Origin of the sequence: Nesterenkonia sp. AY15, from assembly GCF_022565855.1 — a bacterium.
GTDB lineage: Bacteria > Actinomycetota > Actinomycetes > Actinomycetales > Micrococcaceae > Nesterenkonia.
The window spans coordinates 681586-796928 of record NZ_JAJOYV010000001.1 but is presented as its reverse complement, the minus strand read 5'-3'; the positions used below and the strand labels follow the sequence as shown (position 1 = coordinate 796928).

The window sequence follows — 115343 nt, the reverse complement described above, 5'->3', positions numbered from 1 at the left end:
TCAGACCCAGGTGATCGAGCATCAGCGCCGCGGAGAGCACCGCCGCGGTGGGGTCGGCGATCGCCTTGCCGGCGATGTCCGGGGCGGAGCCGTGCACCGGTTCGAACATCGACGGCGCGGTGCCGGCGGTGTTGATCGAGGCCGAGGCGGCCAGGCCGATGCCGCCGGTGACGGCCGGGGCCAGGTCGGTGAGGATGTCGCCGAAGAGGTTGTCGGTGACGATCACGTCGAAGCGCTGCGGGTTGTTGACCATGTGGATGGTGGCGGCGTCGACGTGCATGTAGTCCCAGCGCACGTCCGGGAAGGACTCGGCGACGGCCGCCGTCGTCCGGGTCCAGAGGTCGCCGGAGTAGGTCAGCACGTTGTTCTTGTGCACCAGGGTCAGGTGCTTGTCCCGGGCCTGGGCGCGGACGAAGGCGTCCTGGACCACGCGGCGCACGCCGTAGGCGGTGTTGACCGAGACCTCGGTGGCGATCTCCGCGTCGGTGCCGCGGCGCAGCAGCCCGCCGTTGCCGGCGTAGGGACCCTCGGTGCCCTCGCGGACGACGACGAAGTCGATCGGGTTCTCCTCGTCCACGCCGCGCAGCGGGGACACGACCCCGGGGTAGGAGCGGGTGGGGCGCAGGTTCACGCAGTGGTCGAGGTTGAAGCGCAGTCCCAGCAGCAGCTCACGCTCGATGATCCCGGAGGGCACCCGGGTGTCCAGCGGGTCGGCGCCCACCGCACCGAAGAGGATCGCGTCGTGCCCGCGCAGGGCCTGCAGCGTCTCTTGGGTGAGGGTCTCTCCGGTGGTGAGCCAGTGCTCGGCGCCCAGGGAGTACTCGGTGTAGGTGAACTCGGCGCCCTCCGGGGCCAGCGCGGCGTCGAGCACCTTCCGGGCCTCCGCGACCACCTCGGGTCCGATGCCGTCGCCGCCGATTACTGCGATGTCAAATGTGTTCTGAGCCATAGCGTCACTCTATGTGCTGGGTCCCGGCAGGACGACAGGGTCGGCGCAGCCTCTCAGCATCTGAGATCAGGCCCGCACCGTGGAGCTGCTGCCCGCAGGGCGGTGATCTCCCCTGCTCAGTCGGTCTTCTCCTCGTGGCGAGGGAAGATCGGCGTGGGCTTGGCCAGCACGGTGCCGGGGAGAAGCTCGGTGTGGAAGGCTTCGAAGCTGCGCGGGCCCGCACCGGAGGCGTTGGTCCGTCCGGCGTCGCCGGCGGCCTCGACGTTCAGCGCGTCCAGGAGCCTGCTGGCGGACTCCGGCATGACCGGCTGCGCGAGCAGCGCGACCTTGCGCACCACCTCGGCGGTCACGAAGAGCACCGTGTTCATCCGGGAGAGGTCGGTCTTCTTGAGCTTCCAGGGCTCCTGCTCGGCGAAGTAGGCGTTGGCCTCCCCGAGGACGAACCAGGTCCGCTCCAGGGCGCGGTGGAAGTCCTGCATGTCATAGGCCTCGCGGCTGATCTCCAGCAGCTCATCGGCCTGGGCCAGGATCCGGCGGTCAGCGGCGGTGCGCTCACCCGGCTGAGGGATCATCTCGTCACAGTTCTTGGCGATCATCGACAGCGAGCGCTGGGCGAGGTTGCCCAGATTGTTCGCCAGATCGGAGTGCTTCCGGCCCAGCACGGCCTCATGGGTGTACGAGCCGTCCTGGCCGAAGGGGAACTCGCGCAGCAGGAAGAACCGCACGGCGTCGAGCCCGTATTCGGCGACCCAGTCGGCGGGGGCCACCACATTGCCCACGGACTTGGACATCTTCTCCCCGGCGTTGTGCAGGAAGCCGTGGATCATCACCCGCTTCGGCAGCTCGAGCTGCGCGCTCATCAGGAACGCCGGCCAGAAGATGCAGTGGAAGCGGGAGATGTCCTTGCCGATGACGTGGACGTCGGCGGGCCAGAACTTGGCGAAGCTCTCGGACTCGGTGTCGGGGAAGCCGACGCCGGTGAGGTAGTTGGTCAGCGCGTCCACCCAGACATACATCACGTGGTCCAGGCCGGTCTCGGGCGCGGTGAGGTCCTTCGGCACCGGGACGCCCCAGTCGAAGGTGGTCCGGGAGATCGAGAGGTCGTCCAGACCCGATTCCACGAACCGGATGACCTCGTTGAAGCGGGTGCGCGGTCCGCCGAAGTCGGGGTTGTCCCGGTAGAAGTCGAGCAGCGGCTGCTGGTACTTCGAGAGCCTGAAGAAGTACGACTCCTCCTCGGTCCAGGTCACCGGGGTGCCGGTCTCGGTGGCGTAGCGCTCGCCGTCGGCGCGGAGCTCGGTCTCGTCGGCGGTGAAGAACCGCTCGTCGCGCACCGAGTACCAGCCGGCGTACTTGTCCAGGTAGATGTCCCCGGCCTCGACCATGCGTCGCCAGATGGCGGTCGACGCGGCGTAGTGATCCTCGTCAGTGGTGCGGATGAAGCGGTCGTAGGAGACGCCCAGGACGTCGTCGTCGACGCGCTTGAACTCCGCCGAGTTCCTGGTGGCCAGCTCGCGCGGAGAGATGCCCTCCTTCTCCGCGGACTGCTGCATCTTCTGCCCGTGCTCATCGGTGCCGGTGAGGAAGTAGGTCTCGTGTCCGTCGAGGCGCTTGAAGCGCGCCATCGCGTCGGAGGCGATGTACTCATAGGCGTGGCCGATATGCGGCGTCCCATTGGGATAGGAGATCGCAGTGGTGATGTAGAACGGGGGCTTGGAAGAAGTCACCCTAGGAATTTACCCCACGCGGTTGCCCGGTGAAGATCCCGGTGCAGGACTCGGTCCTCGAGACCTGCACCGAGACCTGCACCGGATCAGCGCTGGGCTCAGTCCTCGAGGTCGACCTCGGCGGCCAGATTGGCCTGGACCTCGGCGTTGATCGCGTCCAGCACCCCGGCGGGCAGCGCGGCGTCGATGGCCAGCACTGCCAGCGCGCGGCCCTCCTTGGTGTTCTGCGAGACCTGCATCCCGGCGATGTTGACCTGGTGCTCCCCCAGGATCCGGCCCAGGGCGCCGACGACGCCGGGGCGGTCGGCGTATTCGAGCACCACCAGGTGCTCGGTGAGCGCGATCTCCAGGTCGTAGCCGTTGATCCCGACGATCTTCTGGATCTGCTTGGGTCCGGTGAGGGTGCCGCGGACCTCCAGGTTGGTCCCGGAGCTGGTGGCGCCGCGCACGGTGAGCGCGTTGCGGTAGTCCTCGACCTCGGTGGTGGTGGTCAGCCGGGTGGAGATCCCGCGCTGCTCGGCGAGCACCGGGGCGTTGACGTAGGAGACCTGCTCCGAGACGACGTCGGTGAACAGGCCCTTCAGGGCGGCGAGCTGCAGCGCCGAGACGTTGAGCTCGGCGATCTCGCCGGCGGCCTCGGTCTCGATATCGGTGAAGGCCTCGGTGGCCAGGGCGTTGAGGATCCGGCCGAGCTTCTCGATCAGCGGGATCCCGGGACGGACCAGCTCGTCGATGGCGCCGCCGGCGACGTTGACCGCGTCGGGGACCAGCTCGCCGGCCAGGGCCAGGCGCACGGACTTCGCCACGGAGACGCCGGCCTTCTCCTGGGCCTCGGCGGTGGAGGCGCCCAGGTGTGGGGTGACCACCACGTTGTCGCGGGTGAAGAAGGGCAGGTCGGTGGAGGGCTCGGTGGCGAAAACGTCGACGGCGGCGCCGCCGATGGCACCCTCGGCCAGGGCCTGCTCCAGGTCGGCCTCGTCGATCAGACCGCCGCGGGCGACGTTGACCACGAACGCGGTGTCCTTCATCTTCGCGAAGGCCTCGGTGTTGAGCATGTTCAGGGTCTCGGGGGTCTTCGGCATGTGGATGGTGATCACGTCGGACTTCGCGTAGAGCTCATCCAGGGTGACCAGCTGGGCGCCGAGCTGGTGGGCCCGGGCGGAGGTCACGTAGGGGTCGTAGGCGATGACCTCCATGTCGAAGGCCTTCATCCGCTCGGCCACGAGTCCGCCGATGCGGCCCAGGCCGATCACGCCGAGGGTCTTCTCCGCGAGCTCCATGCCGGAGTACTTCGAGCGCTTCCACCCGCCGTCGCGCAGCGACTGGTGCGCCGGGGAGATGTGTCGGGCCAGGCCCAGGATGTGGGCGCAGGTGAGCTCCGCGGCGGAGGTGATGTTCGAGGTCGGGGCGTTCACGACCATCACACCGGCCGCGGTGGCGGCCTTGATGTCGACATTGTCCAGACCCACGCCTGCCCGGGCGACGACCTTCAGCTGCTTGGCGTGGGAGAGCACCTCGGCGTCGACCTGGGTGGCCGAGCGCACCATGATGGCGTCGGCGTCCGCGAGATCGGCGAAGAGCCGCTCCCGGTCGGTGCCGTCAGACTGGCGGATCTCAAAGTCCGGTCCCAGCGCATCGACGGTGGCGGGTGAGAGTTCTTCGGCAAGTACGACGACGGGGCGGTGAGTGCTCACAATGTCCTTCTTCTGCTCGGGGCGCTTCTAGGGATGGCTTCGTGATGGGTGGTGCACGCGAAGACGGTGAGCGGGGCGGGCCGCCATGACCCGCCCCGCTCACCGTGTCAGCTCATCGAGCGGTCGTGCCCTCGGTGTAGTCATCATCCTGCGGGATCCAGGAGAAGAGCTTGCGCAGCTCGCGTCCGGTGGACTCGATCGGGTGCGACTCGTTCTTCTTGCGGAGCTCGTTGAACTCCTTGCCGCCGTCGCGCTGGTCATCCATGAAGCGCTTCGCGAAGGCTCCGGACTGGATGTCGGCGAGGACTGCCTTCATGTTCTCCTTGACCTCCGGGGAGATCACGCGGGGGCCGGAGACGTAGTCGCCGAACTCTGCGGTGTCGGAGATGGACCAGCGCTGCTTGGTCAGCCCGCCCTCGACCATCAGGTCCACGATCAGCTTGAGCTCGTGGAGCACCTCGAAGTAGGCGATCTCGGGCTTGTAGCCGGCCTCGGTGAGGGTCTCGAAGCCGTACTGCACCAGCTGGGAGGCGCCGCCGCAGAGGACTGCCTGCTCGCCGAAGAGGTCGGTCTCGGTCTCTTCGGTGAAGGTGGTCTCGATGACGCCGGCGCGGGTGCCGCCGATGCCCTTGGCGTAGGCCAGCGCGATCGACTTGGCCTGGCCGGAGGGGTCCTGCTCCACGGCGATCAGGGCGGGCACGCCGCGGCCGGCCTCGTACTCGCGGCGGACCACGTGGCCCGGTCCCTTCGGAGCGACCATCGCGACGCCGACCTCGGTGGGCGCCTCGATGTAGCCGAAGCGGATGTTGAAGCCGTGGGAGAACAGCAGCACGTTGCCGGGCACCAGGTGCGGGGCGATCTCGGCGGAGTAGACCGCGGCCTGGTGCTGGTCCGGGACCAGGATCATGATGACGTCGGCCTCGGCGGATGCCTCGGCCACGGTCTTCACGGTCAGGCCCTGCTCCTCGGCCTTGGCCTTGGAGCTGGAGTCGGCCTTCAGACCGACGACGACGTCGACGCCTGAGTCGCGCAGGGACAGCGCGTGGGCATGGCCCTGCGATCCGTAGCCGATGACAGCGACCTTCTTGCCGCTGAGCACGGACAGGTCGGCGTCGTCGTCGTAATAGAGATCAGTCACAGTGAGGGCTCCTCATGGTGGGGGTGGGGTTACAGGTCAGTGGTTCTGAGGTGGTGTTCAGCGCAGCGCTCTGTCGGTCATGGACTTCGCGCCGCGGGAGATCGCGAGCCCGCCGGACCGCACGATCTCGCGGACTCCGAAGGGTTCCAGGACCTCCAGCAGAGCATTGAGCTTGTCAGGCGCGCCGGTGGCCTCGACGGTCAGTGAGTCCACGGAGACGTCCACGATCTTGGCGCGGAAGAGCTCGACGGCCTGGGTGACCTGCAGACGGGTGGGCGAGTCGGCCTTCACCTTGATCAGCAGGTGTTCGCGCTGGACCGAGTTCTCCGGTGCCAGCTCGATGATCTTGATGACGTTGATCAGCTTGTTCAGCTGTTTGGTGATCTGCTCGAGCAGCTTGGAGTCGGCGTCGACCACCACGGTGATCCGGCTCAGCCCCGGCAGCTCGGAGGGACCCACCGCCAGCGAGTGGATGTTGAACGCGCGGCGGGCGAAGAGTCCGGAGACCTTGGTCAGCACGCCGGGGACGTCCTCGACCAGGACCGAGAGGGTGCGTCGCTGCTCCGGCGAGACGATGTCATGTGTGCCCATGCTTTAGTCCTCCTCGTCCCACTGCGGGGTCAGGTTGTGCGCGAACTGGATGTCGCTGTTGGAGACCCCTGCAGGGACCATCGGCCAGACCATCGAGTCCCGCGAGACCACGAAGTCCACGACCACCGGGCGGTCGTTGATCGCCATGGCCTCGGCGATCACGGCGTCGATGTCCTCGGGACGCTCACAGCGCAGCCCCACGCAGCCGTAGGCCTCGGCGAGCTTGAGGAAGTCGGGGATCCGAACGATCTCCCCGCCGGAGTCGGACACCGAGGTGTTGAGGTGGGTGTTGGAGTAGCGGGACTCGTAGAAGAGGGTCTGCCACTGCCGCACCATGCCCAGCGAGGAGTTGTTGATCACCGCGACCTTGATCGGGATCTTGTTGATCGCGCAGGTGGCGAGCTCCTGGTTGGTCATCTGGAAGCAGCCGTCGCCGTCGATGGCCCAGACCACCCGGTCCGGGTTGCCCACCTGGGCGCCCATGGCGGCAGGCACCGCGTAGCCCATGGTGCCGAGCCCGCCGGAGTTCAGCCACTGCCGCGGCCGCTCGTACTTGACGAACTGCGAGGACCACATCTGGTGCTGCCCGACGCCGGCCACGTAGACGGCCTCGGGACCGGCGGCCTGGTTGATCTTCTCGATGACCTGCTGCGGGGCGATCTTCCCGTCCTCCGGGGTGGTGTAGCCCAGCGGGTAGGTCTCGCGGAAGCGGTTGAGCTGCTTCCACCAGCCGCTGATGTCGGTGCGTCCGTGCTTGGTCACCAGCGCGTCGAAGGCGAAGGTCAGCTCGGGCACGATCTCCTTGAGCGAGCCGACGATCGGCACGTCGGCCGCGCGGTTCTTCGAGATCTCGGCGGGGTCGATGTCGGCGTGGATGACCTTCGCGTCCGGGGCGAAGCTCTCCAGCTGCCCGGTGACCCGGTCATCGAAGCGCGCGCCGAGGGTGATCAGCAGGTCCGAGCGCTGCAGCGCGGCGACGGCGGAGACCGTGCCGTGCATCCCGGGCATTCCCAGGTTCTGCTGGTGCGAATCCGGGAAGGCGCCGCGGGCCATGAGCGTGTTGACCACCGGTGCGCCGACGGTCTCGGCCAGCGCGTAGAACTCCTCGGAGGCCTCAGCCTTGATCATGCCGCCGCCGATGTAGAACACCGGGCGGGAGGCGGCCTGGATCAGCTTCGCGGCCTCGCGGATCTGCTTGGAATGCCCGCGGGTGACCGGACGGTAGCCGTTGAGCTCGATCTTCGGCGGCCAGGCGAAGGTGGTCTGCGCGACCTGGGCGGACTTGGTGATGTCCACCAGCACCGGGCCGGGCCGACCGGTGGAGGCCAGGTGGAAGGCCTCTGCCATGACCTTCGGGATCTGGTCGGCGTCGGTGACCAGGAAGGAGTGCTTGGTGATCGGGGTGGCGATGCCGACGATGTCGGCCTCCTGGAACGCATCGGTGCCGATGACCGCGGCGTTGACCTGGCCGGTGATCGCGACCATCGGCACGGAGTCCATGTGGGCGTCGGCCATCGGGGTGACCAGGTTCGTCGCGCCGGGGCCGGAGGTGGCGAAGCAGACGCCCACCTGACCGGTGACCATCGCGTAGCCCTGGGCGGCGTGGCCGCCGCCCTGCTCGTGGCGCACCAGGATGTGGTTGATCTGCTCGGAGTCCATCAGCGGGTCATAGGTGGGCAGGATGGTGCCGCCGGGGATGCCGAAGACGTCTGTCACGCCGAGTGACTCGAGGCTGCGAATGATCGATTCGGCGCCGGTGGCCGCTACCGGCTCCACCGTGCGGCCGGGACCGTAGATGCGCGGGTCCGGGGAAGTCCCAGCGGCGCTGCTGGATGCTTTGGAGGCCAGCATGGCTGGGCTCGTGGCTGTCAGATTGCTCATCTTTTCCTCAGTCTCTGGTTCCCGAATTGCTGATCCAAGAAATCTCTGATCCGTGGCGGATCCGCTCCGGTCAAGAGAAAACCCCGGCTGAGAAGCCTATGGGGCCTTCTGCCGGGGTGAGCGGATGCGTCAGCTCCAGTTCAACCGTTCGGCTGCCTCGGTGAGGCAGACGAGCGGCCGACCTGAGGCGTGTGAATCACTTCACATGTCCCCCGGCGGCGGGTACGGGTACTACCGCTAGTAGTTGACGCATGGCGTCCATGCTTCCCTGGCCCGTGATCAGTGTCAACATCCCGGATGCCCGTCTCACATCGTGGGAATCCGGGTTGCTGACACTGCGCGCGCGGCCTCAGCCGCAGTAGGCGCCCTCGGCGGCGGAGCGGACCAGCTTGGCGTATTTGCCGAGCACACCGGTGGTGATGAACGGCGGCAGCGGGGTCCAGTCCTGCTGCCGGGTGGCGAGCTCGGTCGCGTCCACGACGAGCTCGATGCTGCGCCCAGCGATGTCGATCCGGATGAGGTCACCGTCGGCGACGAAGGCGATGGGGCCGCCGTCGACCGCTTCGGGAGCGATGTGCCCGATGCACAGACCGGTGGTGCCCCCGGAGAAGCGCCCGTCGGTGATCAGCAGAACGTCCTTGCCCAGCCCGGCGCCCTTGATGGCTCCGGTGATGGCCAGCATCTCGCGCATGCCCGGACCGCCCTTGGGGCCCTCATAGCGGATGACGACGACGTCGCCCGCCTGGATCCGGCCCTCCTCGAGCGCCTTGAGCGCCTGCTGCTCGCGTTCGAAGACTCGGGCGGTGCCTTCGAAGACCTCGGCGTCGAAGCCGGCGGACTTCACCACCGCGCCCTCGGGAGCCAGTGACCCGTGCAGCACGGCGATGCCCCCGTTGGGGTGCATCGGGTTGTTCAGCGCGCGGATGATCTTGCCGTCGATGTCCGGCGGGTTGATCGATTCGAGGTTCTCTGCCACGGTCTTGCCGGTCACGGTGAGCGCGTCGCCGTGGATCAGGCCGGCGTCGAGCAGCGCGCGCATGACCACCGGCACTCCCCCGACCCGGTCGACGTCGGCCATCACGTACTGGCCGAAGGGCTTGAGGTCACCGAGGTGAGGGACCTTGTCGCCGATGCGGTTGAAGTCTTCGAGCTCGAGCTCCACCCCGGCCTCGCGGGCGATGGCCAGCAGGTGCAGCACCGCGTTGGTGGAGCCGCCGAAGGCCATGGTCACCGCGATGGCGTTCTCGAAGGCCTTCTTGGTGAGGATGTCTGAAGTGGTGATGCCCTGGCGGAGCAGCTCCACCACGGCCTCGCCGGACTTGTGCGCGTAGTGGTCGCGGCGGCGGTCGGCCGAGGGCGGGGCGGCGGAGCCGGGAAGCGACATGCCCAGGGCCTCGCCGATGCAGGCCATGGTGTTGGCGGTGTACATGCCTCCGCAGGCGCCTTCGCCGGGGCAGATGGCGCGTTCGATGACGTCGAGGTCGGCCTCGCTGATGGTGCCGCGGGCGCAGGCGCCCACACCTTCGAAGGCGTCGATGAGGGTGACCTGCTTCTCGGTGCCGTCGGCGAAGCGGGCCACGCCGGGCATGATCGAGCCGGCGTAGAGGAACACGCTGGAGAGGTTGAGCCGAGCCGCGGCCATGAGCATGCCGGGCAGGGACTTGTCGCAGCCGGCGAGCAGCACCGAGCCGTCGAGCCGCTCGGCCTGGATGACGGTCTCCACGGAGTCGGCGATGACCTCGCGGGAGACCAGCGAGTAGTGCATGCCCTCGTGGCCCATGGAGATGCCGTCGGAGACCGAGATGGTGCCGAATTCCATCGGGTAGCCGCCGCCGGCGTGCACACCTTCTTTGGAGGCCTTGGCCAGGCGGTCCAGGGACAGGTTGCAGGGGGTGATCTCGTTCCAGGAGCTGGCGATGCCGATCTGCGCCTTGGAGAAGTCGTCGTCGCCCATGCCTACCGCACGCAGCATCCCGCGCGCCGGGGCGCGGGTGTAGCCGTCGGTGACCTCCCAGCTGCGCGGCTTCTCCGGACTCGATGGTCCGGTGACCGCGGTGGGCGGGGTGAAGGGTGCCTTGCCCGCGACGATGTCAGGGGTGTTCTCTGGGGTCTCTGCGGTGCGCTCAGCCATGCTCTGGATTCTATGCCTGCGAACGTGTCCCGGCACACTCGCACCGCCGCCCGTCTCACGATGCAGAATTCCGCTGGGGTGGAGGGATGCTGCGCTGCCTGCGCATTGAGGGGCGCACCACCTGTTCGTTGAGGGGCGGATTCTCCGAGCATTTCAGGCCGAGAACCGCGTCAGATACTCGGAGGATCCGCCCCTCAACGTTCGGATGGCGCAGATTCCGATAGCCTCGGGCGCATGGATGAGCCTGTGATCCGCGGCGCCGCGGTGGATGAGCAGACCCGCTGCCGGCACTACGCGGGGCCGCTGGACGTCGTCGCGCTCCGGTTCTTCTGCTGCGACCGCTGGTATCCCTGCCTGAAGTGTCACCAGGAGGCCGAGGCGCACCCGATCAGCCGCTGGCCGCTGGGGCGCCGGGCCGAGCGCGCCCTGCTCTGCGGGGTCTGCCGCCACCGATTCAGCATCGCGGAGTACCTGGTCGCGGAGGCCTGCGCGGACTGTGGAGCAGGGTTCAACCCCGGGTGCGCGACGCATCACGAGTTCTACTTCGAGCTCTGACCCCGTCTAGCGCGGGGCCGTCACATCGAGACGATGAGCAGGGTTGCGCCGAAGACGATGCCGGAGGCGATGAGCACGATCGTGGTGTAGCTGAGGATGTCGCGCATCTTCAGCCCCGCGATCGCCAGCAGCGGCAGCGCCCAGAACGGCTGAATCATGTTCGTCCACTGGTCTCCATAGGCCACAGCCATGATGGCGATAGCGGGATCCACGCTGAGCGCCTCTGCGGCCTCGAGCAGGATCGGGGCCTGCACAGCGATCTGTCCGCCCCCGGAGGGCACGAAGAAGTTCACCAGACCGGCGGAGAGGAACGCGAAGAGCGCGAACGTCTGCGCAGTGGAGATCGCCACGAAGGCCTCTGAGATGACGGTCATCAGCCCGGTGCCGGCCATGATGCCCAGGATGCCCGCGTACAGCGGGAACTGCAGCAGGATCTCGCCCACATTCGAGGCGGCCTGCTTGGTCAGGGCGATCAGTTCGAAGGGATTGCGGACCAGCAGCATGATCAGCCCCAGGAAGCTCCAGTTGACTACATCCAGCGTCAGGGTGCCGCCGCCGCTGAAGTGGATGATCAGATAGGCCACCAACATCAGGCCGATCAGCAGCGTGGGAATGCGAGAGGCGTCCACGCGGTCAGCGGGGGTTTCGACGGCGTCGTCGATCTCGACATCGGCCTCGCGTGCGTCCACCGCCAGCGGGACCACCGACTTGCTGTCCCGGGGCGCCACCAGATACAGGGCCAGGGCGACCACTGCGATGGTGACGATGCAGGCGATGATGTTCCAGGTGGAGAAGATCGTCTCCCCCACGGGCAGCGGAGCGCCCAGCTGGTCTGCCACGAAGGAATCTGGGGTGGCTGCGGTCAGCGGCCCGGAGGCGGAGTAGCCCATATGCCAGACCACGAATCCGGAGAACCCCGAGGCCACCAGCATGGGAAAGTGCACGGGAATCTGGCGTTCCCGGAAGACGTGGGCAACTTCGCGTGCCAGCAGACCGCCGACCACCAGTCCCAGTCCCCAGGTGATGAGGCTTGCCAGGGCGGCGATGAAGAACACGAACAGGTAGGCCTGGATTGCTGTTCTGGGGACTGTGGCCAGGCGGCGGAGCAGCTTTCGGGCGGGTCGCGTGTTGGCCAGGATATAGCCGAGGAACAGGATGAGGGCCATCTGGGTGATGAACTCCAGCAGCCCAGCCAGGCCGATGCCCCATTCTTCGACGACCTGCACAGGGCCGGCGTCGGTGAAGACCAGCGCCAGGATGCCCACGATGAAGGTCAGGACGATGGCAAAGACCAGGGCCGAGGGGATCAGCTTCTCCACCAGGGAGTTCAGCGGTCGCATCACCCTGCCGAGTACGGCGCTGTTGCCTGCGGCAGACTGCCGCGAAGTGGTCATACGGCACGCTCAGCGGGGATGCCGCTGAGACCGAACCCTCCGACGAGGAGGGTCATGCCGTCGAAGAACAGACGATCCAGCGCCTCAGGGGCAGAGGGATATCGGGCAACCATCAGGGTGAGCTCCTTGAGTTCAGATGCGCAGAAGGTGGGGCGATCCGGCCCCGTCACACCCAATGTGACTCAGATCACGACGCTAAGCAAATCGTCTGCAGAAGACCTGCTCCGGAACGCCGGGAGGCTCCAGCGCGGGAACCGCGCCATGCTCCTGCTCGGCGCAGGGCGGCGGTATCGTGAGCCCCATGACAGCGGATGAGGGTCGCGCCGAGGCCGCCTGGGACCAGCTGCTGGCCGCTCTCGAGGCGGACGGCAGCATCCTCGAGGAGACCATCGGCAACATTCGCGCCACGGTGCCCGGCTACCACGACGTCCCCACCTCCGCCCTGCAGGCATCGGTGCGGCGCAACATCGCGCTGAGCATCCGCACGGTCCGCGCCGGCTTCGAACCCTCCTCCGACGACGTCGCCGAAGCTGACGCCCTGGCCTCGGAACGACACGCCCAGGGAGTGCCCGTGGAGAGCGTGCTCGCCGGCTTCCGGACCTGCATGTCGGTGATCCTGCACCGGCTGCTGGACCACGCCCCGGACCACGGCATCCCCGCAGATCAGGTCCTGGCCTCCTCCACCCTGCTGTGGGAGCTGGGAGACGCGTTCTCCACCCGCGCGGTGCTCGTCTACCGGGACAAGGACGTCTCGCGAGCCCTGGCTGACTCCACCCGGCGCGCGGCCTGGATCGGTGACGCCGTCGCCACCTGGATGGAGCCGACCGAGCTGGCCCGCGGCGCCGCCCTCTACGACATCCCCACCGCCGCACCGCTGCGCGCGCTGGCCGCGCACTCACAGCCGGAAGAGGACCTCGAACACCAGCGGCGGCTCCAGGACTGGGCCGACCGGGCGGGAATCCGCGTGCTCACGGCCGTGCGCGCCAGCACGCTGGTGGGCATCCTCATCGGCGAGCCGCCGCTGAGCGCGGAGCCGGACCGGCTGACCCTCGGGCTCGGCCCGGCGGTGACCCTGGAGGGGCTGCCTCGATCCTTCGAGTCCGCCTCCACGGCGCTGCGAGCGGCCGCGGCCGTGGGGCAGACCGGAGTGGTGGACCTGGAACGCCTCTCCTGGCGAGCCGGGGTCCACGCCAGCCCGGAGGTCACCGCCCTGCTGCAGGAGCGCCACCTGCAGCCCCTGGCCGAGGCCGGCGCATTCGGCGAGCATGTGCTCGAGGCCGTGGACGCCTACCTGCGCCACCGGCTGAGCATTCCACTGGCCGCCCGCAGCATCCCGGTGCACGCCAACACGCTGCGCTACCGGCTGCAGAGGTTCCAGGAGATGGTCGGGGCTGATCTGGGAGACCTCGACACGCTCGTCGAGCTCTCCTGGGTGCTCGCAGCACATCGGGGCACACTCCCCCACGGGACGCATTCGTAGCCAGCTACGAAACGGGCGCTCCACTGTTGAACGGATGGATGTAGCCCACGTCACATTCCGGCGTGCATGCTGATCTACGACGCCGTGACGGTCGTCACTCGCTCACCACCCTCCACAAGGAGACCCCCATGATTCTGGGCATCGTCGGCATCATCGTGTCCCTGCTGCTGCTCATCACCCTCGCCTACCGCGGCGTGCCGGTGATCCTGGCCGCTCCGCTCTCCGCAGTCGTCTGCGTGCTGTTCTCCGGGGCCCCCATCCTGGCCTCCTACACCGAGGTGTTCATGCCGGCGATGGCCGGCTTCGTGGGCAGCTGGTTCCCGGTCTTCCTGGTCGGGGCCATCTTCGGGATCCTGATGACCGTGACCGGATACGCAGAGTCGATCGCGCGCACCGTGACCGGCTGGATCGGAAGCCGCCGAGCGATCGCCGCCACGGTGATCACCTCGGCACTGATGACCTACGGCGGGATCAGCCTCTTCGTGGTCGCGTTCGTGATGTATCCGCTGGCTCGCGAGCTGTTCCGGGTGGCCGACATCCCGCGTCGGCTGATCCCCGGCACCATCGCGCTGGGCATCTTCACCTTCACCATGACCGCCCTGCCCGGTTCCCCGCAGGTGCAGAACATCATCCCCGGGCAGTTCTTCGGCACCGATGCCTACGCCGGCCCGGGGGTGGGCGTCCTCGGCGGGATCCTGATCTTCGGCCTGGGCATGGTGTGGCTGGAGCACCGCCGTCGCAGCCTGATCGCCAAGGGCGAGCACTTCGAGTCCCTGGAGTCCAAGAAGGTCATCGGAGGGTCGGCCGACGACGGCTCCTCGGTCACCACCACGATCGCCCCACCCAACCGCCTGGTTCCGTTCCTGCCGCTGCTGACCGTCTTCGCGGTGAACTTCGCCTGCACCCTGCTGATCTTCCCGGCCATGGACTGGTCCTATCTGCAGGAGGACACCTTCGGGGCCATCACCTACGACTCCCGCGCGGGCCTGTGGGCCGTGGTGGTGGGCATCGTGGTCGCCATCGGACTGATCGTCGCGATGAACTTCGGACAGTGGAGCATCCTGAAGATCGGATTCAACGACGGCGTCAAGCGCTCCATGCTGCCGATCTTCTCCACCGCCTCCGAGGTCGGCTACGGCGCCGTCGTCGCCTCGGTGGCCGCCTTCATCGTGATCCGTGATTCGGTCTTCGGCATGGGCGCCAACGCGCTGGTGACATCCGTGGTCACGACCTCGATCACCGCCGGGCTGACCGGCTCCTCCTCCGGCGGCATGACCATCGCCCTGAACGCCCTGGGCGATGACCTGCGCGGAATGGCCGAGGCCGAAGGCATGAGCCTGGAGATGATGCACCGATTGACCGCCATGGCCGCAGGCGGCCTGGACACGCTTCCCCACTCGGGCGCCGTCGTCACGCTGCTGATCGTCTGTGGCCTCACCCATCGTCAGTCCTATAAGGACATCGGTATGGTGACGCTTGTCATCCCGGTGCTGGTCGTCGCCGCGCTGATCGCGCTGGTCTCGGCCGTCGGCGGGTTCTGATCCACGGGAACGGGCGCGCCTCGTCCGCCGCGGCCCCCGCGTCCAACGCCATCCCGTCCCACGCCATCCCGCCCCCCGCCATCCCCTCCGCCCCGTTCCATACCGACCCTTCTGAAGGAGCCTCATGAACCCCCACCCGACTCGCAGCTCACCGATCCCGGCCGATGCGCTGAGCGGCCGGCGCGCCGTCGTCACCGGCGGGGCCTCCGGCATCGGTGCGGCCTGTGTGCGGGCCTTCGCCGCCGCCGGGGCCCAGGTGACGGTCTGCGACCGCGACGGCGAAGCCGCCGAGGCCCTGGCAGCAGAGATCGGCGGCACCTCATGGACGGTGGATCTCGCCGAGACCGCGGCCCTGGAGGAGCTCACGGCCGAGACGGGACTCCACGACGCCGACATCCTGGTCAACAACGCCGGCATCCAGCGGGTCGCGCCCCTGCACGAGTTCGACCCCGAGGCCTGGCGGTTCATGCACCGGCTGATGGTGGAGTCTCCGTTCCTGCTGATCCGCGCCGCCCTCCCAGGCATGTACGAGCGCGGCTTCGGCCGGATCCTCAACATCTCATCGGTCCATGGCCTGCGGGCCAGCCCATATAAGTCCGCCTACGTGACTGCCAAGCATGCGCTGGAGGGGCTCTCCAAGGTCACCGCCCTGGAGGGCGCCGAGCACGGGGTGACCTCCAACTGCCTCAACCCCGCCTATGTGCGCACCCCGCTGGTGGAGAAGCAGATCGCAGACCAGGCCCGCATCCACGGCATCGGTGAGGACCAGGTGGTCGAGCAGATCATGCTCACCGAGTCTGCCGTGAAGCGGCTGGTGGAGCCCGAGGAGGTGGCCTCCCTGGCCACGTGGCTGGTCTCCGACGCCGCCGGCATGGTGACCGGCACGTCCTACGCCATCGACGGAGGATGGACCGCGAGCTGAGCAGACCATCACGCGGAGGATCCAGCAGACCTGCACTCTCACAGTCCCAAGCCCAACCGCCCCAAGTCCCTGAGGAGGGCCCATGACCATCGACAAGACCGTAGCGACCGCCGCCGAGGCCGTCGCCGACATCCCTGACGGAGCCTCGCTCGCCGTGGGAGGCTTCGGCCTCTCCGGCAATCCGATCCAGCTCATCGAGGCGCTGCTGGAGCAGGGCGCCTCCGGGCTCTCCGTCGCGTCCAACAACTGCGGCGTGGACGGCTGGGGCCTGGGCATCCTGTTGGCGGCCCGCCGGATCGTGAAGATGACCTCGTCCTATGTGGGCGAGAACAAGGAGTTCGCTCGCCAGTACCTGGAGGGCGAGCTCGAGCTGGAGCTGGTCCCGCAGGGCACTCTCGCGGAGAAGATGCGCGCCGGCGGCGCGGGCATCCCGGCGTTCTACACCCGCTCCGGAGTGGGCACGCAGGTCGCCGAGGGCGGCATCCCGATGACCTACGACGGCTCCGGCGGCGTGGCGAAGGAGTCTGCGCCCAAGGAGGTCAGGCCCTTCACCGTCCACGACGGCCGGGCGCTCGACTTCGTCCTGGAGGAGTCGATCGTCGCCGACTTCTCCCTGGTCCATGCCCAGCGCGGCGACCGACACGGCAACCTGGTGTTCAACAAGGCCGCCCGGCAGTTCAGCCCCGACGCCGCGATGGCGGGCCGGGTCTGCATCGCCCAGGTGGAGGAGCTCGTGGAGCCCGGGGAGATCGACCCCGACGCCGTCCACCTGCCCGGGGTCTTCGTGCACCGGATCGTGGAGGTCGGCGCCGAGATCGACAAGCCCATCGAGAAGCGCACCGTCCGCAGCGACGAGAAGGAGTGACCACGTCATGACCACCGAGATCAACGCGGGCTGGACCCGCGACCAGATGGCCGCCCGCGCCGCCGAGGAGCTCCCCGACGGCGCCTACGTGAACTTAGGCATCGGGATGCCGACCCTGATCCCGAACCACATCCCGGCCGAACGCACCGTAGTGCTCCAGTCCGAGAACGGCATCCTCGGCGTGGGCCCCTACCCCACCGAGGACGCGGTGGACCCGGACCTGATCAACGCCGGCAAGGAGACGGTCACCGTGCTTCCCGGGGCGGCGTTCTTCGACTCCTCCACCAGCTTCGGCATGATCCGCGGCGGCAAGATCGACGTCGCCGTGCTCGGCGGCATGCAGGTGGCCGAGAACGGCGACCTCGCCAACTGGATGGTGCCCGGCAAGATGGTCAAGGGCATGGGCGGTGCCATGGACCTGGTCCATGGCGCGGAGCGGGTCATCTGCCTGATGGACCATGTGGCGAAGGACGGGGCCCCGAAGATCCTGCCTGCCTGCACCCTGCCGCTGACCGGCAAGTCCGTGGTGAACCGGATCATCACCGACCTGGCCGTCATCGACGTGGTGGGCACCGAGACCGCCCCGCGCCTGGTGCTGGTGGAGACCGCGCCGGGGGTGAGTGAGGAGCAGGTGCGCGAAGCCACCGGCGTCGAGCTGCACTGAGCCGCCGCACATGCTAGGCATGGTCCTGAACACCCACGAGTCGTCCGCAACATGAAGGAGCAGCTATGACACCCGGTTCCGTGATCCTCGGAGGAAGCCGCACCCCGATCGGCAAGCTGATGGGCGGGCTCTCCTCGCTCACCGCCGCCCAGTTGGGGTCCGCTGCCATCAGCAGCGCCCTGGAGAAGACCGGGGTCCGCACCGACCAGGTCGACTACGTGATCATGGGGCAGGTGATCCAGGCCGGAGCGGGACAGAACCCGGCCCGCACCGCCGCCCTGGGAGCAGGCATACCTGCCCGCGTGCCCGCGATGACGGTGAACAAGGTATGCCTGTCGGGGCTCAGCGCCATCGCCTACGCGGATCAGCTGATCCGCGCCGGTGAATGTGAGCTGGTGGTCGCCGGCGGCATGGAGTCGATGTCCAATGCCCCGCACCTGCTGCCGGGCTCGCGCAAGGGCTTCACCTATGGAGACACGACCCTGGTGGACTCGATGGCCTATGACGCGCTGTTCGATCAGGCCACGCAACAGACCATGGGCGCCCTGACAGAGTCCTGCAACACGGCGGAGACGGAGGTCTCCCGGCAGGAGCAGGATCAGCTTGCTGCGCTCTCCCATGAACGCGCCGCGCAGGCGTGGGACAACGGCGTCTTCGACGACGAGGTCACGCCCGTCGAGGTGCCCCAGCGCAAGGGTGACCCGGTTCTGGTCAGCCGCGACGAGGGCATCCGAGCGGGCACGACGGCGGAATCGCTGGGCAAGCTTCGCCCTGCCTTCGACAAGGAGGGCACGATCACGGCTGCCTCTGCCTCGCAGATCTCTGACGGTGCCTGCGCCGTCATCGTGACCACCCCGGAGAAGGCGCAGGAGCTCGGTCTCACTCCCCTGGCGGAGATCGGCGCCTATGGCATGGTGGCCGGACCGGATTCCTCCCTGCAGCTGCAGCCCGCGCATGCGATCGCTGAGGCGTGCCGCAAGCAGGGCATCGACCCAGAGTCACTGGACCTGGTGGAGATCAATGAGGCGTTCGCCGCCGTGGGGGTGGCGTCGGCTCGGAAGCTGGGCCTCTCGGAGGAGAAGCTCAACGTCAACGGCGGCGCCATCGCGCTGGGCCACCCGGTGGGCATGTCCGGGGCGCGCCTGGTGCTTCACCTTGCCTTGGAGCTGTCCCGCCGTGGCGGCGGCACCGGAGCCGCGGGCCTGTGCGGCGGCGGAGGCCAGGGTGACGCCCTGATCCTCACCGTCCGCGGCTGAACTGCCCGTTCAGACCCCTCAACGGGAGATTCACTTGAGGTACGGCGGAGAATCCGTCATCTGGTCGACGACGGTCTCGGCGACTTCGCGCATCGACAGCCGGCGGTCCATCGAGGTCTTCTGGATCCAGCGGAAGGCCTCCGGCTCCGTGAGGCCCATCTTGGTGGTGAGCAGGGACTTGGCCCGCTCCACGAGCTTGCGGGTCTCGAACTTGTCGGCCAGCGACGTGACCTCGTCCTCCAGGGCGCGGATCTCGTCGAAGCGAGCCATGGCGACCTCGATGGCCGGGATCAGATCGTTCTCGGTGAACGGCTTGACCACGTACGCCATGGCGCCGGCCTCACGGGCCGATTCGACCAGGTCACGCTGGGAGAACGCGGTCAGCATGACCACCGGGGCGATCCGCTCCTCCGCGATGAGCTGCGCCGCGGTGATGCCGTCCATGATGGGCATCTTCACGTCCATCACGACCAGGTCCGGCTCGGTCTCGCGGGCCAGCTCCACGGCGCGTTCACCGTTGTCGGCCTCACCGACCACGTCGTAGCCGGCGCCGGTGAGGATCTCGACGATGTCGAGCCGGATGAGCGTCTCATCCTCGGCGACCAGCACGCGGCGCACCGCGCTCCCGTGCTGGGCCGCCGCGTCGGAGGTGGCGGCGTCGCCGCCCGCTGCGGATCCGCTCTCATGGGCACCGGTGCCCGGAGTCTGTTCGCTCACCGTTCTCCTTCTGGTCCCTGACCACCGTGCCGGGAGCATCCCCCGGAGGGGATGATCCCCGTGCTGGGCTGGTCGTCGTCGTCTTGGTGCCCGAAGTGGGACTCGAACCCACACACCAGTGGTACCGCATTTTGAGTGCGGCGCGTCTACCTATTCCGCCATTCGGGCTGGACCAAGGAGGTCAGGGCCTCCCCGGCGCTCATACAGTCCCCGCGGGCAGTCTTCTCAGACTTCCCGGCGAGGACGGCACCAGCTTACCCGGGCCTGCGCCCGGGCGTTGAATCTCGGCCGTGCCGGCCCGACTAGACCGGGCTTGAGGCGCTGACCGCGGGCCAGGGTCCGACCGGTTCCTTGTTCGCCGGGGCGGTGTCGCCGCGGCGCAGGGTCTCGATGTCGCTGGCGTCGTGCAGGTCACCGATCCGGTGGACCTTGACCATGTTGGTGGTCCCGGCCTGTCCTGGAGGGGACCCGGCGGCGATCACGACGAGCTGACCGAGCTCGGCGGCATCTTCTTCCAGCAGCAGCTTGTCCACCTGGGCGGTCATGGTGTCGGTGTGGGTGGCGAACTCCACCCAGCGCGGCTGCACGCCCCAGGAGAGGGTCAGGATGTTGTGCGTGTGCTCCACGTGGGTGAAGGCGAAGATGTTCTGCTTCGGCCGCAGCCGGGAGAGCCGACGGGCGGAGTCTCCGGAGCGGGTGAAGGTGGTCAGGTGCTCGATGTCGAGCTGGTCCGCGATCTCCTTGGCGGCGCGGGTGATCGCACCACCACGGGTCTTCGGCCTGGTGCCCAGCTCGGGGATCCGGCTCAGACCCTTGGTCTCGGTGGTCTCGATGATCCTGGACATGGTCTCCACGGTCTCCACCGGGAACTGACCCACGGAGGTCTCTCCGGAGAGCATGACCGCGTCCGCGCCGTCGAGCACCGCGTTGGCGCAGTCGGAGGCCTCGGCGCGGGTGGGCCGGGGGCTGTCGATCATGGATTCCAGCACCTGGGTGGCGACGATGACCGGCTTGGCCCAGCGTCGGGCGAGCTCCACGGCGCGCTTCTGCACCAGCGGAACCTCCTCCAGCGGCAGCTCCACGCCGAGATCGCCGCGGGCGACCATGACGGCGTCGAAGGCGTCGACGATGTCCTGCAGCGCCTCCACCGCCTGGGGCTTCTCGACCTTGGCGATGACCGGGACGCGGCGTCCCTCTTCATCCATGATCCGGTGCACGGCTTCGATGTCTGCGGCGTCACGGACGAAGGAGAGCGCGACCATGTCGAAGCCGGTGCGCAGCGCCCAGCGCAGATCCTCCTCGTCCTTCTCCGACATCGCCGGCACGGAGACCGCGACGCCGGGCAGGTTGATGCCCTTGTTGTTGGAGACCTTGCCGGGCACGGTGACCTCGGTGACGACGTCGGTGTCAGTGACCTCCAGCGCGCGCAGCGAGACCTTGCCGTCGTCGATGAGCAGCGTGTCGCCGACGTTGACGTCTCCGGGCAGGCCCTTGAACGTGGTGGAGCAGCGCTCCTTGGTGCCCTGGATGTCATCGATGGTGATGGTGAAGCGGTCACCCACGGCGAGGGCGTGCTCACCCTCGGCGAAGCGACCCAGCCGGATCTTCGGCCCCTGCAGGTCGGCGAAGATCCCGACGGCCTGGCGCAGGTCCTTGGAGACCTCGCGGACGGTGTTGTAGGTGTCCTCGTGGACGCTGTAGTCGCCGTGGCTCATGTTCACCCGGGCGACGTCGACACCGGCCTCCACGAGCTTGCGGGTCATCTCATAGCCTGCGGTGGCGGGGCCGAATGTGGCGACGATCTTGGCGTGTCTCATGTCTCACCTTGTCCTATCTATTGTGCTGATAAGCGAGTTGATGGACTGGCACGACACTGGACCAGGATGGTTCGTGCTCGAGCCTATAACAGTCAGCCTGTGAGTGAAATGGCACGATCCGAGGGCTTGACCGGGGCCGGAAGCCTGGTCGCGCCTTCGAGATATTCGTCCACCTTCGCGGCTGCTGCGCGGCCCTCCGCGATGGCCCAGACCACCAGGGAGGCTCCACGTCCGGCGTCGCCGACGGCGAAGACGCCCTCCACGGAGGTCTGGTAGTCCTCCGCCCGGGTGATGTTCCCGCGGCGGTCGAAGTCGAGGGAGAGCTGCTCGGTGAGCGTGTCAGATTCCGCCCCGGTGAATCCCAGGGCCAGCAGCACCAGGTCAGCGGGGATCTCGTGCTCGCTGTCGGGCTTGGGCGAGCGGGAGCCGTCGGGGTTGTACTGGGTCTCGGCGACCTTCAGGGCGCGCACGTGGCCGAGCTCATCGGCGACGAACTCCACGGTCGAGGCCAGGTAGCTGCGCTCCCCGCCCTCCTCGTCGGCGCTGGTGAGTTCGAAGACCCGCGGGTCCATCGGCCAGGGCTCATTCTCGGGACGCTCCGAGGGGAGCTCCTTGCCGATGGCCAGGGTGGTCACCGAGGCCGCTCCGTGGCGGTGGGCGGTGCCGATGCAGTCGGCGCCGGTGTCACCGCCGCCGAGGACCACGACGTGCTTGCCGTCGGCGCGGATCTGGTCGGCGACCTCGTCTCCGGAGGTGGCCTTGTTGGACTGGACCAGGTACTCCATGGCGAAGTGGACCCCGTCGAGTTCGCGCCCGGTGATGCCCAGGTCGCGCGGGACCATGGCGCCGGTGGCCAGGATCACGGCGTCGTAGCTGGCCTCCAGGGCGTCCCAGGTGATGTCGGCGCCGATCTCGGTGGAGGTGTAGAAGCGGGTGCCCTCGGCGCGCATCTGGTCGATGCGGAACTCCACGTGGTGCTTCTCCATCTTGAAGTCCGGGATGCCATAGCGCAGCAGCCCGCCGAGCCGGTCGTCGCGCTCGTAGACGGCCACGGTGTGCCCGGCGCGGGTGAGCTGCTGGGCGGCGGCGAGGCCTGCCGGGCCGGAGCCCACCACGGCGACGGTCTTGCCGGTGAGCCGCTGGGGCAGCACCGGTTCGACGTAGCCGCGAGCGATCGCCTCATCGGCGATGGAGACCTCGGACTGCTTGATCGTCACTGCGGGCTGGTTGATCCCCAGCACGCAGGAGGTCTCACAGGGTGCCGGGCAGATCCGCCCGGTGAACTCCGGGAAGTTGTTGGTCATGTGCAGCCGGGAGGAGGCCTCCTCCCACTGGTCGCGCCAGATCAGGTCGTTCCACTCCGGGATCAGGTTCCCGAGCGGGCAGCCGGTGTGGCAGAAGGCGATGCCGCAGTCCATGCAGCGGCTGGCCTGGGTCTGTACGATGCCGCGCTCGTTGCGGTCATAGACCTCGTTGAAGTCCATGATTCGGACCGGGATGGGGCGAGAGGGCCGGTCCTGGCGCTCTCGGTGCTTCAGGAATCCACGCGGATCAGCCACGGGTCGCCTCCAGAATCTTCTGCCATGCTGCGTCGCCATCGGGATCCAGGCCCTCGTCGAGGGCGCTGGAGCGGGCGCGGAGCACGGCGTCGTAGTTGCGCGGGAGCACCTTGGTGATGCGCGAATAGGTGGTCTCAAGGTCGTCGAGGAGGGCTTCGGCCACGGTGCTGCCGGTCTCCTCGTGATGGCGGCGCAGCAGGTCGCCGATGATGGCGCGATCCTCCTCATCGGGCTCGAGCAGCAGCAGGTCCCCGTTGATGCGGGCCTGCGAGTTGATCTTCTCCTCGTCGAAGTCCACCAGGAACGCGGTGCCTCCGGACATGCCTGCCCCGAAGTTGCGTCCGGTGGGTCCCAGGATGAGCGCCTGACCGCCGGTCATGTACTCACAGCCGTGGTCGCCGATTCCTTCGACCACGGCGGTGGCGCCGGAGTTGCGCACCAGGAAGCGTTCGCCGACCTGGCCGCGCAGGAACATCTCGCCGGCGGTGGCGCCGTAGCCGATCACGTTGCCGGCGATGACGTTCTTCTCGGCCACCAGCGGGGCCGAGGGGTCCGGGTGGGCGATGATCCGCCCGCCGGAGAGTCCCTTGCCCACGTAGTCGTTGGCGTCCCCGGCCAGGTGCAGGGTGATCCCGTGGGGAAGGAAGGCCCCGAGGGACTGGCCCGCCTCACCGGTGAGCTCCACGACGATGGTGTTGTTCTCCAGCATCTTCAGCCCCTGCGCCTTGGTCACCTCGTGGCCGAGCATGGTGCCCACCGAGCGGTCGGTGTTGATGACCTTCTTCTCGATGTGGACCTTCTCGCCGTGGGAGATGGCCGAACCGGCGAGTTCGATGAGACCCATGTCGAAGTGCTTCTCCAGCTCGTGGTCCTGCCCGCGGGTGCGGCGCAGCATCGAGGCGGTCACCGGGTCGTTGGGGTCGTAGCTGTCCAGCACGGCGCCGAGGTCGAGCCCGGTGGTCTTCCAGTGCCGCTTGGCGTCGTCCATGTCGATGGCGTCGACGTGGCCGATCGCCTCGTCCAGGGTGCGGAAGCCCAGTTCGGCCAGGTATTCGCGCACCTCCTGGGCGACGAACTCGAAGAAGTTCACCACGTGGTCGGCCTGACCGGTGTAGCGGTCGCGCAGCACCGGGTTCTGCGTGGCCACGCCCACCGGGCAGGTGTCCAGGTGGCAGACCCGCATCATGATGCAGCCTGAGACCACCAGCGGGGCGGTGGCGAAGCCGTATTCCTCGGCACCGAGCAGCGCCGCGATGACCACGTCACGCCCGGTCTTGAGCTGACCGTCCACCTGCACGGTGACGCGTTCGCGCAGCCCGTTGAGCATCAGCGTCTGCTGCGCCTCGGCCAGCCCGAGCTCCCAGGGGGTGCCCGCGTGCTTGAGCGAGTTCAGCGGCGAGGCGCCGGTGCCGCCGTCGTGCCCGGAGATCAGCACGACGTCGGCCTTGGCCTTGGTCACGCCGGCCGCCACGGTGCCCACTCCGTGCAGGGAGACCAGCTTCACGTGGACCCGGGCGCCGGTGTTGGCGCGCTTGAGGTCGAAGATCAGCTGGGCCAGGTCCTCGATGGAGTAGATGTCGTGGTGCGGCGGTGGGGAGACCAGCGCGACGCCGGGGGTGGAGTGCCGGGTCTCGGCCACCCAGGGGTAGACCTTCTTGCCCATGAGCTGGCCGCCCTCGCCGGGCTTGGCACCTTGGGCCATCTTGATCTGAAGGTCATCGGCGTGGGTGAGGTACTGGCTGGTGACGCCGAAGCGTCCGGAGGCGATCTGCTTGACCGCCGAGCGCCGCTCGGGGTCCTCCAGCCGGGCCGGGTGCTCGCCTCCCTCACCGGTGTTCGAGCGTGCGCCGAGCCGGTTCATCGCGATCGCGAGGGTCTCGTGGGCTTCCTGGGAGATGGAGCCGTAGCTCATCGCCCCGGTGTTGAACCGTTTGACGATCTCGGCGACCGATTCGACCTCTTCGATGGGCACCGGCGGGCGCTCGGAGCTGAGCTTGAAGAGTCCGCGCAGGGTCAGCAGCGCCTCGGACTGGTCATCGATGGCCTTGGAGTACTGCTTGAAGATGTCGTATCGGCGGGTCTTTGTGGAGTGCTGCAGCTTGAAGACGGTCTGCGGGTTGAACAGGTGCGGCGGGCCTTCGCGGCGCCACTGGTACTCGCCGCCGATCTCGAGCTCGTTGCCCCGGCCGAGGTCGTTGCCGTCGGCCGGGTAGGCGCGCGCGTGCCGCTCGAGGGTCTCGGTGGAGAGCACGTCGAGCCCCACCCCGCCCATGGGCGAGTGGGTGCCGGAGAAGTACTGGTCCACCACGTTCTGGGCCAGGCCCACGGCTTCGAAGGTCTGCGCGCCGCAGTAGGAGGCGACGGTGGAGATGCCCATCTTGGACATGATCTTCAGCACGCCCTTGCCCAGCGCGGTGAGCAGGTTGTGCACCGCCTGCTCCTCGTCGACCGCGGTCAGGTCGCCGCGGCGGACCATGTCCTCGGCGGTCTCCATGGCCAGGTAGGGGTTCACCGCTGCGGCGCCATAGCCGATCAGGCAGGCCACGTGGTGGACCTCACGCACGTCTCCGGCCTCCACGATCAGCGAGACCTTGGTGCGGTTGGCGGACTTCAGCAGGTGGTGGTGGATCGCGGAGAGCACCAGCAGCGACGGGATCGGCGCCCACTGGGCGTTGGAGTCGCGGTCGGAGATCACGATGTAGCTGACCCCGCGGTTGACCGCGGCGGAGACCTTCTCGCAGATCTCGCGGATCCGCTGGCGCAGCTCTTCCTCCCTGGACCCGGCGCGGTAGAGCGCGCGGACCTTCAGTGCGATCTTCGCGCCGTCGTCGTTGCGGATGTTAGCGATCTTGGCGAGCTCGTCGTTGTTGATCACCGGGAAGTCCAGGGCGACCTGCCGGGAGCGGACCTGCTCGTTGGAGAGCAGGTTGCCGTTGGGACCGATGTGCAGCGCCAGGGAGGTGACCAGCTCCTCCCGGATGGCGTCCAGCGGCGGGTTGGTCACCTGGGCGAAGGTCTGCATGAAGTAGTCGAAGAGCAGCCGGGGCCGGTCGGCGAGCACCGCGATGGGGGTGTCGGTGCCCATGGCGCCCAGCGGCTCCGCGCCGGCGGTGGCCATCGGCCCGATCAGCACGCGGAGCTCTTCGTGGGTGTAGCCGAAGGTCTGCTGGCGCAGCCGGACCGACTCGGAGGGGTGGCGGACGTGCAGCCGCTCCGGGAGGTCGGCGAGCTTGACCAGGTTCTCCTGGACCCAGTCGGCCCAGGGTGCCGAGGAGGCGAGATCGGCCTTGATCTCCGCATCTTCGATGATCCGGCCCTCAACGGTGTCGAGCAGCAGCATCATGCCCGGGGCGACACGGCCCTTGCGCACGATGGAAGAGGGCTCCAGGTCCAGGACACCGACCTCGGAGGACATCACGACCAGGCCGTCGTCGGTGACCCAGTAGCGGGCCGGGCGCAGTCCGTTGCGGTCGAGCATCGCGCCGACCTGCTGACCGTCGGTGAAGGCGATCGCGGCGGGGCCGTCCCAGGCCTCCATGAGCTGTGCGTGGTACTGGTAGAACGCCCGCAGATCGGGGTCCATGGTCTCGTGGTTCTCCCAGGCCTCGGGGATCATCATCCGCATCGCCTGGGCCAGCGGCCGGCCGGAGAGCATCAGCAGCTCGGCGGCCTCGTCGAAGCTGGTGGAGTCCGAGGCGCCGGGGGTGCAGATCGGGAACAGCGACTCCGGGTCCTCGCCGAGCAGCTCCGAGGCCATCATGGACTGCCGGGCGCGCATCCAGTTGCGGTTGCCCTTGACGGTGTTGATCTCGCCGTTGTGCGCGATGTTGCGCAGCGGCTGGGCCAGCGGCCAGGAGGGGAAGGTGTTGGTGGAGAAGCGGGAGTGGACGATGCCCAGGGTGGTCTTGTACCGCTCGTCCGAGAGGTCCGGGAAGAAAGGCTCCAGCTGCGCGGTGGTGAGCATCCCCTTATAGGTGATGGTCTTCGAGGACAGCGAGGGGAAGTAGACCCCGAGCCGGTTCTGTCCACGCTTGCGCAGCCGCCATCCACGCTGGTCCAGCGTGCCCGAGCCGGACTCCTGGTAGGCGATGGAGTCCTCGGCGGCGAAGCCGAGGAAGACCTGCCGGAAGTACGGCATCGACTCCTTGGCCAGGGTGCCGATCATCGAGGCGTCGACCGGGACATCTCGCCAGCCCAGCACGATCAGGCCCTGTTCCTCGGCGAGGTCGCCGAAGCTGACGCACATCGCCTCGCGCTCGGCGGGTGACTGCGGCAGGAACGCGGTGCCGGCGAGGTACTCCCCCATCGGCGGGAGCTCGAACTCGGTGACCGCGCGGAAGAACTCGTCCGGGATCTGGGTGAGCAGCCCGGCACCGTCGCCGGTGCCCACGTCGCCGCCCACGGCGCCGCGGTGTTCGAGGTTGCGCAGCGCCACGAGGGCGTGGTCCACGATGTCGTGGCCCGGCTCGCCGCGCAGCGTGGCCACGGCGGCCATGCCGCAGTTCTCGTGCTCGTTGGCGGGGTCGTAGAGCCCAGACTTCTCAGGGAAAGCGGCAAAGCGCTGATAGGGACTCATGATCTGGAGCGGGTCTGCCGTGGCAGCCGCGCCTGTTCCCGGTGATCCGAGAGTAGACATGAAGGTCTTCCTTCCTCCGCATGCGGACGTTTCATGGGGAGGGGACATCGTCGGCCCCTTCTATGGTGCACGGTGTCTGAGCTCATTCTCCCAGTTCTTCGGGACTGTGGCGTCCCGGTCTGCGAAGAACTCCTCAGGCTCCGTCGGTCTTCGGTCCTGCATGACGCAGTCACCCTGTGACCCAGCCACACTGTGACGTTCGCGCTATACGGGGGTGTGTCCCGGCGCTTGACGGCAACGGCGCGGATTGGTCGGCGCGCCGCCGTCGTGGCCCTGGCGCTGACGCCAGGGGATGAGACCAATCTTCCAACCCTGACCTGCCGGTGGCAAGTCCGATCTCAGGATCTGGGACTGTCCGTCTCAGTCGAACCGGCAGGATCAGCACCCGGTTCGCCGCTGTCGACCGCGCCGGGAGCGGTGCTGTCAGCGGGCGTGTCGGTGGTGGTCACACCGGGCGTGTCAGCGGTGGTCGCACCGGTGGTCACGCCGGTCGCGGCGGTGCCAGCACCGGGCTGTGCGGCGGCATCGCCGGGCTGCGCGGAGACGTCAGCGGTCTCCAGCGGGGCCTCGCCGGCTGTCTCTCCGGTCCTGGAGTCAGCCGCCGGCGCGGCGTGGTCCTCGGATCCGCGCGGACCCTGCCCGGGACGGTAGATCTCCATCTCCTCGGCCAGCGCCGCCTCGGTGCGCGGGCGTCGGCTCCAGAGCCAGATCAGCATGCTCAGCGCCAGCAGGAACAGGAACACCGACATCCACATGTTCAAGCGCCATTCGATGCCGAAGATGTTGATCCACTGGGTGGACTTGTTCATCTCATCCACGCGCAGCGACTCGATCCAGAAGCGACCCAGCGAGTAGTAGGCCACGTAGGTCCAGGTGAGCAGGCCCTGCTTCACGGCGAAGCGGCGGTAGAGCGCGATCAGCAGGAAGAACCCGATCAGGTTCCAGATGCTCTCGTAGAGGAAGGTGGGGTGATACAGGGTGGACTCGCTCGCGCCCAGCGGCGGCGCCTGGTGGCGCTGGGTGGTGTCGATCGCCAGACCCCAGGGAAGGTTGGTGGGAGCGCCGTAGAGCTCCTGGTTGAAGTAGTTGCCCCAGCGTCCGATGGCCTGGGCCAGGATCACGCCGGGCACGATCACATCGGCGAACGCGCCGAACTTCATCCCGTATCGACGGCAGGCGAACCAGACCCCGACGGCGCCCAGCGCGACGGCGCCGACGATGCCCAGACCGCCCAGCCAGACCTGCGGGATCAGCGAGAGGTCGCCGTTCTCCCCGAAGTACGCGTCTGGGGAGGTGATCACGTGATAGAGCCGACCGCCCACGATGCCCAGCAGCACGGCCCAGATGAGCGCGTCGAAGACGTTCTCGGGACTGCCGCCGCGTGACTTCCAGAGCCGGCTGGAGACGAAGTACGCCACCAGGATGCCCAGACCGATCGCCAGACCGTAGAACCCGATCCGCAGCGGGCCGACGATGTCGATCCCGTCTGTGGGCGGGGAGGGGAAGGCTGCGCTGATCTGCGCCGTCGCCGAGGCGGTGGCCTCAGCGGCGGTCTGCAGGGCGCTGACCGGACTTGAAGTGAGAGACACGGTGTCCTTTCGCGGTGGTGGGTCACCCTCCCCCGGCTGAGCTGGGGACGAGCTGAATTCGTGATCCGGTGCAGTCTATGGCCTGAGCCTGCTCAGTGCGACCAGCGGGCGGGCCGCACCCAGGAACGGCCCTAGGAGCGGTCCGGGTACCGCCTGAGGTGGGCGATGGCGGCTGCGAGGCCGCCCCAGACCGTGGCCAGGGCCACGATCATCATGATCAGTGCGTCGGTCTCCATCAGCTCATGCCTCCCTCTCGGTCGACGAGGTTCTCGGTCTCAGGCTCTTCCTCGAGCGCCTCGGCGTGCAGCGCGGAGCCTTCTCGCCAGGGCAGAGCGGTCATCACGACGGCGGCCACCGCCACGAAGGCCAGGGCTCCCCAGCCGAAGGTCATCACGACCCAGGTGTCGAATCCGCCGTAGCCCTCGGTGACCTTGGAGCGGATGTCCATCACCAGGAGCACGCCCAGGACCACCGGGATGACCACGCCGATCAACGACTTCCAGATCAGTCCCAGCCGGATCGAGCCGTAGGCGTTCATCCCGGCGGCCAGCACATCGAGGCGTCGGAAGCCCCAGGTGACGGCGACGACCGCGATGAAGGCTGCGGCGACGATGCCCACGTTGTTGGAGAACGCGTCGATCACGTCGAGCACCGTGAGCCCGGAGACCCCGCCGAGCAGCACCACGGAGATCAGCGCGCTGGATCCTCCGACGAGGCCGACCGTCACCGGTCGGGACCAACCCGTCTTGTCCTTGACCGAGGAGATCGCCACCTCCAGCACCGAGATCTGCGAGGTGATGCCGGCCAGGGTCAGCGAGCCGAAGAAGAGCACGCCGAGCAGGGCGGAGGCCGGGGCCTCGGTGATGATGGTCGGGAAGGCGACGAAGGCCAGCCCGAGCCCGGAGGAGGCGACCTCGTCCACGGCGGTGTTCGCGGCGACGGCGATGAAGCCCAGTGCGGAGAAGACCCCGATGGCGGCGAGCAGCTCGAAGGAGGAGTTCGCGAACCCGACGACCAGTCCCGAGCCGGTGGCGTTGGACCTGCGCCGCAGATAGGAGGCGTAGGTGATCATGATGCCGAAGCCCACCGAGAGGCTGAAGAAGATCTGTCCGTAGGCCTGGATCCAGACGGTGCCGCTGGTCAGCGCGGACCAGTCGGGGGTGAACAGTGCGTTGAGCCCGGTGAGCGCTCCGTCGAGGGTGAGCGAGTAGCCGACCAGGATCAGGAACATCACGAACAGCACCGGTATCCCATACATGGAGACCCGGGCGATGCCGCGCCGCACGCCGAGCCCAAGCGCGACGAGCAGCACCATCCAGACGGCGATCAGCGGCCATCCCACCTGTGCCACGAAGTCCAGTGAGAGCCCGGAGCCTTCGGTGCCCGCCCCGTCGTACTGGAGATACTCGGTGAAGAAGAAGCTCTCGGCATCATCGCCCCAGGCCTGGGTGAAGGAGTACCAGGTGTACATGGCCGCCCAGGCGATGATGGCCGCGTAGTAGATGGAGATCAGGAAGCAGATCCCCACCTGGATCCAGCCGATCGGCTCGGCGTGCCGGTGCAGCCGCTTGAAGGCCAGCGGCGGGGATCCGCGGAACCGGTGGCCCAGGGCGTAGTCGAAGAGCAGGATCGGCAGCCCGGCGGTGAGCAGCGCGATCAGGTAGGGGATCAGGAACGCCCCGCCGCCGTTCTCGTAGGTGACGTAGGGGAAGCGCCAGATGTTCCCCAGACCCACGGCGGAGCCCACGGCCGCCAGGATGAAGACGGTCCGGGAGTTGAAGCTCTCCCGGATCCGAGTCCGTGCCGGCGTACGTGGGGTCATCGAGGCGTCTCGGCCCCGGTGAGCTCGGCGGTCAGGGCGGCCACGGCGGCGGGGCCGCCGTCGCGCAGCGCGGCGACCAGTGCGGTGCCCACGATGACGCCGTCGGCGTAGCGGCCGATCTCCTCGACATGGGCCCGGGTGGAGACCCCGAGTCCGACGCAGACCCGCTCGGCGCCCGCGTCGCGGGCCGCGCTGACCACGCGTTCCGCGGCGTCGGAGACCTGGTCGCGGGCTCCGGTCACGCCCATCACGGAGACGCCGTAGACGAAGCCGCGGGAGGCCGAGACGATCTGCGCCACCCGTTCCGCCGAGGAGGTCGGAGCGGTGAGGAACACCCGGTCCAGTCCATGCTTCTCGGTGGCGGCGATCCAGTCGCCGCCCTCATCGGGGATCAGGTCCGGGGTGATCGCGCCGGCGCCGCCGGCCTCGGCCAGACGCCGGGCGAACTCGTCGGCGCCCATCCGGTCGATCAGGTTGTAGTACGTCATCACCAGCACCGCGGCGTCGGTGGCCTCGACCACGGCCGCCACGATCTCGAAGACCTCGGGCAGCCGGAATCCACGGGCCAGCACCTCGGTGGTGGCCTGCTGGATGACCGGGCCGTCCATGACCGGATCGGAGTAGGGAACCCCGATCTCGATCACGTCGGCGCCGTTGCGAGCCAGCTCGATGGCGGCCGCGATGGAGGTCTCCTTGTCCGGGTAGCCGGCCGGCAGGTAGCCGATGAAGGCGGCCCGGCCCTGCGCGCGGGCGGCCTCGATCGCGTCCGCGGTCTTGGAGGAGGCGGTGGCGGAGGGGGCGGTCGTGGAGGTGGCCTGGGACACCGGTGCGCTCGACTGGGCGGGGGTGGCTTCGGTGCTCATGACTGGACTCCCGTCTGGGGTGCTTCGGAGGCGCTGTCGCCGGTGCGCTGCTGCGCCTCGGCTTCGGCGATCGGGTCGTTGGCCTGGCCCGGGAGCAGCCGGAACCATTCGGCGGCGGTCTCCACGTCCTTGTCGCCGCGCCCGGAGAGGTTGATGATGATGATCTTGCCTTCGCCGTCCGCGCCCCATTTGCGGGAGAGCCGGGCCGCACCGGCCAGCGCGTGCGCCGATTCGATGGCAGGGATGATGCCTTCGGTGCGGCAGAGCAGCTCGAAGGAGGCCATGCACTCGGCGTCGGTCACCGGCTCGTAGATGGCGCGTCCGGTCTCAGCGAGGTACGCGTGCTCAGGACCGACCGAGGGGTAGTCCAGGCCGGCGGAGATCGAATGTGAGTCCACGGTCTGGCCGTCCTCGTCCTGCATCAGGAAGGAACGCGCACCGTGCAGCACGCCGGAGCGTCCCAGCGTGATGGCCGAGGCGTGCCGGCCGGTCTCGATCCCGTCGCCGCCGGCCTCGAAGCCGTAGAGCGCCACCTCGGGGTCGTCGAGGAACCCGTGGAAGAGGCCCATCGCATTCGAGCCGCCGCCCACGCAGGCCGCCACGGCGTCGGGCAGGCGTCCTTCCATGGCGAGGATCTGTTCACGGGCCTCGTCGCCGATCACCTGGTGGAACCAGCGGACCATCTCGGGGAACGGGTGCGGGCCGGCCACGGTGCCCAGCAGGTAGTGGGTGTGCTCCACCGAGGCCACCCAGTCGCGCAGCGCCTCGTTGATCGCGTCCTTCAAGGTCTTCGCGCCGTGGTCCACCGGGATCACCTCGGCGCCGAGCAGCCGCATCCGGGCCACGTTCAGCGCCTGCCGGCGGGTGTCCTCGGAGCCCATGTAGACCACACAGTCCATGCCCATCAGCGCGGCGGCGGTGGCGGTGGCGACGCCGTGCTGGCCTGCGCCGGTCTCGGCGATCAGCCGGGTCTTGCCCATGCGCTTGGCGAGCAGCGCCTGACCCAGCACGTTGTTGATCTTGTGCGAGCCGGTGTGGTTGAGGTCCTCGCGCTTGAGGAAGATCCGGGCGGGGCCGGCCTCGGCGGCGAAGCGTGAGACCTCGGTCAGCAGCGAGGGGCGCCCGGTGTAGTCCCGGCCGAGGCGGTGGACCTCGGCGAGGAACTCCGGATCCTGCTTCGCCTCACGGAAGGTCTGTTCCACCTCATCAAGGGCGGCGACGAGCGATTCCGGCATCCAGCGTCCGCCGAAGTTCCCGAAATAGGGCCCTTCGTGGTCGCGGTACTTCTGTGTCTCCTCAGCGGGAGCGCTCATGGTCTCTCCTCGATGTTCTCCGCCGCTCTGGTCATCCAGCACGGCGCCGGTGGAATTCTGCGTCGCCCGAGAAGGGCGGATGCTCAGACCTGCTGAAGCTCTGCGTGGACGAAGCTCAGACGAGGCTTGCGGTGCGGAAGCTGCGCAGCGCCGTCTCCGGCTCGCCGTCCTTGACCAGGGCCTCTCCGACCAGGACGGCGTCGGCGCCCTGGGCGGAGTAGTCGGCGACCACCTGCGCGGAGGTCACGCCGGATTCGGCGATCCGCACCACATCCTCGGGCAGGTGCTGGGCCATCGTGGCGTAGTGCGCGACGTCGACCTCCAGGGTCTTGAGGTTGCGCACGTTGACTCCGACGATCTTGGCGCCCAGCGCGACGGCGCGCGCGATCTCTTCCTCGGTGTGCGCCTCGACCAGGGCTTCCATGCCCAGGTCGTGGGTCAGGGCGAGGAAGTCACGCAGCGTGTCGTCGTCGAGGGCCGCGACGATGAGCAGCACCAGGTCCGCGCCGTGGGCGCGGGCCTCGTAGAACTGGTACTCCTCGACCATGAAGTCTTTGCGCAGCACCGGGATCTCCACGGCGGCGCGCACCGCGTCGAGGTCGGCCAGGCTGCCGTTGAAGCGCCGTCCTTCGGTGAGCACGCTGATCACTGCGGCCCCGCCGTCCTGGTAGGACCGGGCGAGCTTGGCCGGATCGGGGATCTCGGCCAGCGCACCCTTCGAGGGTGAGGAGCGCTTCACCTCGGCGATGATCCGCACGCCGTGCGGGTCCTCGCGTCCCGCCAGGAGCGCGGCATGGGCGTCGAGCGCGGGAGGCGCAGCGGCCGCCGCTGCGACGATCTGCTCATGCGGAACCGAGGCGCGGCGCGCCTGGAGGTCTTCGCGGACCCCTGCAATGATCGAGTCGAGGACGCTCACCATTCAGCGTGCGGCGGTTTCTGGCCGCCGCTTGTCCTTGCCGCCGCGGGTGTTGTCCGGGCTGGCCGGACCCTGGTGGGCACGGGCGCTCTCGCCGTTCTTGAGCACCGCTGTGGAATCCATCTCCACGCCGTAGCCCTTGGCCTTGAGCACGAGGCCCAGGATGATCGCCAGCGGGAGGAAGAGGATCGAGATCCAGACCAACACCCAGACCTCGAGCACCATGCCGAGCCCGGCGATGATCGAACCGACGATGAGGGTGAGGCTCAGCGCCCAGGCTGCAGGGGTGGAGCCGTGGCCGATGTGATCGTGATGGATGAACTCATCATCGATCTTCTCGCCGGGAGCTGGCTCGGTGTCGCGCAGAGCATTGGTGTTGGCCATTCTGGTCCTCTCTAGAACGTGCGGCAGTGCTCATTCAATTCTGCGACCCATTCTGCCACGTATGGATGCGCCTCGTCGTCGGTGACGTCGCGACGCGAAACCTTCAGCGACCAGGGCCGCCGGGGTTTCAGCGGCGGGGGTCTGTGGGGTCCTGGCCGTCGGAGAGCCCGTCCCAGAGGTCGAACTCGTCGGGTCCGGACTCGGGACCGCCGTCACCGCGCTTCGCGGCCGGAGTATGTGAGGTGCCCTCCTGGCCGGCCTCGACCGCCCCGCCGTCGGGGGCATCACCGTCGAGCTGGCCCTGAGCGCCGTCCTCGGCGGTGCTGACCTGGTATCTGCGGGACTTGCGGTCCGGCCAGCGATGGGAGACGACCAGCAGCGCGAGCGAGGCGATGAGCAGCAGCAGCGCGCCGATGAAGCCCAACCAGACGGCCATGCTCAGCTCGTAGCGCGCGGCGTCGGCGGTGGTGCCGGTGATGTCGCCCAGCGCCGCGGAGGCCGCATTGGCCGGGTCCGCGAGCACCGAGCGGATGGCCAGCAGCGCGATGACGGCGGCGCCGAAGAGCACCGAGCCGATGACGACGCGGCCCAGCCGCTTCGCGATCGTGACCGCGACGCCTGCGGCGAGCCCGACCAGGCCCATGGCGGTGACGGTCTCGACCAGCTCGGCGCCGGTGATGGCCACTTCCTGGACCGTGGAGGTGGAGCCCAGGCCGTAGGCGTGCACCCAGGTCATGGTGGATGAGATCAGCAGCAGCGCGCCGCCGAGCAGGGACATCAGCACCACGCCACGACGTGTCATGATCCTGCGGAGTCGCGAGGCGATCGAGGAGCCGCGGCCTTCGGGGCCGGGGTTCTCCGGGGACGGGGTGGTCTTGCTCATGTGTGCTCCAGACGATCGGCGGCCAGCACCGCGCGCAGCGGTGCGGCGGCCTTGTTCACGGTTTCCTCACGTTCGGCGTCGTCGTCGGAATCGGCCACGATGCCTCCGCCGGCCTGCACGTAGGCCCGACCACCCTTCAACAGCGCGGAGCGGATCGCGATGGCGGCGTCCATCCGTCCGGAGAGGTCGAAGTAGCCGACCACTCCCCCGTAGATCCCGCGCCGGGTGGGCTCCCAGGCGTCGAGCAGCTGCAGCGCGCGCGGCTTCGGCGCCCCGGAGAGCGTGCCGGCGGGGAAGGTCGCGGAGAGCACGTCATAGGCGCTGTGCTCGGGTGCGAGTTCGCCCTGCACGTGGCTGGTCAGGTGCATCACGTGGCTGAAGCGCTCCACCGCCATGAACCGGGTGACCTGGACCGAGCCGGGGACGCAGACCTTGGCCAGGTCGTTGCGCGCCAGGTCCACCAGCATGATGTGCTCGGCGCGCTCCTTCTGGTCCGCCAGCAGGTCCTCGGCGAGCTCAGCATCCTGCCTCGGGGTCTCCCCGCGGGGGCGGGTGCCGGCGATCGGGTGGGTGATCACGGTGGTGTCCTCCACGGTGACCAGCGCCTCCGGGGAGGCCCCGACGAGCTGGTAGGGCTCGCCGTCGGGGGTCTCGAAGTGCATCAGGTACATGTACGGGCTGGGGTTCAGCAGCCGCAGCATCCGATAGACGGCGAGGGCGTCGACGTCGGTCTCGACCTCGAAACGTCGGGAGACCACGATCTGGAAGACCTCGCCGTCGATGATGGCCTGCTTGGCCTTGCCCAGGGTGGCCAGGTATTCGTTCTGGTCCCAGGCGTGGACGACCCGGTCGGTGAGGTCCTGCTTCACGGCCGCACCCCAGTGCGGCTGGGCGGTGGAGACCACCGGTGCGACCGGTTCGGCGAGCGTCGCGCTCATCCGGTGCAGCCGGGCGACGGCGTCGGCGTAGGCTCCCTCGGCGCCGGTGTCCTGGCCGTCGAAGTTGATCGCGTTGGCCACCAGGGTGACGGTGCCGTCGCGGTTGTCATGCACCGCGAGGTCCGAGACCAGGTTCATCGCCATCTCCGGGACGTGGAGGTCGTCGGTGGGCGGGTGGGGCAGCTTCTCCCAGTGTCGGATGACGTCCCAGCCGGCGTAGCCCACCAGGCCCGACGTCAGGTGCGGCAGCTCCTCGATGAAGGGCCGACCCGGGGTCGCGCGTGCGGCGGCCTCGGCGGCTCCAGCGGCGGTGCCGTCCGGGCTGTGCGTGGCGGCGTCCGGGCCGTGCGTGGCGGTGCCGGAGAGGAAGTCCAGGGTGTCGCGCAGCACCGCGGCGGTGGTGCCCTCACGCGGAGTTCCGACCGGGGGCTCCCCGATCCAGTGTGCGGCGCCGTCCTTCTCGCTGAGCGTGGCGGAGGAGCTCACGCCGATGAAGGAGTGCCGGGACCAGGCGGCGCCGGGGGCGGCGGACTCCATCAGGAAGGTGCCCGGGCGGGCGGCTCCGGCGTCGTCGGTGGCCAGCGCCCGGTAGATGCTCAGCGGGGTGTGGGAGTCGGCGAGCAGCGTCATGGACACCGGGATCACCCGGTGATCGTGGGCCAGCTCGAGGAACTCCTTCGCTCCGGGGACCACGGTGCCGAGGTCATGCATCGGTGATCTCCCGTCCGGTGAAGCAGGCGGTGGTGCCGGTGTGGCAGGCCGGTCCGGACTGCTGGACCCGCATCAGCACGGTGTCGCCGTCGCAGTCCAGCGCGAGCGAGACCACCTGCTGCACGTTGCCGGAGGTCGCACCCTTGCGCCAGAGCTCCTGGCGGGACCGGGAGAAGTAGACGCCCTGTCGGGTGGCCAGGGTGATCCCCAGCGCCTCCTCGTTCATCCAGGCCAGCATCAGCACCTCGGAGGTCTCGGCGTCCTGGGTGATCACCGGCACGAGTCCGTCGGCGTTGAAGCGCACGGCCTCGCGCACCGCCCGTGGGAGGAGTGGCATCTCGGCTTCTTCGCTGCTGCTCATGCGGACCTCATCTCACCGGGTATCCGGCGGATCGAATGGCGTCTTTGACCTGGGCGATCATGTCATCGGGCCCGAAGTGGAACATCGAGGCGGCCAGCACCGCGTCGGCGCCGGCCGCGATGGCGGGCGGGAAGTGGGCCGGGACTCCGGCGCCGCCGGAGGCGATCAGCGGGACCCGGGTCACCGCGCGCACCGCGGAGATCATCTCGGTGTCGAAGCCGTCGCGGGTGCCGTCGGCGTCGATGGAGTTCAGCAGGATCTCCCCCACCCCGCGCTCGGCCGCGTCGCGGCACCACGCCAGCGCGTCGATCCCGGTGCCGGTGCGGCCGCCGTGGGTGGTGACCTCGAAGCCGGATTCGGTGGCGTCGCTGCGCCGGGCGTCGAGGGAGAGCACCAGGACCTGGTTGCCGAAGCGGCCGACGATCTCGTTGATCACCTCGGGGCGGGACACCGCGGCGGTGTTGATCGAGACCTTGTCGGCCCCGGTGCGCAGCAGCCGGTCCACATCTTGGGGCGAGCGGATGCCTCCGCCGACGGTGAGCGGGATGAAGACCTCTTCGGCGGTGCGGGTGACCACGTCGTAGGTGGTCTCCCGGTCGGCCGAGGAGGCGGTGACGTCGAGGAAGGTCAGCTCGTCGGCGCCGGCCCGGTTGTAGCGGTGGGCCAGCTCCACCGGGTCACCGGCGTCGCGGAGGTTCTCGAAGTTGACCCCCTTGACCACGCGACCGGCGTCGACGTCGAGACAGGGGATGACTCGGATTGAAAGTGTCATCTGCTGTCCCGCGATCAGATGCGGCAGGCGTGGATGGAGGAGACCAGGATCGCGCGGGCGCCGAGCTCGTAGAGCTCGTCCATCAGCTGGTTGGTCTTCTTGGCGGGGACCATCGAGCGCACGGCCACCCAGTTCTCGTCCGCCAGCGGAGAGATGGTCGGCGATTCCAGGCCCGGGGTGATCGCGGCGGCCGCCGGCAGCAGGTCCCGGTGCACGTCGTAGTCCATCATCACGTACTGGGCGGCGACCATCACGCCCTGCAGACGGCGGATGAGCCGGTCCAGGCCCTCGGGGTGCTGGTCGCGGCCGGAGATCAGGATCGCCTCGGAGCGCATGATCGGCTCGCCGAAGGTCTCCATCCCGGCGGCCTTGAGCGTGTTGCCGGTCTCGACCACGTCGGCGATGGCGTCGGCCACGCCGAGCCGCACGGAGGTCTCGACCGCGCCGTCGAGGTGGACGACCTCGACGTCGGGCACGCCCTGGTCCTGGAACCACTGGGCCAGCAGGCCGTCGTAGCTGGTGGCCACCCGGGTGCCGGCGAGGTCTGCGGCGCTGGTGAATCGTCCGGCGGGTCCGGCCAGGCGGAAGGTGGACTTGCCGAAGCCCAGCCCGAGGACCTCTTCGGCGCCGTGGTCCACCCGGGCGTCCTGGAAGAGGTCGCGGCCGGTCAGGCCGACGTCGAGGGTGCCGGCGCCGACGTAGACGGCGATGTCGCGGGGCCGCAGGTAGAAGAACTCCACCCCGTTCTCCTCATCGAGCATGACCAGTTCGCGCCGGTCGCGGCGCTGGACGTAGCCAGCCTCGGAGAGCATCTCCATGGCGGCCTCGGAGAGGGCGCCCTTGTTCGGAACAGCAATGCGCAGCATAGGGATCTCGTCTTTTCGTGTGCAGGTGACGGCGGTGTCGGCGAACTCGCCCGGGAGGTTCAGAGGTACTTGTAGACGTCCTCGGGAGCGATGCCCTTGGCGATCATCATGACCTGCAGATGGTAGAGCAGCTGGGAGATCTCCTCGGCGGTCTCCGCATCACTCTGATACTCGGCCGCCATCCAGACCTCGGCGGCCTCTTCGACGACCTTCTTGCCGATCTGATGGACGCCTGCATCGAGGGCTGCGACGGTGCCTGAACCCTCCGGACGGGTCTCGGCCTTCTGGGCAAGTTCGGCGTAGAGCTGATCGAAGGTTTTCACCGCTCCAGGGTATCTCACCGGTTCAGCGCGGCGATCTCCACGGCTGCGGCGACGGCGGCGTGGGCCGCCTCGAAGCCCTTGTCCTCCTTGGAGCCCTCCAGACCGGCGCGGTCCAGCGCCTGCGCCTCGTCGTCGCAGGTGAGCAGTCCGAAGCCGACCGGGGTGCCGGTGCTCAGCGCGACCTGGCTCAGACCGTCGGTGGCGGCGGTGCAGACATAGTCGAAATGCGGGGTCCCGCCGCGGATCACCACGCCCAAGGCGACGACGACGTCGAAGCTCCTCGCGGCATGGGAGGCGATCACCGGCAGCTCGAAGGAGCCGGGAGCCCGGATCACGGTGACGTGCTCAAGACCGATCTCCGCGCAGAAGCGGCGCGAGCCGGCGATCAGCCCGTCCATGACCACCTCATGCCAGCGCGAGGCGACGACGGCGACGCGCAGGTCCTGCTCGGCGGCAGCGGTGCGCAGCGCCGCCAGCTCGGAGGTCTCGATCTGGGGTGTTCCGGTGCCGCTCATGCGGGCTCCTCTGCTGTGGTGGTCGGTGTCATGGGGATCACTGCCGGTCAGGTGTCACTGTTCGTGACATCTCGGGGTTCGTGACGTCTCAGGGTTCGTGACGTCTCACTGCTCGTGCAGCTGGAGGTGGTCCAGCGTGTGGTTCATCCGGTCCCGCTTGGTCTCCAGGTACCGGCGGTTGGTCGCGTGCACCACTCCGGTGGAGGGCGCCAGCTCGACGTCGAGCCCGGCGCTGCGCAGGGTCTGCACCTTGAGCGGGTTGTTCGTCATCAGCCGCAGCCGGCGGATGCCGGCGGCGTAGAGGATCGCAGCGGCGCCGGAGAAGTCGCGCAGCTCCGCGGCCAGCCCCAGCATCTCGTTGGCCTCCACGGTGTCCGCGCCCTGCTCCTGGAGCTTATAGGCGCGCATCTTGTTGGCCAGACCGATCCCGCGGCCCTCGTGGCCGCGCAGATACAGCAGGTGCCCGCCGTCGTGCTGGATGGACTCCAGCGCGGAGGCCAGCTGAGTGCCGCAGTCGCAGCGCCGGGAACCCAGCACGTCTCCGGTGACGCACTCCGAGTGCATCCGGATCAGCGGCCGCGTGGTGGCCTCATTGCCCTCACCGGGAGCCTCGGAGCGGGCGGAGATGAGCATGTGCTCGTGTCCGGTGGCGTGCTCGGTCCAGACCTGGGCGGCGAAGACTCCGTGATCGGTGGGCAGGGTGACCACCGGTCCGGGGGTCACCAGCTTGGACAGCTCGTCGCCGGGCGCCTCCCAGCTGGCGGCCACCGAGTCCATCGCGGTACCCGGCTTGGGGGTGCCGCCGCGGTAGACGATAAGATCGGCGATCGAGATCAGCGCATACTCGTGCTCATCGGCGAACTTGCGCAGCGCGGGCAGGCGCATCATCCGGCCGTCGTCGTGGGTCAGCTCGGCGATGACCCCGACCTCGGGGAGCCCGGCGAGCCGGCAGAGGTCGACTGCGGCCTCGGTGTGGCCGTCGCGCCCGAGGACTCCCTGCGGATCGGCGATCAGCGGGAAGATGTGCCCCGGGCGGCTGAGGTCCGCCGCGGTGCTCGCCGAGTCTGCCAGCACCTTCACGGTGAGCGCCCGGTCGGCCGCGCTGATCCCGGTGCTGACCCCGGTGGTCGCGTCGGCGCTGATCGTGTACGCGGTGCCTTTGGGGTCCTCGTTGTCCACCACCATCGGGGGCAGTCCCAGGTGCTCGGCGCGTTCGGCGGTCATCGGGGTGCAGATCACGCCGGAGGTGTAGCGGATGGTCAGCGCCATCAGCTCGCTCGTGGCCATCGCAGCCGGGAAGATGATGTCGCCCTCGTTCTCCCGATCGGCGTCGTCGACGACGATCACCGGGCGCCCCGCGGCGAGCTCGTTGAGCGCGACGTCGATCCGGTCCAACACCGGAGCAGGGGTCTCCGGCTGGGGAATCGCGGGCACCGACCCCGGCTTCTGGTCGGTCGTGGGCGGCTCGTCGGCCGCACGCGGCTCGGCGGCGGAATCGGCGGATTCGGCGGATTCGGCGTCCGGCGCGGCGGCAGGGGCGACGGCGGCTGTCCGGTCAGCGGCGAGGTGCTGGTCGAACTGGAGCATCCGGCGGGCGTACTTCGCCAGCACGTCGACCTCGATGTTGACCTGTTCACCGATCCCGGTGCTGCCCAGGGTGGTCTCGGCCAGCGTGGTGGGGATCAGGCCGACCTCGAACCAGGGGTCGGTCGCCCCCGGGGCGGAGACCGCGGTGACGGTCAGCGAGACCCCGTTGATCGCGATCGAGCCCTTCTCCGCGATGTACGGCGCCAGCTCGGGGCTGATCAGGAAGCGGTGCCGGCCGTCCCAGGGATCTGCCTCGATGAGCTGCGCGAGTCCGTCGACGTGTCCCTGCACCACGTGCCCGTCCAGCCGGGCGCCGGAAGGCAGGCAGCGTTCAAGGTTCAGCGGGTCCCCCACCTTCAGCTGTCCCAGCGTGGTGCGCGAGAGGGTCTCGCGGATCAGCTCCACGCTGACCTGCTCGGCCTCGATGGCGACCGCAGAGACACAGACGCCGTTGACGGCGATCGAGCCGCCGAGCCCGAGCCCCTCGGTGTGTCCCGGGGCCGCGAAGCTCAGCCGCTCCACGCCCTTGGCCGGATCGAACCGACGTGTAAGGACCTCTCCCAGACCAGTCACGATTCCGGTGAACATGTATCTCCTTTCGGCTGCAGGTGCACACAGACATCGGAGTCCATGATCTGCACCGGCCCGCTCTCCGCGGGGTCAAGAGCGAAGCGGGGCGCCTCGCTCAGCGTTCTCACACCGATGTCACCGATGCTGTCACGGCCTGCTCCGAGCAGCAGCGGCGCATGGTAGGCGAATACCTCATCGACGAGATCGGCGGCGAAGAAGGCCGAGAGCACGCTCTGACCGCCTTCGACCAGGACATGCTTGATCGGGTAGCCGCCGTGAGTGGTCTGCGCGAGCTCCTGCAGGGCCGCCAGCGGGTCTCGGGTGCGCAGCTGCAGCCAGCCGTCGCCCTCGGGAAGACCCTGGGTCAGCTTCATCCCCGGACGCACCGGAGTGATCCCCATCACCACCCGCAGCGGCTGACGCAGAGCGAGCTCCCCGGAGGGGGTGCGTGCGGTGAGCCGGGGGTCATCCACCGCGACGGTGTTGGTCCCGACCAGGATCGCGTCGGTCCGGCTGCGCACCATGTGGGTGTGGTCTCGTGCCGCTTTGGAGGTGATCCACTGGCTGGTGCCGTCTGCGGCGGCGATGCGCCCGTCGAGGGTCTGCGCCAGATGGGCGGTGACAAAGGGACGGGCCTGCCGGGCGGCTGCGACCCAGCGGTGGTTCAACGCCTCGCACTGCTGCGCCAGCACCCCGGAGACGACGTCGATGCCGGCGCGCCGCAGCACACCGGCTCCCCCGCCGTTGCTCGAGGGGTCCGCCGCGCCGTGGACCACACGTCCCACGCCGGCGTCGATGATCAGCTGGGTGCAGGCGGGCTGGCGGCCCTGATGTCGGCAGGGCTCGAGCGTGGAGTACAGGGTGGCGGAGCTGAGGTCCGCCCCGCCGGGGTGCTCACGGAAGAAGGAGACCAGTGCGTCACGCTCGGCGTGGAAGGTGCCGGCCCCGCGGTGGTGACCGATGCTCAGGACCTCAGACTCGGCGGAGACCAGGATCGCACCCACCAGCGGGTTGGCTCCGCGAACGCCGAGGAGGGCCGCCTCGAGGGCCTGGTGCATCACAGCTTCGTCTGGCACCGCATCGTCCTTCCCGGCGTGTCGACGCACTCCGGGGAGGCCGACGCCGCGGTGGCGTCGGTCGAGAACGAATGGCGGGCTCGCGGGGTCGCGGAAACAGCCACACGGACTCTCGTGCTTCTCCCATCCAGACTGTGACTGTCGGTACCGGAATTCCACCGGTTCAACCAAGCCATGCGCAGCGGACTGCGCATGATTCGGGTCGCGGACTATGACCGCCGGTTCGGACTTTCACCGATCCCGGAGCACGAAATGTGTAGCACCAAGTGTGCCACATGCGCGTCTCGCACGGGATCGATGCCGCTGAGGGTGAAATGTCAGTTCGGCTGAGCCGTCGCGGCCGGTGAGGTGTCGCCGCGGCTGGAGCATCACGCGGGTGGAAGATCACGGCGGCGCGGACGAGACGAGAAGAGGGCCCGAGACCTGGTGGTCTCGGGCCCTCTTCATCTGCCGCCTGCCGGGCGACCCATCTGAGCGGATGACGAGATTCGAACTCGCGACCCCCACCATGGCAAGGTGGTGCTCTAGCCAGCTGAGCTACATCCGCATGAGTTCAGGATGCCCTGCCGTCCCGGAGGATGGCCGCATTTCCTGCACTCAGTGCGCGATACTGGGATCGAACCAGTGACCTCTTCCGTGTCAGGGAAGCGCGCTACCGCTGCGCTAATCGCGCCTATGCGTGGTGTCTCCACCACCGTGGCGTGTCGTTCTGTGCTGCAACCATCATTCTGCTGTGTCACTGCATCTCGTCGCCGCCGCGTCCGGCGAACCGGATGCACCTGCGAGGTGGGGACGGGAATCGAACCCGCGTTAACGGCTTTGCAGGCCGCTGCCTCGCCACTCGGCCACCCCACCGCAGTCAACCGCCGACTTGACGAGTCTTGAGCTGACATTCAGTGGTAAGGCCTGATCAGGCCCTCACACCTTGAGAGGAACTCATAATGAATCCTCTCATACCTCACGTGCTTGATCTTACGAGCGGATGACGAGATTCGAACTCGCGACCCTCACCATGGCAAGGTGATGCTCTAGCCAGCTGAGCTACATCCGCAGTGCTGTCCCGACCGCAGTTTTTCGCGGCGTTTCAACGACTTGAAACGATAGCGCAGGTCTCGCCCGCACGTCCAATCGGGACGCGGCACCGGCCCCCGCGCCCCGGCAGGACACCGGCCTGGCCTCCGACTGAGCCCCGCAGCGCTCCGGTCCGACTCACTCCGGGCCGTGTCCGACCCAGGTGGCAGACTGGAGGCGATGACACAGCCAAGCCTCGCGCACGCCACAGATCACGGCCGCATGTATTCACGCTCTCTCAGCGGCACCCCTGAGGTGCCCTCGATCACCACGGTGATCTCGCAGGAGCACAAGGACCTGACCGGCTGGGCAGGGCACATGGCCAGCGCAGAGCTCGCCGGAGACGAGCGGCTGGCCAGCGCCGTCGGCTCCCCCGCCGAGCTCAAGCGACTCGCACGGCAGGCCTCCTCGGCCGCCGAGCGCTTCCGTGACGCCGCCGCCGCCCGCGGGGATCGAGTCCACCACTACGCCGAACAGGTGGCGCTCGACTCCCTGGGGCTGACTCACGGCGCCGATGAGGCCCGCGAAGCGCTCGCCGAACACCGCGAGACCAGCTTCGCCGACCGCTTCGACGAATGGTGGCAGCTCTACGATGTGACCCCGCTGGCCGCCGAGGTGACCGTCTGGAACCACGCCCTGGGCTATGCCGGCACATTGGATCTGGTCGCCGACATCGGCGGGCGCACCTGCATCATCGACTTCAAGACCAAGGGACTGACCCGTGCTGGTCGCGCCAAGCCGCTGAGCGACTCCGTGGTGATGCAGCTGGTCGCTGGCATGCAGGCCGAGGAGATGCTGGTCGACGCCAGGGCCGGCGAATGGAAGCCCTGGCCCTACGGCGAGGACCCGATCCTGCTGGCGGTCGCGGTCTCCGAGGCGGAAGTGGTGCCGAACCAGGCCAATCCGGCGGTGCTGAAATCGCACTGGCACAAGTTCTGGGCGCTGCGCCAGGTCTGGGAGCACAGCAGATCCGCCGAGTCGGCGGGCACCGCGCTGCGTCCGATCGCGCCGCCGCCGCTGCCCGCCCCAGCCGGCTCCGGCGCTGAACAATGACAGAATGTCCCCCATGACTGTCCTGAGCATCCGCATGATCGGCGATCCGGTGCTGCGCACCCCCGCGGCCCCCGTGAAGACTGTGGACGACAGCACGGCGGAGCTCATCGCTGACATGTTCGAGACCATGGACGCCGTCGCCGGCATCGGTCTGGCGGCTCCGCAGGTCGGGGTGAGCCGCAGGATCTTCACCTTCGACGTGGTCGGAGAGCGTGGAGTTGTGATCAACCCCGAGCTGACGCTGCTCGGGGAGCGAAGCTTCACCGCGCGGGATCCTGAGCACGGCGCTGCCGAGGGCGAGAACCTGCTCCGCGAGGGATGCCTCTCGGTGGCCGACATCTACGCCCCGGTGACGCGCGCCCAGGAGGTGCTGCTCACCGGCACCGACGCCGACGGCTCCGCGGTCCGACTCGAAGCCACCGGACTGCTGGCCGCGTGCTTCCAGCACGAGGTGGATCATCTCGACGGCCGACTCTTCGTGGATCGACTCACCGGCGCAGACAAGGTCGCCGCAGTCCGGGCGCTGCGCTCACGGGAGTACGGCCAGGCCATCGATCAGACTCTCGGCTCCCGCAAGTCCAGCCACAGCAGCTTCTTCGCCCCCTGAAAGGCCGATACAGACCATGCAGCAGTTCACCGAAGAAACCCTGGCCGCGGCCCGCGCCAAGACGCGCGGCACCATCCCCGGACCCGGCCGGATCATCTTCGCCGGCACCCCGGAGATCGCCGCCACGGCGCTGCGGACGCTGCTGCGCTCGGGCGCCGAGGTCGCGGCAGTGCTCACCCGACCTGACGCCCCGGTGGGACGACGCCGGAAGCTGACCCCCTCCCCGGTGGCGCAGGTGGCCGAAGAGGCCGGCATCCTGGTGATCAAGGCCGACACCGTCGACGCCGAGGTCACCGCCGAGCTCACTGCGGTTCAGGCCACGCTCGGCGTCGTCGTCGCCTATGGCGCCCTGCTGCCGACTGCCGCGCTACAGGCCCCCGCCCGCGGCTGGGTGAACCTGCACTATTCCCGACTGCCGCTGCACCGCGGAGCAGCGCCGGTGCCGCACACGATGCTCGCCGGCCAGACCGAGACCGCCGCCACGGTGTTCCAGCTCGAGCGCGGCATGGACACCGGACCGATCCACGGCACCTGCAGCTTTCCGATCGATGACGCCACCTCCGCCGGCACGGTCCTGGAGGAGCTGACGGTCCTCGGCGCCTCGCTGCTGATGGTGCTGCTGCCCGACCTTCTTTCTGGCAGCTCCACGCCTGAGGAGCAGGTCGGTGAGCCCAGCTACGCGCCGAAGCTCACTGCCGATGATGCCTTCATCGACCCGCGCCGCCCGGCCGCGGAGCTGGTGCACCGGATCAATGCGACCATTCCCGAGCCCGGCGCCTGGACGCTGAGCGCTGATCAGCGCATCAAGCTCGGCGTCGCGAGGCTCTACCGCCCCGAGCCGGGCATCACCGACGCCGGGCAGGCCGACGCCGCCCATGCGTCCGGACAGCCCGGACAGCCGGCCGAGCCGAACCCCCTCCAGGCCGCTCCCCCGATCGGCGAGGTGCGCCAGCTCGACCCCGAGCAGCCCGGCGCCCAGGCGCTGATCGGGTTCCGCGCCGGCGACGGTGCCGACGTGGTGCTCACCAGCGTCCAGCCCGCCGGCAAACAGATGCTCAACGCCGCCGACTGGTACCGCGGCCTGCACGGCCAGGTGCTGCTGGGTGGGCCGGAGCAGGAGCGACCCGACCAGGTGCTCCCAGACCACGCCGCGAACACCCCCGCCACACCCACCTCCCCGACGACCTCCACGACCCCCACGGAAGAGCGCACCCGATGAGCCACAGCGGCCGAGACGCAGGACAGCCGCCCAGTCGCAGGAACGAGAAGGGCCGCGAACGCAACCGCGGCGGAAAGGGCGCCGCCGGTCAGGGCAAGGCGGATCAGGGCAAGGGTGCGGCGGCACGCGGCTTCAGCGCCGCGGCACCCGCACAGCGCAAGCGTCGCGCTGATCCTGCGCGACTCACCGCCTTCACCGTGCTGCGCGCGGTCAGCCGCGACGACGCCTACGCCAACCTGACGCTTCCCGCCGAGATCAGGGCTAAGCGCCTGGACAAGCGTGATGCCGGCTTCGCCACCGAACTGACCTACGGCACGCTGCGCGGCACCGGCACCTACGACGCGATCCTGAGCGCCTGCGTGGACCGTCCGCTGGGCGAGCTCGACTCCCCAGTCCTGGACGCTCTGCGACTCGGGGCGCATCAGCTGCTGAACATGCGGGTCGAGACCCACGCCGCGGTGGATGAGACCGTGGCGCTGGTGCGCGCCGAGATCGGCGCCGGCCCCAGCGGGCTGGTCAACGCCGTGCTGCGCAAGGTCAGCGCCAAGACCCTGAGCGAATGGACCGAGAAGCTCTCCGCCGATCGCAAGCTCAGCGGCGACGACGCGCTCGCGCTGACCCACGCCCACCCCGCCTGGGTGGTGCGTGCGCTGCGCCAGTCACTGCGCCTGCACGGCCGCGGCACCGAGCTCGAGGCGCTGCTGCGCGCCGACAATGCCGCCCCCGAGGTCCATCTGGTCGAGCTTCCGGGGACCAGCCCGGCCGAGGGTGACCGGCTGCGCAGTGCACAGCAGGCCGGCGCCGTGGCATCCACCGCACTGACCGGGGCCGCGATCTTCCGCGGCGGCGACGTCGCCCGACTGCCCGGGACCCGCGAGGGCCAGCTGCGTGTCCAGGACATCGGCTCCCAGTGGGTCACCCGCGCCCTGGCTGACGCGGAGCTTCCCCAGGAGTCCGACACCGCCGAGCGCTGGCTCGACCTCTGCGCAGGCCCTGGCGGAAAGGCCGCGCTGCTGGCCGCACTGGCAGCCCAGCGCGGAGCCTCGGTGCTCGCCAATGAGCCCGCCGCCCACCGCGCGAAGCTCGTGACCAATGCACTGGCCGCGGTGGACCCGCAGGCCTGGACGGTGCGCACCGGCGATGGCCGCACCATCGCGGAGGCATCGGTCGGTTCCGGCTTCCAGCGCATCCTGGTCGACGCGCCGTGCACCGGCCTCGGTGCTCTGCGACGCCGCCCGGAGGCCCGCTGGCGGCGCACCCCCGGGGACCTCTCCGGGCTCACCGCACTCCAGCAGGAGCTCCTCGACGCCGCCGTCGGGGTCCTCGCTCCCGGGGGGCTGCTCGCCTATGTGACCTGCTCCCCACATATGGCCGAGACCGTGATCCAGGTCGATGACCTGCTGCGTCGCCACCCGGAGCTGGTGCTGCGCGACGCCCACGAGCCGATGCGTGCCGCGGCCGAAGACGCCGGCGCGGCGCTGCTGCGCGATGAACAGGGCAGCGCCAGCATCGAGACCGCCGCACGCTGTGTCCAGCTCTGGCCGCATGTGCACGGGACCGATGCCATGTTCTTCGCCCTGCTTCAGCGCCCGGTGGACGCGAAGAACGAGGCGCCTGCGGCCGAGGCGGACGCTGCTGCGGATGACCGGGCCGATAGGATCGCCCTGTGATCAGCCCCCGCATCCACCCCAGCATCCTCAACGCCGACTTCGCCAACCTCGCGAGCGAGCTGAGGCGGATCAGCTCCGCCGACGCCGTACACGTCGACGTGATGGACAACCATTTCGTGCCGAACCTGACCATCGGACTGCCGGTGGTGAAGTCCCTGCGCGCGGCCACCGAGCTGCCCATGGACATCCACCTGATGATCGAGGATCCGGACACCTGGGCGCCGCAGTACGCCGAACTCGGCTGCGAATCGGTGACCTTCCACGCCGAGGCTGCGCAGGCACCGATCCGGCTCGCCCGCGAGCTGCGCTCCCAGGGCGCCCGATCGGCGATGGCGCTGAAGCCGGCCACCGGGATCGAGCCGTATCTGGACATGCTCGGAGAGCTGGACATGCTCCTGCTGATGACCGTGGAGCCAGGCTTCGGCGGTCAGAGCTTCCTGGACCTGATCCTCCCGAAGATCCGCCGCGCCCGCCAGGCCGTGGATGACCTGGGCGGGAACGTGGCGCTGCAGGTCGACGGCGGCATCAGCACCGAGACGATCCAGCGGGCCGCCGAGGCGGGTGCAGACACCTTCGTCGCCGGTTCGGCGGTCTACTCCGCCGAGGACGCCGCCTCCGCCATCGCCGAGCTGCGCAGACTCGCCAGCTGACGCCAGCGGTGGCTGCCGCCGGACTCAGCCGCCGACAAGCCCGCGGAGCTCGCGGCGAGAACGGATCTTCAGCTTCGCCATCGCGTTGGCCACGTGATACTCCACCGTGCGCACCGAGAGCACCAGCCGCTCGGCGACCTCGCGGTTCGTCAGTCCCTCCGAGACCAGCATCGCGACCTGCCGCTCGCGTCGGGAGAGACCACGCAGCGCCTCTTCCGCGCGGAGGCTCAGCACCGGCTCGGACTTCCCCGGAGGGCCTCCAGGTTCCCGGCTGGTGAGCTGACCCGCCGAGCGTCGAGGGTTCGCCGCGGACGCCGGGCCGCCCGCTCCCCCGGCCGCCGCCGCGTTCCCTGTGGTGGTCGTCCTGGCAGCGCTCGACATTGCCGCGGCTGACCTCACCGCTGGTGTCCTGGTTGCCGGCGCCCTGGTTGCCGGAGTCCTGGTCGGTGACGCCTCTGGCCCGGCGACGCCTGATCCGGAAACCTCGCGCCCTGAAACGTCGTGTCCCCGAACGCCCGGTCCCGGTACCCCGAAGCCGTCCGCTTCCCCGGCGAAGATCCGCGGGCGCAGCGCCTCCATCAGCTGATTGGCCCGGTCCAGCTGCGCCTCGGCGCGGCAGGACTGGAGCACCGAGGCTGCCCACACGGCCAGCTCCAGCGCGGTGGCCCGGTGCCGGGACAGCTCCTGCGGGTAGGCCGTGACCAGAGTGGCGATGTCGATGCTGAGCATCGCTCGGAAGATCCTGAACCCGCCGCCCTCCCCCGGCGGCTGGGTGGGCCGGATCGATTCGGCCGCGTCGTAGCCGCGCAGCACCTGGAGGAAGCTCTCCATCGCCTCAAGCGGAGCACCCGCTCCCCAGCGTTCGAAGCCGCGCAGGTAGGGGGTGGTGAGGTGGCGCTGGAAGTCCACCACGCCGGACTCGCCCTCGGCGCTGCGCAGCAGGGCCGGCAGCATCGCCGCCCATCCGCTGACATGCAGCGCCCGGGCGAGCATGCTCATCGCCTGGGGCTCCATCGCCCACCACACGGTGCCGTCGTTGCGCATGCTCAGCAGGTTCCGGGCCACTCCGCGGAAATCGTTCTGCGAGGCCGCCAGGGAGGCCTCCACCCAGTCGATGGTCCCGGTGGCCAGCGGAAGGTAAGCGAACTGGCTCTCGCGCAGCACCTCCAGCCGGGTGCGGACCTTCTCGATCTCCCCGCGGGCGGCGGGGAGCACCGCCGACACGGCGTAAGCGACATGGGAGGCGGCATTCTCCCCGCGTGCCAGACCCTCTCCCGCGGCGCGATCGGCCATCTGTGCGGCCTCGTCCCAGTAGGCAGAGCTGAACAGCAGCAGCGCCAGCTGGGAACGGGCATACATCACGTAGCTGCTGGTGCCGTCCTGGGCGGCGGCGACGCTGAGATCCTGATAGGCGCAGCCCATGTGTCCGATCTGCCGGTGCAGTCCCCCGCGCACCGCGTAGAGCGCCCCTTCGAACCGCTCGACGCCGGCCCGGCCATGCAGCTTCCTCAGCGCGGTCGAGACGTGGTCGATCATTGCGGCGGCATCACCGGGATCCTCCGCGGAGAACTCGATCCAGAAGCTGTTCAGCGACGCCATGCCCTGCAGCTGGCCGAGATCCCAGATGTCACCGAGCAGGTCGAGGCCGTCCCCCCGGCCCAGCACCTCGGCGAGCGCGGAGGAGACCTGTTTCGCCAGCGCGGCGCCGCGGCGGCGGCGCGCCTGGGCGTACAGTCGGGCGCTGACCTCGATGACGGACTCGGCATAGATGGGCAGCCCTCGGTCGGGCTGCGGGGTCACGGACTCCAGCTCCTGGAGCGCACCCTCGAGGTCCGACTGCTCCAGCATGATCAGCGCCAGGATCCCGGAGCGAGACGTCGACTCCGGCATCGCGCGCATGACGGGCTCCAGGGCCAGCAGGGCGGAGATCCGATTGGTCCGCACGGCGAGTCCGGCGAGCAGGTGGAGCGACTCCTCGTCGTCGAGGGCCATCGAGACGGCGAGCATGACGTGGTCGAAGGCTTCGCAGAACTCGTGACGCCTCGCGGCCTGCCGCGCGTAGCCGTGGAGCGCCGCGACGACCTCCTCCTGCTCACCCAGGGAAGGGTCCCGCCGGATAGCTTCGGCCAGGTGGCGCACCGATTCCTCCCCCTCCAGCACGCCCGCAAGCGCCAGCAGCAGCTGGGCCTGCTCCAGCTCCGCGGTGCCGCTGAGCACCGCGCGGCTCAGCGAGCGACGCGGCACCGCATAGCGGCCGGTGAGCTCCTCCCAGCTCAGCAGCGCGGTGCTCAGCAGTGCGGCGGGGTCCACGGCGGCTCCCACCGCGGCTTCGAGCTGGCTGCGACTCAGCGAGGTGTCAGCGGCGGCCAGCAGCGCAACGGCGCGGCGGTCGGGCTCTTCCAGACCGCTCATCTGGGTCATCACGTCTCGGTGCATTCCGCTGTAGTCCGCGGAACGCACGGTGGCGGCCAACGCCTGGTCGATGCTGCGGGCCCCGGAGGGGACCCGGCGCAGCCAGCGCCCCACCTGTTCCACCAGGCCTGGGTATCCATCGGTCTCGCGCAGCACTCGAGCCGCCACCGAGGTCGCGATCGGCAGCTCGGAGTGCGCCTCCAGCAGCTCACCCACCTCCCGCAGCGGCAGCGGCTGCAGGCCGATGTAGGTGCCGCGCGGGCTGGCCTGAGCGAGCCGGATGAGCCGCTGAACCTCGGGCCGCACTGAGCCCTGGGTGCTCAGCACCACGAGCACCGGGCCGTTCTGGAAGAGACTCAGCCCGCGCCAGAGCGCATCGGCGGAGACCTCGTCGATCAGGTGCAGGTTCTTGACGCTCACCAGGTAGGGCACCTGCAGGTTCTGCCCGGCATCGAAGCTGGCGGCCAGGAGATCCTCCAGCTCGTCGGGGCCGGTGGAGCCGGCGCCGAGAAGATGTCGGATCGCGGATCCGGCGCGGGCGCTGAAGGACTCGTCGAGCAGGATCGTGCGTTCGTCCCATTCCGGATACGACTCCATCGCCTGATGCAGCAGACGGGTCTTCCCTGAACCGGTGAAACCCTCGATGACCACGAACTGTGCCGTGCCCGTCCGCGCGCGCTCAGCGGCCCTGCGGATCAGCTCGATCTCTTCGCGCCTGCCCACAAAAGGGTCACTGCGGTGCACCGTGGGCTCCTCTATTGATGGATCAGATGCCCGTCAACTATACCGGCCCGTATCTTCTACTGGGTTTCACCGGTCGAACTACGTGGTTTTGCTCCATCTGCGCGAGGCGCCTGCGCACGCGGCGTGTAATGGAAGGGCCTCCTCGGAGGCGCAGGTGGTCCGGAGAGAAAGTTCAGGGGGTTCTCTCCGGACCATCCGTGCGTCCGGGGTCTCCCGCAGGAGGTTCTGCGCGGGCCTGCGGTGAGTCCTGCACCGCACGGCAGGGCGGGACCATCACCGGGGATGAAAAGACCGGTGGCGCTCTCAACCTTCCCCAGAAGAGACCGCCACCGGTACAGACTTGAGTCTAACGGAATCCGAATCTGGGCTGCACCACGGTTGCACCTGAGGTTGAAGGTCCGTGCAGCTCCTCGCGGCGCAGCTCCGCGATCGCGTTCTCGAAGTCCTGCAGCGAATCGAACCCGCGGTACACCGAGGCGAAACGCATATAGGCGACCACGTCCAGGCGGCGCAGCGGGCCGAGGATCGCGAGCCCGACGTCGTTGGCATCCACCTCGGCGTTGCCCGCGGCGCGGATGTTCTCCTCCACCTCCTGGGCCAGCACGGCGAGGTCATCGTTGGAGACCGGCCTGCCCTGGCACGCCTTGCGGACGCCGTTGATCACCTTGGACCGATCGAAGGGCTCAGCCGCTCCGGAGCGCTTGATCACGTTCAGGCTGGTGGTCTCCATTGTGGTGAACCGCTTGGAGCACTGCGGGCACTGCCGACGTCGCCGGATGCCGGAGCCATCATCGAGCATGCGGGAGTCGACGACTCGGGAGGAGTCATGGCGGCAATAGGGGCAGTACATGCCCCGAGTCTACCCACCACATATAGTGCGCTTCAAATCTTCGACCACAAGATGTTGTGACGCTGTCGGCCTGCGTCTGCTGGCGCCGACCGGGTGCCTCAGTCCGCTCAGAGCTCCAGGCAGCCTGGGCCGAGCAGCACCTTGAGATCCCCGAAGAGCGCCGGCGAGGGACTGACCTGGTACTCGTGGCCCAGCCGCATGAGCTCGATCTTGTCCCCGGAGAGCAGCCGCACGTGCACGTCGCTGTTGCCGCGATGCGCGCGCAGGGTCCGTCCCAGCTCCATGACCAGGTGTTCCGAGGCCCGCTGGGACGAGACGGAGACGACGACGGGCCCGGCGTTGCCGTCCTCATTGATCTCCGGCACGGTCACGTCCATGGCCTTGAGCGTGACGCTGCCGTCCTCACGCCGGTCGATCTGACCCTTCACCGAGACCACCAGGTCCTCGGCCAGGATCATCGAGACCGCCTGATAGGTCTTGCCGAAGAACATCACCTCGATGGTGCCGGCCATGTCCTCGATCTCGGCGCGTGCGTAGGGGTTTCCCGAGGACTTCGCCACCCGGCGCTGCAGCGAGGTGATCATCCCGGCGATCGTGATCCCGGCGCCGTCGGCCGGGCCGTCCTCCCCCATCACCGAGGAGATGGAGCGATCCGCATGGTGGGCCAGGACCCGTTCCAGGCCCTGGAGCGGATGGTCAGAGACATAGAGGCCGAGCATCTCGCGCTCGAAGGAGAGCTTGTCCATCTTCTCCCACTCCGGCAGGTCGGGAACGCTGACCGAGAGCGAGTCTCCGAGCTCCATGTCGGCGCTGCCGAAGAGGTCGGTCTCATAGGCCTGGGAGCCCTTCTTCTCCGAGATCGCCTGGTCGATGGCCTGCTCGTGGATGGTCACCAGCGCCCGCCGGGTGTGCCCGAGCTCGTCGAATCCGCCGGCCTTGATCAGCGATTCGACGGTGCGCTTGTTGCACACCTGCATCGGCACCTTCTTGAGGAAGTCGGCGAAGGTCTCGTAGCGGCCCTTCTCCTCCCGCGCGGAGACCATCCCGGCGACCACGTTGGACCCGACGTTGCGCACCGCGCCCATGCCGAAGCGGATGGTGTCGTCACCGACCGGGGTGAAGGTCAGCGCGGACTCGTTGATGCTCGGGGAGGTCACCGTGACACCCATGCGGCGGCACTCGGAGAGGTAGAGCGCGAGCTTGTCGCGGTTCTCACCCACCGAGGTGAGCAGGGCGGCCAGGTACTCGGCACGGTAGTTGGCCTTGAGATAGGCGGTCCAATACGCGATCAGCCCGTAGGCGGCGGTGTGGGCCTTGTTGAAGGCGTAGTCGGAGAACGGAAGCAGCACGTCCCACAGCGCCTTGATCGCCGGGGCGGAGTAGCCGTGGGACTCCATGCCGGAAGAGAAGTTCACGTACTGCTTGTCCAGCTCGGACTTCTTCTTCTTGCCCATGGCGCGGCGCAGGATGTCGGCCTGGCCCAGCGAGTAGCCGGCGACCTTCTGCGCGATGGCCATGACCTGCTCCTGGTAGACGATCAGCCCGTGGGTGGTGCCCAGGATCTCGAGCAGCGGCTCCTCCAGCTCCGGGTGGATCGGGCTGACGTCCTGATGCCCGTTCTTGCGCAGCGCATAGTTGGTGTGCGAGTTCGCACCCATCGGCCCCGGGCGGTAGAGCGCCAGGGCGGCCGAGATGTCTTCGAAGTTGTCCGGGCGCATCAGTCGCAGCAGCGAGCGCATGCCGCCGCCGTCGAGCTGGAAGACTCCCAGGGTGTCTCCGCGGGCCAGCAGATCATAGGCGGCCCGGTCGGTGAGCTCGAGGTTCTCCAGGTCGAGCTCGATGCCCTTGTTGAGCTGAATGTTCTCCAGGCAGTCGGAGATGATCGTGAGGTTGCGCAGACCCAGGAAGTCCATCTTGATCAGACCCAGGTTTTCGCAGATCGGATAGTCGAACTGCGTGATGATCGCGCCATCCTGCTCGCGCTTCATGATCGGGATGATGTCGATCAGCGGGTCGCTGGACATGATCACCCCTGCCGCGTGCACGCCCCACTGACGCTTCAGCCCCTCCAGCCCGGAGGCGAGGTTGAAGATCTCCTTCATCCGCGGGTCCGAGTCGACGAACTCCCGCATCTCGGCGGCCTCGGAGTACCGGGCCGACTTGGACTCGTAGATGTCGCCCAGCGGCATCGGCTTGCCCATGGCGTCGGGCGGCATCTTCTTGGTCAGCTGGTCGCCTGTGGAGAAGGGCTCCCCCATGACCCGGGCGGAGTCCTTCAGCGCCTGCTTGGACTTGATCGTGCCGTAGGTGACGATCATGGCCACGCGCTCGTCGCCGTATTTGTTGACCACGTACTGGATGACCTCGGAGCGCCGACGGTCATCGAAGTCGACGTCGAAGTCAGGCATGGAGACGCGGTCGGGGTTGAGGAAGCGCTCGAAGATCAGCCCGTGCTGCAGCGGGTTGAGGTCGGTGATGCGCATCGCGAAGGCGACCATCGAGCCGGGCCCGGAACCGCGGCCCGGACCCACTCGGATGCCCTGCTCCTTGGCCCAGGTGATGAAGTCGGCCACGACCAGGAAGTAGCCCGGGAAGCCCATCTGGGTGATGACGCCGATCTCGTACTCGGCCTGCTTGCGCACCTCGTCCGGGATGCCGTTCGGGAACCGGTAGTGCAGACCCTTCTCGACCTCCTGGATGAACCAGGACTCCTCGGACTCTCCATCGGGCACCGGGAACCGGGGCATATAGGAGGCGGACTCGTTGAACTCGACCTGGCAGCGCTCGGCGATGGCCAGGGTGTTGTCGCAGGCGTCGGGGAAGTCGCGGAAGAGGTCGCGCATCTCGGCGGCGGACTTGAGGTAGAACTCCTCGGAGCCGAACTTGAACCGGTTCGGGTCATCCAGGGTGGAGTTCGACTGCACGCACAGCAGCGCCCCGTGGGCCTTGTGGTCATGCTGGTGGGTGTAGTGCAGGTCGTTGGTGGCGACCATCGGCATGTTCAGCTCGCGGGCGAGCTTGATCAGGTCCTGTTTGACCTTGCGCTCGATGTCCAGGCCGTGGTCCATCAGCTCGCAGTAGAAGTTCTCCCGCCCGAAGAGGTCCTGGTACTCCCCGGCGGCCTTCTTCGCCTCCTCGTACTGGCCCAGGTGCAGCCGGGTCTGGATCTCTCCGGAGGGGCAGCCGGTGGTGGCGATGATCCCCTTGCCGTAGGTCTCCAGCAGCTCCCGGTCCATCCGCGGCTTGTAGAAGTAGCCCTCCAGGGAGGCCAGCGAGCCCATCCGGAAGAGGTTGTGCATCCCGGTGGTGTTCTCCGCCCACATGGTCATGTGCGTGTAGGCGCCGCCGCCGGAGACGTCCTTCTCCCCGATGACCCCGTCGCCCCATTTCACCCGGGTGCGGTCGGAGCGATGCGTGCCCGGAGACAGGTAGGCCTCGAGTCCGATGATCGGCTTCACGTCGTAGTTCTGGGCAGTCTTCCAGAACTCGTAGGCGCCGAAGAGGAACCCATGGTCAGTGGTGGCCACTGCGGGCATGCCGAGATTCTGGGTCTGTTCGAAGAGCTCCCCGATCTTCGCGGCGCCGTCGAGCATCGAGTACTCGGTGTGGTTGTGCAGGTGGACGAAATCGCCGGTGGTTGCCATGCTCAGCCGTTCTCCAGGATCTCGAGGGCCTGGGCGAGGTCCGCGGGGTAGTCGGTGCGGTAGCTCACCCAGTCGCCGTTGCCGGGGTGGTGGAACCCGAGCTCCACCGCGTGCAGCCACTGCCGGGTCAGTCCGAGATCGGCGGCCAGCTGCGGGTCGGCGCCGTAGGTGAGGTCTCCCGCGCAGGGGTGGCCCAGCGCGGAGAAGTGGACCCGGATCTGGTGGGTCCGGCCGGTCTCCAGCGTGACGTCCATCAGGCTGGCCCGGCCATAGGCCTGCTGCAGCCGGTAGTGGGTGCGGGACTCACGGCCGCCGTCGAGCACCGCGAACCGCCAGTCGTGTCCGGGGTGCCTGCCGATGGGGGCGTCGATGGTCCCGTCCACCGGATCGGGCAGCCCCTGGACCAGCGCGTGGTAGCTCTTATGGGTGGTGCGCTGGCGGAAGGCGTCCTTGAGCAGGGTGTAGGCGTGCTCGGTCTTGGCCACCACCATCACCCCGGAGGTGCCCACGTCGAGGCGGTGCACGATCCCGCGGCGCTCCTGGGCCCCGGAGGTGGAGATCTCCACCCCGGCGGCGAGCAGGCCCCCGATCACGGTGGGCCCGGTCCAGCCGGGTGAGGGATGCGCGGCCACGCCGACGGGCTTGTCCACCACCACGATCTCGGTGTCCTGGTGCAACAGGGTCATGTCTTCCACAGCTTCGATCCTCACCTCCAAGGGGTCATGCTTCTCGGGCACGACGACGGCGAGCTCGGTGCCGGCGGCAAGCCGGTCAGACTTCTTCACCGTCCGCCCGGCGGAGCGCCCCTGGGTGCGGTCCTGCGCCCAGGTGACCCGCCCGTCCTTGAGCCACTGGGTGGTGTCCGTGCGGGAGACCTCGAAGAGGGTGGCCAGCACGGCGTCGGCGCGGCCGCCGTCGAGCTCTGCGGGCACTGCGATGTCCTGGGTGCTCATGCGTCGGTCTCCGCAGCGTCGATGTTCGCGGTGTCAGACTTCCGGTGGTCAGACTTCCGGTGGTCAGATTTCCGGGTGTCGGTGTTCGCCGTGCCGGTGTTCGTGGTGTCAGACGTCTTCCCGCTCTGTTCCCGGGTGCCGTCGAGGTTCAGCCCGAAGACCATCATCGTGCAGATCGCGATGATCGAGCACACGATGAAGGAGTCGGCGATGTTGAAGATCGCGAAGTTCGGCACGGCGATGAAGTCCACCACGTGGCCCTGACCGAAGGTGCTGATCCCTTCCCCGTTCAGGGAGGGGTCGCGGAAGATCCTGTCGGTGAGGTTGCCGGCGACTCCGCCGGCGAGCCCGCCCAGGCCCAGCGTCCAGAGCCAGGAGCCGCCGAGGTCGCGGCCCTTGAAGACCACATAGCCGAGCACCGCGATCATGATCAGCGTGAACACCCAGGTGTAGTCGGTGCCCATGGAGAAGGCGGCACCCGGGTTCAGGTGGTAGCGCCAGTAGAGCACCGGGGGCAGCACCTCGGTCCGCTCCCCCAGGGTCATCGTGGTTTCGACCCACACCTTCGTTAACTGATCAGCGGCCCAGGCGAACACCGCCAGGGCCGCTGCCACGATGAGCGCAGTTCGGCGGGACGGGGTTCGCATGGACCGCTGATGGTCATCTGAGAGCTGTTTCGACACCGTTGGATTCTACAGGTCAGGTGTCACCCTGAGCGCTCGGCGTCGAGGAGCTGGATCAGTTGACGGTGGCTTCCTTCTCGATGGAGCCGCGACTGTTCAGATCTGCCAGCTGACCTTCGATGTAGTCCCTGAGCCGGGCTCGGTAGTCCCGCTCGAAGCTGGTCAGCTCGCCGACCTTGGACTCCAGGTCGGCCTTCTTGCGCTCCAGCGCGTTCAGCGTGCGGGTCGAGGTCAGCTCCGCCTCTTCGATCACGTTCTCGGCGCGGGTCTCGGCCTCGGTGACGATCTCGTTGCGGCGGCGCTCGGCCTCGGCCAGCAGCTGGGCGTGAGTGGCCTCTGCGGTGCTGACCAGCTCGTCGCGGCGGGTCTCACCCTCGGCGATGTAGGCATCCCGGGTGGTTTCGCCCTCGGCGATGTAGGCGCTGCGGGTCTGCTCACCTTCGGTGATATATTCGGTGCGCCTGGCCTCGCCCTCGGCGATGTAGGCCGCGCGGGTCTGCTCCCCCTCGGAGACGTACTGGTCATGCAGCTGCTGCGCCATGGCGAGCACGCCGGTGGCGGAGGTGGCCTGGTCGCTCGCAGCGGGCTCCGCGGCGACGGGACGCTCCTGTGCGGGGCGGGTTCCGAGCGCGTACTCGGGGTGCGCGGTGACCGATGAGTCGGCGCTGAGCTCGTGCTCTTCGGTGCTGGGGTCCGCGGAGCCGGTCATCGTCGAGGTGGTGCCGGCGTAGCCCGAGAGGCCCGCATCCTTGAGCTCATCGGGCTCCAGGTTCGCCGGGTTCTCCTCGAGCTGTTCCTCAAGAGCCGCGACCTTGGCGGTGAGCTCCTCGTTCTCCTGGGCCAGGCGCCGCCATTCGACGACCACCTCGTCAAGGAAGTCATCGACCTCGTCCTTGTCGTAACCGGGACGGAACTTGGTCTCGGGGAATTCCTTGTTCAGGAGGTCATCGGGGGTCAGGGCCATGCGGTGTCACCTCATCGAGTGGCTGGGGAAGCTGTGAAGCTGGTCTTTGGGTCATCCATCAGGATACCCATTGCGATTCGTTGCCTTCGACTACAACCTTCAAGTGCGGCTTTCACGCGTCGAGGTCCGTCCAACGGCGCAGTGCTGGACGCTCGCCCGCGAGGTACCTTCGGGTCAGGCGAATCCGCGCAGCACCATCTTCGCGATCACCACGACCAGGAACACCAGCAGGAATCCCATGTCCAGGGACACTCCGCCCAGGTTCAGCGGCGGCACCTTGCGCTGGATCCAGCGGATCGGCGGGTCGGTGATGGTGTAGACCCCGACGGCGATCATGAGCGCGAAGCCCTTGGGTCGCCAGCTGCGGGCATACTGCTGGGTGAGGTCGAAGACGATGCGGACCACCAGAGCGAACTGGTAGATGGTCAGCAGCAGGTACAGGGGCGCGGTTAAGAGATCCACAGCTCAGAAGCGTACTTGGTTCAGCTCTGGTTGAAGAACTGGGCCGAGGACGGGGTCTCTGCGGCGGCGCGCTCTTCAGCCAGCACCTCGATGTTCTTCGGGGTCAGCAGGAACACCTTGTTGGTGACACGCTCGATGGATCCGCCCATGCCGAAGACCAGCCCGGCGGAGAAGTCCACCAGTCGCTTGGCCTCGGCCTCGCCCATGTCGGTGACGTTCATGATCACCGGGATGTTGTCCCGGAAGGACTCGCCGATGACCTTCGCGTCGTTGTAGGAGCGCGGGTGAACGGTGGTGATTTTTCGCATCGGTGAACTTTCATCCCGGGATGAGGGGGCTCGCTTGATCGGGGTGACCGGAGCACGGTAGTCCGGGTCCACTGCCAAGTTGGAGCTGTTGTACTGGCCTGTGTGTGAGCTGTCGTCGGCGTGGTCGATGCCGAGGGAGACGACCTCGTTTCCGCGCGCGGAGGAGGTGGCGCTCGTCGGCGCCGGGGTCTCGCGGACCGAGGCCGCCATGGAGGAGCTGCGGCTCACCGAGCTGGGCTCGGAGGCCGAGCCCTGGGGGCTGCGGGTCGTGGAGGAGGGCTCCTTGGAGAAGCTGTCCTCGCTGTAGTCGTCTCCGTCGGCGAGGCCGAGGTAGATCATGGTCTTCTTGAAGGCACCGGCCATGAGGGTTCTCCTGAGGAAAGGTTGATTTGTCACTGCGCGGTCTCGAGACTATCGCTGAAGCGGACGCTCACCCAGGACATCTCGACCGACCCGCAGGTGTGTCGCACCGTGGGCCACCGCTTCCTCCAGGTCACCGCTCATTCCGGCGGAGATCATGTGCGCCTGAGGGTGGGTGTCCTGCAGTTCGGCGGAGAGCTGCGCAAGTCGGCCGAAGGCCGGTGCGGCCGGCTCATCCAGGGGCGCGACAGCCATGAGTCCGCCGAGCTCAAGCCCCGGTGCCTCAGCGATCCCGGCGGCCAGCGCGGGGATCGACGCGGGGTCCGCCCCTCCCCTGCCGTCGGCCGGCACGGGGTCACGCAGGTCCACCTGGATCAGGCAGGTCAGCGGCGGCGCATCCGCTGCAGGTGCGGCCTTGACCAGCGCCTTCAGCAGGGACGACCGGTCCACCGAGTGCAGGTGATCGGCGTAGCCGAGGACCGAGCGGGCCTTGTTGGACTGCAGCTGGCCGATGAAATGCCAGTGCAGGGCGTCCGTGTCACCGCCGAGCAGCTGTGTGACCTCCGCGGCCTTGGCGGCGGCCTCCTGATCGCGGTTCTCGCCGACGTCGCGAACGCCCAGCCGGTACAGCCTGAGCACATCCGCGGCGGGGAAGAACTTGGTGACCACGATGAGCTTCGGCCGATCCTGGCGTCCGACGGCGGCCATCGCCCGGTCGATCCGGGCGTGGACCGCCGCGAGGTTCGCTGCGAGCTCCTCGCTCCGCGGGTCCTGGGCTGCGGGGTCGCGGGCTGCGGGGTCGGTGGCCGAATCCGTGGAAGCGGGGTCTGGGCCGGCGGGATCTGGGCCGGCGGGATCTGGTCTGGTCTGCACGAGGAGAGCCTATCGAGCCGGGAGCTCTGCCGGGGATCCTGACCGGGATGAGGATGCTGGCATCCAGATCACACCGGCGAACCGTCCGCGGTCAGGCTCTCGGCGATGGGAGAAGAGCGAGTCGTCCTCGAGGGTGCAGCCGGCGAGGTCCTCGACGGTGACTCCCTGCTGGGCGAGGACGGCCTGGGCCTCGGCGCGCAGGTTCAGCGCACTGGTGCCCCAGCTGGTGGTGGAGGCGATGGCGGGACGGTCACGGGAGACCTCGGCGACCATCGGTTCTGGAATCTCGTAGCAGGCGCCGCAGGCTCCCGGGCCGATCCACGCGGTGATCGCGACGGCGCCGCGCTCCCGCATGGCGGCCACGGTGTTCTCCAGGACCCCGGCCAGCAGGCCTGGACGCCCGGCGTGGGCCGCAGCTGTCACCGGAACCTGATGCTCGGGATCGCTGCCGGCGCGCTGCCCGTAGAGCAGCACCGGCAGGCAGTCGGCGACCATGATCGCCAGCGGCACCGAGCCGTCGGCGCAGACCCAGGCATCCCCGGTGGGCACCGGGGCGGAGCTGACGCCGTCCTGGGCGGAGGCCGCGGCCTCGGCGTCGAGCACGTCTGCGGAGTGGACCTGGTTCAGGAAGCGCAGGGACCCCGCTGGCACGCCCATCGCCGCCTCGAGACGGCGGCGATCCTCGGAGACCCGCTGCTGGGAACCTGCGTGACGCGCCAGATTCCCGGCATCCACCGAGGTGAAGCCCAGCTGCACGGAGTCACCGGCGTGGCCCCGCCACCAGAACGGCGACGGGGACACAGCGGACCTGGCCCCCTTGTTCGTGGGGGCCGAGGTCACTTCAGGAAGTCAGGCACATCGAGGTCGTCGTTGCGACCTCCGGTGTAGTCCGACTCGACGATGTCCGGGATGTCCTGCTGCTCCTCGTTCTCATGACGACGACGCGAGGGGTCGAACCGCTGCTGAGGTGCGGTGTCCTGGGAGCCGGCGTAGCGTGCAGCACCTGAGCCGCCCATCGGGATCGTGCCGGGCACGGTTCCGGGGACGGGCGGGGCGGTGCGCGCGGGCGGGGCTGCGGAGCCGACGCTGCGAGCAGGCGCCTGGTTCTGCAGCGGCTGCGCGGGACGGGAGGTGGCGTCGACCTGGTCGAAGCCGGCGGCGATGACCGTCACCCTAGCCTCGTCACCGAGGGCGTCGTCGATGACGGCGCCGAAGATGATGTTGGCCTCCGGGTGGGCGACCTCCTGGACCAGCCTGGCGGCCTCGTTGATCTCGAAGAGTCCGAGATCCGAGCCGCCCTGGATGGAGAGCAGGACACCGTGTGCGCCGTCGATGGAGGCTTCCAGAAGCGGCGAGGCGATGGCGAGCTCCGCGGCCTTCACCGCACGGTCCTCACCGTTGGCCGAGCCGATGCCCATCAGGGCGGAGCCGGCACCCTGCATGACCGACTTCACGTCGGCGAAGTCGAGGTTGATCAGACCCGGTGTGGTGATCAGGTCGGTGATGCCCTGCACGCCGGAGAGCAGCACCTGGTCCGCGGAGCGGAAGGCGTCCAGGACCGAGACGTTCTTGTCCGAGATCGAGAGCAGCCGGTCGTTGGGGATCACGATGAGCGTGTCGACCTCGTCGCGGAGCTGTTCGATGCCCTCTTCGGCCGAGCCGGCGCGCCGGCGGCCCTCAAAGGTGAACGGGCGGGTGACCACGCCGATGGTCAGCGCGCCGAGCGAGCGGGCGATCCGGGCGACCACGGGGGCGCCGCCGGTTCCGGTGCCGCCGCCTTCGCCTGCGGTGACGAACACCATGTCGGCGCCGCGGATGACCTCTTCGATCTCCTCGGAGTGGTCCTCGGCGGCCTGGCGGCCGACCTCAGGGTTGGCACCGGCTCCCAGTCCACGGGTCAGCTCTCGGCCGACGTCGAGCTTCACGTCGGCGTCGCTCATCAGCAGCGCCTGCGCGTCAGTGTTGATGGCGATGAATTCCACGCCACGGAGACCGACGTCGATCATGCGGTTGACGGCGTTGACGCCGCCGCCACCGATGCCGACGACCTTGATCACGGCCAGGTAGTTGTTCGGTGATGCCACGTTGTGTGTCCCTTGCTCGTCTCTGGTCTCAAATGTACGGAGACCCCCGTCGCTGAGTGAGCCGCAGCGCGACTCCTCACTGTCTTCACCCGTCTCGGGCCACCTGATCGTGCCGATGTCATTCGCGGGTACATCGGTTCAATCATGGGCGGCAGCCCGTGACGTCGCAGCGGCTCTTCAGCGGACGGGAGCCTCCGTACCTGAGACATTGTTCTGTTGCCTGCGAACCAACAGCAAGGTTCAAGCTTTACTTGAACCTTAGGGGATCCCAGGTAGGCAGTCCCTGTCTGATGTCCTTTTCGGTCATAAGCCTACGCGCCACACGCGCCTAGCGCGTCACCGGCGCGCTCGGAGTTGAGATGTCGAGCACCTCGACGCCCTCGAACTCGCCCGCCGAGGAGCCCAGGATCGCTTCAAGCACCGTGGCCTTCTCGTCCCCGCGCTGGTCGTCGCCCCAGACGACGGTCCGCCCGTCCTGCAGCTCAAGCTGCACCGAATCCCGAGACTCCGCGGTGGCGGACTCCAGCGACTCGCGGGCGCCCTCGGGCAGCTGGCCCAGCACCGAGACGATGGTCTGGAAGACCGCTTCGTTCTCCAGGGCGGCCTCCGCGGAGATCACCGGGGTGGCGTAGCCCTGCGCATCCTCGGCCTGGGACTCGTCGAAGGTCCTGATCAGCTCTCCCTCCTGGCTGTAGAAGAGGATCTCCTCCCCCACGTGGACCTCTGCCACCGGGGGATGTTCGATCACCACGATGTCCAGGCCCTCGGGGAGCCGGGCGGCGACGATCACCTCGTCGACCGCGCGCTCGTCCTGCAGCAGCCGCTCGACGTCGCGCTGACTGACCTGAGCCAGCGGCGTGCCGTGCAGCGGCGCCAGCAGCTCCTGGGCGCGCTGATCGGTGAGCAGGTCGTTGTCCTGAACCGCGATCGCGCGCACCACCAGCAGCGGGGAGAAGTAGAGGGTGGCCACCACGCCGAGCAGCACCGCGAGGCTGATCAGCAGGGCGAGGATCCGTCGGCGGCGGCGCCGCCTGCCGATGACGGCGGCAGGCTCGGGGAAGTCCAGCGGGGACGCGTCACCGAACTCATCGTCGTCCGTGTCGGAGAACTCATCGTGGTCCGCGTCGGAGGGCTTGTCGTGGTCCGGGGCGCGGCGGGGGAACCGCAGCCTCATCGGCGCTCCGTGAGCGCGCGGAGGACGTCTGCGCCCAATGCGGTGACGTCACCGGCGCCGAGGGTCATGATCAGGTCTCCTGGACGGGCGGCCGAGGCCACGGCGTCGACGGCTTCGGCGACGCTGCGCACCGGGTGCCCCAGCAGGGCGGCGGTGACGCCCTCGATGGGCTCCTCCCGGGCCGGGTAGATCTCCAGCACCGCCACGGTGTCCGCCGCGGTCAGCGCAGTCCCGAAGTCAGCGGCGAAGGCGGCGGTGCGGCTGAACAGGTGCGGCTGGAAGATCACATGGACCTGCCCGTCAGCAGCGGTCAGCGAGGCGCGCGCGGCCTGGAGCACGGCGGCGACCTCGGTGGGGTGATGGGCGTAGTCGTCGTAGACGCGCACCCCGGAGACCTCTCCGCGCAGCTCGAAGCGGCGCGAGGTGCCTTGGAAGTGCGAGACGGCCGCGACGCTGGTTCCCAGCGAGAGTCCGGCTCGGCGCCCCACCGCGATGGCGGCCAGGGCGTTGAGCTGATTGTGCACTCCGGGCACCGCCAGGCGCAGCAGCGCCTCCTCGGCGCCCTCACGCACCACCCCGCCGTCGCGGGTGACGCTGCTCAGCCGAAGGTCGGCGTCCTCGCGGGTGCCGTAGCTGGTGATGCTCACGCCGCGGGCGGCCAGCGGCTGCTCCACCTTCGCCAGCAGTTCGCGGGCACCGGAGTCGTCGGCGCAGATGATCAGCGCCCCGCCGTCGGTGATCCGCTCGGTGAAGTCCACGAAGACCTGCTCCACCGCCTCCGCGGTGCCGTAGTGATCGAGGTGGTCGGCTTCGACATTGGTGACCACACCGACCTCTGGGGCGTAGTTCAGCAGCGAGCCGTCGGACTCGTCGGCTTCGGCGATGAACCACTCCCCGGTGCCCGCCGCGGCGTTGACGCCGAGTCCGGCGACGTTGGCGCCGACGGCGAAGGTCGGGGAGAGTCCGGCCTGCTCCAGCAGCACGGTGGCCATCGAGGAGGTGGTGGTCTTGCCGTGGGTGCCCGCGACGGCGACGGCGCGGCGGGTCCGCATCAGCGCCGCCAGACCCTGCGAGCGGTGCAGCACCGGCAGGCCGCGGCGCACGGCCTCGTCGTATTCGGGATTGCCGGCAGCGGCGATCGAGGAGGCGATCACCGCGGTGATGGGGTGGCCCAGCTGTTCCTCGGCGGCGGCCAGGTTCTCGGCGCGGTAGCCCACCTGCACGGCGGCGCCGCCGCGACGGAACTCCTCGAGCACGGGGAGCTCCTTGGCGTCGGTGCCGGAGATCGGCACGCCGTCGGCGGCCATCAGGCGTGCGACGGCGGAGACGCCCACTCCGCCGAGCCCCAGGAAGTGGACGTGCCCGAGTCCGGCGGCGGGAGGTTCAGCGGAGCTGGGCCGGGCGGTGGGATCCGCGGCGTGAGCAGGATTCATGGGAGGCAGGTTCACTTCGCGGTCTCGGACTTGCTCATCGGGTGGCCGGCGGCGGCGAGGGTGGCGCGGGCCATCCGGTCGTCGGCATCGGTGATCCCGCGCGAGGCCGACTGCTGCTCCATGGTGGCCAGCAGCTGCGGGTCCTCGAGCAGCGGAACGATGTTGCGCCGGATCCAGGACTTGTTGAAATGTTCGTCCTTGACCAGCAGGGCGCCGCCTGCGGCGACAAGTTCGCGGGCGTTGAGCTCCTGCTCGCCGTTGCCCACCGGCAGCGGCACGAAGATCGCGGGAAGCCCCACGGCGGCGACCTCGCTCACCGTGGCGGCGCCGGCGCGGGCGATGATGAGGTCCGCGGCGGCGTAGGCGAGCTCCATGCCGTCGAGGTATTCCCGCTGGTGGTAGCCGGGGGCTTGGATCAGCGCACCGTGCTCACCGGTGAGCGCCTTGTCCCGGCCGGTCAGGTGCAGCACCTGGGCCCCGGTGCCGAGCAGATCGGTCAGCGCCGCCTTGATCGAGTTGTTCAGCGACAGCGCCCCGGAGGAGCCGCCGGTGATCACCAGGGTGACCTTCTCCGGGTCCAGGCCCAGGGCCTTGCGGGCCTGTTCCCGCTGCTGGGCGCGGTCGAGCTGGGAGATCTCTCGGGCCATCGGCATGCCCACCCATTCGGAGCCCTTCAGCGGGGTGCCTTCGAAGGCGACGCCGGTGAAGGCGGCGAACCGGTGGCCCAGCTTGTTCGCCAGACCGGGGCGAGCGTTGGCCTCGTGGATGACCACGGGGATGCCCAGCCGGCGGGCCGCTACGAACACCGGGGTGCACACGTACCCGCCGACGCCCATGACCACGTCGGCCTGCTCGGCGCGGAGGATCCCGGCGGCGTCGCGCACGGCCTGCCCGAAGCGGGAGGGGAAGCGCAGCATGTCACGGGAGGGCCGCCGGGGCATGGCGACCTTGTCGATGGTCTCCAGTCGGTAGCCGGCCTCGGGGACCAGCCGGGTCTCGAGTCCGGCGGCGGTGCCGATGACGGTCTGGCGGACCTCGGGGGCGAGGCGATCGAGGGCCCGGGCGACTGCCAGCATCGGGCTGACGTGCCCGGCGGTTCCCCCGCCTGCGAGAACTATGGAGAGCTCATTCATGGGTTTTCCTTCGGCAGCCATCAGACGGACATGGGGTTTCGGTGGGAGGTTTTGGTGGCCTTCGACGGGGAGCTGCTCCGGCGAGGCCGGGGTCGGCCGTCCAGGCGCTGCCTGCGGGCGAAGTTCAGCACCACCCCGACGGCGATCAGGGTCACGGTCAGCGCCGAGCCGCCGTAGGAGATGAACGGCAGCGGCACGCCCACCACCGGGAGCAGCCCGGTGACCATGCCGATGTTGATGAAGGCCTGACCGTTGATCCAGGCGATGACCCCGAGGCAGACCAGTCGGGTGAACTGGTCGTTCGTGTTGTAGGCCACGCGGAACATCCCCACGGCGAGCACCGCGAAGAGGCCCAGCACCGTGAGGGTGCCGAGCAGTCCCAGCTCCTCTCCGATGATGGTGAAGATGAAGTCGTTGTGGACCTCGGGGATGTAGTCCCATTTCTGCCGCGACTGGCCCAGGCCGACGCCCCAGAAGCCGCCCGAGGCCAGCGCGTAGTAGCCCTGCTGCATCTGGTGACAGGGATCGGTGGGGTGGTCGCAGTTGACCCCGAGCCACGCCCAGACCCGCATCATGCGGTAGGGCGTCACCAGCATCAGCAGCGCCACCATCACCGCGGCGAGGCTGGCCGCGATCACGAAGTACCGCATGGCGACCCCGGCGGCGAAGAGCAGCGTCCCGACGATCAGGATGATGATCAGGCTGGTGCCCAGGTCGCCGCCGGCGAGCACCAGGACCAGCACCGAGAGGGCGCCGGGAGCCACGAAGGGAGTGACCCAGTGCGCGAACTGGGAGAGCAGCCGGCCCTTCTTGGCCAGCACCGCGGCGCCCCACATCACCAGGCCCAGCTTGGCGACCTCGGAGGGCTGTCCCTGGACCGGTCCGATCCGGAGCCAGTTCGTCGAGCCGCCGCCGGTATGGCCCAGCGGGGTGAACGCGACCAGGGCGAGCAGGACGGCGGAGAGCAGCATCAGGAACCAGCCGATGGCGCGCAGCCAGCGGGTGGGCAGGACCATCATGACCAGCATGCCGACGAGCCCGATGGCCGCCCAGGTGGCCTGGCGGGTCGCTGTGGTGAAGGCTCCCCCGGTCGGATCCACCGAGGTCGAGGACAGCACGAAGGTCAGCCCGATGATCGAGAGGGCGAGGGTGGAGCCGAGGATCAGCCAGAACGTGGTGTAGGGGTTCCCGATCTCCAGGAAGCTCCAGAAGCGCTGGACCCGGTTCTGCCGGGAGTCCGCCCGCTCCGCCTTCCAGCGCCGACCTGCGGCGCCGTCGGAGGTGTCGGCGTCCCGGGTGTCCGCGGCGGGGCCCTTGGCGGTGGAGGTCTTGGCGGCGGGGCCCTTGGCAGTGGAGGTCTTGGCCGCAGTCGATCGATGCACGCGCCGCTCAGCCGCCGGTTCGACAGGCTCGTCGCCCGGGTCGGTCTGGTCGTCCACGGCGCGAAGCTGGGACCTGCGCTGTTCGGGGGAGGCTGGGACTCGAGGTCTCCGCTTGTCCATCCAGTCCTCCTCCTGGTGAAGTCCCCTGCGGGGCTCCACGTCTGCGATCAATCGGTCATGAGCTCTGCCACTGCTTCGATGAATGCTTCCCCGCGGGCTGCGTAGGAGGCGAACTGGTCCATCGAGGCGGCGGCCGGGGCCATCAGCACCGTGTGGTGCGGCGCAAGCGCCTTGGCGGCTTCGGCGACGGCGGTCCGCATCGCGCGCACCCCGTCCTCACCCGCCAGCGACGCGTCCAACTCGCTGCGCCTCTCATCCTCCCGCAGGCGTCCACCGATCACCGGGACTCCCGGCGCGTGTCGCTCGAGGCTGGACCTCAGCTGGGAGGAGTCGGTGCCGATCAGGATCACCTGCCGCAGCCGTGGGGCGATCTCCCGGACGAGTTCGTCGTAGACCACCCCTTTGGGCAGTCCCCCAGCGATCCAGATGACATCGGTGAAGCTGCGCAGCGAGGCCGCGGCGGCATGTGGGTTGGTGGCCTTGGAGTCGTTGATCCAGAGCACGTCGTCGGCCTTCGCCACCGGCTGGATGCGGTGATCACCGGCCTCGTAGGCCTGCACGGCCGCTCGGATCGCGTCCGGTGCGGCACCGGCGGCGCGCGCCAGGGCGGCGGCGGCAAGGGCATTGGCGATGAGGTGCTGCGGGGCGAGCGGGCCGAAGTCGGCAAGTTCCGCCAGTTCCAGCGCCTGGTGCGCGCGATCGGCCAGGAACGCTCGGTCCACCAGCAGGTCATCGACCACGCCGAGCATCGAGGGTCCGGGGGCTCCGGTGGTGAAGCCGATGGCTCGGCATCCCTCCTGGACGTCGGCCTCGGCGACCATGTCCTCGGTGACCCGCTGGTCGGCGTTGTAGACGCAGGCCAGCTCGGTGTTCTCGTAGATCTTGGCCTTCGCCGCGCGGTAGTCCTCGAAGCTGCCGTGCCAGTCGACATGGTCCTCGGCGATGTTGAGCACCGCTGAGGCCAGCGGGGAGAGCAGCTCGGTGTATTCGAGCTGGAAGCTGGAGAGCTCCACGGCCAGGGCGTCATAGCCTTCCGGATCGCGGATCGCGTCGAGCACCGGCACACCGATGTTGCCGCAGGCGATGGCGCGCTGACCGTCGTGGATCAGCATCGACTCCAGCAGCGTGACGGTGGTGGTCTTGCCGTTGGTGCCGGTGACCACGAGCCAGCTGGGCTTCGTGGCGCCCGGGCGGGGTCCGAGCCGCCAGGCCAGCTCCACCTCGGAGAGGACCGGGATCCCGGCGGTGCGCGCCGCACTGATCAGCGCGGAGTCGGGCCGCCAGCCCGGAGAGGTGACCACGAGCTCGACGGGCTCACCGTCGAGCAGCGGCAGCTCGGAGAGGTGTTCCTCCCCGAGCAGGATCTGACTCACCCCGACCAGCCGCAGCGTCTCGGCGTCGCGGCGCGTCTTGGGTGCATCGGTTCCATCGACGACGACGACGCGCGCGCCCAGCTCGGCCAAGGTGTCGGCGGCGGCGAATCCCGAGACGCCGAGCCCGGTGACCATCGCGCGCAGTCCCTTCCAGGGGCCGTCCCAGCCGCGAAGCTCGGGGCGGATCTGCGGCTGCCGGGAATTCTGGTGCTGCGCGTGCTGTGGGTCCTGAGAGTCGGACACGCTCACTGACGGATCACCCATTCGCCGTAGAAGACGGCCAGACCGATGCCCACGGCGAGGGCGCCGATGATCCAGAACCTGACCACCACGGTGACCTCTGCCCAGCCTTTGAGCTCGAAATGGTGCTGCAGCGGGGCCATCAGGAACACCCGCTTGCCGCCGGAGAACTTGAAGTAGCCGACCTGGATGATCACCGAGAGGGTGATCAGCACGAAGAGCCCGCCCAGGATCACGAAGAGCAGCTGGGTATGGGTCAGGATCGCGAAGCCGGCCAGAGCGCCGCCGAGGGCGAGGGAGCCGGTGTCGCCCATGAAGATCTTCGCCGGTGAGGTGTTCCACCAGAGGAAGCCGATCAGCGCGCCGGTGATGATCGCGGCGATCATGGCCATGTCCATCGGGTCGCGCACCTCGTAGCAGACGCTCTCCACGGCGCTGCGGCTGCCGCAGGCCTGGTTGAACTGCCAGATCGAGATGATCGTGTAGGCGGCCGTCACCATTGCCGTGGCCGCCGTGGCGAGCCCGTCGAGGCCGTCGGTGAGGTTCACGCCGTTGGTGGTCGCGGTGACGATCAGGTTCGCCCAGATCACGAAGAGGATCATGCCGATGATCGGGCCGGCGAAGGCCAGGTCGAGCACCGTCTCGCGGACGAAGGAGATGTTCGTCGAGGCAGGGGTCAGCCCGTCGGCGTCGGGGAAGTTCAGCGCCAGCACGGCGAAGAGCACACCGACGGCGACCAGCCCGGCGATCTTGCGCCAGGGCGTCAGTCCCAGCGACTGCTTCCTGCTGATCTTCGCGAAGTCATCGGCGAAGCCGACGAGGCCCATGCCGACCATCAGCATCAGCAGCAGCAGCCCGGAGGCTGTCGGTCCGGCGGTGTCGCCGGTGATGCTCAGCAGCAGGTGGGTCAGCAGGTACGCGGCGACCACGGCCATCATGATGACCGCTCCGCCCATCGTGGGCGTGCCGCGCTTCACATGGTGGGTGGTGGGGCCGTCGTCACGGATGAACTGGCCGTATCCTCGCTTCACCAGGAAGCGGATGAACAACGGCGTCCCGACGAGGGTGAGTCCCAGGCCGAAGACGGCACCGATGACTACAGCGATCACAGGGCCCCTTCCTTTGCGGCGATCTTGTCACCCAGGAGTCTAAGCCCTGCGCTGTTGGAGGATTTGAACAGCACGATGTCACCGGGAGCGAGCTCCTGGTCCAGGTAGGCCTCGGCCTCCTCGACCGTGGCGACCCAGTGCACCTCAGAGCCCCAGCTTCCCTCCGCGATGGCGCCGCGGTAGAGCGGGTAGGCCAGATCGCCCACCACCAGGGTCTTGTCGATGTTCAGCCGCACCACGGTCTCCCCCAGCTGGGTGTGCTTGGGGATGGAGACGTCGCCGAGCTCGAGCATCGCGCCGAGCACGGCCACCGAGCGGCGCGCCGGGCGGCCCTGACCGGGTCTGGTGAGCATCGCCAGGGTGCGCAGCGCCTCCCGCATGGATTCGGGGTTGGCGTTGTAGGCGTCGTTGATCAGGGTGACCCCGTCGGCGCGCTCGGTGCGTTCCATCCGCCAGCGGCTCGCCGGGCCGAGCCCGTTCAGCCGCTCGGCGATGGCGTGAGGGGCGACGCCTGCGCGCAGCGCGCAGGCCGCCGCGGCAAGGAGGTTGGAGACGTGGTGGGCGCCGGTGAGGCCGGAGACCAGCGGGAACTCTTCGCCGGACTCGGTGAAGCGCAGCTGGAACCTCGGGTGCCCGGCCTCGTCGAGGCTGAGGTCCACAGCGCGCACCTGGTCCGGGGTCGCGGCGGCGTGGTCCCCGCCGGCGGCCTGACCGCCGTCCGGACCCGTCTCCTGGCCGGTGTCTTCGCTGAACCAGGTGATCGGAGCCTTCGCGGCCTTCGCCATGGGGGCGACCTGGGCGTCGTCGCGGTTGAGCACGACGGCGCCGGTGGCGCTGATCTCCTCGACGAGCTCCGCCTTGACGGCGGCGATCTTGTCCGCGCCGCCGAACTTGCCGGCATGGGCGGACCCGACCATGAGCACCGCCCCGATGTCGGGGCGGACCATCTCCGCAAGCTCGCGGATGTTGCCGGGGGCGTCTGCGCCCATCTCCACGACCACGTACCGGGTGTCCAGCTCAGCGGTGAAGATGGTCAGCGGGACTCCGACCTCGCCGTTGTAGGAGCCCTGGGGCGCCACGGTGGGGCCCTCGGGCTCGAGGATCGACTTCAGCAGGTCCTTGGTGGTGGTCTTGCCGGCGGACCCGGTGATGCCGATGACGGTGGTGGCCGAATGGGCGCGCACCCGGTCGAGGATCGCCGCGGCGATCTGTCCCATGGCGGTGACCACGTCGGTCACGATCACGCTGGGATGCGGGGCTCCGTGTGGGGTCTGGGTCTCGCGCTCGGCCAGCACGAGGGTGGCGCCGGCGGCGAGGGCGACGTCGATGAAGCGGTGACCGTCGGTGGTCTCCCCGGGCTTGGCGATGAACAGCGAGTCCGCGACCATGCTGCGCGAGTCGGTGTCCGCGTGGCGCACGCGGACCGCGGCGGGGTCAGGGACGCCGCGCAGGGTCCCTGCGGTGATCTCGGCGATCTCTTCGGCTGAGAGTTCGATCATGCCTTGTCGCCTCCTTCTGCTGTGGAAAGGCTGTGGGTCTTGTCGGTGTTCGGAGCGGACTCGGTCTGCGGAGCATCGTCGGCGGTGGGGAATCCGCGCAGGCGCAGCGCCCGGGCCAGCTCCACCCGGTCGTCGATCGGGTGCTTCGTCCCGGCGAAGTCCTGGTGGACCTCATGTCCGCGTCCCGCGAGGATGATGGTGTCCTCGGGCTCGGCCACCGCCACGGCGCGGGTGATCGCGTCGAGTCGCGGCGAGATCTCCTCCAACGTGGTGTCCAGATCCTCTTCGGCCAGGGCCTCACGGGCGCCCTCCAGGAGCCCGGCGCGGATCTGCGCGGGGTCCTCGCCGTGCGGATCGTCGTCGCTGATGATCACGTGATCGGCCATGCGCACCGCGATGGCGCCCATCAGCGGGCGCTTGGCGCTGTCACGCTCCCCCGCGGCGCCGACGACCAGGATGGTCTTCCCGCGCGAGGTGCTCGCGGCGGCCTCGAGGGTACGGATCATGGCATCGGGGTTGTGCGCGAAGTCGACGATCGCGGCGGGCTCGGTTCCGATCACCTGCATCCTGCCTGGGACGCTGATCGTGAAGGGGTCGGCCTGCTCGAGCGCGGTGACGATCTCGTCGCGACTGACTCCGAGCGCGGTGGACTCATCGGCGGTGAGCACCATCACGGCGGCCAGCGCCGCATTGGCGACGTTGAACCGGCCGGGCAGCCCGGTGCGGGAGCGGATGCTCTCCCCGGTGTGGCGGTTGCGCAGCGTGAAGGCGCTGCCGAGCAGATGCGGGGTCACCTCGGTGACGCTCCAGTCCGCGGCCGGGTCCGGCACCTCTGCGGTGGCAAGCGTCACGACGTGGCCGGTTGCGGTCTCAGCCATCCGCCAGCCCCAGGGATCATCCACGATGACCACGCTGCTGCGGGTCCGGCGACGGGCGAACAGGGCCGCCTTGGCCGCGAAGTACTCCTCCATCGACCCGTGCAGGTCCAGGTGGTCCTGGGTGAGGTTGGTGAAGCCCGCCACGGCGTAGAAGAGCCCGGAGGTGCGCTGATAGGAGATGGCGTGGGAGGAGACCTCCATCGCGGCGGCGGCGACGTCGGCCTCGCGGAAGAGCGCCATCAGGCTGTGCAGCTGCACGGCCTCCGGCGTCGTCATCTTCGAGGGGATGGTCGCCGCACCGGAGGCGATCTCGATGGTGCCGATCAGGCCGGTGGCGCGCTGGTGCGGGCGCAGCAGCGTGTCCAGCAGGGAGCGCAGGAAGTAGGTCGTGGTGGTCTTGCCATTGGTGCCGGTGACCCCGAAGAGCGCCGGCCCGGAGGTTGCGGTGTTGCCGTAGATCAGCGCGGCCGACGGGCCCGCCGCCTCGCGCACGCGGCGCACCTCGATGACCGGGATGCGGTAGCCCACGCGTTCGCGGACCTTCTCGGCGCCGGCGACGTCGGTGAGGATCGCTGCCGCCCCGCCGTCCAGAGCGGTCATCACGAAGTCAGCACCATGAGCGCGGGAGCCGGAGACCGCGACGAAGAGGTCCCCGGGGCCTACGGCCTTGGGGTCCATGGCGGCACCGGTGAGCCGGATCTCGCCTGCGGCACGACCCACGGGGGTGACCAGCGGGTCATAGCCGGTGCTGGCGAGCTCGGCGACGAGCTCTTCCACACTGGTGCCGAGCACGCCGTCTGGACGGAAGACTCGGTCCTGCTGCGCGACGCTCAGCCCTGCCTCTACCGCGCTCACCAGGGCTGATCCTGATTCTCGCCTTCGAAGCCGTCGTAGGCCTCGCTCTCCGCCCCGCTGGGCGCCTCGTCATAACTGCTAAGCACGTAGGCCATGATCTCACGGAACGTGTCGGTGACCTCCCAGTCACGCCAGTAGCCCTGCGGGCGGTGCACGGTGACGGAGACCAGATACTGCGGGTCATCCAGCGGCGCCATTCCGATGAAGGACTGGGTGTGGCCGTCGAACCCTCCGCCAGCACCGGCTGCCTCCGCGATCCCGGACTTGCCGCCCACGCGGTATCCGGAGACGGCGGCCTGGCCGCCGGTTCCGTAGTCCACCACGCCTTCGAACATCCGGAGCATCTCCGCGGAGGTCTCCTCGGAGAAGATCCGCTCACCCGGCTGGGTCTGAACCGGGTGCTCGGTGCCGTCGGCGTCGACGTAGGCGTCGATCAGGCGCAGCGGGACGTCGACTCCGCCGTTGGTCATGGTCTGGAAGGCCTGCACATTGTGCAGCACCGAGGTCGTGTAGCCCTGCCCGAACTGGGTGGTCAGGTGCTGGCGGGCGTCCCATTCCTCGGGGGGCCGCAGCACCGAGTTCGCTTCGGTCCCGAGCCCGATGTCGAGCGGTTCACCGAGGCCGACCCGGCGCATGTAGTCGTACCGGGTCTCTTCGGGGATCTCTCCGCCGATCATCACGGTGCCGGTGTTGTAGGAGCGGGCGAAGATGCCTGCGGCCGTCATGTCCAGGGTCGGGTGGCGGGTGGCGTCGCTGATGGTCTGGCCGTCCACCTCGTAGCGGTTGTCCACGGTGAAGCCGTCGGTGGGGTTCAGCGTCCCCTCCTCGAGCGCCATGGCGAAGGTGATGGCCTTGCCGGTGGAGCCTGGTTCGAAGTCCTGGGTCAGCGCGAGCGGTCGGCGGAAGAGCTCGTCGGTCTCTCCCGGTTCGGCCGGATCGACCGTCTCGGAGTCGGCCATGGCCAGGATCTCTCCAGTGGTGAGGTCCACGACGGTGGCATTGCCCCAGGCTGCGTTGTACTGGTTCGACTTCTTCGCGATCGCCTCCTGGGCGAACCACTGCAGGTCCTGATCGATGGTCAGGCGGACGTCCTGGCCGTCCTCGGCCGGGAGCTCCTCATAGGTGGCCACCGGAATCCGCACGCCGTCGCCGCCGACCTCATAGATCCGTTCCCCGTCGACGCCGCTGAGCGCCTCGTCCTGGGCGGCTTCGATTCCTTCGAGGGGGCCGTCAGCGCCCATGAATCCGATGATCGAACCCGCCACGGCGCCGGACGGGTAGCTGCGCTGGGACACCGGCTCGGCGTAGAGGCCGGGGAGCCCGATGTCCACGGCCTGCTCGCTCTGCTCAGGCGTCAGTGATCGAGCCACCACCGAATAGCGACTCTCGCCCACGATGAGGTCTGTGAGCTCCTCGGTGCTGCGATCCAGCACCTCGCCGAGCTCGGCGATCCCGGCCTGCACCGAGATCTCCTCGCGCAGCCCGGTGGCCTCGTCGCTGCGCTCGAAGTCTTCCACCACCGCCTGGTCGACGACCAGGTCATAGCGGTTCACCGAGGCGGCGAGCACTCGACCTTCGGTGTCGAGGATGTCCCCGCGGTGTGCGGGCAGCGGGACGCTGCGCAGTCGTTCGGAGACCGCCGCCTGGGCGTTTCCTGCAGGGTCCAGGCCCTGCACGTGGAAGAGGCGTCCTCCGAGCAGGAGCAGCATCACCAGGATCAGGGTGAGTCCGATGCGCATCCGGAACGAAAGGACCCGTTCTGCGCGTTTCTTCTGAGCGGCTGCCATGGCGTCAGCGTTCTCCCAACAAGTCGATCAGTCGAATGAGGGCGCCGGTATGGTCCCGCCGTTGAGTTCAGCAGGGCTGAACTGGTCTTGCGTCCCCGCAGATGCCTCCTGGCCATTCTGCCCGCTGGGAGCCTCGATGAGCGTGTTCAACGCGCCCCCGCCGAGAATCCCTGACGGCGCGCCGGTCACGGCATCCGAGACGTTCAGCGCAGCGGCGGAGTCGCCTCCGGGAACTGCGGGCGAGGCCACGAAGCTGGAGGGACGGTCGCCGCTGTCCGCGGGCGCCGCGGTGCCGGTGACCTCACCGTTGCCGAGGTCCAGGGCCGCGGCCTCGGCAGGCATGACCATGCCCAGTCCGACGGCGGCGCTGGAGAGCGCCTGCGGCGATTCCAGGTGCTGGACCTCTTCGGTCAGCGCCTGGTTCGCCTGGACCAGCGAGAGGTGCTGGTTCTGCAGGTCCACGACGGTGTACTGCGCGTTGGCCACGTGGATGTTCACCGCGAGCACGATCGTCAGCGCGAGCCCGAGCAGTGCGATGATCCCGCCGATGAGTCCCTTCTGCCGCCCCCGGAGCTTGGGCAGGGCGCGGAGCATCGGACTGGGGCGTGCTGGGGAGCCTGCGTCGTCGGTGCGTCCGGGGAAGGAGAGGCTGCGCGCCAGTGACCCGCGGCTGGCCGGGGCGAGGGAATGTGCTTCTGCGCTCATGCGGCGGTTCTCCTGGAGTCGGTCAGCTTCTCCACTGCACGCAGCTTCGCTGACGCTGCGCGGGGGTTCTCGGCGATCTCGGCCTCGTCGGGCAGCTCTGCCCCGCGGGTGAGGGATCTGAATGTCGGCTTGTGCTCTTCGAGCTCCACGGGCAGCCCCGTCGGCGCCGAGGACTTGGTGCGTCGAGCGAAGGCCTGCTTCACGATGCGGTCCTCCAACGAGTGATAGCTCATCGCCACGATCCGACCGCCCGGCGCCACGGCGTCCAGGGCGTTCGGGATGGTGCGCTGCAGGACCTCGAGCTCCTCGTTGACCGCGATGCGCAGGGCCTGGAAGGTGCGTTTGGCGGGGTGTCCCCCGGTGCGCTTGGAAGCCGCGGGGACCGCGCGGTCCACCACGGCGGCGAGGTCCGCGGTCGTGGTGAAGGGGCGACCCTCTCGCCGGGAGACGATGGCCGAGGCGATGCGTCCGGCGAAGCGCTCCTCGCCGTATTCGCGCAGGATCCGCCTCAGCTCGGGCACCTCGATCCGCGCCAGCAGCTCGGCGACCGACTCGTCGGGGGAATCCTCCGAGGCATCCATGCGCATGTCCAGCGGGGCATCGTAGGAGTAGGCGAAGCCGCGGGAGGCCTCGTCCAGCTGCAGCGAGGAGACCCCGAGGTCGAGAAGCACCCCGGCGACTCGCTGATCGGAGTCCAGCTCCTCTGCGGCGACCTCGTCCACGCGGTCGTAGACCGTGTGGATGCCGCGAAAGCGGTCGCCGTAGGCGGAGAGGCGCTGCGCCGCGAGGGCATGCGCCTGGGGATCCCGGTCCAGGCCGAGCACGAGCACCTCGGAGTCGGCCGCAAGCATGGCTTCGGCGTGGCCGCCCATGCCCAGGGTGGCGTCGATGACCACGGGACGGTGGCCGGCGGCCCGGATGTTCTCCACTCCGAGGGCCAACAGTCTGATGCAGCGATCTCGCATCACCGGCACGTGCCGGTCTGCTGTCTCTCGTTGCGCCATACTGCCTCCGTCATGGGAAAGGATCCTTGGACCAGCTCCTCCTCCGCTCCGGCCTGCTGCCTGACATCGGGGAAGATAAGTCAGGAATGCGGCCGGGCGGCGGAAGAACTCACCCAAGGATCCCCTTGAAGTGTTCGAACCGTCTTCACTTGTCGTACTTTGTTCGGTCGGCGTGTCGCGTCGAGCGCCTTCGGTGCTCAGAAGAGACCGGGAATGGCGTCCCCATCGGTGGATGAGAACTCCGACTCCTTCGCCTCCAGATACTCGTTCCAGGCTGCGGTGTCCCAGATCTCGGCGCGGTCTCCCGCTCCGATGACCGTGACATCGCGGTCCAGTCCGGCGTACTCCCTCAGCGCGGCGGGAACCGTGATCCTGCCCTGCTTGTCCGGAATCTCGTCAGAGGCTCCGGAGAGGAATACGCGGATGTAGTCGCGTGCTTGGCGTGAGGTCAGAGGAGCCTGCCGCATCTGCTGATGGACGTTCTTGAACTCTTCCGTGCTGAACACATAGATGCAGCGTTCCTGCCCGCGGGTGAGGACCAGGCCGTTGGCCAGTTCTTCGCGATACTTCGCGGGAAGGATCAGGCGAGCCTTCTCATCCATGCGAGGCGTGTATGTGCCCAGGAACAAAGGACACTCACCACCTCACTTGTTGAGGAGAATCATTCCTTCTCCCTCTACCGAGCTCCACTTTACCCCACTTCCCCCCACTTGCAACCAAAATCTGCCGCCGCACGGCCGACACTTCCCCCACGTCGGCGATTTCAAGCCTCTGACCTGGAGTGATACCACTCCGGTGCAGGTGGAGGGCGGTGGAGGGCTTCTCCCGGACAGGCCCGCTCCGGGTGCGCCGGGTGAGGTGTCGCGCCGTGCGGAGCGACCCGGAGCAGCGTCGCGAGAGCCTGGATGATCCGCCTCTGACCAGGCGAGACGGGCGCAGCGGCGTGAACTGAGGACCGTTGTGGCGGGATGTGGGGTGCTGTGGGGTGGGAAGTGGGGGTGCTGTGGGGTGGGAAGTGGAGGTACCCGATGGTGGGAAGTGGAGGTACCCGATGGTGGGAAGTGGAGGCGCTGCGATCAGGCACGAAAAAGGCCCCTCCGGAGAGGGGCCTTTCGAAGTCAGGTGATGCCTGGAGGAGTCAGTCCTGCCGGCGTCGTTCTTCCCAGCGCTGTTCGAGTCCGGTCATGAAGTTTCCGGACGGACTCGGGGCCGAGCTGCGGGGTCCGCCGCCGCCGCCTCCACCGCCGTTGCCGTTGCCGCCGCCGTTGCCGCGGGAGTTTCCGGAGGTTCCTCCGGTGGTGGCGTAGTAGACGCCTGCACCCATGATCAGGAAGCCGATCACACCGACAGGGATCCACTGGTTGTAGATGCTGACCAGCAGGACGACGATGCCGAGGACTGCGACCAGAGCGCCGAGCACAATGTTGCGCACGTTGAGCTTTCCCGTCGGGGAGTCCTGCATGGAGCTTGCGAAGCTCGGATCCTCCGACTGCAGCTGTTCTTCGAGCTGCTTGAGCATGCGCTGTTCACGCTCCGACAGTGGCATCGTGAAGCTCCTCGCGGTCGTCGTATGGCGTGGTGGACGATCTGGATACGCCTAGGTGTATAGTCTAGCGGTTTCGTCACCGCAGACCTAGCCCGCAGTCCGCCCTGCGGCGATCTCTGGGCTGGTGCCCAGGAACCCTCCAGTCATGGATCCTCGCGGCGAGCGCGCAGCAGCGAGGCAGGAGCAGTCTGGACCTGTGGGAATTTCTTCGCGATCGCGTCGAGCGCACTCTCGGCGTCGAGCCAGTTCGTCTCCGTGCGATCGAAGCTCAGCTGCAGCGAGCCTCCCTCATCCACCAGCCGTTCCGCCCGGACTCCGACCAGGCGCACCGGCTGCGGCCGCTCCCCCAGCCGTTCCAGCATCCCCAGCACGCGGGCGTAGATGGCCAGTGCGGAATGGGTGGGATGGGAGAGGGTGGACGAACGGGTCAGCGTCTCGAAGTCGCTGTAGCGCAGCTTCAGGCTGATCCCCTCGGCGGAGACCCCCGACTCGCGCAGCCGCGCGGCGACCCGGTGACTGAGTCGCAGCAGCTCTGCGCGCAGCGCCGCTTCATCCTCGACATCGACCGCAAAGGTCTCTTCGGCCCCGATGGACTTCTCGATCCGGTGCGGCTGGACCTCGCGGGCGTCCTCTCCCCAGGCCAGCCGGTGCAATGCCGTGCCGGTGACCCCGAAGCGGCGGCGCAGCGCCGGTTCCGGGGTCTCTGCGAGCTGGAGCACCGTGGTGATCCCGAAGGCCTTCAGGGACTCTGCGGTCTTTCCCCCGACGCCCCACATCGCGGTCACCGGCAGGGAATGCAGGAACTCCAGGCGGCGGTGCGGCGGGACCAGCATCAGCCCGTCCGGCTTTGCCCGGGTGGAGGCGATCTTGGCGATGAACTTGCGGTCGGCGATCCCCACGGTGGCGGGGAGGTTGAACTCCTCACGGATCTCACGGCGGATCTTCTGCCCGATCTGCTCGGGTCCGCCCAACCGCCGTCGAGCCCCGGTGAGATCGAGGAAGGCCTCGTCCACGCTGAGCTGCTCCACGGCGTCGGTGACGGTGTCGAAATAGCTCATGATCCGCCGCGAGAGCTCTCGGTAGACGTCCATGTGGGGCGAGATCACGACGGCGTCGGGACTGGCCCGGCGCGCCCGGGCCAGCGGCATCGCCGAGCGCACCCCGTCCGCGCGGGCCTCATAGGAGGCCGAGAGCACCACGGAGCGACCCGAGTCCTGCGCGACGATGATCTTGCGCCCGCGCAGCTCGGGGCGGGTGAGCAGCTCGACCTCCACGTAGTAGGCATCCATATCCACATGCGCGAGGACGCGTGAATCAGCCGGTGGGGACGGTGCCATACCGATAGGCTATCCGCCATGAAGCGCGAAGAATTCATCAGCGAGGTCAACGCGAGGTGCGCCGGCTTTCTCGAGGCGCGGCACGCAGAGGTCCATGCAGTCTCCCAACACGCGGTCCCCTTGGTCACGGCGCTGATGTCACTGACCCGGGGTGGGAAGAAGATGCGTCCCGCCCTGGCACGACTGGGCTGGCAGGCGGCCTCCGGGCGCGGCGCGGGCGTCGTCGAGCTGGGGGTGGCGCTGGAGCTGTTCCAGGCGGCTGCGCTGGTCCACGACGACGTGATCGACCGCTCCGCGACCCGCCGGGGTCTGCCCAGCGCGCACATCCGCTTCGAGCAGCTCCACCGCGAATCCGGCTTCAGCGGAGACCGCGGTCATTTCGGGACCACCGGTGCGATCCTCTCCGGCGACCTCGCCCTCGCCTGGGCCTCGGAGGCCTTCTTCCATGCCCAGTCCACCGCCGCCCAGGACGGGCTGGCGAGCAGTCCGCTCGCCGCGCGGACCTTCCATCAGATGCACACCGAGGTCATCACCGGGCAGTACCTCGACGTGCTGGAGGAGGTGCGCACCCCGGCCGACACCGAGACCGAGGCGGTCAGTCGGGCCCGCGGGGTGCTGCGCTACAAGGCTGCCAAGTACTCCACCGAGTACCCGGTGGTCCTCGGCGCGGCCCTGGCCGGCGGCTCGGACCAGCTGTGCCGCGCCTTCGCCGCGGCGGCGCTGCCGGTAGGAGAGGCGTTTCAGCTGCGCGACGATCTGCTCGGGGTCTTCGGAGACCCGGAGACCACCGGCAAGCCGGTCGGTGATGATCTGCGTGAGGGCAAGCGCACCGAGCTCATCGCCTACGGGCTGTTCCGCTCCTCCGCGGCGGGAGCCCAGGAGCTCAGCCAGATGCTGGGAGACCCGGCGCTGAGCGAGGAACAGGTGGAGCGGGCCCGCGCCATCCTCACCGAGTCTGGAGCCGTCGACGAGGTCGAGCGCAGCATCGAGAAGCTCACCGGCGAGAGCGTCGCCCGGACGCAGCACCTCGTGGATCTCGGCGTCTCCGCGGAGGTGCTCGAGGAGTTCGACCAGCTGCGCGGACACCTGGTGCTGCGCACGGTCTAGCGTCGAGACCCGCGCGGGGCCCGGGATCGACTCGCGCCGCGGCAACTCGGAGTTGGGCAGGTTCGATACCCTGGGGCTGTGAGCTCTGAACAGATTGACCCGTGGATAGGTTCCAGGATCGATGACCGCTATGTGATCGATGAGCGCATCGCACGTGGCGGCATGTCCACGGTCTACCGCGCCCAGGACCAGCGGCTCGGCCGAGAGGTCGCCCTGAAGGTGCTGTTCCCGCACATGGCGGAGGATCGCAAGGTCGTGGAGCGATTCGAGCAGGAGGCCCGGAACTCCGCGCTGATCGCCCACCCCAATGTGGTCCAGGTGCTCGATCAGGGACAGGCCCAGGAGACCGCCTACCTGGTGATGGAGTACGTCCCCGGCGCCACCCTGCGCACGCTGCTCAAGCACGGGGCGATGACGCCTCGGCTCGCGCTGACCTACATGGACTCGATCCTGCAGGGCCTGGCTGCGGCACACCGCGCCGGCCTGGTCCACCGAGACATCAAGCCGGAGAACGTGCTGGTCTCCCATGACGGGCGGATCAAGCTTGCCGATCTGGGGCTGGCCCGCGCCGCGACCCACCACTCCGGGACCTCGACGCTGATGGGCACCGTGGCCTATATCTCTCCGGAGCTGCTCTCCGGAGAGGGAGCCGATGAGCGCTCCGACATCTACGCCATCGGCATCCTGCTCTACGAGATGCTCACCGGCGTGCAGCCCTTCACCGGAGACTCCCCCGTGCGGGTCGCCTACCAGCACGTGAACTCCACCGTGCCGGTCCCCTCGGCTCAGGTCCAGGGACTCGCCGGCGAGCTCGATGACCTGGTCAGCATCGCCACCCGGCCCGAGGTGGCGCTGCGGCCGAAGAACGCCGATGAGCTGCTGAAGATGCTGCGTGAGACCCGCGGCCTGCTCAGCGACGCCGAGCTCGACTTCGACGGCGCGCTCAGCAGCCCCGCGACGCGACCGATCCCCGCCATGGGCGTCTCCGCACGAGCGTCCGAGCGCACCGGCCAGCGGCCCACCACGATGCTGCCCGGGGACTCCGACGAGGCCTTCCTGGAGACCGGCGCGCAGCAGGCATCGGCTTCCCAGTTCGAGACTCCCGGGGCCGAGCCGCAGCCCGACGACCCGCAGCCCTGGGACGAGGACATCGACGCGGCCCTGGGCAACGCGCGGACCACCCACCTGGAGGCCGAGCATCGCGACGCCGCCCACGGGCGCCCCTCGAGCCTGGCCGAGGAGGATCGCCAGCTGGTCACCGAGGTGCCCACCAGCGGGCTGCAGCTGCGCCCGCCCCGGCTCAGCGTCGCAGAGCCGGCGACCGGCATGCAACCCTCCGTCGGCGCCCGACGGCCGGTGGAACGGGTCCGCACGGAGAAGCGCGAGCGTCAGCGCCCCACGGTCGAGCTTGCCGGCCCCGATGCCACCCGGGTCTGGCTGATGATCGCCGCGATCATGATCGGCAGCGCCCTGCTGGTGCTGCTGGCCGGCTGGATCGGCGTGAGCAGCGCGCTGATCCCCAGCCTCGGGGGCTGAGGACCTGCGCGCGGCCTGGGACCGGTTCGCCTGTGGCCCGCGTCAGCGACCCGTCCCGAGAACCTGCCGCTGGGGCCTATCTCACCTGGGTGAGGGACTCCGCCACCAGGAACGCCAGCTCCAGGGACTGCTTGTGGTTCAGCCGCGGGTCCACCAGGGACTCATAGCGCTGATCGAAGGCTGATTCGTCGACCACATCGGAGCCGCCGAGGCACTCGGCGACGTCGTCGCCGGTCATCTCCACGTGCAGCCCACCCGGGTAGGTGCCCAGCGAGCGGTGGACCTCGAAGAAGCCGCGCACCTCGTCGAGGATGTCGTCGAAGCGGCGGGTCTTGTAGCCGTTGTCGGCCGTGATGGTGTTGCCGTGCATCGGGTCCGTCACCCAGACCACCTTGGCGCCGGAGTCGCGCACCGCGGTCACCAGCGGCGGGAGCTTCTCCCGGACGTTGGAGGCGCCCATCCGCACGATGAAGGTCAGCCGTCCGGGCTCCCGCTCGGGATCAAGCTTGTCGATGATCGCCAGGACGGTCTCCGGGGTGGTGCTGGGGCCCAGCTTGACCCCGACCGGGTTCTGCACCCGGGAGAGGTAGTCCATGTGTGCGCCGTCGAGCTCGCGGGTCCGCTCGCCGATCCAGACGAAGTGGCCGGAAGTCACGTAGGGCTTTCCGGTGCGGGAGTCGATCCGGGTCAGTGCGCGCTCGTAGTCCAGCAGCAGCGCCTCGTGGGCGGCGTAGAACTCGGTGCGCTTGAGTCCTTCGAAGTCAGCACCGCAGGCCTCCATGAAGCGCACCGCGCGGTCGATCTCCCCGGCGAGCTGCTCATAGCGGGCGTGGGCGGGGTTCTCCATGAATCCCTTGTTCCACTGCTGCACCGCGCGAAGGTCGGCGAAGCCGCCCTCGGTGAAGGCCCGGACCAGGTTCAGCGTGGCGGCGGACTTGTGGTAGGCCGCGACCATCCGCTTGGGGTCGGGCACGCGGGATTCCTCGGTGAACTCGAAGCCGTTGACGATCTCGCCGCGGAAGGTCGGCAGCGTCACGCCGTCGCGGGTCTCCACATCGGAGGAGCGCGGCTTGGCGTACTGCCCGGCCATGCGCCCCATCTTCACCACCGGCAGCGAGGCGCCGTAGGTGAGCACGACGGCCATCTGCAGGATGGTCTTGATCTTGGCACTGATCCGGTCGGCGGTGACGCCGTCGAAGGTCTCGGCGCAGTCGCCGCCCTGGAGCAGGAACGCCTCACCGTTGGCAACCTTGGCCAGGCGTCGCTTGAGCTTGTCGACCTCCCCGGCGAAGACCAGCGGAGGGTGCGCGGAGAGCTCCGCATAGGCGGAGTCGAAGTCTTCGTGGCTGCGCCAGTCCGGCTGCTGGCTCAGCGGCAATGAACGCCACTCGTCCAGGCCCGGATAGTCTGCTGCCCCGACGTGGAGGATCTCTCCGGGGGCGGTCAGCGGGGCGTCGGTTCGGGGCTCTGGCGTGGTAGTCACCTGTTCAGGGTAGTCCGCCGCGCACGGGCGCACCTAATGGCGGAGCGCCATTCCATCATGCGGACGGAGTGAGCCCGGGGGCGGTGTGCGCCCCCGGGCTCCTCAGCTGTTCTGCATCGATCGACGTCTGAAGGTTTCAGCGTCTCTTGCTGCTCAGCCCTTCTTGGCGGCAGCCTCGGTGTAGAGCGCCTCGACCTCTTCGGCGAAGTCCTTCATCACCACAGGTCGCTTGATCTTCAGGGAGGGGGTGAGGTGGCCGGATTCGATGGTGAAGTCGGTGTGCAGCAGCCGGAAGTCGCGGATCGATTCGGCGCGGGAGACCGACTCGTTCGCCCGGTCGACCACCGACTGCACGTGGGCGATGATCGTCTCGTGCTTCGCCAGCTCGGAGACCGGAGTCTTGGGGTCCAGTCCCTTGCGCTCGAGCCACTGCGGCAGGGTCTCCTCGTCCAGGGTGATCAGCGCCGCCACGAAGGGCCGGTTGTCGCCGACCACCACAGCCTGGGAGACGATCGCGTCGGAGCGCATCAGGTCTTCCAGCTGGGCCGGTGAGACGTTCTTCCCGGTCGCGGTGACCAGGATCTCCTTCTTGCGGCCGGTGATGGTGAGGCAGCCGTCGGAGTCCAGGGTGCCGACGTCGCCGGTGCGGAACCAGCCGGTGTCGGTGAAGATCTCCTGGTTCAGCTCGGGCCGGTTGTGGTAGCCGCGGAAGACGCAGATGCCGCGGCCGAGGATCTCGCCGTCCTCAGCGATCTTCACCGCGCATCCGGGAAGCGGCGCCCCGACGGTGCCGATCTTGCTCAGCGCAGGGGTGTTCACGGTCAGCGGCGCCGTGGTCTCGGTCAGCCCGTAGCCCTCGAGGATCTGCACGCCCACGCCGTAGAAGAAGTGGCCGAGCCGCTCCCCCAGCGGCGAGCCGCCGGAGACCGCATGGGCGACCTGTCCGCCCATCCGGGCGCGCAGCTTGGAGTAGACGAGCTTGTCGAAGACCGTGTGCTTGAGCCCCAGGGTGAAGGGGACCTTGCCGTTCTGCTTGGCGCGGGACCATTCGATGGCGGTGTTCGCCGCCTTCTCGAAGATGGCTCCCTTGCCGTCGGACTCGGCCTTGAGCATCGCGGCGTTGTAGATCTTCTCGAAGACCCGCGGCACCGCCAGCAGGAAGGTCGGGTGGAAGGTGCCCAGGTCGTCCACCAGCTCCTTGATGTCGGAGGTGTGTCCGACCCGGGAGCCGCCGGCGACGGCGAGCACGGAGATGAAGCGGGCGAAGACGTGGGCCAGCGGGATGAACATCACCGTGGAGGCGTTCTTGTCGACCACCGTGCCCAGCGAGGAGCCCAGCGCCTGGAGCGAGAGCTCGGTGAAGTTCGAGTGGGTCAGCTCGCAGCCCTTGGGCCGCCCGGTGGTCCCGGAGGTGTAGATGATCGTCGCGAGGTCAGCACCGACGGCGGCGCTGCGTCGAGTGGCGACCTGCGCCTCGGTGACCTCAGCGCCCTTGGCGCGCAGCTGATCCAGGCCGGAGCCTTCGATGGTGTAGACGTTGCCCAGACCCGTGAGGTTCTCCTGGGCGACGGCGCGCTCGACGATCTTCTGGTGGGCCGGGGTCTCGGCGACGAGCAGCTTCACGCCGGCGTCTTCGATGATCCACGCGACCTGGGAGGGCGAAGACGTCTCGTAGACCGGCACGGTCACGGCGCCGGCGTAGAAGATCGCGAAGTCGAGCAGCGTCCACTCGTAGCGGGTGGGGGCCATGATGGCGACCCGGTCACCGACCTCGACGCCGGAACCGATGATGCCCTTGGCGAGCTGCACCACCTGGTCGCGGAACTCGGCGGCGCTGACGTCGGTCCACTGGCCCGGGGTGAGCTGGCGACCGAAGAGAATGTTCTGCGGGTCCGCGGTGACCTGACGTTCGAGCAGGTCAGTGATGTTCAGCTCGGCGGGAACATCGACTGCGGGCGGTGTTGCGATTTCCTTCACGGGGACTCCTCCATCGTGTGTGCTATCTCACATCATCGTCTCACAGCTCATTACTGAACGGTAGCTGGATGATTCGTGTCCCCGCGGAAAACTTGCTCAGACCTGTGCGCCGTCGCCTGACCCGGTGCGGCTGCGCGGCATCTGCAGGAAGAGGATGACCAGTCCGGCCAGCACCACGCCGATCAGCGCAGGCACGGTCCAGCCGGGCGCATTCAGCGGCAGGAACGGCACGATGATCAGCGCCAGGATCGCGCCGATGCTGAGCACCGCCCCGAGCACCACGGCAGGCTTGGCGCCGGCGAGCGGGTTCTTCGGGTTGGGCGGCTGGAAGTCGTCGATCTCTTCGAGCGCGGAGTCATCCACGCTGTGATCCCGGGGACCCTGACCCGGGCCGCCCTGACCCTGGCCCGGACCTCCCTGGCCGGGCAGCGGCCGTGAGCGGCCGCCTCGACCGAAGACTCTGCTGGGTTCGTCGTCGCGATAGGTGCTCATGGCGCCATCCTCTCAGGGGGCTCGGCGGCGTGGTGCCGTCGGTGAAGAAAATCAATCAGCTGCTCGTGGATGATCTCGGCCTCATGGTCAAGCGTCGCCACGTGCTGGCTGCGGGTGAGCGCCACGACCTCGAGCTGCTCCGCCGAGAGCGCCCTGCCCAGGGTATCGGCTGAGGAAGGGGGCAGGACGTTGTCCACGCCTGAGCGGAACAGCAGCACCGGCGTGCCCCGACGGGCGAGCACCGGAAGCTCGCGGCGGACCTGCGCGAAGAGTCGGTCGAGCTCGACGACGGCGCGCAGCGGGGTCTGCGCGTAGGCCTCCTCCACGACGTCGGGCTTGGCGATGTCTCCGGCGATGCTCGCCACCGATGGCCGGATCCGGCCCAGCGCCCAGGCCTTCGGTCCGGTGAGCGGCGCCAGCCGGAGTCCGGGATTGATCACCGAGACGGCCTCCACCCCACGGTGGGCTGCCACATGCAGCGCCAGCGACCCTCCCATCGAAAGGCCCACGGTCGCCACCCGGGGGCAGCGGGCGGCGAGCCGGTCGTAGCTGGCCAGCGCCGCGCGCATGATCTCAGCGCGCGGGGTGCTCGCCAGCTCCTCCCAGCTCGTGCCGTGACCGGGCAGCAGCGGGAGATCCACCGTGAAGCCTGCCGCCTGCAGCGCGTCGGCGAGCGGGCGCATCGAAGCGGGCGTGGAGGTGAATCCGTGGAAGACGGAAACTCCGAAGCCGGACATGTCCATTCCTTCACTCTATTGCCTCTACAGTGGTCTCCAAGCTCAGCCGCCTGAAAGGACCCCCTCACACCGTGTCGTTCTACAGCGTCGCCAAGAAATTCGTCGTGGCCCCGGTGGTCAACACGGTGTTCCGCCCCTGGGTCCGCGGCCTGCACAACATCCCCAGCGAAGGTCCGGCGATCCTGGCGTCGAACCACATGTCCTTCTCCGATTCGGTGTTCATGCCGGTGAAGGTGCCTCGGCAGGTGCACTTCATGGCGAAGGACGACTACTGGGGCAAACAAGGCGCCTACGGGTGGGGGATGCGGAAGTTCTTCGACCTCTCGGGCCAGATCCCGATGGACCGCTCAGGCGGCAAGGCCAGCCAGGACTCGCTGAACGCCGGGGAGCAGGCGCTGCGCGACGGAGAGGTGCTGGGCATCTACCCCGAGGGCACGCGCAGCCCGGACGGGCGGCTCTACCGCGGCAAGCTCGGCATCGCGCGGCTGGCGCTGAACACCCGCGCTCCGGTGATCCCGATCGCCCTGATCGGCACCGACAAGGTCCAGCCGATCGGGAAGAACATCCCCCGGCTGGGCCGGGTGGGGATGATCGTGGGCGAACCGATGACCTTCGAGTCGTACTACGACAACGCCGAGGATCGCTTCGCCCAGCGCGCCGTGGCCGACGAGATCATGTACCGGATCATGCGGCTCTCTGGCCAGGAATACGTCGATGTGTACGCCTCGGATGTGAAGCGTCAGCTGGAGGCGGAGAAGGCCGACGCGAAGGCGGCGCGCAAGGCGCTGCGCCACCACAGCGGGCGCCGCACCGTGGACCCGTCCGCCGACTAGGCGAGGCACGCCCACATCCCGGGGCGCTCAGAACACCCCCGGCGCAGCCTTCCGGTGCAGGCCGAAGCGGAACCCCAGGCCGGCCGCGAGGACGATCGCCGCGCCGAACACCCATCCGGAGAGCGCGAGCGCCTGCGTCCCGGAGAGCAGGACCCCGATGGTGCAGCCCAGCCCGATCATCGCACCCCAGCCCAGCAGCACCCCTCCGCCGAGGGCGGTGACCGAGTTGAACGCCGTGGTCTTCTCGAGCCGCACGCGCCGACCCGGCAGCGCCACGGCCAGCGAAGCCAATACGATCCCGACGATCAGCCAGCCGTTGGTGGTGATGGTGTGGACCACGATGGCCACGCATCCGGCCAGGCGCTCGTCGAGCCCCGGCATGAGGCGCTCCATCCAGCCGGCCTCGGTCATGGACGTCCGGGTCATCGAGGAGATCTGCTGGGTGACCCCCAGCGGCTGGTCCTTGTAGTAGGCCAGAATCGCCAGGATTCCGACACTGGAGCCGGTGAACAGCGCCGGCCAGCGCTTGAAGAACACGAGCCGTCGAACTTCGGTGGCGTCCACCGTCCGGTCGCCTCGACCTTGGACCGGCGGGTTCCAGCGCAGCAGCCAGACCCCCAGGCACACCAGCACGCCGAGCTGCAGCAGCACCGCGAGCGCGTACCCGTTGCCCGCCGCCAGCCAGGTGGCCGGGGAGCCGAGGATGAACCGGGAGTACATGGTGTCCCAGCTGAGGAACCCGAGACCGAAGCCCAGGACGACGCCGAGCAGGGCCGGTATGGACCGCAGGTGACCCTCCGGGAGACGGTACAGGTGCCCGGCGATGCAGCCCCCGGAGATCACCATGCCCAGCCCGAAGGCGAGTCCGGAGATGACCAGCGCCAGCGAGACCGGGGCGATATGCGCGTCCGTCGGCACGTTGTCCGCGGTGGGCGTGGGAATCCGGGTGGAGAAGATCACCGCGTATCCGATCGTGCCGACAGCGATCGAGACCAGGATCGCGTACACCCCTCTGCTGTCATGCTTCTCGAAGAGGTCTCGGAATACGCAGAAGAAGCAGTACCGGCCGCGCTCGAACAGGATGCCCAGCCCTGCACCGACGAGCAGCATCAGGGCGGCGTTGGAGCCACCGAACCCCTCCCCCTCCGTGGCGGAGAGATACCAGGCCAGTCCCAGCAGCACCGCTGCGACTGCGACCGCGATCGTGGTGCGGACGGTGTCCGCACGGGTCCAGCCCAGCTCTCGGTCTGCTCTGACGTCGACGGTCATGAGGTTCCCTTCCTGCACAGGGGAACCGGGCCCACCGCGGCGGGCCCGGTTCCTGAGATGTTCCACGCTCAGAGGTCACGTGGCAGAGGTCAGTCTCCGGACTGGCCCCAGAGTCCGGCGCGCTGCCCGGAGTTGTTCGCCACCGGCACCCCGACGCTGTTGCCCCATTCCGACCAGGAGCCGTCGTAGACCTTGACCTCTTCGCCGAGGATCTGGCTCAGCGCGTACCAGGTGTGGGAGGCGCGCTCCCCGATCCGGCAGTAGGCGATGATCGGGTTCTGGAAGTCCACCCCGGCCGCTTCGTAGATGCTGCGGATCTCCTCGGCGGAGAGGAACTCTCCGGTCTCCTCGTCGACGATCTGGGTCCAGGTGACGTTCACGGAGCCGGGGATGTGACCCCACACCGCGGCGCCCTCGCCCTGGAAGATGTCGGGGTCCACGCCGACCTCGCCGTCGTGCTCCTCGGCCGAACGGATGTCGACCAGGTTGACGGCGGCCACGGCGTCGCCGTCGGCCTCGGTGTTCTGCTCCGCAACCTCGAGCACCTCAGGCTGGAAGGCGCGGATGTCGTGGTTCTGCGGACTGGCCTGGAAGTTCCCCGCCGGAACCGCGGGAACCTCTTCGACGAGTTTGCGCTCGTCATAGAGCTCCCATCTGTGCAGACCTCCGTCGAGCAGCACCACGTCTTCGACGCCGTAGAGGTTGAACACCCAGGAGGCGTAGGCGGCGAACCAGTTGTTGTTGTCCCCGTAGAGGACCACGGTCGAGTCCTCATTGATGCCCAGCGACTGGGCCAGCTCGGTGAACGCTTCGGCGGAGATGAACTCACGAGTGTTCGGCGCGGTGAAATCCTGAGACCATTCCACATATTGTGCCTGCGGGATGTGCGCCTCGGCGTATGGGGTGAGCTCGGAACTGGGCAGATCCTCCGAGACGTCCAGCAGCACGATGTCCTGCTCGTGGAGGTCTCCCTCATCGAGGCGTTCAGCCAGCCAGTCGGTGCTGACCAGCGGCTCATCGGTGTGGACGTCGTCGAACCCGCGATTCTCCCCCGGAATGTCAACGGCCACGACCGTGGTGGCGGTCTCGCCGTCGCCGGTCTCGGCGGCCCCGGATGCGGTGGACGAGCCGCGTGCCGGGTCATCTCCCGTGGAGTTCGCCACCACGAAGCCAGCCGTCCCGGCCAGTGCCGTCGCGGCGACCACGGCGATCACGGTCTTGCCCGGGGATTTCTTCGGCGCCGGGGCCGCTGGCCCGGCAGTCGTCTCATCGGTGCTCATCGGTGCGCCTCTCGTAGTGGGACGAAGTGTGCTGAGCACCACTATGAGACATTATCTTCAACTATGTACAACTTTGCGTTCACATAGAGACACATTCTTTGCGGGCGCCGTGGATGCGCCATGCCCAAGGACCCGCCCCGATGCAGGAAAAGGAGGTCCGGACACAGCGAAGGCCCCGTCTCCGATGATCGTGATCATCGGAGACGGGGCCTTCGCTGTTGTTCGATACTCTGTGCGCGAGGGGGGACTTGAACCCCCACGCCCGTGAAGGCACTGGCACCTGAAGCCAGCGCGTCTACCTATTCCGCCACTCGCGCATACCTGCTGTTCAGGCTCTTTCGGGCCTGTCTCACAACCGGCGATCGCTCCCCGGCAGCGAGAAACATATTACCCATACTCTGGACCGGATGCCTAATCGCCGGGCTGCCGCAGGGACCCCCGGGCGGCTCACCTGGCTGCGCCCGCCCGGCGTTGCCAGCCGCGCCCCGCATCAACCCTAGTATTGGAGGGTTATGTCTGAGCCCAGAACAGCCCGCCGCGAGTCCTGGTCCCCCGAGGACCTCGCCTATCCCCCTGCGCTTCCGGTCAGCGGCGAGCGCGAACGCATCCTGAAGGCCCTCACCGACCACCAGGTCATCGTCGTCGCCGGGGAGACCGGCTCCGGCAAGACCACCCAGCTGCCGAAGATGGTCCTGGAGCTCGGGCTGCACAACCAGGGGATGATCGGCCACACTCAGCCGCGCCGCCTGGCCGCCCGCACCGTGGCCGAGCGGCTGGCCGAGGAGCTGGGCACCTCGGTGGGGCGCGACATCGGCTACCAGGTGAGGTTCAACGCCGAGGTCTCCGGGTCCACCGCCGTGAAGCTGATGACCGATGGCATCCTGCTCGCGGAGATCCAGCGCGACCCGAACCTGCAGCGCTACTCCGCCATCATCATCGACGAGGCCCACGAGCGAAGCCTCAACATCGACGTGATCCTGGGCTACCTGCGTCGACTGCTGCCCTCCCGGCCTGACCTCAAGGTGATCGTCACCTCGGCCACGATCGACCCGGAGCGCTTCGCCCGGCATTTCAGCCCGGACCCGGAGAACTGGACCCGGGAGACCTCCGACGTGCCCATCATCGAGGTCTCCGGACGCACCTATCCGGTGGAGATCCGATACCGCCCGGTGAACCCAGAGGCGGAGCTCGAGGACTTCGACGAGTCCGAGCATTTCGGTGAGACCGAGGACGGCGACTCGCGCATCCCCCAGCGCACACCCCAGCGCGGCTCGCAGCCGGGTGCCAAGGTCCCGGCCGCGGCCGATGAGGAGCGGGATCTCCTCGACGCGGTCAGCGACGCGGTGCTGGAACTCAGCGCCGAACCCGACGGCGACGTGCTGATCTTCTTCCCCGGGGAGCGCGAGATCCGCGACGCGGCGGAGGCGCTCACCGAGACCATCGCGGCGGACCGACGGCTGCGCGGCTCGGAGATCCTCCCGCTCTTCGGCCGGCTCTCCATGGCGGAGCAGAAGCGGGTCTTCTCCCCCGGCGGCCGCCGCCGGATCGTGCTGGCCACCAATGTGGCCGAGACCTCCCTGACGGTGCCCGGGATCAAGTATGTGATCGACACCGGCACCGCCAGGATCTCGCGCTACTCCACCCGGACGAAGGTGCAGCGGCTGCCCATCGAAGCGATCTCTCAGGCCAGCGCCAATCAGCGCTCCGGCCGGTCCGGACGGACCAGCGACGGCATCGCCATCCGGCTGTACTCACAGGAGGACTTCGACTCCCGACCGGCCTTCACCGATCCCGAGATCCTGCGCACCTCCCTGGCCTCGGTGCTGCTGCAGATGTCCTCCATGGGCATCACACGGACCCCCGAAGATCTGCTGGACTTCCCCTTCGTGCAGAAGCCCGACTCCAAGGCGGTCAACGACGCCGTCCGGCTGCTCACCGAGCTCGGCGCGCTGAGCCTCAGAGCCGACTCAGGATCCCAGGCGGGTGGCAGGAAGGGTCGCGGCACCAGCGCGGTGACCCCTGTGGGGCGGATGCTCTCCCAGCTGCCGGTGGACCCGCGGATGGCCCGGATGATGGTCGAGGCGGCCCGCCGGGACTGCCTGCCCGAGGTCACGGTGCTCACCGCGGCGCTCTCGATCCAGGATCCCCGGGAGCGTCCGGCCGAGAAGCGGGCGCAGGCCGATGAGCTCCACTCCCGGTTCAAGGATGAGAACTCCGACTTCTCCGCGCTGCTGAACCTCTGGCGCTACCTGCAGGACAAGCAGACCGAGCTCTCGGGCAACCAGTTCAGGAAGCTCTGTCACCGCGAACATCTGAACTACCTGCGCGTGCGGGAATGGCAGGAGCTGGTCAGCCAGCTCACCGAGATCGCCGATCAGGTGGAGTTCAGCGGAAAGGGCTCCGGCCGGCGTCATGCTTCCTCCGGGCGCCGGGGCAAGAAGCTGCCCGCGGTGGATCCTGCGGCTAAGCATGACCAGATCCACCAGTCGCTGCTCTCCGGGCTGCTCAGCCATGTGGGTCTCTACAATCCCCGCACCCGGGACTATCAGGGTGCCCGCGGGACCCGCTTCGCGGTGTTCCCGGGTTCGCACCTGTTCAAGAAGAACCACGACTGGGTGATGGCCAGCGAGCTGGTGGAGACCTCCCGGCTCTGGGCGCGCTCGGTGGCGAAGATCGACCCCGCGTGGGTGGAGGAGCTCGCCCCGCACCTGGTGAAGACCAGCCATTCGGAGCCGCGCTGGTCCGCCCGCCAGGGCGCCGTGGTGGCCACCGAGAAGGTCACCCTCTTCGGGGTCCCGGTGATCGCTGACCGGCAGGTGCTCTACTCCAAGGTCGACCCCGAATACAGCCGCGAGCTGTTCATCCAGCGCGCCCTGGTCGACGGGGACTGGTCCACCCGGCACCACTTCGACCGGCGCAACCGGGAGCGCTTCGCCGAGCTCGACGAGCTCGAGAACCGCACCCGCCGCAAGGACCTGCGCGCCTCGGATGAGGAGCTGTTCAACTTCTTCGACGCGCGGATCCCGGAGAACATCGTCTCGCAGCGGCACTTCGACTCCTGGTGGAAGAACCAGCGCATCACAACCCCTGAGCTGCTGGACCTCACCGACGTCGAGCTCATGGCGCAGGCGGCCGACGAGCTGGACATCGACTCCTACCCGGAGCACTTCGATCACGACGGGCTGGCGCTCGAGCTGCAGTACGAGTTCAACCCCACCCGATACACCGCCGAGTCCGGCTCCTCCCCCAGCGCGGCGGCCGACGGCGTCACGGTGCGGGTCCCGGTGGTGTTCCTGAACCAGCTCCAGCCCGAGCGCTTCGACTGGCTGATCCCCGGGCTGCGCACCGAGCTGATCACCGCGCTGATCCGCAACATGCCCAAACCGGTGCGGAAGAACTTCGTCCCCGCCCCCGACGTCGCCGCGAAGGCCCGCGCCGGGCTGGAGCAGGACTTCACCCCGGGCGTGGACTCGCTGACCGGCTCGCTGGCCGCGGTGCTGCGCCAGCTCAAGGGACATGTGGTCGATCCGGAGGTCTTCGACACCAGCGCGCTGCCCGAGCACCTGCGGTTCACCTTCGCGGTGATCAGTGAGCGCGGCCGGGTCCTGGACAGCGGCTTCGACCTGCGTGAGCTCCAGATCCGGTTCTCCGGGGAGAACCGCGAGGCCATCGGGCGCAGCCTCTCGGAGGAGCAGACCGCCGACGGCCGGCAGCCAGCACAGCAGCCGGGTCGCCCCGGCGCTGCATCGCAGGCTCAGTCCGGGTCTTCGGCTCCGTCCGCCGCCGCCGCGCAGACGCGTAACGGTCGCGGCAAGAAGCCACAGAAGCCCGCATCCTCTGTCCCGGCGGGCAGGCAGCAGCAGACCTCGTGGACCTTCGGTGATCTGCCCCAGGAGATCACCACGGTGGTCTCCGGGCGCCAGATCATCGGCTATCCCGCCCTGGCTCCGGCCGGCAGCGTCGGCAACGGTGCCGGGGGCGGCTCCGGCGACGGTGCCGGGGCCGACTCTGCGAAGCAGACCGCCCAGGGCGTCTCCTACACGATCCAGGACTCCGCCGCCGAGCAGGCCCGGGTCCACCGGGCCGGCGTCGTCGCGCTGCTGCGCGAGGTGCTCCCCTCCCCGCAGCGCTATGTGCTGGATCATCTGAGCAACCGGGAGCGGCTGGCGTTCAGCCAGTCGCCGCACGGCACCGTGGAATCGCTGGTCTCCGATGCGACGACGGCGGCGCTGGCTCACCTGGTGCCCGTGCAGCTGCCCTACCGCGAGGCGGAGTTCGAGGTGATCGCCCGGAACTGCCGGGCCGAGCTGATCGAGACGGTGCTGCGGCTCACCGATGTGCTCGCGCAGGTCCTGAGCCTCTCCACAGAGCTCGGCTCACGCCTGGAGCGGGTCAGCTCTCCGGCGCTGAAGGCCGCGCGCAGCGACATGACCGCCCAGCTCCAGCAGCTGGTCCACCCCGGCTTCGTCACCGCCACCGGCCAGGCGCAGCTGCAGCATATGCCGCGCTACCTGCAGGCGATGAAGACCCGGCTGGATCGGCTGGAGTCAGGACAGGGGCTGACCCGCGACGCCCAAGACATGGCGGCGGTCCAGGAGCTGGAGGATGAGTACGACGCCGCGCTGGAGGCAGTCCCGGCGCAGCTGCCGGTGCCCGCGGAGCTCGCGCAGGTGAAATGGATGCTCGAGGAGTTTCGGGTGAACCTCTTCGCCCAGCAGCTGGGCACCGCGCAGACGGTCTCGGTCAAGCGGATCCGCCGCGCGATCAAGACTTCGCGCCCCTGAGCTTCTGGCGGCTGGACTTCTTGGCCGCTGGGCCGGTGGGTCAGTCCTTCTCGGCGGGGACGTGCTCGGCGTCGCCCATCAGGCGCAGCGCCACCCGCAGCTTCTCGGCGGACTCGTCCATCCGGGACTGGTCCGGGTCGTCGTCGGCATGGGCGAAGCTGTGATCCGACATCGAGTTCGACGGCCAGACATGCAGATGCAGGTGCGGCACCTCGAAGCCGGCGATGCTCAGCCCGGCCCGCTGGGAGCCGAAGGCCTCGACCTGGGCCTTGCCGATCCGGTGCGCCACCTGGAACAGGTGCGCCATCAGAGAGCCCTCTGCATCGGTCCACTTGTCCACCTCCTGCCGCGGCACCACCAGAGTGTGCCCGTAGGCCATCGGGGCGATGGACAGGAACCCGACGCAGGTCTCGTCCTGCCAGACGAAGCGGCCCGGGATCTCACCTGCAATGATCTTGCTGAAGACTGTGCTCATGCATCTACTCTAAGCCTGACTGCTAGTCTGGAGCGAGCATGAACGAGAGAACCTCCACCCCTCCGGCACGCGGCCGATCCACGCGACAGAAACGTGCCGTCTGGGCCGCCCTGCACTCCCTCGACGACTTCGTCAGCGCCCAGGATCTGCACAAGATCCTCGACGGTCGCGGCGAGAAGGTCTCCCTGGCCACGGTGTACCGGGTGCTGCAGTCACATCAGGAAGAGGGACTCGTCGACGTGCTGCGCCCCGACGACGGTGAGGCGATCTTCCGGCTCTGTGAGCGCGAGGAGCACCACCATCATCTGGTGTGCCGCTCCTGCGGCCTCACCGTTGAGTTCGAGGCCCCCGTCATCGAGGACTGGGCGACCACGCTCGCGCAGGAGCACGACTTCACCGAGGTCCGGCACACGCTGGAGATCTTCGGGCTCTGCGCCAGCTGCGCCGCCATCGCCCGCAGCTGAGGCTCAGGCGGTCAGCGGCCAGCCGGTCAGCACGGCTGCGGCTTGACGTCGGCGGTTGCGACCGCCGCGGCCGACGAGCACACAGACCACGTAGATCATGAAGGAGATCGTGGTGATGTATGGGCTGATCGGCACCGTGCCGGTGATCGCGAGCATGATCCCGCCCACCGAGGAGATCAGCGCGAAGAGCATCGAGAGCAGCACTGCCAGATACGGACGCACCGTGACCTTCAGCGCTGCCGCCGCAGGCACCACCAGCAGCGCGAGCACCAGCAGCGCCCCGACCACCTGGACCGACATCGCCACCGCGACGCCGAGCAGCACCATGAACACCATGGAGAGCAGGTTGACCCGGACCCCGCGGGCCCGGGCCAGCTGCGGGTCCACCGAGGCGAACATCAGCGGGCGCCAGATCAGCAGCAGCACGATGCTGATCACCACGGCGCCGGTCACCAGGGTCTGCGTCTGGATGTCGTCCACGCCGACGATCTGCCCGGTGAGCAGCCCGAACTTGTTCGCACTGCGCCCCTGGTAGAGCGAGAGGAAGAGGATGCCGAGTCCGAGTCCGAAAGGCATCAGCACCCCGGTCACGGCGGAGGTGTCTCGGTCCTTCAGGCTGAGCACCCCGATCAGCACCGAGGCTGCGACGGCGCCCAGCGCTGAACCGGCGACGACGTCGACTCCGATGAGCAGCGCCAGGGCCGCTCCGGCGAAGGAGATCTCGGCGATGCCGTGGACCACCAGAGCGGTCCGGCGGAGCATGATGAAGACCCCGATCAGGCCGCCCATCAGGCCGAGCACACCGGCGGTGATCACCGAGTTCCGGACCAGGGAGAACAACTCCCAATAGCCTTCGGTGGTGAATGAGCCGGTCAGCGTCTCCATCATGGCAGCGCCAGCTCCTCGGGGTGGTGGTGGCAGCCCTCGTCATGGGCGGACATGACCAGAAGCCGTCCCTTGTGCTCGATGACGTCCACCGAGGAGCCGTACAGCTCGGAGAGCACCTCGGAGCGCATGACCTCGGCGGTGGTGCCGATCCGGTATTGTCCGCGGGCGAAGTAGAGCACCCGGTCGACGTGTTCGATCACCGGGTTGATCTCGTGGGTCACGAAGACCACCGCGGAGCCACGCTCCACGGCCTGGCGTCGGATGAGTTCGGTGACGGCCTGCTGATGGTGCAGATCCAGCGAGTGCAGCGGCTCGTCGCAGAGCAGCACGGCGGGGTTCGAGGCCAGCGCCTGGGCGGCGCGCAGTCGCTGCTGCTCCCCGCCGGAGAGCAGCCCCACCGGCATGTCCGCATAGGCGGTGGCGCCCACTGCCTCGAGCAGCTCATCGACGCGGCGGCGCAGCGCGCGGGGGTGCAGTCGGATGCCGAACCGGTGCCCGTCCAGACCCAGCGCGACCATGTCACGGGCGCGCAGCGGGGTCTCTTCGGGCATGGTCTGCTGCTGCGGGATGTAGCCGACCCGGCTGCTGCCGCGGCGCACCGGGGCACCGGCGATCTCTGCCGATCCGGAGGTGAGTCTGGTCAGTCCCAGCAGGACCTTCAGGAACGTCGACTTCCCGGCCCCGTTGGGCCCCAGCACGGCGAGGAACTCACCCGGAGCCAGATCAAGGTCCAGACCCTCCCAGAGGGTGCGGCCGCTGAACCCGACGCTCGCGTCGCGCAGCGTCACCAGCGGGTCAGCCACGCGACTCCTCGACCAGAGTCTCGACGGCGGTGATGTTGGCGTCCATCCACTCCAGGTAGGAGTCGTGCTCGTCGCCGATGGTCTCGTTGAAGTCCAGGACGGCGACGCCGGCGTCCTCGGCGGCCTCTCGGATCTGCGCGGACTGGTTGGTCTCGGTCTGCGGGTTATAGGAGAGCAGATCGATCTCCTGATCGGCGGCGGCGCTCAGCGCCTGCTGGTAGATCCGGGCCGAGACGTCGTCACCGTGTTCGATCGCGGCGAGGAACTGCGGGTCGGTGGCGTCTTCGAAGCCGGCGTCGGTGAGCAGGAACTGCGAGACGGCCTCGGTGGCGAGGAAGCTCATCCCGTCGGCGTCGATGGCCCGGTTCCGCTGATCCATGGCGTCGATCTCCTCGGCGAGGGCGGCGGCGTTGTCCTGGTAGAGCTCGGCGTTCTCCGGGGAGATCTCGGCCATGTGCTCATGGAAGTCCCGGGCGAAGTCGCTCATCGCGGCGAGGTCATACCAGATGTGCTCGTTGACGAAATCGTCGGAGTGGCCGTGTCCCTCGTGCGCATCCTCAGCCTGGTCGTCCTCGGCGTGGTCGTCCTCAGCCTGGTCGTCCTCAGCCTGGTCGTCCTCAGCCTGGTCGTCCTCGTCGTGGTCGTCCTCAGCACGGTCGTCGTCGTGCTCGTCCTCGGCGTCTTCCCCTTCGTCCTCCTCGGCGTGGGCATTCTCGCCCTCGAGGAGCTGATAGACCGCGTCCTCCTTGCCTGAGGTGACGGCCAGACGGGCGAGGAAGGGGTCATACCCGCCGCCGTTGGCGAGGATCACGTCGGCGCCGTCCACGGTCAGCCGATCCTGCGGGGTGGCCTCGTAGGAGTGTGGGTCCGCCGCGGCGTTGTCCACCAGCGCGGTGACCTCGGCGGTGTCGCCGAGGATCTGCTGGGCCAGGTCGGCGTAGACGTCGGTGGAGGTGACCACGCTCAGCGTCTCGCCCTGGTCTGCCGCGGCGCCGCCGTCCTCGTCGGGCGAGCCCGCCGAGCCGGTGCAGGCGCTGAGCAACAGGGTCGTGGCGCCCAGCAGGGCGGCGGAGGGAAGCAGACGTGGCGCGGGCATGGATCGTACTTTCGTCGTGGGGAGGCGCTGTCGGGGCGTGAGCAGCTGAGACCAGCGTACGGCCAGACTTTGTTGAGAACAAATCTCAACTAGACCGTGGTGCGCCGTGTCTCCCTCTGTCGCTCAGCTCTCCTCTGCGCTCACCGTGTGCCGTCGGCGGGAGTCCCAGGACTGGGTGGCGTCGTGGATCTCGCCGACGAGCACCTCCAGCACGTCTTCGAGGAACAGGATGCCGCGGGTGACGCCCTCGGCGTCGATCACGCGGGCCAGGTGGGATCCGGTGCGCTGCATCTGCGCCAGGCACTCCTCGATCTCGTCGGTGAGGCCCATGTTGCCCAGGGAGCGCACCACGGTCACCGGGATGGGCTCCCCGGAGGCGGAGGCGGGCAGGCTCATCACGTCCTTGAGGTGCACGTAGCCGGTGTAGACGTCCTGATCATCTGTGCTGACGAAGCGGGAGAACCCGGTGCGTCCCACGGCCTTCTCCACCTTGCGCGGGGTGACGTCGGCCGGCAGCGTGATCACCTCTTCGACCGGGATCATCACCTCGGCGGCGGTGTAGTCGCTGAACTCCATGGCACCGGCGATGATCCCGGCGTCGTCGCGCACCGTGCCGCCGCGCTTGGACTCGGCCACGATCGATTCCATCTCCTCCAGGGTGAAGGTGGAGACCACCTCGTCGCGCGGGGTGATCCCGAAGGCGCGCAGCACCAGGTTCGCGGTGAGATTCAGCACCCAGATCAGCGGCATCAGGATCCGGTAGAGGAAGACCAGCGGCGGGGCCAGCAGCAGCACCGCGCGGTCCGCCACGGAGACGGCGGCGTTCTTGGGCACCATCTCGCCGATGGTCACGTGCAGGAAGGAGACCAGCGCCAGGGCGATGATGAAGGCGATCACGCTGGCGGCGGTGTAGCTCAGCCCGAACGAGGTCAGCGGCTCGGTCAGCAGGTGATGGATCGCAGGCTCGGAGACCATCAGGATCAGCAGCGAACACACCGTGATGCCCAGCTGGGCGATGGCGAGCATCTGCGAGACGTGTTCCATCGCGTAGAGCGCGGTCTTGGCGCGGGCGGACCCGGCCTCGGCCTTCGGCTCGATCTGGCTCCGCCGGGCACTCATCACCGCGAACTCGCCGCCGACGAAGAAGGCGTTGGCTCCGAGCAGGATCACCAGCCAGAGGATGCCCATCAGGTCGGGGTTCATCGTCGTTCACCCCTTTCGCGGGCATGACGGACATGGTCCGCGCGGTCCTCGGCCAGCTTCTCGGCCCGGGCGGCGGCGTGCTGCAGCGCGGCGTCGCGGGCCCGTGGGTCAGGGGTGAAGCAGAGCCGGTCGATCCGGCGACCGTCGACCCCGACGACGGCGAGCCTGCCGCCGTCGACCTCGACGGCGTCTCCCAGTCCGGCCACCCGGCCCAGGGTGAGCAGCATGAAGCCGGCCACCGTCTCATAGGCGGGATGTTCGGGGATGGCGAGCTCCAGGATCTGGGCGTTGATCTCGTCGGGGCGCAGCAGCCCGGGGAAGAACCAGTCGCCGGAGGCGCTCTGCAGCACTCCGGGAGCGATCCGGTCGTGTTCATCGGCGACCTCGCCCACGATCTCCTCGATCAGGTCCTCCAGGGTGACCACACCGGAGGTGCCGCCGTATTCGTCCTCCACGATGGCCACCTGCAGCGAGGCCTCACGCAGCACCGGCAGCAGCGCATCGAGGTGGATGGTCTCGGGCACCCGGGTGATCTCTGACATCACGGTGGCGGCGACCAGGCCGTGGCGCTTCTCGCGGGGCACGGCCACTGCCTTCTTCACGTGGGTCACCCCGCGGACGTCGTCGACGCTGTCTCCCAGGACCGGGAAGCGGGAGAACCCGGTCTGCCGGGCCAGATCGATGAGGGCTTCCAGGGAGGCGTCGGCGTCGACGCTGGCCATCCGCGGGCGCGGGGTCATCACGTCGGCGGCGGTCTGGTCGGAGAAGCGCAGCGTGCGGTCCAGGAAGGTGGCGGTGCCCTCATCGAGGGTGCCCAGCATCGCGGAGCGGCGCACCATGGAGGAGAGCTCCTCCGGGGTGCGAGCCCCTGAGAGCTCCTCCTTGACCTCCAGGCCGAAGCGGTGGAGGACCTTGTTGGAGAAGCCGTTGAGCACCTTGATCAGCGGGCGGAAGACGGCGGTGAAGACCAGCTGCGGCTTCGCCAGCACCCGGGCCACCCCGTAGGCCTCGGCGATCGCGAGGTTCTTCGGGACCAGCTCGCCGATGATCATGGTGACCATGGTCGCGATGATCAGCGCCACGGTCAGCGAGACCGCGGAGAGCGCCTGCTCGGGCACGCCGAGGGCTTCGAGCGGGCCTGCCAGCAGCGCGCCCAGCGCCGGTTCGGCCACATAGCCGGTGAGCAGGGTGGTCAGGGTGATGCCCAGCTGACAGGAGGAGAGCTGGGTGGAGAGCGACTTCAGGCACCGCATCACCGCCGGAGCAGACTTGTCTCCGCGATCGATCGCGTGCTGGACGGTGGGCTGGTCCAGAGCGACCAGCGAGAATTCGACGGCGACGAAGAACCCGGTGCCCAGGATCAGCAGGAACCCCAGGCCGAGCAGAAGCAGTTCCACTTAGCGCAGCCACCCCCGGCCGAGGCGCTGCGCCTCGGGCGTGTGGATCAGGGGGTGGACGTGGATCAGGTGCGGGCCGCGGCCAGGTTGTCGATGCTCCATGAGATCTCAGAGCTTACCGCCTGGATCACCAGGAACCGGAAAGCGGCTTGCCCTCCTCATATCCGGCTGCGGACTGGACTCCGGCGACGGCGCGCTGGCGGAACTCGTGCAGCGAGGTGGCTCCGGCATAGGTCATCGCAGACCTCACCCCGGCCGTGATGGAGTCCAGCAGGTCTTCGACTCCGGGCTTCGCCGGGTCCAGGTACATCTGCGAGGTTGAGATGCCCTCTTCGAAGATCGACTTCCGGGCCCGCGCGAAGGCGCTCTCCGTGGCGGTGCGGTTCTGCACGGCTCGCGAGGAGGCCATCCCGAAGCTCTCCTTATAGCGCCGTCCGTCGATCCCGGTGAGCATGTCGCCGGGCGACTCATAGGTCCCGGCGAACCAGGATCCGACCATCACCTGGGAGGCCCCGGCGGCCAGGGCCAGGGCGATGTCGCGCGGGTAGCGCACTCCCCCGTCGGCCCAGACATGCTTGCCCATCTCGCGGGCGGCCGCGGCGCATTCGAGCACCGCGGAGAACTGCGGGCGGCCCACCGCGGTCATCATCCGGGTGGTGCACATCGCACCCGGTCCGACTCCGACCTTGGCGATGTCCGCGCCGCCCTCGATGAGCTCGCGCACGCCGTCGGCGGTGACCACGTTGCCGGCCACGATCGGGACCTGCAGTCCGGAGGCCTCCACGGTCGCGCGCACCTCGGTGAGCGCCTCGAACATCTTCTGCTGGTGCCCGTGAGCGGTGTCGACCACCAGCACATCGACCCCGGCGCCGAGCAGCGCCTCGGTCTTGCCGGCGACGTCGCCGTTGATGCCCACCGCCGCGGCGACCTTCAGCCGGGACTTCGCGTCGAGGTTGGGCCGGTAGAGCGTGGAGCGCAGCGCCCCGCGCGGGGTCAGCGCCCCGGCGAGAGTGCCGTCGGAGGTGGTCACCGGGGCGTACTCGGCGCCGGCGGCGTCCATCGCGATGAAGGCCTGTTCCAGGCCGGCGTCGGTGAGCACCTCCTCGGCGGTGAAGCGCAGCGGGGGAATCCGCATCACCGACGCCACGGAGGAGAAGCGGTCCACTCCGAGCCCGTCGTTGGCGGTGACCACGCCGGCCAGGCGCAGGTCCTCGTCGACCACGCAGACGGCGTCGTGGTTGCGCTTGTCCAGCAGGTGCAGCACATCGAGCATGGTGTCTGTGGGATGGACCTTCAGAGCGGTCTCCAGCACCGGATGACAGGACTTGACCCAGTCGGTCACCTGCCGGATGACCTCGAGCGGGACATCCTGGGGCAGGACCCCGAGTCCGCCGCGGCGCGCCATGGTCTCCACCATGCGACGCCCCGTGACGGCGGTCATGTTCGCGGCCACCACTGGAATGGTGGAGCCCGTGGGATCCTCGGCGGAGAGGTCGACGCTCATCCGTGACTGGGTGTGGGATCGCGAAGGGACCAGGAAGACGTCGGAGTAGGTCAGATCGGTGATCGGCTCGTTCAGGAATCTCACGGGGATCCGCGCCCTTCGTAGTGCTGGTGACGATGCTCGCCGCCGGTTCAGCTCAGCGGCGCAGGCGCTGAGGCAGCGGCCCCTGACACGATACCGTGGCCGGTGGCGGCACGGTGCACAAAGTCACTATGCTTGGACGAGGTGAAGATCCACGTGCACGAAGCTGTGCCGGATAACTACACAACACAATGGAAGAGGCGTATCCACAGTGCCAGAGCTAACGTCCAGCCGTCTTGCCGAGGAATTCCCGGGGAACGAATGGTTGGTCGCCGACATATACGACAAGTTCAAGGACGATCCGGATTCGGTGGATCGGAAGTGGGCTGAGATCTTCCGCCAGCTCGAGGGCGACGGTGATTCCCGTCCGTCCGGCACCTCCTCCGCCCCTGCGCCGACGGCGGCCACCCCCGCCGAGCCGAGGAGCAGCTCCAGCTCCGGCAAGGCTGCCGGGTCCGACAGCAACGGTGCCGCGAAGGCCAGCACCGCCTCAGGTGAGAAGTCGGCCGCCAAGTCTCCGGCGAAGCCTGCCGCGGACTCCAAGCCCAGCGCGGACAACCAGCGCGAGTCCACCGCTGAGACCACTCCGGCCACCGCGAAGCCCGCCGAGCCCGAGAAGTCGCAGAAGCCGGCCGGCGAGAAGGGCCCCTCGGTCAGCAAGCCGGTGGCCCCGCGGACCCCGACGACGAAGAAGTCCGAAGGCTCCTCCAGCACTCCCATCCCCTCCGAGCCCTCTGCCGCCAAGGCCGAGTCGGCGACGAAGGAGGAGAAGGAGGACAAGGTGATGCCGCTGAAGGGCATCTCCAAGGCCATCGCGGCGAACATGGACGCCTCGCTGACCGTGCCCACCGCCACCACGGTGCGCGCGGTGCCGGCGAAGCTGCTCATCGACAACCGCACCGTGATCAACAATCACCTCAGGCGCACCCGCGGCGGCAAGGTCTCCTTCACCCACGTGATCGGCTATGCCCTGCTCAAGGCGCTGCGCAAGCACCCCTCGATGAACGTCACCTATGACGTGCAGGACAACAAGCCGGTGGCTGTTCACCCGGCCCATGTGAACTTCGGGCTGGCCATCGACATGCCCCGCCCCGACGGCACCCGTGCGCTGGTGGTGCCGAACATGAAGGCCGCCGAGGAGATGAGCTTCACCGAGTTCTGGGCCGCCTACGACGACGTCGTCAAGCGCGCCCGGGACAACAAGCTCACCCCCGGGGACTACGCCGGGACCACCGTCTCGCTGACCAACCCCGGCGGCATCGGCACCGTGCACTCTGTGCCTCGGCTCTCCAAGGGCCAGGCCGTGATCGTGGGCGTGGGCGCGCTGGAGTACCCCGCCGAGTTCCAGGGCGCCTCGGAGAAGACGCTGAACAACCTCGCCGTCTCCAAGGTCATCACGCTGACCTCCACCTATGACCACCGCGTCATCCAGGGCGCCGGGTCCGGTGAGTTCCTCAAGACCATCCACCAGTACCTGCTCGGCAAGGAGGGCTTCTACGAGGAGATCTTCGAAGCCCTGCGGATCCCGTATGAGCCCATCGCATGGTCCGCCGACATCCAGGTCAACCCTGAGGACCAGATCAACAAGGTCGCCAGGATCCAGCAGCTCATCCACTCCTACCGGGTCCGCGGTCACCTGATGGCCTCGGTGGACCCGCTGGAGTACCAGATGCGCAGCCACCCGGACCTCGACATCGAGTCTCACGGGCTGACCCTGTGGGACCTCGACCGCGAATGGCCCACCGGCGGCTTCGGCGGCAATTCCATGCTGCCGCTGCGCAACATCCTGGGCGTGCTGCGCGACACCTACTGCCGCAGCACCGGCGTGGAATACATGCACATCCAGTCCCCCGAGGAACGCCAGTGGTTCCAGGACGAGATCGAGCATCCCTACGAGAAGCCCACCCGGGACGAGCAGTTCCGGATCCTGGGCCGGCTCAATGCGGCCGAGGCGTTCGAGACCTTCCTGCAGACCAAGTTCGTCGGGCAGAAGCGCTTCTCGCTCGAGGGCGGCGAATCGCTGATCCCGCTGCTGGACACGATCCTCTCCGAGGCGGCCGATGAGGGCCTCGACGAGGTCGCGATCGGCATGGCTCACCGCGGACGCATCAACGTGCTCACCAACATCGCCGGCAAGACCCACGCACAGGTCTTCCGCGAGTTCGAGGGCCGCGAGGCCGGCACCGGCTCGGGCGACGTGAAGTACCACCTGGGCACCCGGGGCTCCTTCACCTCGGACCGCGGCAACTCCACCAGCGTCTACCTGGCCGCGAACCCCTCACACCTGGAGGCGGTCAACCCCGTCCTCGAAGGTGTGGTGCGCGCCAAGCAGGACCGGATCAACCAGGGCGCGGATGCACTGAACTCCTTCTCGGTGATGCCGCTGCTGGTCCACGGCGATGCGGCATTCGCCGGCCAGGGCGTGGTCGCGGAGACGCTGAACATGTCCCAGCTGCGCGGCTACCGCACCGGCGGCACCGTGCACGTGGTCGTGAACAACCAGGTGGGCTTCACCACCGCCCCCTCGGCGGCTCGGTCCATGACCTACTCCACCGATATGGCCAAGGCCATCCAGGCGCCGATCTTCCACGTCAACGCCGATGACCCGGAGTCGGTGGCCCGCGTGGCCCAGCTGTCCTTCCGCTACCGCCAGCGGTTCAACAAGGACGTCGTGATCGATCTGGTCTGCTACCGTCGACGCGGTCACAACGAGGGTGACGATCCCTCGATGACCCAGCCCAAGATGTACAACCTGGTGGAGGCCAAGCGCACCACGCGTCGGCTCTACACCGAGGCGCTGGTCGGACGTGGCGACATCACCCAGGAAGAGGCCGACCAGGCGCTGCGGGACTTCCGCCAGCGGCTGGAGCGGGTCTTCACCGAGACCCACGCGGCCCAGACCCAGCCGATCTCCACGGCTGATCCCGACGCCTCCGGCACCCGGGGCATGGCCCCGACCGCCTCCGAGGACGAGACCAGCACCCCGGACCGTGAAGGCGATGACACCAAGATCAGTGAGGACTCCCTCGCGCACATCGGCGAGGTCCACACCAACATCCCGGAGAGCTTCACCCCGCACCCGAAGCTGAAGTCGCTGCTGGAGAAGCGGGCCAAGATGGCCCGCGAAGGCGGCATCGACTGGGGCTTCGCGGAGATCGCGGCCTTCGGCTCGCTGCTGATGGAGGGCACCGAGGTCCGTCTGGCGGGTCAGGACTCGCGCCGCGGCACCTTCGTGCAGCGCCACGCGGTCTTCCACGACCGGGTCAACGGCGACGAGTGGTACCCGCTGAAGAACCTGACCGAGGATCAGGCACGGTTCTTCATCTATGACTCGCTGCTCTCCGAATACGGCGCACTGGGCTTCGAATACGGCTACTCCGTGGAGAACCCGACTGCGCTGGTGCTCTGGGAGGCTCAGTTCGGCGACTTCGTCAACGGCGCCCAGATCATCATCGACGAGTTCATCGCCACCGCCCAGCAGAAGTGGGGCCAGAACTCCTCGGTGGTCATGCTGCTTCCGCACGGCTATGAGGGCCAGGGACCGGACCATTCGTCAGGCCGTCCCGAGCGTTTCCTGCAGCTCTGCGCCGAGGACAACATGACCGTGGTGCTGCCCTCTTCGGGTGCGAACTACTTCCACCTGCTCCGCCGTCAGGCGGTGGCGCGTCCGCGCCGTCCGCTGATCGTCTTCTCACCGAAGCAGCTGCTCCGCCTGAAGGCTGCGGCGAACTCGGTGGAGGACTTCACCACGGGCACCTTCCAGGAGGTGATCCCAGACCGGGAAGTGGACGCCGCGAAGGTCAAGCGCGTCCTGATCGTCTCAGGCCGGCTCTACTACGACCTCGTCGCCACCCGGAACAAGCACAAGGACGAGGCCACCGCCATCGTGCGGCTCGAGCAGCTCTACCCGATGCCGGTGGAGGAGCTGCAGGCCGAGCTGGACCGCTACTCCTCGGCAGAGGAAGTCGTCTACGCCCAGGACGAGCCGGTCAACCAGGGTCCATGGCCGTTCCTCGGCATGAACCTGCGTCCGCTGCTGAAGCAGGAGCTCAAGCTGGTCTCGCGCGCTGAGTCTGCCGCCACCTCGGTGGGGCAGGCCAAGCGTCACGCCAAGGAGCTGGAGGGCCTGCTCAGCAAGGCCTTCCCGCACCTGGACCTGTGAACCGGATGGAACACTCCACTCAGGATCTCAGAGCCGCAGCCTCCGGTCACCGGCGCCACGTGCGCATCGTCGCCCTGGGCGACGAGCTGCTCAGCGGCGTCGGTGACCCCCGGGCGCTGGGGTGGTTCGGTCGGGTGATCTCCAAGACTCCGATCGAGGGACTCACCCTGGAGAGCTACGCCCTGGCCATGCCCGGTGAGGGCACCGAGGCGCTCTCCGAGCGGTGGCAGGACGAGGCCGTCGCCCGGTTCTCCGGCGCCACGACGGACGGCGGCACACCCGAGCGTCATCTGGTCATCGCGCTGAACGACACGGACCTCTACAGCGCCACCTCCTCCGCCCGATCCCGGCTGAACCTGGCCAATATCCTGGACCGGGCCTCCCAGGAGGGCATCCGGTGCCTGGTGCTGGGGCCGGTCCCGACCCTGGATGCGGAGCGCAACCAGCGGATCTCCGAGCTCAACGCGGCCTACCGGGACGTGGCCTCACGGCGCTCACATGTCTATGTGGACGCCTACACGCCCCTGGTCAGCCACGAACAGTGGCGCAGCGACCTCGCGGCCAACGGCGGACTCCCCGGCCAGGCAGGCTATGGTCTGATCGCCTGGCTGGTGCTGCACCGCGGGTGGTATCCGTGGTTAGGGCTCCAAGAGCCCGTGGCCTAGAATTACCCCAGCCGACGAAAGGAGTTCATCATGAGCAAGCGTGGACGCAAGCGCAGCGCACGTCGCAAGAAGAACGCCAACCACGGCAAGCGCCCCAACTCCTGATCTCAGTGGTCCAAGGCCCTTGCTGCGGCTGACGCGTTTCGAAGCGGCAGCGCAGAACACAGAACCCCCTGCAGAGAATCTCTGCAGGGGGTTCTGTCGTGCTCAGGGCTTGAAGCGAGCCCGAGGTTCAGGGCTGGTGCCGGCTCAGGACTGGTCGTCGTCCTGCTGGTGTCCTGCCTCGACGCGGATCTGACTGATCCGCTCCAGGATCGTGACCTTCAGCGTCTCCGGTGCGCGCTCGGCGCAGGAGCGGCGGACCACGGTGCGGATGATGCACTCCAGGTCGTAGTCGTCGGCGCACTCCGGGCAGGCATGCAGGTGGGCCTCGACCTCATCGATGTCCTCCCGGCTCAGCGCACCGTCGGCGTACTCATAGATGCGCTCCATGCGGGTCTGCTTCTCGGTGCAGTCACCGTCTCTGCAGTTCTCATCAAGCCATTTCCCGGGGCTGACCTCGGTGGCCTGGCTGCGATCTTGGTCGTTCATGGTTTGGCCTCCTGTTTCTTGAAGCCACGTTCGCGGGCATAGTCTTTCAGGAGTTCGCGCAGCAGCTTCCGGCCGCGGTGCAGTCGCGACATCACCGTGCCGATCGGGATGTTCATGATCTCGGCGACCTCTTTATAGGCGAATCCCTCGACATCGGAGAAGTAGACCGCCAGGCGGAACTCCTCAGGGATCTGCTGCAGCGCGTCCTTGACGTCGGAGTCAGGCAGATGATCCAGCGCTTCTGCCTCAGCCGAGCGCAGCCCCGAAGAGGTGTGCTCTGCGGCCTGGGCCATCTGCCAGTCCTCCACGGTGTCCGTGTTGGCCTGCAGGGGCTGGCGCTGCTTCTTCCGGTAGATGTTGATGTAGGTGTTGGTCAGGATCCGGTAGAGCCAGGCTTTGAGATTCGTGCCGGGCTTGTACTGGTGGAATGCGGAGTACGCCTTGGTGTAGGCCTCCTGCACGAGGTCTTCAGCGTCCTGCGGATTGCGCGTCATCCGCATGGCAGCTGAGTAGAGCTGGTCCACGTACTGGAGAGCCTCGCTCTCAAAACGCACGCGACGCTGCTGTTCGGTCTCTTCGGCGACGACGACGCTGCTTGAATCAGCGTCGGTGCCGGTGGCTGCGGGCTTTTCCATCACCTCTGAGTCTACTCGCACAGCGCACACCGGTCGTCGGGCGTCAGGTGTGGGGGCGCGGACGCGCTTCGGGGTGAGAGTCGGCGTGGTCATAAAGGGCACAACGACGACGCCGCGCTGTGCATTCCTGCTCGTCACCTGACGTCCGCACCGGATGAGCGCCGCATCCGCGTCGGATGAGCGCCCATAGGGCCTGCTGATTCCCGTGACAGCCCTGATTGGGTAGATTGGACCTTGAACGATGCTTCAGCGCCACACTCCTACAGGAGGACACTATGTCTCTGCTTCGTAAATTCGCCCGCCCACTGCTGGGCGCGAGCTTCATCGCCAGCGGTGTCGACCGCCTGCGCAACACCGATGATGCCTCGGCGCGAATCGGGTCCACCCTCGAGGAGATCGGCTCACTTCTCCCCCAGGCCGAACCCCTGGTCTCCAACGCCAAGCTCACCACCCAGGTCCTGGGTGGTGTCGAGGTCGTTGCCGGAACCGCACTGGCGCTGGGCCGGTTCCCCCGCGCCTCGGCCCTGATGCTGGCAGGAGTCCACAAGTTCAACAGCTATGCCGAATACCGCAACGCTGAGATCGAGAGTGACTCTGACGTCACCGCTCAGCGCAAGACGCTGCTGAAGAACGCCTCCATCCTGGGCGGCCTGAGCCTGGCCATGGTGGACCTCGACGGCAAGCCGTCGCTGGGCTGGCGCGCCGAGCACCTGGCCAAGACCACCCGCAAGAAGGGCGCCAAGTTCGGCGACAAGACCTTCAAGTGGGCCGATGATCTCGGCAGCGACGCCACCAAGAAGGTGCGCGACTTCGAGAAGCACGCCAAGAAGAACTTCCAGCGCGCCGAGAAGGATGCCCTGAAGGCGATCACCAACGCCTCCAAGGGTGCCAACAAGGGTGTCAAGAGCGCCAAGAAGAAGGTCGGAGCGTAGAACCTAGCGACGTGAGCACTACATCTACACACGCTGCATCGGTGCCCCCGCAGCCGTGGCCTGCGCCACGGGCGGGGGCACCTCTGCGCGCAGAGGTCACCGTTCCCGGGTCAAAGTCCCTGACCAACCGCTACCTGCTCCTGGCCGCCCTCGCCGACGGCCCTTCCGTGGTCATCAACCCGCTGCGGTCCCGGGACTCCCGGCTGATGCTCGATGCGCTGGCGGCCCTGGGCAGCGTCGTGGAGCACATCCCGGACTGGGAGAACTCCGGGGTTCCCGCCGTCCGGATCTCCCCGCTTCCGGCCCTCACCAGCGCCTCTCACCCCGGCCCCATCCCTGACTCTCCCGGCACCGCTGACTCCTCCGGCACCGCCCCGACCACCGGGGCGGTGAGCATCGACTGCGGCCTGGCCGGCACCGTGATGCGGTTCATGCCAGCCGTGGCCGCGCTGACCGGCGCACGGGTCCACTTCGACGGCGACCCCGAGGCACGCGTCCGCCCGATGGGCGCGGTCCAGCACGGGCTGCGCGATCTCGGCGTCGAGATCACCGGCCCGGGCGCTCCCGCACCCGGCGGCGAGGGCCATCTGCCGTTCACCGTGCACGCCCCGGCGGGCATCACCGGGGAAGAGATCACCATCGACGCCTCAGCCTCCTCCCAGTTCGTCTCCGGGCTGCTGCTCACCGCGGCACGGATGCCGTACGGACTCACGCTGCGTCATGTCGGAGAATCGGTGCCCTCGCTGGAGCATGTGGAGATGACGCTGCAGGTGCTGACCGAGGTCGGGGTGAAGGTCAGCTCCCCCGCGAAGCACACCTGGCGGGTGGAGCCCGGCGAGATCCGGGCCTTCAGCGTCCGCGTGGAGCCGGACCTCTCCAATGCCGGACCCTTCCTCTGCGCGGCCGCCGTCACCGGCGGAGAGGTGACCATGCGCGGCTGGCCGATCGTCTCCGCCCAGATCGGACGCCGCTGGACCGAGCTGCTGCCGGCCTTCGGCGCCCAGATCGAGACGGACCCGGAGACCCCCACCACGGTGACCCTGCGAGTCCGCGGCAGGCAGCTGCGCACCCCCGGCGCCGTGGACGGCACCGCCGAGCTGACCCCCACGGTGGCGGCCCTCGCCGCCCTGTGCCAGAGCCCCACACTGTTCACCTCGGTCGGGCACCTGCGCGGACACGAGACGGATCGGATCGCGGCCCTGGTCACGGAGATCCGCCGACTCGGCGGGTCTGCGGAGGAGACCGAGGACGGGTTCGAGGTCACCTCACCGGTGACCCATGGCGGTCTGGTGCGCAGCTATGCCGATCACCGGATGGCCACCTTCGGCGCGGTGCTCGGTCTGGTGCTCGACGACGTCGAGGTCGAAGACATCGCCTGCACCGCGAAGACCATGCCTGACTTCCCGCAGCTCTGGGCAGGGCTGCTGGCGCCGGCGTCGGACGCCGCGCCTGGCGTCGGGCCTGGCTCCGCGGCTGACTGCGTGCCCGGCTCCGGGTCTGTCTCCGCGTCGGGGGCGCGCGGATGAACCGCTGGGCCGATTGGGACGAGTCCCACGTGCGAGTGCGCCCGAACAAGAAGGGCTCCCGACCCCGGACCAAGGAGTCACCCGACTACGCCGACGCCGAGCTGGGCCGGGTCGTCACGGTGGACCGCGGGCGCTACACGGTGCGCCTGGATGACCCCGACGGCGGAGAGCGGATCATCTCCGCAGTGCGCGCGCGTGCGATGCGCCGCACCCCGGTGGTCCCGGGCGACATCGTGGGCCTGGTCGGGGACACCACCGGCGATGCGGGTTCACTGGCCCGGCTGATCCGGATCCAGGAGCGCTCCACGCTGCTGCGCCGCAGCGCCGAGGACACCGACGACGCCGAACGGGTGATCGTCGCCAACGCTGATCAGCTGCTGATCGTGGTCGCAGCGGCGGATCCTGCCCCACGCACCGGATTCATCGACCGGGCCCTGGTCGCAGCCTACGACGCCGGGATCACCCCGATCCTGCTGGTCACCAAGGCCGACCTGGTCGAGGACCCTGCGGATCCGGCCGGACTGATCAGCCACTACGCGGAGCTGGACCTGCAGACCGTGGTCTCCCAGCAGGCCACCGGCACAGCCTCGGGCACCCCCACCTTGGACTCCGCCGCGGTCATCGCGCTGCGCAGCTCGCTGACCGAACGGGTCACCGCGATGATCGGGCACTCCGGGGTGGGCAAGTCCACCATGGTCAACGCCCTGACCGGCGCGGATCGGGCCACCAGCGGGGTCAATGCGGTCACCGGGCGCGGCCGGCACACCTCCTCCTCCGCCGTCGCGCTGAACCTGGAGCCTGCCGATTCCCTCGACGTCGCCGCAGCACGGAACTCCTGGATCATCGACACCCCCGGGGTGCGCACCTTCGGCCTGGCCCATGTGGCCCCCGACGATGTGCTCGGCGCCTTCTCCGATCTGGTCGAAGGCTCCGCGGCCTGCGAGTCCGGCTGCGCCCACGTCTCCCCCGAGGGGGGCTGCGCCTTGGACGCCTGGGTGGCCGATGGCCACGCCGGTGACCACGGCGCCGCCCGGCTGGCCTCGATGCGCGGTCTGATCAGGTCCATGGCGGGCACCGAGGACGGTCCGGAAGAGAAGCGGCTCGGCGCGTAAAGCCGTGAATGCGGGTCCTGCCGCTCGGTGATTGCTAGCGTGGCGCTATGAGCCTTAGCACCAGCGCCTACACCGATGACCTGCGCCTGGCGCATATGATCGCCGATTCCGTGGATGCGAAGACGATGTCCTTCTTCTCCTCCATGGACTTCGAGGTCGAGACCAAGCCCGATCTGACCCCGGTCACCGAGGCTGATCGCCAGGCCGAGGAGCTCATCCGCGGCCAGCTCAGCCGGGCCCGCGGCCGCGACGCCATCCTGGGCGAGGAGTTCGGCTCCACCGGATCCGGACCGCGCCAGTGGGTCATCGACCCGATCGACGGGACCAAGAACTTCATCCGCGGGGTGCCCGCCTGGGCCACGCTGATCGCGCTGGTCGATGAGGGCGAACCGGTGGTCGGACTGGTCAGCGCACCCGCGCTGGGTCGGCGCTGGTGGGCGGCCAAGGACGGCGGCGCCTATACCGGCAAGGCCCTGGCCTCGGCCAAGCGGCTCCAGGTCTCGAAGGTGCCCCAGCTCGAGGACGCGTTCTTCTCCTACTCCTCGCTCGCCGGGTGGCGGAAGATCGGCCGCAGCCAGAACTTCCTGGAGCTCACCGAGACCGTCTGGCGCACCCGCGCCTTCGGCGACTTCTGGTCCTACTGCATGGTCGCCGAGGGTCAGGTGGACATGGCCGCCGAACCGGAGCTGAGCCTGCATGACATGGCGGCCCTGGTGCCGATCATCCGCGAAGCCGGCGGCATCTTCACCTCCCTGGACGGTGAGCCCGGATGCACCGGTGCCAACGGCCTGGCCACCAACGGTCTGCTCCACGAGGCCGCCCTGGGCGCGCTCGCCGCAGATCGCCCCGCCCCGTTCTGAGTTCCGCCCCGGCCTGAGTCCAGCACAGGCCTGGGTCCAGCACCTTCCTGAGCCCAGCAGCGCTGTCAGAGCCGGGTCTGCTTCGTTCTGCCGGCCCCACTTGCAGTTTTAGGTGTGCCTAAATCATACTGTGGGCATGCGCCACACCAGGTTCTTCACTGTCACCGCCGGACTGATCTGCGCCCTGGCCTTGAGCAGCTGTGCCGCGGCGAACTCCGATGAGCAGGGCGCCTCCACGGAGGACCAGCCTCCCGTGGTGCTCA

General features: G+C 68.5%; 94 protein-coding genes, 6 tRNA genes and 1 riboswitch (2 of these 101 only partly in view). Of the genes, 25 read left to right on the top strand and 75 right to left on the bottom strand.

The annotated features are described in order from the left end of the window. From LSI54_RS03590 to ilvD, 7 genes are all read right to left on the bottom strand, one after another. A protein-coding gene (locus LSI54_RS03590) for a 3-isopropylmalate dehydrogenase (RefSeq protein WP_241475160.1) crosses the window boundary here: on the bottom strand, positions 1-949 show its 5' portion. 143 nt of this gene lie to the left of the window's left edge; 949 of the gene's 1092 nt are visible here — the first part of the coding sequence; its start codon is at positions 947-949; the stop codon falls past the left edge of the window. A gap of 116 nt (positions 950-1065) precedes the next feature. Continuing rightward, complete coding sequence (gene metG, locus LSI54_RS03585; RefSeq protein ID WP_241477766.1) at positions 1066-2676, bottom strand: methionine--tRNA ligase; 1611 nt, start codon at positions 2674-2676, stop codon at positions 1066-1068. Positions 2677-2774: 98 nt separating this feature from the next. After that, positions 2775-4370 carry a phosphoglycerate dehydrogenase gene (serA, locus tag LSI54_RS03580; RefSeq protein ID WP_241469937.1) on the bottom strand — a complete coding sequence of 532 codons (1596 nt, stop codon included), beginning with the start codon at positions 4368-4370 and terminating at the stop codon, positions 2775-2777. Positions 4371-4482: 112 nt separating this feature from the next. Beyond that, entirely contained in the window at positions 4483-5508 is a 1026-nt protein-coding gene (gene ilvC / locus LSI54_RS03575) for a ketol-acid reductoisomerase (RefSeq protein ID WP_241464376.1), read from the bottom strand. Positions 5509-5565: 57 nt separating this feature from the next. Then, positions 5566-6099, bottom strand: coding sequence for an acetolactate synthase small subunit (gene ilvN, locus LSI54_RS03570; RefSeq protein ID WP_241464375.1), 534 nt, complete (start codon positions 6097-6099; stop codon positions 5566-5568). Positions 6100-6102: 3 nt separating this feature from the next. Continuing rightward, on the bottom strand, positions 6103-7980 hold the full coding sequence (locus LSI54_RS03565; protein WP_241464374.1) for an acetolactate synthase large subunit: 1878 nt from the start codon (positions 7978-7980) through the stop codon (positions 6103-6105). A gap of 349 nt (positions 7981-8329) precedes the next feature. Further along, positions 8330-10111, bottom strand: a complete 1782-nt coding sequence (gene ilvD, locus LSI54_RS03560) for a dihydroxy-acid dehydratase (protein ID WP_241477765.1) — start codon at positions 10109-10111, stop codon at positions 8330-8332. 234 nt (positions 10112-10345) lie between these two features. Here ilvD and LSI54_RS03555 point away from each other — a divergent pair, with 234 nt between their 5' ends. Further along, positions 10346-10666, top strand: a complete 321-nt coding sequence (locus tag LSI54_RS03555; protein WP_241469938.1) for a CHY zinc finger protein — start codon at positions 10346-10348, stop codon at positions 10664-10666. Between the two features lie 20 nt (positions 10667-10686). On the opposite strand, the gene LSI54_RS03550 is transcribed toward LSI54_RS03555, so the two are convergent. After that, a complete protein-coding gene (locus LSI54_RS03550) occupies positions 10687-12060 on the bottom strand; it encodes a short-chain fatty acid transporter (protein ID WP_241464371.1) in 1374 nt (457 codons plus the stop codon). Continuing rightward, positions 12057-12173: a CoA-transferase gene (locus tag LSI54_RS13135; RefSeq protein ID WP_342357702.1), complete on the bottom strand. Its 117-nt coding sequence runs from the start codon at positions 12171-12173 to the stop codon at positions 12057-12059. The genes LSI54_RS03550 and LSI54_RS13135 overlap by 4 nt, the downstream gene beginning before the upstream one ends. A 188-nt stretch (positions 12174-12361) precedes the next feature. Here LSI54_RS13135 and LSI54_RS03545 point away from each other — a divergent pair, with 188 nt between their 5' ends. The 6 genes from LSI54_RS03545 to LSI54_RS03520 all read left to right on the top strand — a co-directional run bounded on the left by LSI54_RS03545 (position 12362) and on the right by LSI54_RS03520 (position 18788). Beyond that, positions 12362-13540 (top strand): PucR family transcriptional regulator, encoded by a 1179-nt coding sequence (locus LSI54_RS03545; RefSeq protein ID WP_241477764.1) that lies wholly within the window; start codon positions 12362-12364, stop codon positions 13538-13540. Positions 13541-13668: 128 nt separating this feature from the next. Next, positions 13669-15081, top strand: a complete 1413-nt coding sequence (locus tag LSI54_RS03540) for a GntP family permease (RefSeq protein ID WP_241464369.1) — start codon at positions 13669-13671, stop codon at positions 15079-15081. Positions 15082-15205: 124 nt separating this feature from the next. Further along, complete coding sequence (locus LSI54_RS03535; RefSeq protein ID WP_241475179.1) at positions 15206-16003, top strand: 3-hydroxybutyrate dehydrogenase; 798 nt, start codon at positions 15206-15208, stop codon at positions 16001-16003. A gap of 82 nt (positions 16004-16085) precedes the next feature. Next, positions 16086-16868, top strand: a complete 783-nt coding sequence (locus tag LSI54_RS03530; RefSeq protein WP_241464367.1) for a CoA transferase subunit A — start codon at positions 16086-16088, stop codon at positions 16866-16868. A 7-nt stretch (positions 16869-16875) separates the two neighbouring features. Continuing rightward, the gene (locus tag LSI54_RS03525) at positions 16876-17532 is read left to right on the top strand and encodes a CoA transferase subunit B (RefSeq protein ID WP_241475181.1); all 657 of its coding nucleotides are present in this window, start codon (positions 16876-16878) and stop codon (positions 17530-17532) included. A 65-nt stretch (positions 17533-17597) separates the two neighbouring features. Further along, positions 17598-18788: an acetyl-CoA C-acetyltransferase gene (locus LSI54_RS03520; RefSeq protein ID WP_241464365.1), complete on the top strand. Its 1191-nt coding sequence runs from the start codon at positions 17598-17600 to the stop codon at positions 18786-18788. Positions 18789-18818: 30 nt separating this feature from the next. On the opposite strand, the gene LSI54_RS03515 is transcribed toward LSI54_RS03520, so the two are convergent. The 25 genes from LSI54_RS03515 to LSI54_RS03390 all read right to left on the bottom strand — a co-directional run bounded on the left by LSI54_RS03515 (position 18819) and on the right by LSI54_RS03390 (position 44057). Further along, entirely contained in the window at positions 18819-19505 is a 687-nt protein-coding gene (locus LSI54_RS03515) for an ANTAR domain-containing response regulator (protein ID WP_446740361.1), read from the bottom strand. 84 nt (positions 19506-19589) lie between these two features. Beyond that, positions 19590-19673, bottom strand: a tRNA-Leu gene (locus LSI54_RS03510). 134 nt (positions 19674-19807) lie between these two features. Then, positions 19808-21322, bottom strand: coding sequence for a pyruvate kinase (gene pyk, locus LSI54_RS03505; protein ID WP_241477763.1), 1515 nt, complete (start codon positions 21320-21322; stop codon positions 19808-19810). A gap of 92 nt (positions 21323-21414) precedes the next feature. Continuing rightward, positions 21415-22881 carry a glutamate synthase subunit beta gene (locus LSI54_RS03500; protein ID WP_241469942.1) on the bottom strand — a complete coding sequence of 489 codons (1467 nt, stop codon included), beginning with the start codon at positions 22879-22881 and terminating at the stop codon, positions 21415-21417. Beyond that, entirely contained in the window at positions 22874-27517 is a 4644-nt protein-coding gene (gene gltB, locus LSI54_RS03495) for a glutamate synthase large subunit (RefSeq protein ID WP_241477762.1), read from the bottom strand. The genes LSI54_RS03500 and gltB overlap by 8 nt, the downstream gene beginning before the upstream one ends. Positions 27518-27855: 338 nt before the next feature. Further along, positions 27856-29106: a prolipoprotein diacylglyceryl transferase gene (gene lgt / locus LSI54_RS03490; protein WP_241477761.1), complete on the bottom strand. Its 1251-nt coding sequence runs from the start codon at positions 29104-29106 to the stop codon at positions 27856-27858. A gap of 131 nt (positions 29107-29237) precedes the next feature. Continuing rightward, positions 29238-29342: a methionine/alanine import family NSS transporter small subunit gene (locus tag LSI54_RS03485; RefSeq protein WP_241464360.1), complete on the bottom strand. Its 105-nt coding sequence runs from the start codon at positions 29340-29342 to the stop codon at positions 29238-29240. Then, positions 29342-30928 carry a sodium-dependent transporter gene (locus LSI54_RS03480; RefSeq protein ID WP_241464359.1) on the bottom strand — a complete coding sequence of 529 codons (1587 nt, stop codon included), beginning with the start codon at positions 30926-30928 and terminating at the stop codon, positions 29342-29344. The genes LSI54_RS03485 and LSI54_RS03480 overlap by 1 nt, the downstream gene beginning before the upstream one ends. Further along, on the bottom strand, positions 30925-31791 hold the full coding sequence (trpA, locus tag LSI54_RS03475; protein WP_241477760.1) for a tryptophan synthase subunit alpha: 867 nt from the start codon (positions 31789-31791) through the stop codon (positions 30925-30927). Before trpA ends, LSI54_RS03480 begins: the two co-directional genes overlap by 4 nt. Beyond that, a complete protein-coding gene (gene trpB / locus LSI54_RS03470; protein WP_241464357.1) occupies positions 31788-33104 on the bottom strand; it encodes a tryptophan synthase subunit beta in 1317 nt (438 codons plus the stop codon). The genes trpA and trpB overlap by 4 nt, the downstream gene beginning before the upstream one ends. A gap of 115 nt (positions 33105-33219) precedes the next feature. Continuing rightward, positions 33220-34023 carry an indole-3-glycerol phosphate synthase TrpC gene (gene trpC, locus LSI54_RS03465; RefSeq protein ID WP_241469947.1) on the bottom strand — a complete coding sequence of 268 codons (804 nt, stop codon included), beginning with the start codon at positions 34021-34023 and terminating at the stop codon, positions 33220-33222. Then, the gene (locus LSI54_RS03460; protein ID WP_241464355.1) at positions 34024-34404 is read right to left on the bottom strand and encodes an HGxxPAAW family protein; all 381 of its coding nucleotides are present in this window, start codon (positions 34402-34404) and stop codon (positions 34024-34026) included. Positions 34405-34531: 127 nt separating this feature from the next. Continuing rightward, positions 34532-35287 (bottom strand): Trp biosynthesis-associated membrane protein, encoded by a 756-nt coding sequence (locus LSI54_RS03455; protein ID WP_241477759.1) that lies wholly within the window; start codon positions 35285-35287, stop codon positions 34532-34534. Beyond that, positions 35284-36936, bottom strand: coding sequence for a chorismate-binding protein (locus tag LSI54_RS03450; RefSeq protein WP_241477758.1), 1653 nt, complete (start codon positions 36934-36936; stop codon positions 35284-35286). The genes LSI54_RS03455 and LSI54_RS03450 overlap by 4 nt, the downstream gene beginning before the upstream one ends. Beyond that, entirely contained in the window at positions 36929-37297 is a 369-nt protein-coding gene (gene hisI, locus LSI54_RS03445; RefSeq protein WP_241469950.1) for a phosphoribosyl-AMP cyclohydrolase, read from the bottom strand. The genes LSI54_RS03450 and hisI overlap by 8 nt, the downstream gene beginning before the upstream one ends. Before the next feature lie 7 nt (positions 37298-37304). Then, positions 37305-38069, bottom strand: coding sequence for an imidazole glycerol phosphate synthase subunit HisF (hisF, locus tag LSI54_RS03440; RefSeq protein ID WP_241464351.1), 765 nt, complete (start codon positions 38067-38069; stop codon positions 37305-37307). 14 nt (positions 38070-38083) lie between these two features. After that, positions 38084-38935, bottom strand: a complete 852-nt coding sequence (hisG, locus tag LSI54_RS03435; RefSeq protein WP_241464350.1) for an ATP phosphoribosyltransferase — start codon at positions 38933-38935, stop codon at positions 38084-38086. Positions 38936-38994: 59 nt separating this feature from the next. Beyond that, a complete protein-coding gene (locus tag LSI54_RS03430) occupies positions 38995-39258 on the bottom strand; it encodes a phosphoribosyl-ATP diphosphatase (protein ID WP_241464349.1) in 264 nt (87 codons plus the stop codon). A 14-nt stretch (positions 39259-39272) separates the two neighbouring features. Next, positions 39273-39773: a 6,7-dimethyl-8-ribityllumazine synthase gene (ribH, locus tag LSI54_RS03425; RefSeq protein WP_241464348.1), complete on the bottom strand. Its 501-nt coding sequence runs from the start codon at positions 39771-39773 to the stop codon at positions 39273-39275. Positions 39774-39878: 105 nt separating this feature from the next. After that, positions 39879-41948 (bottom strand): 3,4-dihydroxy-2-butanone-4-phosphate synthase, encoded by a 2070-nt coding sequence (gene ribB, locus LSI54_RS13130; protein ID WP_342357791.1) that lies wholly within the window; start codon positions 41946-41948, stop codon positions 39879-39881. After that, the gene (ribD, locus tag LSI54_RS03410; protein WP_241477757.1) at positions 41930-43006 is read right to left on the bottom strand and encodes a bifunctional diaminohydroxyphosphoribosylaminopyrimidine deaminase/5-amino-6-(5-phosphoribosylamino)uracil reductase RibD; all 1077 of its coding nucleotides are present in this window, start codon (positions 43004-43006) and stop codon (positions 41930-41932) included. Before ribD ends, ribB begins: the two co-directional genes overlap by 19 nt. A gap of 110 nt (positions 43007-43116) precedes the next feature. Beyond that, positions 43117-43259, bottom strand: a riboswitch (FMN riboswitch). Positions 43260-43479: 220 nt separating this feature from the next. Beyond that, positions 43480-43553: transfer RNA gene (locus tag LSI54_RS03405), tRNA-Gly, on the bottom strand. Between the two features lie 54 nt (positions 43554-43607). Continuing rightward, a tRNA-Val gene (locus tag LSI54_RS03400) sits at positions 43608-43679 on the bottom strand. Between the two features lie 111 nt (positions 43680-43790). Next, positions 43791-43861, bottom strand: a tRNA-Cys gene (locus tag LSI54_RS03395). Between the two features lie 122 nt (positions 43862-43983). Beyond that, a tRNA-Gly gene (locus LSI54_RS03390) sits at positions 43984-44057 on the bottom strand. 200 nt (positions 44058-44257) lie between these two features. Here LSI54_RS03390 and LSI54_RS03385 point away from each other — a divergent pair. The 5 genes from LSI54_RS03385 to rpe are packed head-to-tail and all read left to right on the top strand — an operon-like array spanning position 44258 to position 49276. Continuing rightward, the gene (locus LSI54_RS03385) at positions 44258-45130 is read left to right on the top strand and encodes a PD-(D/E)XK nuclease family protein (protein ID WP_241464345.1); all 873 of its coding nucleotides are present in this window, start codon (positions 44258-44260) and stop codon (positions 45128-45130) included. A 13-nt stretch (positions 45131-45143) separates the two neighbouring features. After that, positions 45144-45737 carry a peptide deformylase gene (def, locus tag LSI54_RS03380; protein ID WP_241477756.1) on the top strand — a complete coding sequence of 198 codons (594 nt, stop codon included), beginning with the start codon at positions 45144-45146 and terminating at the stop codon, positions 45735-45737. Between the two features lie 16 nt (positions 45738-45753). Beyond that, positions 45754-46956, top strand: a complete 1203-nt coding sequence (locus tag LSI54_RS03375; RefSeq protein WP_241477755.1) for a methionyl-tRNA formyltransferase — start codon at positions 45754-45756, stop codon at positions 46954-46956. Continuing rightward, positions 46953-48626 (top strand): RsmB/NOP family class I SAM-dependent RNA methyltransferase, encoded by a 1674-nt coding sequence (locus LSI54_RS03370; protein WP_241477754.1) that lies wholly within the window; start codon positions 46953-46955, stop codon positions 48624-48626. Before LSI54_RS03375 ends, LSI54_RS03370 begins: the two co-directional genes overlap by 4 nt. Next, positions 48623-49276, top strand: a complete 654-nt coding sequence (rpe, locus tag LSI54_RS03365) for a ribulose-phosphate 3-epimerase (protein WP_241464341.1) — start codon at positions 48623-48625, stop codon at positions 49274-49276. Before LSI54_RS03370 ends, rpe begins: the two co-directional genes overlap by 4 nt. A 24-nt stretch (positions 49277-49300) precedes the next feature. On the opposite strand, the gene LSI54_RS13125 is transcribed toward rpe, so the two are convergent. The 25 genes from LSI54_RS13125 to dinB all read right to left on the bottom strand — a co-directional run bounded on the left by LSI54_RS13125 (position 49301) and on the right by dinB (position 81188). Continuing rightward, complete coding sequence (locus LSI54_RS13125; RefSeq protein WP_241477753.1) at positions 49301-52432, bottom strand: LuxR C-terminal-related transcriptional regulator; 3132 nt, start codon at positions 52430-52432, stop codon at positions 49301-49303. A 346-nt stretch (positions 52433-52778) separates the two neighbouring features. Then, complete coding sequence (nrdR, locus tag LSI54_RS03355) at positions 52779-53282, bottom strand: transcriptional regulator NrdR (RefSeq protein WP_241464339.1); 504 nt, start codon at positions 53280-53282, stop codon at positions 52779-52781. A gap of 107 nt (positions 53283-53389) precedes the next feature. After that, entirely contained in the window at positions 53390-56926 is a 3537-nt protein-coding gene (gene dnaE / locus LSI54_RS03350; RefSeq protein WP_241464338.1) for a DNA polymerase III subunit alpha, read from the bottom strand. 2 nt (positions 56927-56928) lie between these two features. Further along, complete coding sequence (locus LSI54_RS03345; RefSeq protein ID WP_241469956.1) at positions 56929-57879, bottom strand: RluA family pseudouridine synthase; 951 nt, start codon at positions 57877-57879, stop codon at positions 56929-56931. Next, the gene (locus LSI54_RS03340; RefSeq protein WP_241477752.1) at positions 57876-58562 is read right to left on the bottom strand and encodes a signal peptidase II; all 687 of its coding nucleotides are present in this window, start codon (positions 58560-58562) and stop codon (positions 57876-57878) included. Before LSI54_RS03340 ends, LSI54_RS03345 begins: the two co-directional genes overlap by 4 nt. 55 nt (positions 58563-58617) lie before the next feature. Further along, positions 58618-59526, bottom strand: coding sequence for a DivIVA domain-containing protein (locus tag LSI54_RS03335; RefSeq protein WP_241464335.1), 909 nt, complete (start codon positions 59524-59526; stop codon positions 58618-58620). A 174-nt stretch (positions 59527-59700) separates the two neighbouring features. Beyond that, positions 59701-59988, bottom strand: coding sequence for a YggT family protein (locus LSI54_RS03330; RefSeq protein WP_241464334.1), 288 nt, complete (start codon positions 59986-59988; stop codon positions 59701-59703). A 20-nt stretch (positions 59989-60008) separates the two neighbouring features. Further along, on the bottom strand, positions 60009-60659 hold the full coding sequence (locus LSI54_RS03325; RefSeq protein ID WP_241464333.1) for a cell division protein SepF: 651 nt from the start codon (positions 60657-60659) through the stop codon (positions 60009-60011). A gap of 48 nt (positions 60660-60707) precedes the next feature. Then, entirely contained in the window at positions 60708-61529 is an 822-nt protein-coding gene (locus LSI54_RS03320; RefSeq protein ID WP_241477751.1) for a YggS family pyridoxal phosphate-dependent enzyme, read from the bottom strand. 9 nt (positions 61530-61538) lie between these two features. Continuing rightward, the gene (locus LSI54_RS03315; RefSeq protein WP_241477750.1) at positions 61539-62369 is read right to left on the bottom strand and encodes a polyphenol oxidase family protein; all 831 of its coding nucleotides are present in this window, start codon (positions 62367-62369) and stop codon (positions 61539-61541) included. Beyond that, entirely contained in the window at positions 62366-63613 is a 1248-nt protein-coding gene (gene ftsZ / locus LSI54_RS03310) for a cell division protein FtsZ (protein WP_241464330.1), read from the bottom strand. Before ftsZ ends, LSI54_RS03315 begins: the two co-directional genes overlap by 4 nt. Positions 63614-63941: 328 nt before the next feature. Continuing rightward, the gene (locus tag LSI54_RS03305; protein ID WP_241469960.1) at positions 63942-64787 is read right to left on the bottom strand and encodes a cell division protein FtsQ/DivIB; all 846 of its coding nucleotides are present in this window, start codon (positions 64785-64787) and stop codon (positions 63942-63944) included. Further along, positions 64784-66220 carry a UDP-N-acetylmuramate--L-alanine ligase gene (murC, locus tag LSI54_RS03300; RefSeq protein ID WP_241477749.1) on the bottom strand — a complete coding sequence of 479 codons (1437 nt, stop codon included), beginning with the start codon at positions 66218-66220 and terminating at the stop codon, positions 64784-64786. The genes LSI54_RS03305 and murC overlap by 4 nt, the downstream gene beginning before the upstream one ends. Before the next feature lie 11 nt (positions 66221-66231). Continuing rightward, complete coding sequence (gene murG, locus LSI54_RS03295; RefSeq protein WP_241477748.1) at positions 66232-67353, bottom strand: undecaprenyldiphospho-muramoylpentapeptide beta-N-acetylglucosaminyltransferase; 1122 nt, start codon at positions 67351-67353, stop codon at positions 66232-66234. Positions 67354-67373: 20 nt separating this feature from the next. Continuing rightward, a complete protein-coding gene (ftsW, locus tag LSI54_RS03290; protein WP_241477747.1) occupies positions 67374-68855 on the bottom strand; it encodes a putative lipid II flippase FtsW in 1482 nt (493 codons plus the stop codon). A gap of 47 nt (positions 68856-68902) precedes the next feature. Next, complete coding sequence (gene murD, locus LSI54_RS03285) at positions 68903-70492, bottom strand: UDP-N-acetylmuramoyl-L-alanine--D-glutamate ligase (protein WP_370644367.1); 1590 nt, start codon at positions 70490-70492, stop codon at positions 68903-68905. After that, positions 70474-71577, bottom strand: a complete 1104-nt coding sequence (gene mraY, locus LSI54_RS03280; RefSeq protein WP_241464325.1) for a phospho-N-acetylmuramoyl-pentapeptide-transferase — start codon at positions 71575-71577, stop codon at positions 70474-70476. Before mraY ends, murD begins: the two co-directional genes overlap by 19 nt. Further along, positions 71574-73076, bottom strand: coding sequence for a UDP-N-acetylmuramoyl-tripeptide--D-alanyl-D-alanine ligase (locus LSI54_RS03275; protein WP_241477746.1), 1503 nt, complete (start codon positions 73074-73076; stop codon positions 71574-71576). Before LSI54_RS03275 ends, mraY begins: the two co-directional genes overlap by 4 nt. Continuing rightward, positions 73073-74809, bottom strand: coding sequence for a Mur ligase family protein (locus tag LSI54_RS03270; protein ID WP_241477745.1), 1737 nt, complete (start codon positions 74807-74809; stop codon positions 73073-73075). Before LSI54_RS03270 ends, LSI54_RS03275 begins: the two co-directional genes overlap by 4 nt. Continuing rightward, positions 74806-76596: a peptidoglycan D,D-transpeptidase FtsI family protein gene (locus tag LSI54_RS03265; RefSeq protein WP_241464322.1), complete on the bottom strand. Its 1791-nt coding sequence runs from the start codon at positions 76594-76596 to the stop codon at positions 74806-74808. The genes LSI54_RS03270 and LSI54_RS03265 overlap by 4 nt, the downstream gene beginning before the upstream one ends. A gap of 27 nt (positions 76597-76623) precedes the next feature. Beyond that, a complete protein-coding gene (locus LSI54_RS03260; protein WP_241464321.1) occupies positions 76624-77301 on the bottom strand; it encodes a hypothetical protein in 678 nt (225 codons plus the stop codon). After that, positions 77298-78305 carry a 16S rRNA (cytosine(1402)-N(4))-methyltransferase RsmH gene (gene rsmH / locus LSI54_RS03255; RefSeq protein WP_241477744.1) on the bottom strand — a complete coding sequence of 336 codons (1008 nt, stop codon included), beginning with the start codon at positions 78303-78305 and terminating at the stop codon, positions 77298-77300. Before rsmH ends, LSI54_RS03260 begins: the two co-directional genes overlap by 4 nt. A gap of 197 nt (positions 78306-78502) precedes the next feature. Then, positions 78503-78934, bottom strand: coding sequence for a division/cell wall cluster transcriptional repressor MraZ (gene mraZ / locus LSI54_RS03250; RefSeq protein WP_241464319.1), 432 nt, complete (start codon positions 78932-78934; stop codon positions 78503-78505). Positions 78935-79443: 509 nt separating this feature from the next. Continuing rightward, positions 79444-79851 carry a DUF3040 domain-containing protein gene (locus tag LSI54_RS03245; protein ID WP_241464318.1) on the bottom strand — a complete coding sequence of 136 codons (408 nt, stop codon included), beginning with the start codon at positions 79849-79851 and terminating at the stop codon, positions 79444-79446. Positions 79852-79994: 143 nt separating this feature from the next. Beyond that, positions 79995-81188, bottom strand: coding sequence for a DNA polymerase IV (dinB, locus tag LSI54_RS03240; protein WP_241464317.1), 1194 nt, complete (start codon positions 81186-81188; stop codon positions 79995-79997). Positions 81189-81206: 18 nt separating this feature from the next. Here dinB and LSI54_RS03235 point away from each other — a divergent pair, with 18 nt between their 5' ends. Both LSI54_RS03235 and LSI54_RS03230 read left to right on the top strand, forming a co-directional pair. After that, positions 81207-82295 (top strand): polyprenyl synthetase family protein, encoded by a 1089-nt coding sequence (locus LSI54_RS03235; protein ID WP_241475235.1) that lies wholly within the window; start codon positions 81207-81209, stop codon positions 82293-82295. Between the two features lie 78 nt (positions 82296-82373). Further along, complete coding sequence (locus LSI54_RS03230; RefSeq protein ID WP_241469969.1) at positions 82374-83831, top strand: protein kinase domain-containing protein; 1458 nt, start codon at positions 82374-82376, stop codon at positions 83829-83831. A gap of 76 nt (positions 83832-83907) precedes the next feature. Here the strand turns inward: LSI54_RS03230 and LSI54_RS03225 are convergent, their stop codons facing one another. The 4 genes from LSI54_RS03225 to LSI54_RS03210 all read right to left on the bottom strand — a co-directional run bounded on the left by LSI54_RS03225 (position 83908) and on the right by LSI54_RS03210 (position 88526). Continuing rightward, a complete protein-coding gene (locus LSI54_RS03225) occupies positions 83908-85278 on the bottom strand; it encodes a class II 3-deoxy-7-phosphoheptulonate synthase (protein WP_241470357.1) in 1371 nt (456 codons plus the stop codon). 189 nt (positions 85279-85467) lie between these two features. Beyond that, entirely contained in the window at positions 85468-87291 is a 1824-nt protein-coding gene (locus LSI54_RS03220; RefSeq protein WP_241475239.1) for an AMP-dependent synthetase/ligase, read from the bottom strand. A 96-nt stretch (positions 87292-87387) separates the two neighbouring features. Next, positions 87388-87783, bottom strand: a complete 396-nt coding sequence (locus LSI54_RS03215; RefSeq protein ID WP_241469971.1) for a hypothetical protein — start codon at positions 87781-87783, stop codon at positions 87388-87390. Then, the gene (locus LSI54_RS03210; protein ID WP_241464312.1) at positions 87780-88526 is read right to left on the bottom strand and encodes an alpha/beta hydrolase; all 747 of its coding nucleotides are present in this window, start codon (positions 88524-88526) and stop codon (positions 87780-87782) included. Before LSI54_RS03210 ends, LSI54_RS03215 begins: the two co-directional genes overlap by 4 nt. A 65-nt stretch (positions 88527-88591) precedes the next feature. On the opposite strand from LSI54_RS03210, the gene LSI54_RS03205 reads away from it, so the two are divergent. Continuing rightward, a complete protein-coding gene (locus LSI54_RS03205) occupies positions 88592-89353 on the top strand; it encodes a lysophospholipid acyltransferase family protein (RefSeq protein WP_241469972.1) in 762 nt (253 codons plus the stop codon). A 27-nt stretch (positions 89354-89380) separates the two neighbouring features. Here the strand turns inward: LSI54_RS03205 and LSI54_RS03200 are convergent, their stop codons facing one another. The 3 genes from LSI54_RS03200 to LSI54_RS03190 all read right to left on the bottom strand — a co-directional run bounded on the left by LSI54_RS03200 (position 89381) and on the right by LSI54_RS03190 (position 92219). Further along, entirely contained in the window at positions 89381-90622 is a 1242-nt protein-coding gene (locus LSI54_RS03200) for a YeeE/YedE family protein (protein ID WP_241477743.1), read from the bottom strand. Between the two features lie 89 nt (positions 90623-90711). Beyond that, positions 90712-91902: a sulfurtransferase gene (locus LSI54_RS03195; protein WP_241477742.1), complete on the bottom strand. Its 1191-nt coding sequence runs from the start codon at positions 91900-91902 to the stop codon at positions 90712-90714. A 233-nt stretch (positions 91903-92135) separates the two neighbouring features. Next, positions 92136-92219, bottom strand: a tRNA-Leu gene (locus LSI54_RS03190). 195 nt (positions 92220-92414) lie between these two features. Here LSI54_RS03190 and hrpA point away from each other — a divergent pair. Beyond that, complete coding sequence (hrpA, locus tag LSI54_RS03185) at positions 92415-96686, top strand: ATP-dependent RNA helicase HrpA (protein ID WP_241477741.1); 4272 nt, start codon at positions 92415-92417, stop codon at positions 96684-96686. A gap of 40 nt (positions 96687-96726) precedes the next feature. Here the strand turns inward: hrpA and LSI54_RS03180 are convergent, their stop codons facing one another. After that, complete coding sequence (locus LSI54_RS03180; RefSeq protein ID WP_241464303.1) at positions 96727-97161, bottom strand: HIT family protein; 435 nt, start codon at positions 97159-97161, stop codon at positions 96727-96729. Positions 97162-97199: 38 nt separating this feature from the next. On the opposite strand from LSI54_RS03180, the gene LSI54_RS03175 reads away from it, so the two are divergent. After that, positions 97200-97625, top strand: coding sequence for a Fur family transcriptional regulator (locus LSI54_RS03175; protein WP_241469976.1), 426 nt, complete (start codon positions 97200-97202; stop codon positions 97623-97625). Between the two features lie 3 nt (positions 97626-97628). On the opposite strand, the gene LSI54_RS03170 is transcribed toward LSI54_RS03175, so the two are convergent. The 6 genes from LSI54_RS03170 to guaB1 all read right to left on the bottom strand — a co-directional run bounded on the left by LSI54_RS03170 (position 97629) and on the right by guaB1 (position 104600). Beyond that, a complete protein-coding gene (locus LSI54_RS03170) occupies positions 97629-98510 on the bottom strand; it encodes a metal ABC transporter permease (protein WP_370644380.1) in 882 nt (293 codons plus the stop codon). Further along, positions 98510-99316, bottom strand: a complete 807-nt coding sequence (locus tag LSI54_RS03165) for a metal ABC transporter ATP-binding protein (RefSeq protein WP_241464300.1) — start codon at positions 99314-99316, stop codon at positions 98510-98512. The genes LSI54_RS03170 and LSI54_RS03165 overlap by 1 nt, the downstream gene beginning before the upstream one ends. Continuing rightward, positions 99309-100412: a metal ABC transporter substrate-binding protein gene (locus LSI54_RS03160; protein ID WP_241477740.1), complete on the bottom strand. Its 1104-nt coding sequence runs from the start codon at positions 100410-100412 to the stop codon at positions 99309-99311. The genes LSI54_RS03165 and LSI54_RS03160 overlap by 8 nt, the downstream gene beginning before the upstream one ends. 123 nt (positions 100413-100535) lie before the next feature. Next, positions 100536-101615, bottom strand: coding sequence for a hemolysin family protein (locus tag LSI54_RS03155; RefSeq protein WP_241464298.1), 1080 nt, complete (start codon positions 101613-101615; stop codon positions 100536-100538). Next, complete coding sequence (locus tag LSI54_RS03150; protein WP_241477739.1) at positions 101612-103012, bottom strand: hemolysin family protein; 1401 nt, start codon at positions 103010-103012, stop codon at positions 101612-101614. Before LSI54_RS03150 ends, LSI54_RS03155 begins: the two co-directional genes overlap by 4 nt. Before the next feature lie 127 nt (positions 103013-103139). Next, entirely contained in the window at positions 103140-104600 is a 1461-nt protein-coding gene (gene guaB1, locus LSI54_RS03145) for a GMP reductase (protein WP_241464296.1), read from the bottom strand. A gap of 208 nt (positions 104601-104808) precedes the next feature. Here guaB1 and LSI54_RS03140 point away from each other — a divergent pair, with 208 nt between their 5' ends. Genes LSI54_RS03140 through LSI54_RS13250 form a run of 3 tightly spaced genes read left to right on the top strand, consistent with a single transcriptional unit; the run spans position 104809 to position 109529 of the window. Further along, positions 104809-108759: a multifunctional oxoglutarate decarboxylase/oxoglutarate dehydrogenase thiamine pyrophosphate-binding subunit/dihydrolipoyllysine-residue succinyltransferase subunit gene (locus LSI54_RS03140; RefSeq protein ID WP_342357790.1), complete on the top strand. Its 3951-nt coding sequence runs from the start codon at positions 104809-104811 to the stop codon at positions 108757-108759. Positions 108760-108764: 5 nt separating this feature from the next. Further along, entirely contained in the window at positions 108765-109424 is a 660-nt protein-coding gene (locus LSI54_RS03135; protein WP_241464294.1) for a GDSL-type esterase/lipase family protein, read from the top strand. A gap of 30 nt (positions 109425-109454) precedes the next feature. After that, positions 109455-109529, top strand: a complete 75-nt coding sequence (locus LSI54_RS13250; RefSeq protein WP_369699669.1) for a 50S ribosomal protein bL37 — start codon at positions 109455-109457, stop codon at positions 109527-109529. A 144-nt stretch (positions 109530-109673) separates the two neighbouring features. Here LSI54_RS13250 and rsrA read toward each other — a convergent pair whose 3' ends face one another. Continuing rightward, positions 109674-110015: a mycothiol system anti-sigma-R factor gene (gene rsrA / locus LSI54_RS03130; protein WP_241464293.1), complete on the bottom strand. Its 342-nt coding sequence runs from the start codon at positions 110013-110015 to the stop codon at positions 109674-109676. After that, the gene (locus tag LSI54_RS03125) at positions 110012-110650 is read right to left on the bottom strand and encodes a sigma-70 family RNA polymerase sigma factor (protein ID WP_241464292.1); all 639 of its coding nucleotides are present in this window, start codon (positions 110648-110650) and stop codon (positions 110012-110014) included. The genes rsrA and LSI54_RS03125 overlap by 4 nt, the downstream gene beginning before the upstream one ends. A 275-nt stretch (positions 110651-110925) precedes the next feature. Here LSI54_RS03125 and LSI54_RS03120 point away from each other — a divergent pair, with 275 nt between their 5' ends. From LSI54_RS03120 to LSI54_RS03100, 5 genes are all read left to right on the top strand, one after another. Further along, positions 110926-111582, top strand: a complete 657-nt coding sequence (locus LSI54_RS03120; protein WP_241464291.1) for a DoxX family protein — start codon at positions 110926-110928, stop codon at positions 111580-111582. A gap of 11 nt (positions 111583-111593) precedes the next feature. Then, positions 111594-113108 carry a 3-phosphoshikimate 1-carboxyvinyltransferase gene (aroA, locus tag LSI54_RS03115; RefSeq protein WP_241477737.1) on the top strand — a complete coding sequence of 505 codons (1515 nt, stop codon included), beginning with the start codon at positions 111594-111596 and terminating at the stop codon, positions 113106-113108. Then, positions 113105-114220 carry a ribosome small subunit-dependent GTPase A gene (rsgA, locus tag LSI54_RS03110; RefSeq protein WP_241464289.1) on the top strand — a complete coding sequence of 372 codons (1116 nt, stop codon included), beginning with the start codon at positions 113105-113107 and terminating at the stop codon, positions 114218-114220. The genes aroA and rsgA overlap by 4 nt, the downstream gene beginning before the upstream one ends. Before the next feature lie 47 nt (positions 114221-114267). Then, positions 114268-115080 carry a histidinol-phosphatase gene (hisN, locus tag LSI54_RS03105; protein WP_241469982.1) on the top strand — a complete coding sequence of 271 codons (813 nt, stop codon included), beginning with the start codon at positions 114268-114270 and terminating at the stop codon, positions 115078-115080. Between the two features lie 136 nt (positions 115081-115216). Beyond that, positions 115217-115343, top strand: the start of a protein-coding gene (locus tag LSI54_RS03100; RefSeq protein ID WP_241469983.1) for a metal ABC transporter solute-binding protein, Zn/Mn family. The gene runs 878 nt beyond the window's last position; the window shows 127 of its 1005 coding nt (coding positions 1-127); the start codon lies at positions 115217-115219; its stop codon lies beyond the right edge, outside the window.

What these genes read in the sequence shown, in the direction of transcription:
- LSI54_RS03325 (WP_241464333.1), bottom strand. Translation starts at nt 60,659, where the DNA reads ATGGCCGGTGCCTTCAAGAAGACCATGATCTACCTCGGCCTCGCCGAC.
- trpA (WP_241477760.1), bottom strand. Translation starts at nt 31,791, where the DNA reads ATGAGCACCGAAGCCACCCCCGCCCAGTCGAGCGCACCGGTGTCCCAG.
- hisI (WP_241469950.1), bottom strand. Translation starts at nt 37,297, where the DNA reads ATGAGCAGCAGCGAAGAAGCCGAGATGCCACTCCTCCCACGGGCGGTG.
- rsmH (WP_241477744.1), bottom strand. Translation starts at nt 78,305, where the DNA reads ATGGCGCAACGAGAGACAGCAGACCGGCACGTGCCGGTGATGCGAGAT.
- hrpA (WP_241477741.1), top strand. Translation starts at nt 92,415, where the DNA reads ATGTCTGAGCCCAGAACAGCCCGCCGCGAGTCCTGGTCCCCCGAGGAC.
- LSI54_RS03450 (WP_241477758.1), bottom strand. Translation starts at nt 36,936, where the DNA reads ATGCATGACCTCGGCACCGTGGTCCCCGGAGCGAAGGAGTTCCTCGAG.
- LSI54_RS03520 (WP_241464365.1), top strand. Translation starts at nt 17,598, where the DNA reads ATGACACCCGGTTCCGTGATCCTCGGAGGAAGCCGCACCCCGATCGGC.
- LSI54_RS03160 (WP_241477740.1), bottom strand. Translation starts at nt 100,412, where the DNA reads ATGCCCGCGCCACGTCTGCTTCCCTCCGCCGCCCTGCTGGGCGCCACG.
- ribH (WP_241464348.1), bottom strand. Translation starts at nt 39,773, where the DNA reads ATGAGCGGCACCGGAACACCCCAGATCGAGACCTCCGAGCTGGCGGCG.
- LSI54_RS03565 (WP_241464374.1), bottom strand. Translation starts at nt 7,980, where the DNA reads ATGAGCAATCTGACAGCCACGAGCCCAGCCATGCTGGCCTCCAAAGCA.
- pyk (WP_241477763.1), bottom strand. Translation starts at nt 21,322, where the DNA reads ATGAGACACGCCAAGATCGTCGCCACATTCGGCCCCGCCACCGCAGGC.
- LSI54_RS13135 (WP_342357702.1), bottom strand. Translation starts at nt 12,173, where the DNA reads ATGGTTGCCCGATATCCCTCTGCCCCTGAGGCGCTGGATCGTCTGTTC.
- LSI54_RS03135 (WP_241464294.1), top strand. Translation starts at nt 108,765, where the DNA reads ATGGAACACTCCACTCAGGATCTCAGAGCCGCAGCCTCCGGTCACCGG.
- LSI54_RS03540 (WP_241464369.1), top strand. Translation starts at nt 13,669, where the DNA reads ATGATTCTGGGCATCGTCGGCATCATCGTGTCCCTGCTGCTGCTCATC.
- LSI54_RS03235 (WP_241475235.1), top strand. Translation starts at nt 81,207, where the DNA reads ATGAAGCGCGAAGAATTCATCAGCGAGGTCAACGCGAGGTGCGCCGGC.
- LSI54_RS03525 (WP_241475181.1), top strand. Translation starts at nt 16,876, where the DNA reads ATGACCACCGAGATCAACGCGGGCTGGACCCGCGACCAGATGGCCGCC.
- dnaE (WP_241464338.1), bottom strand. Translation starts at nt 56,926, where the DNA reads ATGGCAACCACCGGCGATTTCGTCCACCTGCACAACCACACCGAGTAC.
- LSI54_RS03200 (WP_241477743.1), bottom strand. Translation starts at nt 90,622, where the DNA reads ATGACCGTCGACGTCAGAGCAGACCGAGAGCTGGGCTGGACCCGTGCG.
- LSI54_RS03530 (WP_241464367.1), top strand. Translation starts at nt 16,086, where the DNA reads ATGACCATCGACAAGACCGTAGCGACCGCCGCCGAGGCCGTCGCCGAC.
- LSI54_RS03215 (WP_241469971.1), bottom strand. Translation starts at nt 87,783, where the DNA reads ATGAGCACCTATCGCGACGACGAACCCAGCAGAGTCTTCGGTCGAGGC.
- LSI54_RS03155 (WP_241464298.1), bottom strand. Translation starts at nt 101,615, where the DNA reads ATGAACCCCGACCTGATGGGCATCCTCTGGCTGGTGATCCTGCTCGGA.
- LSI54_RS03345 (WP_241469956.1), bottom strand. Translation starts at nt 57,879, where the DNA reads ATGAGCACCCAGGACATCGCAGTGCCCGCAGAGCTCGACGGCGGCCGC.
- LSI54_RS03455 (WP_241477759.1), bottom strand. Translation starts at nt 35,287, where the DNA reads ATGAGCAAGACCACCCCGTCCCCGGAGAACCCCGGCCCCGAAGGCCGC.
- LSI54_RS03335 (WP_241464335.1), bottom strand. Translation starts at nt 59,526, where the DNA reads ATGGCCCTGACCCCCGATGACCTCCTGAACAAGGAATTCCCCGAGACC.
- nrdR (WP_241464339.1), bottom strand. Translation starts at nt 53,282, where the DNA reads ATGTACTGCCCCTATTGCCGCCATGACTCCTCCCGAGTCGTCGACTCC.
- murD (WP_370644367.1), bottom strand. Translation starts at nt 70,492, where the DNA reads ATGGGTGATCCGTCAGTGAGCGTGTCCGACTCTCAGGACCCACAGCAC.
- dinB (WP_241464317.1), bottom strand. Translation starts at nt 81,188, where the DNA reads ATGGCACCGTCCCCACCGGCTGATTCACGCGTCCTCGCGCATGTGGAT.
- LSI54_RS03180 (WP_241464303.1), bottom strand. Translation starts at nt 97,161, where the DNA reads ATGAGCACAGTCTTCAGCAAGATCATTGCAGGTGAGATCCCGGGCCGC.
- LSI54_RS03385 (WP_241464345.1), top strand. Translation starts at nt 44,258, where the DNA reads ATGACACAGCCAAGCCTCGCGCACGCCACAGATCACGGCCGCATGTAT.
- LSI54_RS03245 (WP_241464318.1), bottom strand. Translation starts at nt 79,851, where the DNA reads ATGCCACTGTCGGAGCGTGAACAGCGCATGCTCAAGCAGCTCGAAGAA.
- hisF (WP_241464351.1), bottom strand. Translation starts at nt 38,069, where the DNA reads ATGACACTTTCAATCCGAGTCATCCCCTGTCTCGACGTCGACGCCGGT.
- LSI54_RS03550 (WP_241464371.1), bottom strand. Translation starts at nt 12,060, where the DNA reads ATGACCACTTCGCGGCAGTCTGCCGCAGGCAACAGCGCCGTACTCGGC.
- gltB (WP_241477762.1), bottom strand. Translation starts at nt 27,517, where the DNA reads ATGTCTACTCTCGGATCACCGGGAACAGGCGCGGCTGCCACGGCAGAC.
- ftsW (WP_241477747.1), bottom strand. Translation starts at nt 68,855, where the DNA reads ATGGACAAGCGGAGACCTCGAGTCCCAGCCTCCCCCGAACAGCGCAGG.
- rsgA (WP_241464289.1), top strand. Translation starts at nt 113,105, where the DNA reads ATGAACCGCTGGGCCGATTGGGACGAGTCCCACGTGCGAGTGCGCCCG.
- LSI54_RS03210 (WP_241464312.1), bottom strand. Translation starts at nt 88,526, where the DNA reads ATGGACATGTCCGGCTTCGGAGTTTCCGTCTTCCACGGATTCACCTCC.
- LSI54_RS03170 (WP_370644380.1), bottom strand. Translation starts at nt 98,510, where the DNA reads ATGGAGACGCTGACCGGCTCATTCACCACCGAAGGCTATTGGGAGTTG.
- trpB (WP_241464357.1), bottom strand. Translation starts at nt 33,104, where the DNA reads ATGAGCGCTCCCGCTGAGGAGACACAGAAGTACCGCGACCACGAAGGG.
- murC (WP_241477749.1), bottom strand. Translation starts at nt 66,220, where the DNA reads ATGAATCCTGCTCACGCCGCGGATCCCACCGCCCGGCCCAGCTCCGCT.
- LSI54_RS03265 (WP_241464322.1), bottom strand. Translation starts at nt 76,596, where the DNA reads ATGGCAGCCGCTCAGAAGAAACGCGCAGAACGGGTCCTTTCGTTCCGG.
- ilvD (WP_241477765.1), bottom strand. Translation starts at nt 10,111, where the DNA reads ATGGCTGAGCGCACCGCAGAGACCCCAGAGAACACCCCTGACATCGTC.
- LSI54_RS03275 (WP_241477746.1), bottom strand. Translation starts at nt 73,076, where the DNA reads ATGATCGAACTCTCAGCCGAAGAGATCGCCGAGATCACCGCAGGGACC.
- LSI54_RS03370 (WP_241477754.1), top strand. Translation starts at nt 46,953, where the DNA reads ATGAGCCACAGCGGCCGAGACGCAGGACAGCCGCCCAGTCGCAGGAAC.
- LSI54_RS03485 (WP_241464360.1), bottom strand. Translation starts at nt 29,342, where the DNA reads ATGGAGACCGACGCACTGATCATGATGATCGTGGCCCTGGCCACGGTC.
- LSI54_RS03460 (WP_241464355.1), bottom strand. Translation starts at nt 34,404, where the DNA reads ATGGCCAACACCAATGCTCTGCGCGACACCGAGCCAGCTCCCGGCGAG.
- trpC (WP_241469947.1), bottom strand. Translation starts at nt 34,023, where the DNA reads ATGGTGAGCGTCCTCGACTCGATCATTGCAGGGGTCCGCGAAGACCTC.
- rsrA (WP_241464293.1), bottom strand. Translation starts at nt 110,015, where the DNA reads ATGAACGACCAAGATCGCAGCCAGGCCACCGAGGTCAGCCCCGGGAAA.
- LSI54_RS03305 (WP_241469960.1), bottom strand. Translation starts at nt 64,787, where the DNA reads ATGAGGCTGCGGTTCCCCCGCCGCGCCCCGGACCACGACAAGCCCTCC.
- def (WP_241477756.1), top strand. Translation starts at nt 45,144, where the DNA reads ATGACTGTCCTGAGCATCCGCATGATCGGCGATCCGGTGCTGCGCACC.
- LSI54_RS03545 (WP_241477764.1), top strand. Translation starts at nt 12,362, where the DNA reads ATGACAGCGGATGAGGGTCGCGCCGAGGCCGCCTGGGACCAGCTGCTG.
- hisG (WP_241464350.1), bottom strand. Translation starts at nt 38,935, where the DNA reads ATGCTGCGCATTGCTGTTCCGAACAAGGGCGCCCTCTCCGAGGCCGCC.
- murG (WP_241477748.1), bottom strand. Translation starts at nt 67,353, where the DNA reads ATGAATGAGCTCTCCATAGTTCTCGCAGGCGGGGGAACCGCCGGGCAC.
- LSI54_RS03480 (WP_241464359.1), bottom strand. Translation starts at nt 30,928, where the DNA reads ATGACCCCACGTACGCCGGCACGGACTCGGATCCGGGAGAGCTTCAAC.
- ribB (WP_342357791.1), bottom strand. Translation starts at nt 41,948, where the DNA reads ATGTTCACCGGAATCGTGACTGGTCTGGGAGAGGTCCTTACACGTCGG.
- LSI54_RS03120 (WP_241464291.1), top strand. Translation starts at nt 110,926, where the DNA reads ATGTCTCTGCTTCGTAAATTCGCCCGCCCACTGCTGGGCGCGAGCTTC.
- hisN (WP_241469982.1), top strand. Translation starts at nt 114,268, where the DNA reads ATGAGCCTTAGCACCAGCGCCTACACCGATGACCTGCGCCTGGCGCAT.
- LSI54_RS03125 (WP_241464292.1), bottom strand. Translation starts at nt 110,650, where the DNA reads ATGGAAAAGCCCGCAGCCACCGGCACCGACGCTGATTCAAGCAGCGTC.
- ilvN (WP_241464375.1), bottom strand. Translation starts at nt 6,099, where the DNA reads ATGGGCACACATGACATCGTCTCGCCGGAGCAGCGACGCACCCTCTCG.
- LSI54_RS03175 (WP_241469976.1), top strand. Translation starts at nt 97,200, where the DNA reads ATGAACGAGAGAACCTCCACCCCTCCGGCACGCGGCCGATCCACGCGA.
- LSI54_RS03535 (WP_241475179.1), top strand. Translation starts at nt 15,206, where the DNA reads ATGAACCCCCACCCGACTCGCAGCTCACCGATCCCGGCCGATGCGCTG.
- LSI54_RS03260 (WP_241464321.1), bottom strand. Translation starts at nt 77,301, where the DNA reads ATGAGCGCAGAAGCACATTCCCTCGCCCCGGCCAGCCGCGGGTCACTG.
- LSI54_RS03555 (WP_241469938.1), top strand. Translation starts at nt 10,346, where the DNA reads ATGGATGAGCCTGTGATCCGCGGCGCCGCGGTGGATGAGCAGACCCGC.
- LSI54_RS03375 (WP_241477755.1), top strand. Translation starts at nt 45,754, where the DNA reads ATGCAGCAGTTCACCGAAGAAACCCTGGCCGCGGCCCGCGCCAAGACG.
- LSI54_RS03195 (WP_241477742.1), bottom strand. Translation starts at nt 91,902, where the DNA reads ATGAGCACCGATGAGACGACTGCCGGGCCAGCGGCCCCGGCGCCGAAG.